This window comes from Pseudomonas sp. SWRI50 (assembly GCF_014269095.1).
Taxonomy (GTDB): domain Bacteria; phylum Pseudomonadota; class Gammaproteobacteria; order Pseudomonadales; family Pseudomonadaceae; genus Aquipseudomonas; species Aquipseudomonas kermanshahensis.
Genome location: NZ_JABWRW010000006.1, coordinates 55,792 through 170,551, shown reverse-complemented (window position 1 = coordinate 170,551; position 114,760 = coordinate 55,792). Strand labels below are relative to the sequence as shown.

Genomic DNA, 114,760 nt, shown 5'->3' with positions numbered 1-114,760 from the left:
AGGCGGTCGACGAACAGGTCGGCGCCAAACACGGGGGAGCTGCTGAGCATGCTGTTCATGTCATAGCAGGCTACCGGGTCGGCCTGGTCTTTGATGCGGCGAAAGAAGGCTGTGTGCAAGTGACTGTCGAAGACCCCGTCCAGCAGGCGCTCGAAGTTCGCGGGCTGCCGCGCCAGCGCCGCCAGCATGGCTTGCTCGCCCGCTGGCAAGGTTTCTCGGCACCAGGGCAGCAGCGGCTGAAGAATGAAGGTGAGGGTGGCGTGGCTGTCTGCCAGCAGCCGCTCCCACTGGCGCAGGGTACGGCCGATGCTGTCGGCCGCGCGGGCCAGGCGTTTTTCTGGGGGCGACAGCGGTTGGGCGGCTGGAGGCGCGGGAGGGGGCGCGGCCAAGGCTTGGCCGATGCGCCGCCAAAGCGATTGTCGGCGGGGGGCTGCGGCAGGCGGCATGCCGTCGCTGAAACTGTTCAAGGCTTCCTGAAAACCTGTGACGTGATGCGCCTCGCGGGGGCTGGCGAGGATTTCGTAGAGGGCCTCATGGGCCAAGGTATTGAGGCCGCTGAGCACCACCACGTGGCCGAGCTGGCCGAGGCGGTGCTGGTGAGTCAGGAACATCAGCAGCTCTTGGCCGGCATTGAGCCCGCAGCCTGCCAGGCTCAGCCAGACCTCGCCGGTCAGCATCGACAGGTGCGAAGCCACCGTGTGCTCATCGCTGCTGGCGCCGACGCCCAAGGCGGTGGAGCCCCCGACCAACAGGTTGATGCGCGGCGCGGTGCCGCGCTCGGCGGCCGAGAAGCGCTTACCGGCGCAGTGGCTGTAGCGCAGGCCGAGCGCATCGGTGTTGATGGTGCCCGAGCGGTAGCCGCTCTCGTGGATGTGCAATGCGTGTGGCGCACGGCGGCTGCCCAGTTGCAGAAAGCGCTGGTAGTCCTGTTGCAGCGGCGAAGGAAGGCCCAAAACATCTGTGCTCGTGTCGGTCGATCTCATGGGCACTCCTTGCGAGGCATCCGGCTCAGGCCGCCAGTTCCTTGAGGTTGTACAGCAGGCCGCCGGCCGCGATCAGCAGCAGGGCGACGCCCGAGGCCAGGCTGATGACCCGATTGCTGCGCTGCGAAGCGATCTTGCCGATGGCGAAGATGTACAGGCTGAGCACGGCAAAATCGATGGCCACCCACAACAGCGACAGCACCACCATGCTCTTGCCGAACGACTCGGTGATCTGGATGAACTGAGGGAAGAAGGCGATGAAGAAGATGATGTCCTTGGGGTTGGAAATACCCACCATGAACCCTTGCAGCAGGCCGCCACGGCCAGGCCCAGGCGCTTCGTTCGCCGACGCTGGGGTGGGCGCCTGCAGGGCTTCCTTGAGGGTGCCCACGGCGATGTAGCCGATGAACAGGCAGCCCAGCAGGCTCATGCCGCTGAGCCAGGCCTTGTCGATGGCCGCGCTGGTCAGGATGATCCAGGCCGCCGCGCCAATCAGTACCAAGGACGCCCAGTTGGTCCCCACGGCAGTGAACATGGCTTTGCGCGAGCCGGAGGCGGCAGCGGTGTTGACGATCAGTGCCACCACTGGGCCAGGGGTGGCGATCAGCAGCAGGACAGTCAGGGCATAGGTGGCGGTGAGTGCGGTATTCACGGTCAATTCTCGATCAGTGTGTCGGCTGTTACATGGGCGTGGAACGGGCAGCGTGACGGGTTGAGCGAACCCGCCTCCTGTAGCTGGTACTGCTTCCACTCGTAGTTGTCGGCATCGCCGAACGCGCCAAGGGTGTCGGGCATGATGCCGTTGTTGTAATGCTGTACCCGCTCGCGGATGCGGGCACGGATACGCTTGCCACTTTCGGTGCTGGCGTTGGCCACTTCGTCGAAGTTTTCCCGCGGGTTGATGACGAAGGTGATGTGCGGCCCCAGGTTGCGGCTTTTCATCTGTTGGTGGCCGGGGAAGTTCATGTTGATGAACAGCGGCATGCCGGCGTAGCAGAACGACCAGCCCGTGTCGTGAGGGTCGGTCGGCATCGCCTGCGGCCAAGGATGCGGGTCGCGCGCGTGCACGCCCTGCAAAACTTTCCAGGCCAGCGCCTGTTGCTCGGCAAGGGTGTATTCGCTGGCGGTTTCGAGAAACACCACCAATGGGCTGCCGATGCGCTGCTTGAGCGGGATCGGAGTGATGGTGCGCACGTAGTCAGCCAGGCCCTGGGCGATGTCGTCGGCCAGTTGTTCGGCGCGGGCGAAGAGGATGTGGCAGGTCTCGCTGGCGACTGCCTTGCGGCCAAACAGGCAGGGGAATTCGGGGTTGGCGAGAATGCTGCGAAAATGTTGTATGGTTTTGTACGTCCAATGTTGCGTGTTCCGCACATGTTCAGCGGCCAGCTCTAGCGCATCCAGGCGATAGCAGTTTCCATAACCCGTAAACATGATTTCCCCAGGCATCTAATTAAGTAACGTTCCAGTCATATGCAGGCAGAATCGTTGGTAATCTTTATTATTTACCCGCATTTTCTGAGACAGACTTAACGTTGTAAAACGCGTGGAACTATGACCTACTATTAGTCTCACTCATGCTTCGGACGTCGCCATGTCGGAACGGATTCAGGCCTTGCACGCCCTGCGTGCTTTCGAGGTGGCCTCTCGTTATGGCTCCTTTACCCGTGCGGCGGAGGAGCTGGCGCTGACCCAAGGGGCGGTCAGCCACCACATCAAGACCCTCGAGGCCATGTTCGGCTGCGACCTGTTCGAGCGTCGTGGTCCAAAACTGAGCCTGACCGAGCACGGGCGCCTGCTGTCACAAGAGCTCAAGGTCGGCTTCAAGATCATCGAGAACGCCTGCGCGTTGCTGCGTCAGGACCGCTATGGCGTGCGTCTGAAGGCGCCCTCCACGCTTACCATGCGCTGGTTGCTCAGGGCCCTGGACGGCTTCAAGAAGCTCGATGACAGCAGCAGCGTGCAACTGTCGAGCGTGTGGATGGACATTGACAGCGTGGACTTCTATTCGGAGCCCTACGACTGCGCCATCCTGCTGGCCAACGGCCGTTTCCCCGCCGATGTCGAGAGCTTCAAGCTCTTCGATGAGTGGCTGATCCCGGTGTGCCACCCCGATTACATGGCGCAAGCCCAGCCCGACCTCGCCGACCTGCGCCAGTGCGAGTTCCTGCACCCGTCGCCGGACCGGCGCGACTGGCGACGCTGGCTGGCGCGGATGGACGCGCTGGATATCAGCATCGACCAGGGACAGGTTTTCGATACCCTCGACCAGGGGATTTCGGCGGCCCAGCAAGGCCTGGGCATCTCGGTAGTGGACCTGGTGCTGGCCAGCTCCGACCTGTCGGCAGGGCGGCTAGTGACGCCGTTCAAGCACGCGGTGGCCACCGGTGACGGTTATTACATGACCTGGCTGAAATCCAGCCCCAAGGCCCGGCAGATGCACAAACTGCGTGACTTTCTGATCAGCCAGGTGCCGCCGTTGGCCTACAAGGACATCAACTATTTGTACGGTTGAGGGCTGCCGGGGAACACCCGCTCAAGCATGAAATCGATGAACACCCGCAGCTTGGGCGGCACCTGGCGCCCCGACGGCCACAACAGGTAGAAACTGCCACGCCGCTCCATGAAACTGTCGAGTACCGTCACCAGCGTGCCGGCGGCCAGTTCGCGGCGCACGCTGAAGTCTGGCAGGCAGGTGATGCCGCGGTGGTTGAGGGCGAAGCAGATGCGTGTCTCAACATGGTTGCACACCATCGAAATGGGGATGTCATAGCCCTGGTCGGGGTGCTCCTGACGCAGCGGCCAGGTCTCCAGCTTGCCGTTGCTGGGGAAGCGGTAGTGCAGGCAGGTGTGTGCACTCAGGTCGCGGGGGTGGGTGGGCGTGCCGCGTTCGCGCAGGTACTCGGGCGATGCCACCAGGCGATGCTGGAAGTGGCCGAGGAACTTGGCATTGAGGCGCGAATCCACGGGTTGACCGCCGCGCATCACCACATCGAACCCTTCACCGACGATATCCACCATGCGGTCGGTAAACTCCAGGTCCAGTTCAACCTCAGGGTACAACGCCATGAAGTCGGCCAGCGCCGGCATGACCAGCCCGGTGACCTGGGGCAGGCTCACGCGTAGGCGACCGCGAGGGGTTTCGCTGGCCTGTGACAGGGCCTGCTCGGTGGCCTCGATCTCAGCCAGGATACGGCGGCTGCGTTCAAGAAACAGCGTGCCTTCGGCGGTCAGCGTGATGCTGCGTGTGCTGCGGTGGAACAGGCGCACACGCAGGCGGCTTTCCAGCCGTGCCACGCGCTTGCCCACAGCCGAAGCACTGATGCCCAACGACTGGCCTGCAGCTACGAAACTGCGGGTTTCGGCTACCCGGTTGAAGACCACGAAGCCGCTGAGGCTGTCCATTGCGCACTCCTGATTGCGGACATTAATGTCCGGGGTGAACGGCATTGTACCCATCTTTTTCCGCAATACCCCCGGCTTGCACACTGCCGGCCTCGATCACCACTTCAAGGCATCCTGCAATGTCCCAGACTTCTTCCGCACCGCTACTGGGTGACAGCGCCGAGCGCTTACCTTTGAGCGGCCTGCTGGCCCTGGCTATGACCGGCTTCATTGCCATCCTCAGCGAAACCCTGCCTGCCGGCCTGCTGGACCAGATCGCCGGCGACATGGCGATCAGTCAGGCCATGGCCGGGCAGTGGGTCACGGCGTATGCATTGGGCTCGCTGCTGACGGCCATCCCGCTGGTGACCCTGACCCAAGGCTGGTATCGCCGCCGTGCACTGCTGCTGGCGATTGGTGGCTTCGTGCTGTTCAACGGGTTGACGGCCTTGTCGTCGTCCAATGCCCTTACCCTGGTGCTGCGCTTTTTCACCGGTGCCGCAGCCGGCCTGGCTTGGGGATTGATTGCCGGCCATGCCCGGCGCATGGTGCCGGTGGCCTTGCAGGGGCGGGCGATGGCGGTGGCCATGCTCGGCCAGCCGATAGCCTTGTCCCTCGGCTTGCCCATCGGCACCTGGTTGGGAGCACTGCTGGGGTGGCGGGCCACCTTTGTCGTGGTCACTGTGGTGGCGCTGCTGCTGGTCGTCTGGGTGTTGCGCGCTGTGCCGGACTACCCGGGGCAGGCAGCCGGCAAGCGACCGGCGGCGCTGCAGGTGTTGCGCACACCTGGCGTGGCGTTGGTGCTGTTGGTGATCATGACCTGGATCCTCGGCCACAACATTCTCTATACCTACATCGTGGCGCTGCTGGCGGCGGCGGGGATGGCCGCCGAAATCGGCCAGGTGTTGATGGTGTTCGGCTTGTCGGCGCTGGCGGGCATCGGCCTGGTCGGGCTATTGGTCGATCGGCACCTGCGCACGCTGGTGCTGCTCAGCCTGGCCGGTTTTGCCGTGGCCACGCTAATGCTGGGGCAGGCGTCCTCGTGGGCCCTGTACCTGAGCATCGCGCTGTGGGGTGTGACCTACGGCGGCGCGCCAACACTGTTGCAGACGGCCTGCGCAGATGCAGCGGGCGAGGGCGGTGACGTGGCGCAGTCGATGCTGGTGACGGCGTGGAACAGCGCCATCGCCTTGGGCGGGATTATCGGCGGGTTGCTGCTGACCGGGGCAGGTGTCGCCTGGTTTGGCCCCGTGGCGCTGGTATTGATAGGCCTGGCGTGGCTGCTGGCCTGGGCAGGGCGCCGTGGCGGGTTCAAGGCCGGTTCTCGATAGTTTCCCAGGCCTGCGCGGTCGTTGTAGGAGCAGCCTTGTGCTGCGAAGAGGCCAGTACTGACCATGCAACTCTGCCAGGTTTACCGGCCTCTTCGCAGCACAAGGCTGCTCCTACAGAGGCCAAGTCGGATCTGAGGGCAAAGCCGGATATGGCAGCCCTGAATTGCCCTGCACAGGGTAGAATCGTCACTTACAGCACAACAGACGATCAGAGGTCCACGCGGTGGAATTGCAGCAGGGCTTTGTCCTGACCCGGCATTGGCATGACACACCCGAAGGCACGTGCGTGGAGTTCTGGCTGGCGACGGACCAGGGCCCGCGCCAGCTGCGCCTGGCGCCGCAAGTCTCGGTGGCGTTCATCGCGCAGGCGCAGGCTGAACATGCGCGCGTGCTGCTGGCCAACGAGCCGGGTGTCGAGCTTAAGCCCTTGCAACTGCGCGACTTCGATCAGCGCCCGGTGCTGGGCTTGTACTGCCGCCAGCATCGCCAGTTGATGCAACTGGAGCAACGTCTGCGCAACGCCGGCGTCGAGGTGTACGAAGCCGATATCCGCCCGCCCGAGCGCTACCTGATGGAGCGCTTCATCACGGCCCCGGTGCAGTTCACTGGCCAGCCAGACGCCCACGGCGTGCTCTGCGACGCACAGCTCAAGCCACTGCCAGACTACCGACCGCCGCTGCGCCTGGTGTCGCTGGATATCGAAACCAGCGAGCGCGGCGAGCTTTACAGCATCGCCCTCGAAGGCTGCGGCCAGCGCCAGGTGTACATGGTCGGCCCGGCCAATGGCGACAGCAGCGTGGTGGACTTCGACCTGCAGTACTGCGACGACCCTGCCGCGCTGCTCGATTGCCTCAACCAATGGATGGCCCGCCACGACCCAGATGCGATCATCGGCTGGAACCTGGTGCAGTTCGACCTGCGCCTGTTGCACGAACACGCCAAGCACCTGCAGGTGCCTTTGGCCCTAGGCCGCAACGGCGCGCTCATGACCTTGCGCACTCACGCCAGCGGCGGCCACGTGTTCGCCGATGCCCCTGGGCGCTTGCTGATCGACGGCATCGAAGCCTTGCGTTCGGCAACCTGGAGCTTCCCGTCGTTCAGCCTGGAGAGCGTTGCCCAAACGCTGCTGGGTGAGGGCAAGGCGATCAGCACGCCCTACCAGCGCATGGATGAAATCAACCGCATGTTCGCCGAGGACAAACCGTCGTTGGCGCGCTACAACCTCAAGGACTGCGAACTGGTCACGCGCATCTTCGCCCACACCCGGCTGCTCGAGTTCCTGCTCGAACGCGCCTCGGTCACCGGCTTGGCCGTGGACCGAAGCGGCGGTTCGGTGGCCGCGTTCTGCCATTTGTACATACCGCAGATGCACCGTTTGGGCTTTGTCGCGCCCAACCTCGGCAGCCGCCCAGACGAAGCCAGCCCCGGCGGTTTTGTCATGGATTCGCGCCCTGGCCTCTACGATTCGGTGCTGGTGCTGGACTACAAGAGCCTGTACCCCTCGATCATCCGTACCTTCCTGATCGACCCGGTGGGCCTCGTCGAAGGCTTGCGTCAGCCCGACCCGCAACATGCGGTCGAAGGTTTTCGCGGGGGGCGCTTTTCGCGCAGCCAGCACTGCCTGCCGGCCATTGTCGAGCGGGTATGGCAGGGCAGGGAGGCGGCCAAGCGCGCGGGCAACGCGCCGCTGTCGCAAGCCCTCAAAATCATCATGAATGCCTTCTACGGCGTACTGGGCTCCAGTGGCTGCCGCTTCTTCGACCCGCGCCTGGCATCGTCGATCACAATGCGCGGGCACCAGATCATGCGCCAGACCCGCGAACTGATCGAAGCCCGCGGTTTCGATGTGATCTATGGCGATACTGATTCCACCTTCGTCTGGCTCAAAGGCGCCCATGACGAGGATGCTGCAGCGCGCATCGGCCGCGAGCTGGTGGCCGAGGTCAACCACTGGTGGCGCCGGCACTTGAGTGATTCGATGGGCCTGGAGAGTGCCCTGGAGTTGCAGTTCGAAACCCATTACCGACGCTTTCTGATGCCGACCATCCGCGGTACCGAAGAAGGCAGCAAGAAGCGCTACGCGGGGCTGGTGCAGCGCGCCGACGGCAGCGAGGAGATGGTCTACAAAGGCCTGGAGTCGGTACGCACCGACTGGTCGCCGCTGGCCCGGGAATTTCAGCAGGCGCTTTACGGGCGGATCTTCCGTGGTCAACCGTACCGCGACTATGTGCGCCAGTACGTGCAGCAGACCTTGGCCGGCGAATTCGATGAGCTGATGGTGTACCGCAAGCGCTTGCGTCGTCCGCTGGCCGATTACCAGCGTAACGTGCCGCCGCATGTGCGCGCCGCGCGCCTGGCCGATGAGTACAACAGCCGCCTCGGCCGCCCCCGGCAGTACCAGAACGGCGGCTGGATCAGCTACCTGATGACCACCGCCGGCCCTGAACCCTTGGAGAGCCTGCAGGCACCCATCGATTACGAGCATTACCTGAGCCGCCAACTGCAACCGGTGGCCGACGCCATCCTGCCCTTCGTCGGGGATGATTTCGCGGCGTTGACCGGCCGCCAGCTACAGCTGTTCTGAGCACAGGCATTACCTATCTAGCGCCTCGACAAACCGCGGCTGCCTAGGCTTGGCCTCTTTACCCACAAGAGGCTTTACGCATGGGCACTACACACTCGCCAGAGGATCAGGCTGCGGGCAATGCCGTCGTCCGCCCCGACACGCTGCAGCACGACAGCGACGCGTTTCAGGATGATTTCATCGGCAAGCGCCTGCCCCGTTGGTTGCGACAGGCGCCCATTGACCAACTGCCTGCGATCAGCCACGCCTTGGCCAAGAGCCTTGAAAGCCGTCAGCACCTGGGCGCGTTGCTGATGCGCATCGAAAACATCGATGGCTTCGTCGCCTCCCGGCTGGAGAAGGCGCTCAGCGAGCGTTACGGGGTTACCTACAACCTGCACCGGTTGAAGTTTCTCGAAGGGCGCCGTGAACCGGTGATCAACGCCCAGCCGGTGGGGGCTCACCTCACAGAAGTGGTGTACGACGAAAAACCACTGCTTGAGGTGGCACTGCGCAACTTTACCGCCGCACAGGCCAGTGCAGGTGGCCAGCCGGCGGGCAACCGGTTGCTGGTACCGCGCTCGGGCGCGCGCAAACCGCCCACCGCCGTAGCCTTTGCTGCGCTGTGCCGCGAGCTCGACCTGGGGCAGGGCTATCAGCAGCATCTGGACAGCATTCTGAAACCGGCCAATGACGAAAAACGCGTCGAGACGTTGCTAGTCGATGCCATGCGCTACGCCATGCTGGTGGACGGCTACAAGGCCCGGCAAGACAACCTGCTGGATGCCAGCGAGTTGAAATTGCTGGTGGGCATGTGCCTCGAGGGCAAGCTGCTGCGCCTGGCGGGTGACCTGGTGGTGGCCAAGCAGCTGAAGCTGCTCGGGTATGCCCTTGAGCAGGTGGTGGTGTTGGAGGTGATCGATCAAGGCCCCTTGTTCAACACCACGCGGCGTTTGCTGATGTATGTGCCGGGTGACCCGGTGGCGCCTTGGAGTGCATTCGACAGCCTCAGTGACCTGAACCGTGAACTGGGCCATCGCTTGCGCGTCAAGACGTATCAGCGATTCTTCAGCCGCCTCGTGCTCAGGCGCGATAGCCAGGCATTCTTCGCCACGGTAACGCCCATTTTTGACGACCTGCCGGCCTGGGCAAGTTATGACCTCGCCCCCCGTTTGCAGGCCTACCCATCACCGCTGTTCAACAGCCTCGCACAGTCGCGTATCCGCCAGATCAAAGAGGATGCGGCAATGATCGCGGTGCCGGTGGCGCGGCTCGACCGCGATGTCCAGCGTGCCCATGACGAGCGACTGGCTGCCGAAGGCTGGCTGCTGTTGAACCTGGCGTCGTTTTTTGTCCCGGGCCTGGGCCTGGTCATGCTTGCGGTGACTGTCTGGGAGCTGCTGGGCGAGGTTTACCATGGCATCGAGGCTTTGCAGGCGGGTGATGCCCAGGAGGCACTCGACCATTTGACGCACGTCGCCACTGACCTTGCGGTTATTGCAGCGACGGTTGCGGGCGTTACGGTGGCGCGGCGGTTGTGGGCGCGTTCTGCCGTGGTCGATGCGATGGTGCCTGCACAGCTGGAGGACGGTGGCAGCAAGCTTTGGCAGCAGGACCTGGCACCTTACCGCAGCGTCGCGCCGGGGCCTGCGGCTACGCAGGATGCCTTGGGGATTCGACGCCACGCCGGGCAGGCCTGGGTCGAAATGGACGGCCACCACTACCCTGTGATCGGCCCCGGCAGCGATGGCCAATGGCAGCTTCGCCCGCGCAGCGGCAATGGGCCTGCGCTGCGTCACAACGGTGCCGGCGCCTGGCGAGTCTGGAGCGAGCAACCTGCGCAATGGGATGACATCCACCGCATGTTCCGCCGCCTTGGTACACCGTTAAACAGCATGACTGACGAGCAGATCGACCAAGTGCTGGGGTTTCATGACCTCGGTGCGGATCACCTGCGGGCCCTGCATGTGTATGGGCGTGCGCCCGAGGCCGGCATGCTCGACAGCGCCGAGCGTTGCAGGATCGATCAACGGATTCGCCAGATGATCAGTTGCTTGCGTGCGGGCGAGCCGGTCGAGGACGCCACCGTGCTGCAGCATGCCCAGCGCTTGCCGGGGGCAGCCGGTGCGTCGGACCCGCTGCTAGCCGAGCTCGTCTGGGCCCAGCGGCGCCTTTTATTGGGGCATGTGTATGACGCTGTGCAGGTCAGCGACAGCCCGGGCAGTGCTTTGCTGCGTAATGTGTTTCCGCGGTTGCACCCGCGGGCCGCGCAGGCGCTGCTGACGGCGGCCAATGGGGATGACCGACGGCGGTTGCTGCAAACGGGCCGCGTGCCATTGAACCTGGCCGAAGCGGCCAGGCGCGCTGTGGCGACCATTCGCAAGGTCAGGGTACTTGAAGCGTTGAGCCTGGATACCCCACAGAATGCCGACTTGGCGCGTGTCGCACTGGGGCTGCTCAAGCACTTGCCTGGCACTGGCCAAGGCGTGCGTTGGCGCTTGTTCGAAGGCCATCGCGGTGGGCCGCTGCTGGCGTCGACCGAGGACGGCGCGCAGGCATTCGATTTGCTGCACCACGCGGGCATGTTCCAATTGCTGGATGCTCACGCGGTGCCGCAAGGCGAGGCGGGCGAGTTGTTCGAGGTGATGGCCGCAGCCTATTCACCGTCCCAGCGGGGGGCGATGCAGGTAGCGGAGCCCTTCGCCCATAACCTTAGGGTTGTGCTGGCGCGTGAGGCGGTGCGGCGTCGTAGCGAGCTTGAAGGGTTGCTGGGTGTGCAGCCTAGGGGAATGTTCCGCCCACCCCAGCGTTTGGCCGACGGCCGTCTGGGTTACCCCTTGGGTGGCCGTAACTCGGGTGGCCCAGGCCGGCCAGAGCGGGCGCTGGCAGCGTCGGTGCGTGACCTGTTTCCTTCGTTCAGTGACGAACAGGTGGCTACATGGACCGACAATGTACGGCGTTCGGGGCGTCAGGTGGAAGCTGTATTGGCCACGCTGCGGGCAGAGTACAGGGTGCTGCGCAACAGCTTGGAAGGGTGGGTTGGGGACGCTGAAGGTGCTGTGAGGGAAGACCGTATCTGCATGCGTAACACGCTGCTAGATTGCTGGCGGCGCACCACCGACGCAGGGCAAACCCACCTCGACACCGACCACAACTACCGCATGGTCTTGTACAACATGCGGCCTGGGGAGCTGCCGGAAATGCCAGCACAGGTCAGCTTTGCTCATGTTTCCGATGTATCACTGCTGCGTATGGAATTGCAGGATGTACCAGCGAGCTTTCTGCTCGCCTTCCCGCGTGCACGGTTACTTGACCTGGGGGGGAATTTGCTGACTCGCTTGCCGCAGCCTTTGCTGGAAATGCGGCACTTGCGTCAGTTGACCCTGACCAACAACCAGATCGTGCTGACTACCAGCCAGGCTGCCACCCTGGCAAGCTCCACAACCCTGGAGTACATCGATCTGTCCCATAACCCTCTGGGGCGCACTTTCACCTTGGATGGGCTCACCGCTCTTCGCTGGCTGAACTTGCGCAATACTGGGCTAACGCATTTTCCGCACGGCGTGCAGAGCCGCTTAAGCCTGGTTTACATGGATATGCGCGAAAACCGCCTCACGCGGATTCCAGAGTGGTTCTATCAACTGGCACCGGGCTTTCGGCGGCGCATCAGGTTGGCCGGCAACCCATTGGAGAACGCCGAACTGATTCGCCTCCAGGCGGCGCTAATGGGGCCGGTCATGCCGACGGACGAGGTGTTGCTTTACGAACAACTCGAGCGTGCCCGAGTCGTTTGGGGGGATGCTGTCGGGCCGCGCTATCGGGGCCTGCTGATGGCGGCGTGGGAGTCGGTAGACATAGGGGAGCCGGCAGATCGCTTCTTCCGCGTCCTTCAGCAGTTGCTGCAGTCCGCCGATTTTCACATCAATGCCGAAGCGCTCGCCCTGCGGGTATTGGCCGTGCTGCAGGCAATGGCCCGGGAGCCGGCCCTGCGCGAAGCCTTGATGGACATCGCCAACGATGAGTGGGGTTGCCAGGACGGCGCGACATGGTGCCTCAGCAACCTTGAGTTGAACGTGTTGGTGTGGCGCGCCCGGACCGATGACCCAGGCAATACCGAGCAGGCCTTGCTTGCGTTGGGGCGGCGGTTGTGGCGCCTGGATGAAGTCGACCGACTGGCTGTGCTGGACATCCTGGCACGCGGCGGCAACCCGGACGAAAGCGAAGTGGGGCTCGCCTATCGACTCGGGTTGCGGGACCGCCTGAACTTGCCCATTGCAGTGGGCGACATGAGTTTTCGCCCCCTGGCAGGTGTCACGGAAGCGCACCTTGCGCGGGCGCAGGCGCAAGTGCTCGAGGCCGAGACGCAAGAGGAAATCGCACGTTCGCTGGTGGACCGAACGTTCTGGCAAGGGCACCTGGAGCGTGCTCACCCTGAACGCTTCGCGCAAGTGGACAGGCCGTTCCGGCGCCGCCTGGATCGCGTGCTTGACGATGAGGCGTTGACGGACGAGGCCAGGCAGGCGGAGTCAGATGCGATTCTTGCGGCACAGCGCGCTGCCCGGCGCGGGTTGATGCTCGACATGACACTGGCGGCATTGGAGGCCGGGTCTCCGGGCGCTGCCATCGACGTATAACAACACCGCGTGTGAGGCGTAGCGCAGCCTTGCCAGCAGTGGCTTTGGGCTATGCTCAGTCAGGAGGCGGCCTTTTCGGCAAAGTCCGTCATCCTGATCTGATACATGGCTGGAAATTGTCAGTTACTTTTCCTTCGCCACGCAGCTTTTGAAGTGGTTTAGGCTCCAGGTCGGATTTTTCTCCGTGATCTGTAGTCATTGGTTTATCGAGACATTAAGGAGATGTGTATGCTCGTCCGGTCACTGACCCTCGCTACCTTGCTCGCCGTCACCGGCCCACTGTTCGCCGCCGACAGCGACGCTCCATTGGCCAAGGAGCTGGGCAAGGCACGGCCTCTGGTGATCATTGCTCCCAGTTCTGCCGACCCGACATTGCGTGGGTTGAACAAAGCCTTGGAAGACCCGGAAATTCAGAAAGCCTTCAAAGAGCGCAGCCTGGTGCTGTATAGCGTTGCCAAGATGGTCGGCAAGCGCGAGGACAAAAACCTCGAGCAGCAGACCACCATGGCCCTGATCCGCGAACTCAAGCTTGGCGCGAGCGCGGGCACCAAGGTGATCCTGGTGGGCAAGGACGGTGAACGGCACATGCTCAAGGATGACGCCACGGGTGAGCCAATCGACCCGCAGGCCATCCTCAAGGCGGTCGATGAACTGCCGGCGAGCGAGAAGGCCGTGACTGCGCCAGAGCCTGTCGCGGTGGCACCTGAAACCAAGGGCAAGGACAGCAAGCCGGCCAAACCCGTCAAACCTGCCAAGCCCGCAGCGCCGCCCAAGCCGCTGGAAGACTGACAGCCTTCACCCGCCACTGGCCGCAGGGGGCGGGTGCTCTGTATCACACTGTATCCTGCAGGCCTACAGACCGATTCATGTACAAAATGCCGATTTCGGCGATACAACCCCGACACACCCACCCGGCCTAATGGCTCCACTTTCCAACCACAGTGGAGCTACACCATGACTCATGCACGCAATACCCTCGGCTTGCTTGGCGCCGCCCTGATCGGCAGCATGGCCTTGGGCAGCAGCGCGTTCGCTGTCGAGCCGATGTCCCAGGGGTATCAACTGGCGTCGGCAAAGGTGCCTGGCGAAGGCAAATGCGGTGAAGGCAAGTGCGGTGGCAGCGGCAAGGCCACCCAGGGTGAGGGCAAGTGCGGCGGCGACAAGAAAGCCAGCCATGGCGAAGGCAAGTGCGGTGAAGGTAAATGTGGCGGCGCTGGCAAGGCAGGAGAAGCCTCGTCCAGCAAAGTGACCGGTAAGTCCTGAGTTAAACCCTTGGAATGACACAACGCCCCTCCTGCTGGTCAGGCGGGGCGTTTTGCGTGTTGTGGAGACTTATCGATGACGACCACACCCTTGCTTGTCGGCCTTGGCCTGCGCCGTGGCCTTATGCATGAATTGCTTACGTTGGAAGACGGTGCCGTGGATTTTCTGGAGTGCGCGCCAGAAAACTGGATTGGGGTCGGAGGCGCCTATGGCCAAGGCCTGGCGCAATTGACCGAACGGTTTGCGCTGGCCTGCCATGGGCTGTCTTTGTCCTTGGGCGGCAGCCTGCCGCTGGACCGGGGTTTGCTGGACCAGACCCGGCGCTTTCTCGATCGCCATCAGGTACGCCTGTACAGCGAACACCTGAGCTATTGCAGTGATGACGGCCACCTCTACGACCTGATGCCGATCCCCTTCACGCAAGAGGCTGTGTATCACGTTGCCGCCAGGATTCGCCAGGCCCAGGACCATTTGCAAAGGCGTATCGCCGTGGAAAACATCAGCTATTACGCGGCGCCCTACCAGGCGATGAGCGAGTTGGACTTCATTCGCGCCGTGCTCGACGAGGCCGACTGCGACCTGCTTCTGGACGTCAACAACGTGTTCGTCAACGCCTGCAACCATGGCTACGATGCGCAGGCCTTCCTTCAGGGGCTGCCGCCAGCACGCGTTGTCGGCATGCATGTGGCGGGGCACTACGACGAGGCCCCGGACCTCAAGGTGGATACCCACGGCGCCCCCGTGAAGGAGGATGTCTGGTCGTTGTTCGCGATGGCCTGCAAGCATTTTGGCGCACAGCCGACAACGCTCGAGCGAGACTTCAATTACCCGCCCTTGGCCGAACTGCTCGAAGAGACTGACCGCATTCGCACGCTGCAGCGGGAGGTGTCGCATGAGCGAATTGTTGCGTGAACAGCAGTTCTCGCTGGCGCGGCATCTGCGAGATCCGCAGCGGCATACCCCACCGCCTGGCATCGAGGCACGCCGGCTGAAGGTTTACCGTGAGCTGTTCTATGGCGCCATCGAAGGCCTGCTGGCCGGCAGCTTTCCGGTGCTGCGGCAAACCTTGGGCGAGCCGCGCTGGCATGCCCGCGTGCGGGATTTTTATGCCAACTACCGCAGCCAGACACCCTTGTTCACCGAGATCGCCGAAGCGTTCATCGACTACCTCCAGGGCGTCGAACTGGATGCCCCGTGGCAGTTGGAACTTGCCCACTACGAGTGGATCGAGGCCCAGCTGTACCTCAGCGATGCCGAAGACCCGGCTCATGACCCGCAGGGTGACCTGCTGCAGGGGGAGCCGCTGCTGTCGTGCACGGCCAGGGTATTGGCCTACCGTTGGCCAGTTGACCGTATCAGCCTGGATTATCAACCGCAGGAGGCACCTGAACTGCCCACCTTGCTGCTGGTCTACCGCGACGCCGGGCTGCAGGTACGCTTCGCTCGCCTGGCACCCATGGCTTATCGCTTGCTCACAGAGGTGAGGGGTACTGGGCTGGCGCGTCTGCACGCATTGGGTGGGGATCAGGAGCAAGGCTTGGCATTGCTGGAAAGCCTGCGCGCGCAAGGCATTGTCATCGGTACAGCCTGAGACAAAAAACGGGCTCGGCGCCGACTGGCCCCGAGCCCGTTGCTATTTACGCGTCATGCCCTGGCTGCGAACCGCGCGTTGAGCCAGTGGTCAAGGCTCAAGCGCCCGGCCCCCTTGAGCAGCAGTGGCAGCAGTGCCACCAGGTAGATCAGCGGCAACTTAAAGTTGCCGAAACCCTGGTCGGTGATGGCATAACCCTGTGCCAGCTCCGCCAGGCTCGACCACTGTGCCGGCCAATGCACCGCAGCAATGGCCACCACAGTGATGACCATAAGCCCAGCCGAGGCCAGCCGTGTGCCCAGGCCAAGCAACAGCAGTAAAGGCAGCACCAGCTCGGCCCACATCGACAGTTGCCAGTTCAGCGCTGCGGGCAGTGCACTGAACGGGAAGGGGAAGCTGGACTGCAGGTCGCCGAACCAGTTGGTGCCGTTGTATTTTTCCAGACCAGACTCGAAAAACTCCCAGGCCAGAAACAGCCGCAGCGGCAAGTCGGCGCTCCAGCTTCCGAACCGGTCAATGTGGCTGAAGGTGTGGGTAAATGCCGTTATGTTGGGGCGTGTCATCGGTTTAACTCCTGGCGTGCCAATGTGTGGCCGGGAGTGTGTAGCGGTGGCGTATCGGCAGTGTGTCGGCGCAGGCGACAGTGTGTATCAGACTGTAGCGATCGGTTGCGTAAGGCGGCATCCCTATCACGCATAGACCTTGAGGGGGCGAGATGCAGGCGGCACTCACTTCAACTCGATCTGTGCACACAACCCGCCACCTTGGCGATTGCTCAGGGTCAAGCGCCCACCCAAGGCCTGGGTCAATTGCTGCGCGATCGCCAGCCCCAAGCCGGTGCCTCCGGTACTGCGGTTACGCGAGCTTTCTACCCGGTAGAACGGCTTGAGCACCTCATTGAGCTCATCTTCCGGAATCCCCGGGCCGTCATCGAGTATTCGAATCCGGGTGCATCCTTGTTCACGGCTGACCTCCAGCTGTGCTTTACCTGCGAACTTCAAGGCGTTGTCCACCAGGTTGACCAACACCCTGCGCAGCGCATGCGGGCGGGTTTCCAGCAGGCCGTCGGCGTTGCCGTGGCGTTCGACCTGGGCGCCGCTGTCCTGGTAGTCGAACACCAGGCTGTCGAGGAAGGCATCCAGGTTGATCCGGCACGGGGCTTCGGTGTTGATGTCCATGCTGCGGGCATAGGCCACACCTTCACGTACCAGGTGCTCCATGGCATCCAGGTCGTGCCACAGCTTGTCTTTCTCGACCCCCTCGTCCATCACTTCGACCCGCAACTTCATGCGGGTGATGGGGGTTTGCAGGTCGTGGGAGATCGCCGCCAGCAACTGCATGCGCTCCTTGAGGTAGGCCGCGATACGCGCCTGTAAGGCATTGAAGGCAACGGCGGCGTACTTCACCTCGCGCGGGCCGCTTTCGTCCAGTTGCACACCGGGTTTGTCTGGGTCGAGGTTATCCACCGCCTGCGACAGGCGGGTGAGCGGGCCGATGGCCAGCCGCACTGCCAGCCAGGTGCACAGCAACAGCACGGCCAGTTGGATCAGCAGAACCACCGGCAGCCAGCGGGCGATTGGTACGGGGGTCGGGGTAACGTCGATGGTCAGGGGCGCGTCATCGGCCAGGTTCAAGTGCACCTGAAAATGCGCATTGGGGCCGGGGATCTCTTGGAAGGTCAAGCGGTAGTCGTTGCCGATGGCTTTGACGATCGACTCGGCGGCCATGGGCGGGTCGCTGGTCGGCATCGCCTGGCCATCCTGGCCCTGGTCAAGGTGGTAGCGGTAGGTGCGCCGCTCCAGGCGCGGCAGCCAGGCGGCACGTTCGGCGGCGGGCAGGCGGTCGAGGATGGCCACCGAAGTGGCGACGTCCTGCTCCAGGTTGCTGAGCATCATCGAGCGGCTGCTGATGTAGCGCTCGTAGGCTTGCAGGCCGAACGACAACCCATAGGCCAGGACCAGCCCTGTGAAGAAGATCAATGCCAGGCGCGAGGCCAGGGTACGGGGCCATTTCATGAGGGCGACCCGAGCAATTGCACCGGCAGCGAGAACACGTAGCCTTCGCTGCGCACAGTCTTGATGCAGCTGGGTTCGCGGGCGTCATCACCCAGGCGCTGGCGCAGGCGGCTGACCAGCAGGTCGATGGAACGGTCGAAGATGTCCGCCTCACGACCCTGGGTGAGGTTGAGCAGTTGCTCGCGGCTGAGCACCCGCTGCGGGTGGTCGAGAAATACCCGCAGCAGCCGGTACTCGGCGCCGCTCAGGGCCACCAGGGTGTCTTCACTGTCGAGCAGGTGGCGTGCAGTGGTGTCCAGACGCCATTGGCCGAAGGCCAGCAGGCGGCTGCTTTCGCTGATGGTCAGGTTCGGCGGCAGCATGCGCGTACGGCGTAGCACGGCATTGATGCGGGCCAGCAGTTCGCGGGCGGAGAACGGTTTGGTCAGGTAGTCGTCGGCGCCCATCTCTAGGCCGATGATGCGGTCGGTCTCGTCGTTGCGTGCGGTCAGCATCAGCACGGGCGTGTTGCGGTGTTTGCCGGCACGCAATTCACGGCACAGCAATAGGCCATCGTCGCCGGGCATCATGATGTCGAGGACGATCAGGTCGACGCTGTTGGCTTCGAGAAAGGCGCGCATCTGCCGGCCATCGGCAACGATGCTGGTCCGCAGGCCGTTCTTCTTCAGGTAGTTGCCGACCAGTTCGCGGATCTCGCGGTCGTCGTCGACGATCAGGATGTGATCGACGTGTTCCATGCGCAGCGTTCCTGTATGGGGTGGGGTTGGCGCAGTGTACCGAGCGTTATCGCGCTTGCCTGCGGGGTTTTGTATTGCAGTGTATCTGGCGTTGACAGAGATACAGGAGGAAGCAGATCACAGGCTCGGGTGACACATACGGGATACCTGGCGGCCGTGTAATGGCTCTCGACCGGGGAGCAACCCTCCCCACCTGAAGCGTTCCACAGGAGAGTTGCCATGAACCTCAAAGCCTTCGCCAGCGTCAGCCTGTTTGCCGTGTTCAGTTTCGGCGCCATTGCCGCTCAGGCCGCCACCACCGCGATGAACGATGCCAGTGTGATGCAGTACCGCTACGGTGATCATCTAGATGTGAAGAAAGTCCTCTCGGTGCAGGATGATCAGGGCAACACCTGCGGCCTGGTCAACACCCGCATGGACTACCTCGATTCCAAAGGTCAGCACCAGCGCGTGGAATACCGCTCGTACGCCACCGGCGGTTGCCATGACAATTGATCGCCGCCTGATGTTAAAGGTGGGCGGCATTGCGCTGGCCCTGACAGGCCTCGGCCTGGCGGGCTATCTGGAGGCCCGCGACAGTTACGGCGCCATGCCGTCGCTGGCGGGGGCCAGCCAGTGGTTGAATTCGCCGCCACTGGATGCGCCGGCGCTCAAAGGCAAGGTGGTGCTGGTGGACTTCTGGACTTGGGACTGCATCAACTGCCAGCGTAGCCTGCCGCATGTGAATGACTGGGCACGGCGTTACGCCGACCAGGGGCTGGTGGTGGTGGGCGTGCACACGCCTGAGTATGACTACGAGCATGACGTCGCGACCTTGCGCGACAAGGTGGCGACGCTGGGGATCGGTTACCCGGTGGCGGTGGACAATGATCACCGGGTGTGGAATGCCTGGGGTAACCAGTTCTGGCCGGCGCATTATTTTGTCGACCGCACAGGGCAGGTACGCCACGTGCATTTTGGCGAGGGGGATTATACCGGGCAGGAACAGGTGTTGAAGGCCTTGCTGGACGAAAAGGGTTGATGCGCCTGGGCCGGCCCTTTCGCGGGCAAGCCCGCTCCCACAGCCTGTGGGAGCGGGTTTGCCCGCGAAAGGGCAGCTGCCGACTCAGCTAAAACTGGCAAAATGCGCCTGCATCCGCGCCGCATCGGCCTCGCGCCCACTGAACAGCTCGAACGCCTTGACCGCCTGGAACACGGCCATGTTGCTGCCATCGAGCGTGCGGCAACCCAATGCCCGCGCGGCGCGCAACAGTTCGGTCTCCAGCGGGAAGTAGATGATCTCTGCCACCCACAACCGTTCATGCAGCAGCTCCACCGGCAGCGGCGTACCCGGCAGCTTGGCCATGCCCACGGGCGTGGTGTTGACCAGCCCGTCCGCCTCGGCCAATGCTGCGCGCAGGTCAGTGCCGAGCACCGCACGGCCGGCACCGAAATGCCCGTTGAGGTTATCGACCAGCGCTTGTGCCCGCGCCGCGTCGACTTCGAACAGCACCAGCCGTTCGACCCCTTCGCCCAGCAGCGCATGGGCCACGGCCGAGCCTGCGCCACCAGCGCCCATTTGCACCACTTGCCGGCGTGCCACATCCGGCAGGCCGCGGCGCAGGCCTTCGGCGAAGCCCAGGCAGTCAGTATTGTGGCCAACCCGCTTGCCGTCCTTGAGCACCACGGTATTCACCGCGCCGATCCCTCGGGCTTCATCCGACAGCTCGTCGAGCAGCGGCAGAATCGCCTGTTTGAACGGGTAGGTGATGTTGAGCCCGGTGAACCCGGTGTGCTGTGCGGCATCGAGCAGGCCGGGCAGGGCGCTGTCGTCTAGCTGCAATTGATCGGCATCAATCAGGCGATACAGGTAACGCAGGGATTGCGCGTCACCTTCATGCTCATGCAGCGCAGGGGTGCGCGACAGCTGGATGCCGCGGCCGATGAGGCCGGCGAGGATGGCCTGTTGGCTCATGCGGTCTGCTCCTGGAACATTTCCGCGAAGTGGCTCAGGGCCAGGCGGTAGCCATGGCTGCCCAGCCCGCAGATCACGCCAACGGCAATCGACGAGACGAACGACAGATGGCGGAAGGGCTCGCGTTTGTGCACGTTGGACAGGTGCACCTCGATGACGGGCAGTTCACTGGCCACCAGGGCGTCGCGGATGGCCACGGAGGTGTGGGTCCAGGCGCCCGGGTTGATCAGGATGCCAGCACAGCGGCCACGGGCGGCATGGATCCAGTCGATCAGTTCGCCTTCGTGGTTGGTCTGGCGGAATTCGATTTCCAGGCCTTTGGCAAGGGCACTGTCGGCGCAGCCTTGGGCCAGGTCAGCAAGGGTTTCATGGCCATACTGAGTGGGCTCGCGGGTGCCCAGCATGTTCAGGTTAGGGCCGTTCAGCACAAGAATAAGGGGCTTCATGAAAGGCATCGCTTTGTTGTTTTTGGATGCGCTTATCTTTGTACCACCTGGTTAGTTTCGTCAATTGCGTGAATGGACTTGGATGGGAAAGTGGGCGATAACCGGACGTTTTGCGCCAGTGCCGCCCCCCGCTGATTACAGCATTGTAATGTTCACGCCACCGCCCCGATAAGCACGCCGCCCTACAGTCCCTCGCCAACGCTCGCCGACGAGGACCTGTTTCGTGCCCTGCCCCCGTGCCATCCCCCGCAAGATCGCCTTGCTTTGCCTGATACTGGCTGCCACTGCCAGTGCCCAGGCCAGTGGCAGCCTGAGCCTGCCCGAAGCGCTTAGCGCTGCCTTTGCGCAAAACCCGGAACTTGCTGCCGCGGGCCGTGAAATCGGCATTGCCGAAGGCGAGCGGCGCCAAGCGGGGTTGATACCTAACCCGGAGTTGTCCTGGGAAGTCGAGGACACCCGCCGCGAGACGCGCACCATCACGGTCACCCTGAGCCAGCCACTGGAGCTGGGCGGCAAGCGGGGAGCGCGCATCGCCGTGGCCGGTGCCGGCCAGACCATCGCCCAGCTTGACTTGGAACGCCAGCGCAATGGCTTGCGCGCCGATGTGGTGCAGGCCTTCCACGCGGCCCTGCGTGCGCAAACGGCGCTGGAGCTGGCGCAACAGTCCCAGGCACTGACGGAGCGCGGGCTGCGGGTGGTACAGGGCCGCGTCACGGCCGGCCAGTCTTCGCCGGTAGAGGCCACGCGGGCCCAGGTGCAACTGGCCCAGGCGCAGGCGCAAGTACGCCGCGCCGCCTCACAGCGCAGTGTGGCTTATCAGGCCTTGGCGCGGTTGACGGGCAGCCCGGTGGCACGCTTCGACCGCCTGCTGGCCACTGATTTGTCGCCGGGTGCCCCGCCTGCGGCCGAGGCCTTGCTGGCCAGGGTCGAACAGACCGCCGAGTGGCGCTTGGCGGCGGCGCAGGTCGAGCGCGGCGAAGCGTCGTTGGGCTCTGAAAAGGCTCAGCGCATACCCGACCTCACCGTCAGCCTCGGCAGCCAATACAGCCGTGAGGACCGCGAGCGAGTCAACGTGGTCGGGCTGTCGATGCCGCTGCCGTTGTTCGACCGTAACCAAGGCAACGTGCTGGTGGCTGCGCGACGTGCCGACCAGGCCCGTGACCTGCGCAATGCCGTTGAGTTGCGCTTGCGCAGCGAGACCCGCAGTGCCCTCAGCCAATGGGCCACGGCCATGCAGGAAGTGCAGGCCTACAACCGCACCATCCTGCCCTCGGCGCAGCAAGCGGTAGACACCGCCACCCGTGGCTTCGAGATGGGCAAGTTCGCGTTTCTCGATGTGCTCGATGCCCAGCGCACGCTGATCGAGGCGCGGGGCTTGTACCTGCAAGCCTTGGCCTCGGCGACTGATGCGCGGGCCCAGGTCGAGCGCCTGTATGGCGACCTTGAGGGCGGCTTGTGATTCAGGGGCCGCTGCGCGGCTATCGCCGGCATGCCAGCTCCCACAAATGAAGCGCCACATTGATGCACGGTGCCGTCCCTGTGGGAGCTGGCTTGCCGGCGATGGGTCGCGCAGCGGGCCCATTGGCTTGAGCAAAAACACGAATAGCAGGAGCAACAATGGATAACCCACGCAAGATCGCCCTCCTGGCGGTCGCTCTGGCCGTGCTTGGCCTCGGTGGCCTGGCCTGGACCGGCAACCTCGGCCAGGCCTCGAGCGACGAAGCCCCGCACGACGCGCATGGCGAAGACGGCCACGGCCACGATGATGAGCAGGCCGAAGAAGGCCACGCCGACGAGGAAGGCAAATTGCACCTTTCCAGCGCCCAGATCGAGGCGGCTGGCGTGCAGTTGGTAGCGGCCGGCCCCCGCGAGCTGGGCACCGCCATCAGCTACCCGGGTGAAATCCGTTTCGATGAGGACCGCACGGCGCATGTCGTGCCGCGTGTACCGGGCGTGGTCGAGTCGGTGCAGGCCGACCTCGGGCAGGCGGTAAAGCGCGGCCAGGTGCTGGCGGTAATCGCCAGCCAGCAGATTTCTGACCTGCGCAGCGAACAACAGGCAGCCCAGCGCCGCCTGGAACTGGCGCGTCTGACCTTCCAACGCGAACAGCAGCTGTGGCAGGAACGCATCAGCGCCGAACAGGATTACCAGCAGGCTCGCCAAATGTTGCAGGAGGCCGAGATCGCGCTGGCCAATGCTCGGCAAAAGGTCGCGGCAGTCGGCCCCGCCGGCGCCGGCAATCGCTATGAGTTACGCGCACCCTTCGATGCGGTGGTGGTGGAAAAACACATGAGCGTGGGGGAGGTGGTCGACGCCTCCAGCAACGCCTTCACACTGTCCGACCTGAGCCGGGTCTGGGCCACCTTCGCTGTCGCCCCACGCGACTTGAACCGTGTCGTCACCGGGCGCAGCGTCACGGTCAGTGCGCCGGACCTGGGTGCCGAGGTCGAGGGAACGGTCAATTACGTCGGCAGCCTGCTGGGTGAACAAAACCGCGCCGCCACCGTGCGCGCCACCTTGGCCAACCCCAACGGAGCCTGGCGCCCTGGGCTGTTCGTGAACATTGCGGTCAGCGTCGAGCGGTCGACCGCCGCCGTGGTGGTACCGGAAAGCGCGTTGCAGACCTGGGAGGAGCAGACCGTGGTGTTCGTGCGTACCGAGCAAGGCTTCGAGGCACGCCCGGTGACGACAGGGCGCCGCGACGCCGGCCAGGTAGAAGTGGTCGCCGGGCTGGATGCAGGCATTCAGGTCGCTGCCGCTGGCAGCTTTGTCCTCAAGTCGGAGCTTGGCAAAGGCTCCGCCGAGCACAGCCATTGAAACCGGGGACGACGCCATGTTCGAACGCCTGATCCAATTCGCCATCGAGCAGCGCCTGGTGGTGATGCTTGCTGTGCTGCTGATGGCTGCGGTGGGTATCCACAGCTTCCAGAAACTGCCCATCGATGCCGTGCCGGACATCACCAACGTCCAGGTGCAAATCAACACCGCCGCACCCGGTTACTCGCCATTGGAGACCGAGCAGCGCATCACCTTCGCCATCGAAACGGCCATGGCCGGCCTGCCAGGCCTCAAGCAGACCCGTTCGCTGTCCCGCTCTGGCTTGTCCCAGGTCACGGTGATTTTCGATGACGGCACCGACCTGTTCTTCGCCCGTCAATTGGTCAACGAGCGCCTGCAGGTGGCCCGTGAACAGTTGCCCGACGGCATCGAGGCGGGCATGGGGCCGATTTCCACAGGGCTGGGCGAGATCTTCTTGTGGACCGTCGAGGCCGAGGAGGGCGCGCTCAAGGAGGACGGTACGCCCTACACCCAGACCGACCTGCGGGTGATCCAGGACTGGATCATCAAGCCGCAGTTGCGCAATGTGCCGGGGGTGGCCGAGGTCAACAGCATTGGCGGCCATGCCAAGCAGTACTTGATCGCACCGGAGCCCAAGCGCCTGGCGGCCTACAAGCTCACCCTCAATGATTTGATCGCGGCACTGGAGCGCAACAACGCCAACGTGGGGGCCGGCTACATCGAGCGCAATGGCGAGCAGTTGCTGATCCGCGCACCGGGCCAGTTGGACTCCGCCGAGGACATCGCCAACATCGTCATCGCCAGCGTCGACGGCACGCCGATACGCGTCAGCCATGTCGCCCAGGTTGGCCTGGGCCAAGAGCTGCGCTCTGGGGCTGCGACTGAGAATGGCCGTGAGGTAGTGCTGGGCACGGTGTTCATGCTGATCGGCGAGAACAGCCGCGCGGTCTCCCAGGCGGTGGCGGCCAAGCTGGTCGAGATCAACCGCAACCTGCCCAAGGGCGTAGTCGCGGTGACGGTGTATGACCGTACCAACCTGGTCGAAAAAGCCATCGCCACGGTGAAGAAAAACCTGATCGAAGGCGCGATCCTGGTCATCGCCGTGTTGTTCCTGTTCCTGGGCAACATCCGCGCTGCGGTCATTACCGCCATGGTCATCCCGTTGTCCATGCTGTTTACCTTCACCGGCATGTTCGGCAACAAGGTCAGTGCCAACCTCATGAGCCTCGGCGCGCTGGACTTCGGCATTATTGTCGATGGCGCGGTGGTGATCGTCGAGAACGCCATTCGCCGCCTGGCTCACGCCCAGCAGCGCCATGGCCGCATGCTGACCCGCGGCGAGCGCTTCCATGAAGTGTTTGCCGCCGCCCGTGAAGCACGGCGCCCGCTGATCTACGGGCAGTTGATCATCATGGTGGTGTACCTGCCGATCTTTGCCCTGACCGGGGTCGAGGGCAAGATGTTCCACCCCATGGCCTTCACCGTCGTGATCGCCCTGCTGGGCGCCATGATCCTCTCGGTGACCTTCGTGCCGGCGGCGCTGGCGCTGTTCGTGACCGGCAAGGTCAAGGAAGAAGAAGGCTTGGTCATGCGCACCGCGCGCCAGCGCTATGCGCCGGTGCTGGGCTGGGTGTTGGGCCGGCGCAAGCTGGCGTTCGCCGGGGCGGCAGCGCTGGTGGTGTTGTCCGGGGTGATGGCCAGCCGCATGGGCAGCGAGTTCATCCCCAGCCTCAGCGAGGGCGACTTTGCCCTGCAGGCGCTGCGCGTGCCAGGCACCAGCCTATCGCAGTCGGTAGACATGCAGCAGCGCCTGGAGCGGGCGATCATTGCCCAGGTGCCGGAAGTGGAGCGCGTGTTCGCCCGCACCGGTACTGCCGAAATCGCCTCGGACCCGATGCCGCCGAACATCTCTGACGCCTACGTGATGCTGCGTCCGCCCGCGCAATGGGCCGACCCGAGCAAGCCACGTGAGGCGCTGATTGCCGAAGTGCAGCGCGCCGCGGCCAGTGTGCCGGGCAGCAATTACGAGCTGTCGCAACCAATCCAGTTGCGCTTCAACGAACTGATTTCGGGTGTGCGCAGTGATGTGGCGGTCAAAGTGTTTGGGGACGACATGGACGTGCTCAACCAGACCGCTGCGCAAATCGCCAGCAGCCTACAGCGTGTGCCGGGCGCCTCGGAGGTCAAGGTCGAGCAGACCACAGGCCTGCCGGTGCTGACCATTGATATCGACCGCGACAAGGCTGCCCGCCATGGCCTCAATGTCGGCGACGTGCAAGACGCCATCGCCATTGCTGTGGGGGGGCGTACGGCAGGCACGCTGTATGAGGGCGACCGACGTTTCGACATGGTGGTGCGCCTGCCCGAGACTGTGCGTACCGATGTCGACGCGCTTTCCAGCCTGCTGATACCGGTACCGGCGAGCAGTGCAGCCGGCGCTGCCCAGATCGGTTTCATCCCGCTGTCGCAGGTCGCGACATTGAACCTGCAACTGGGGCCTAACCAAGTCAGCCGTGAGGATGGCAAGCGCGTGGTGGTGGTCAGTGCCAACGTGCGTGGCCGCGACCTTGGCTCGTTCGTGCAGCAGGCCGAGCAGGCCCTGATCGAGCAGGTGCAGATACCGCCCGGTTACTGGACGCGCTGGGGCGGCCAGTTCGAGCAGTTGCAGTCGGCCGCCGAGCGTCTGCAGGTGGTAGTGCCGGTGGCCTTGCTGTTGGTGCTGGCCTTGCTGCTGATGATGTTCAACAACCTCAAGGATGGCTTGCTGGTGTTCACCGGTATTCCGTTTGCCTTGACCGGTGGGGTACTGGCGCTGTGGTTGCGGGATATTCCATTGTCTATTTCCGCAGGGGTGGGCTTTATCGCCTTGTCGGGGGTGGCGGTGCTCAATGGCCTGGTGATGATTGCCTTTATCCGCAGCCTGCGCGAGGAAGGGCGCACGTTGCGGGTGGCGGTCGAGGAGGGTGCATTGACGCGCTTGCGGCCAGTGCTGATGACCGCGTTGGTGGCCTCGCTGGGGTTCATCCCGATGGCATTGGCGACCGGCACCGGGGCCGAAGTGCAACGGCCGCTGGCGACTGTGGTGATTGGCGGGATCCTGTCGTCCACGGCGTTGACGTTGCTGGTGTTGCCGGCGCTGTACCAATGGGCGTATCGGCGCGAAGAGGGGGAAGAAGGCTGATAATGCCGGGGCCGCACAGCGGCCCCAAAAATCTCAAACGCTGCTCCGTACCCCAGGCCGCACGCTATCGACGCCGGCCTCATCATGCAACGAAATGCGCGACGTCTCCGGCAATGCCAACCCTCCGACCAGCGCCACCAGCGCAATCACCACCAGGTAAAACGCCGGTGCCAGGCTGCTACCCGTCTGCCCAATCAACCAGGTCGCCACCAACGGCGCAGTGCCGCCGAACAGCGTATAGGCCACGTTGTAGGTAATCGCCGACGCGGTATAGCGGGTCCGTGTCGGGAAGCTTTCCGACAGCAATGCCGCAGTCACCACGCCGCTGCACAGCGCGCCCACGGCCAGCAGAATCACCCCCAGCAGCGCCCCGGACAGTGAGCCGGAACTGGCCAGCCAATACGCCGGGAACACACAGACCATCACCCACAGGCAGGTGAAACCAATGGTCTTGCGCCGCCCCACCCGGTCAGAAAACGCCCCGGCCAGCGGGCAGCCGACGGCAGCGAACAACAACGCCACTGTGGTTACCAGCAGCGATTGCGCACGGGTGAGGTTGCCGACCAGTTGCAGGTAGGTGGCAAAGTAGGTGGTGAACATATAGAACGACAGCGCCGTCAGCGAGATGAACGCCCCTAGGTTGCGGATGGCCCGGCCATGGTTGCGCAGGGTCTCCTTGAGCGGCGAGTGCTCGTGTTCTTTGCCTTGGGCCACAGCTTCGCGGAACGCCGGGGTTTCTTCCATGCGCCAGCGCAGGTACAGGCCAACCAGGCCCAACGGGGCGGCGATCAGGAAAGGCACGCGCCAGCCCCAGGCGTTCATCGCCTCGGCCGTCAGGTTCGCTTCCAGGCCGTAGGCGATCACCGCCGCGCAGGCAAAGGCTGAAAAGGTCGAGACCGGCACGAAGCTGCCGTAGAACGCGCGCTTGTCGTTGGGCGCATGCTCCATCAGGTAGGCGCAGGCGCCGGCGTACTCGCCACCCGCCGAGAAGCCTTGCAGGCAACGGGCCAGGGTCAACAGCACGGGTGCCGCCAGGCCAATGCTGGCATAGGTCGGCAGCAAGCCGATCAAGGTGGTGGAGCCGGCCATCAGCAGGATGGTCAGCGACAGGATGCGCTTGCGCCCCAGGCGGTCACCCAGTGCGCCGAACACGATACCGCCGAGCGGGCGCAGGGCAAATGCCACGGCAAACACGGCGAAGGTCTTGAGCAAAGCCACGCTGGCATCTTCACTGGCGAAGAACTGGCTGGCAATCAGCGTGGCGAGAAAGCCATAGACGGCAAAGTCGAACCACTCGACGAAGTTGCCGATGGCAGAGGCGGCGATCACCCGGCGCAGGGTGGCGGGGGATACCTCATGAGGTGCGGACATGTGGGAGCTCTCCGGTTTCCATTGGCAGCCTGAATGAACGTGACGCGGTCGGGCCGCGTCATCATTGTTGTGCTTGCCAGTAGATCGGTGAGCGCCTGCGGGGGCTTCGTCGAGGGCGACACTGGGATGCCTGTTTCAACCAGGCGAGTACAGCCCTGCTGCGGCATACCCCTTGCAGCAGGGCTGACACCTCAGAAGCGCATGTCCAGCGCCACCTCGAAGGTGCGCGGAGCTCCCATGTAGTACTGGGAGCTGTAGGCCTGCTTGGCATACACCTCGTCGGTCAGGTTGCGCACTCGCCCGGTCACCGTGGTGTGCTCATCCAGCCGGTAGCGGGCGAAGGCACCGAACAGCGTGTAGGCCCGTGCCTTGAGGGTGTTGGCATTGTCGGCATACACCGAGCCCACGTAGCGCCCATCGACCCCCGCCGACCACGCGGACGTGAAGCTGTAGGTCAACCAAAGGTTAGCGACGCTGGCCGGTACGTTGACCGGTGTATTGCCCTTGCGTGACACCGATACCCCGTTGACCGCTTCGTTGAACGTGTCGTACTGCGCGTCGACGTAGGCGTAGTTGGCCTCGGCCAGCAGTTTCGGCGTGACCTGCAGCCGCCCGGACAGCTCGACGCCGCGCGAGGTCTGCTGCCCGGCCTGCACCGTCTGGTTGGCATCGTTGGAATCACGCACGGCAAAGTCCTTGCGCACGATCTGGTACAGCGCCAGCGTGGCGGCGCCGCGGCCGTCGAGGAAGTCGAACTTGCTGCCGACCTCCCATTGCTCGCCCTTGGACAGGTCGAACAGGCCGACGTTGGAGTAGGTCGCCGCCGCCAGTGAACCGGCTGGCAGATCGGCCGAGCTGCTGTACTGCGCGTACACACTGGCACTGGGCGTCAGCGCGTAGGTCAGGCCGATGCGCCCGGAAAGCGGCTCCCAGCGGCGCTCGAAAAACGCCGGCGAGGTGGGCGAGACCGTTCCGTAGTTGGTCACTTGCATGTCCAGGTAGTCATAGCGCAGGGCAGTCAGCAAGGCCAGACGATCGGTCAGTTGCAGGCGGTTTTCGGCAAACACCGCGCGGTTGGTGACTTCGTGGCGACGCTGCTTGGTCAAGCCGGCATTCACCCCAGGGATGTCATCGAAGCTGCCAGGGTCGAAATGGTCGGGGTCGACGACGTCGCTCCAGCTGCCCGACGTCGGGTAAAGGGTCTGGCGCATGCGCGAGTATTCCAGCCCTAGCGACCATTGGCTGGCGAAGCCGAACAGGGTGTTGTCATGTCGCAACTCGATGCGATCGCCCAACAGGTTCTGGTCGTGGCTTTGCAGGTACGGGCTGCTGCGCTGCACCTGGCCATTGGCGGTGTAGCTGTAGCGCTCGACGTTGCGGTAGTCGCGCTGGGCGTTGTAGTGGTACAGCGTGTTCTGCACGCTGGTGTTGTCGCTGAGCTGGTAGTCGAGGATCGAACGCAGCCAGCGTACCCGCTGCTCGTAGCGGCCGTCCGCGACGTTGTAGTTTTCGAAGCGGCGGCTTTTGTCGATCTTCATCGTGCTGCGGCCCGGCAGGATCGGCGAACCCCAGTACGGGCTGTCTTCGCGGTCTTCCTGGTACTCCAGCGCCAGGGTGTGGGTGAGGTTGGGCGCCAGGTCGCTGAGTACCGAAAACGCCAGGCTGTCGGTGTTGCGCTGGTTACGGTCGATGTAGCCGTTGCCCTGGCCCCGGCTGAAGTCCAGGCGCATGAAGTGGCGGGCGTCGGCGGGGTTGCTGGCCAGCGCCTGATTGATGCCGAAGGCCACTTCTGAGTCGTCGAAACTGCCGTAGCGCAGGCGGCCGTCGATGATCTGCTGATCGCGGCTGGCAAGCTTGGTGATGTAGTTGATCGAGCCGCCCACGGCGCCTGCGCCATGCAGGAAAGAGGACGGCCCGCCGATCAGTTCGACCCGGTCGAGTACCCAGGCATCCACTGGCCGTGTGGCACTGCTATAGCCCAGGTTGATGCCGTTGTAGAGCTGGGTGACCTGGTTCTGGGTGAAGCCCCGGTAGGCGACGAAGCCGCCATAACCGGGGTTGGCCGAGGCGTTGACGCCGGTCATGGCGTTGATCACGTCCTGGCTGTCCTTGGCGCCGTGCGCCTCGATCAGGCGGCGGTCCGAGACACTGACCGACGCCGGGGTTTCCCGTGCGGTGAGGCCCAGGCGCGAACCGGTTTGGATCGACTCGTCCAGTTGCACACCGGAGGGGGCGTCGCGTTCGCCATCGATGGTGGTGGCGTTGAGTTCAACCGGGGCAGTGTCTGCCCAGGCGAAGGTGCAAGTGCCCATGAGGAGCACCAGGGAGGTCTTGCGGATCATGTTGTCGTGTCTTCCACGCAAAAGTCATGGCTGACCGCGAGCGCGCACAGGCGCACCCGCTTGAGGTCAGGCGAACAGAAGGGCTGCGGGAAGCGCGGCGGGGGAGGCGCGGGGGTTGAGGGCAGGGCGCAAGTAGCGCGGCGGCGGTTGTGCCCAGCTGCGCACGACAATGGGCGAGGTGGCCCCGGACTGAGGCGGCAGGAACGCCCAGCCGGTGTGGGCAAGCGGCACTGCCAGGCCGAACGAGGAGCACACGGGGCAGTCGAGCTGAGCCATGTGCTGGTCGCCACCGGCGTTGTCCAGGTTGATGGCCGGGGCGTGGTCACTGCTGATCGAACAGAAACCACCCTCGAGGCCCGCCAGGCGCAAGCCACTCATCTGGCCGTGATGCAGGCCGCACAGCAATAGGCTGAACAGGACGCTGGCATAAAGCGTCCAGGCGGTCAGCGTGCGGGTCTGCCGGGTGGTTTTCATGGCGGCGAATCTATCACCCGAATGCGTGATCGGGTAGCCCTGGTGACGCAAAATGCTGGGGTGCAAAGCAGCCCGCTTGGCTCAGGCTGCGCGCTCCAGCACGTCCAGCAGGTCGGCAAACTCCAACGCCAGCTTGTGCCGCGGCGCCATGTGCACCAGCGGCACCGACGCCTGGTGTGATTCGCGCATCTTGATCGAGCTGCTCAGGTACACCGGCAGCACCGGAACCCCTTCACCGCGCAACTGATCGACCAGTGTCTGGTGCAGTGCCGTGCGCCCGGCGAACTGGTTGACGACCACGCCCTCCACCTGCAGCGCTGGGTTGTGGTCCTGGCGCAGCTCCTCCACTTCGGCCATGACGCTGTGCAGCGCATGGCGCGAGAAGCTGTCGCAGTCGAACGGGATCAACAGGCGTTCGGCGGCCACCAGGGCGCTGAAGGTGTAGAAGTTCAGGGCCGGCGGCGTGTCGATGTAGATCCGCTCGTAGTCTTCGGCCAATTCCACCAGCAGCTTGCGCAGCTTGTTGATCTTGAACTTGCTCTCCAGCTTGCTTTGCAGGTCGCTGAGGTCGGGGCTGGCGGTGATCAGGTGCAGGTTGCTGTAGCGGGTTTCGGTAATCGCCACACGGGGCTTCTTGCCGTGCGCGGTGACGGATGACAAGGTCTGGCGGAAGAAGTCGGCAATGCCCGAGGGGATGGCGTCATTGACCAGGCCGGTCAGGTAGTAGGTGGCATTGGCCTGTGGGTCGAGGTCGACGAGCAAGGTCCGATAGCCTTCAGCGGCACTGGCGGCAGCCAGGTTGCAGGCGATGCTCGACTTGCCGACGCCACCTTTCTGATTGAAAACCACACGACGCATGAGACGCTCATCCATGAAGAGTGAAAATGTCAGGTTGGGGTCAATCCTATGACTGAAACACGACAGTTTTATGACAAGGCTTGTAACAACTTTTGCGAAGGGCCTGGCAGTGAAGGTTTGCGCGGGTCTCAGGGCTGAACTCGCGCGACACACACACGATTGCGCCCATTCTGTTTGGCCGCGTACAGCGCCCGGTCCGCCTCGCTCAATGCATCGCCAGGCTCGCTGCCTGCGCCGCCCGGCCAATGCGCCACCCCCAGCGAGATCGTCACCGCGCCCACGGGTTCCACCGGCGTATCCTGCACCGTTACCCGCAGCCGTTCTGCCACTGCTGCCGCAACCGCCAGGCTTGCCCCCGGCAGCAGCATGAGAAACTCCTCGCCGCCGGTGCGGCAAAGCAGGTCGCCCTCTCGGCAACAGCGGCGCATCAGCTCGGCCAGCCGCTGCAGTACCTGATCGCCCACCTCATGCCCATGGCCGTCGTTTACCCGTTTGAAGTGGTCGATATCGAGCACGATGGCCGAAAAAGCCCGCCCTTCGGCCTCCAACAACGACAGGCTGAATTCCAGGTTGCGGCGGTTGCCCAGCCCGGTCAGTGGGTCGGTCTGGGCATCGCGGTTAAGCCGGCCGATGCGCTCTTGCAGCAGGTTGAGCCCGAACAGCAGCGCACGCTTGAGCTCAGCCGCCTCGAAGTACCAGGCCGGCACCCGATGCAGGCGCTCGGCGGTGCCTGAGCGGTCCATCGACCTGGCCCCGGCCGCCAATTGCCAGAGTGGCCGAGCGATGGTCATCGCCAGCCACCACAGCACCAGGCTGCCCACCAGCGCCAGCGGCGCCGAGGTGCCGATAACGTTGAGCACAAGGTGGCTCAAGGGCGCCACGGTCTGCGCCAGCGGTTGCTGCGCCACTACACCCCAGCCAGCGCTCGGCACCGTGGCAAACCCTGCCAGCATTTCCACGCCCTGGCTGTTGGTCAGCTGGCGGGTGCCGCTGTCCAGGGTCGCCAGTTGATCGATCAGCGGGTTGCCTTCCACCACCGTGCCCACTCGCTGGTTGTCCGGGTGATAGAGCAGGCGGCGGTTGCGGTCGACCACATAGAGGTACGAGCCGTCCTTGTAGAAGTGCTCGCCCAGCAGGCTGTTGAGGATGTTGCGCTCGCGCAGGTACAGGCTGCCACCGACGTAGCCCAGGTAACGCCCATTGGTATCGAAGATCGGCTGCGACAGTGCCACCACCAGGTTGTTGGCGGCGGACAGGTAGGGCGTCGACACCAGCGCCTTGCGCCCTTGCAAGGCCTCCTGAACCCCGGGCGACTGCACCTTGGTATTGAGGTAGTGGCGCAATGAGGCAGGGGAGATTGCCCGCAGGATCCCGTCGGCATCGACTACGAACGTCGAGTTGAAGGCCAGGCCCTGGTGCAGCACGCGGTCGGTCTCCGCCTGCAGCGCGGCGGCATCAGCCAACTGGTGGGCTTGTACGCCGGCACTGAACGACAACTGCTGCAAGGCACTGGCGATGAAGGTCTCGGTGATCGACGCCAGCTTCGCCGCGTACACCCGGTTGGCCTCCAGGGCGTGGTCGATCAGCAACTGACGCTGAACCCGGTAGCTGGCGAAATAACTGGCGCACAGCATCAGCAGCGCGGTGAGGGCGCAGAGAATCAGAATGAGCGAGCGTAAATCCAGGCGCAATCCGTGCTTGGGGTGTGGCAATCCTGACCTCACTGGTACGAAAAGGGAGTAACCCTGCTGCTTGTAGGTGTAGTGCGTTATTGTCGCCGCGGCGGTGTGTTACGTCGATCAGGAACCTGCTTTTTCCAGTTCAGCCAGCTCATCTTCGACCTGCTGCATGCGCTGCTCGGCCAATGCCTGCACCTGGGTGTCGCGGGCGGTTTCGCGCATCAGCGCGGTCAGTTTTTCGCTCAGGCGCTTGCCGGCCTCTGTCTCTTCAAGTGCGCGGGCCTTGGCCGGGTCCTGCATGGCGTCGACGATGCTGGCGAATTCAGCGTCGCTGAAATTCTTTTCGCTGTAGAGCTTGAACAAGTCCTGGCGCTGGTCTTCGACCGTCAGGTGTTTGCGCAGCACCTCACGGATGCGCGCCTCGGGCACCTGCGGGTGGGCTGGCGCCAGCAACGACGCCATACGGTCGATGTTGTGCTCATAGGCGTCCTGCAGCGGCAGCTTGGCTAGGATCTGCGCTTCGCGGGAGGGTTGCTGGTCGCAGGCGGCGAGGGCGGTGATCAGTAGCAGGGGCAGTAGCAACGTCTGGAGGCGGGGCATGGGGTGGCCTGGTTGGGCGGTCTAGGCCTGCGATTATACCGGGGTCTTGATCGCGATGAGCCCAGAATTTGCCAGGGGCGGCGCGCTGGGGTAGAACCTTTGCCCTCGACTCATTGCCTGTAGCCCACATGCCGAATTGGATCATCCAACCCGTCCCGCGTGACGCCATCGACGAGGTGGTCGTTTTTGTCGACAGCGCCCGCCGCGAACTTTTCCCGCAGCTTGCCGACGCACCGTTGCCCCCTGACTTGGCTCGCTTCGCCGAGACATACCTGGACGGCGAAGGCGTGTTTCTCGAAGCCCGCGATCAGGGCCGTTTGGTGGCCGTGATCGGCTATGTGCCCTATGACCATCGCTTCGCACAACTCGACTATCAGCGGGTGTGCGTTGTCGAGGTAGTGCGCTTGTTCGTGTTGCCCGCCTATCGACGCCATGGCCTCGCCGCCGCCTTGTTCGCCGCCTTGCGCGGTGCGGCTGAACAGGCGGGTGTCGAATGCCTGTACCTGCACACCCACCCGTTCCTGCCGGGCGCGATTGCCTTCTGGGAGCGCCAGGGGTTCGTGGTGATCGATGTGGAGCAGGACCCCGTCTGGCAGACCACCCATATGCAGCTGACGCTGGCATGACGTCGCCGTAATCGGTCAGAAACCCCCTACAGCTGTTGTTGTGAAGTGTTCAACGCGTTCATTTCCATAACGTACCTGCTTGCTTACCGTCTCCCTCAAGGCTTACCCAACGCCCCCAAGGGAGACTCACCGATGCCACACATGGCCCTGTACAAGCTCAAACTGCTGGACGAATTCGAAGACCGCAGAGACCCGTGGTCGTTCGGCCACTTCGAAAACAGGCTGATGGATTTGTGGCGGGGTGCCACGCGCCACGACGCCAAGGGCATCATCAATGCAGCGCACAAGGAAGGGCGTTGGCCCAATACGGTGAAGCGCTACCTGCTGACCAACTACAAGGCTTTCGGCAATGTCAGCGCTGAATTGGACCAGACGTTTATGGAAGTGCTTGCTGCGATGACCTCGCAGGAAAAAGCCGAATGGGGGCTGCAGCCGCCATCCGCGGCAGCGTCTTGAACCGGGGGGCTGCTGCGCAGCCCGTCACCGGCACGTTGGAGCGAAGCCTGGTCTCTGAACGATGATCAGAACCCGCCGCCCAGCGGCCACTCGACTGCCAGGCGGATCTGGTCACCATCCAGTTCCGCCTGCGCCGTGTTCCCCCGGTGCGCGTTATGCCGTACCGAGAACGTGGTGCCCTTGGCCTTGCCACTCTGCACCACATAGCGCGCTTCCAGGTCGCGCTCCCAGTGCTTGCCACCCTTGCCATACCCCAGGTACGCGTAGCCGCCGGTGGGGTCGACATGCGTGCCATCGATATCGAACCCGCGCACGTACAGCGCCGTCAGGTTCAACCCGGGCACACCGTAGGCGCCCATGTTCAGGTCATAGCGCGCCTGCCATGACTTCTCGTTCGGTGCGTTGAAGTCCGACATCTGCACAGCGTTGGCGATATAGATCGCGCCCCGCGTCACATAGTCGAACGGTGTATTGCCGTCTACCTGCTGCCAGCCCAGGCTGAACCCGTGCGGCCCCTGGTTGTAACGCGACACGAGGCTCCAGGTGGTGTTGTCGATGCGCCCGGACAGCGCCTTGCCGGTGTCGGTGGTGCGGTACAGGTTGAGGTCCAGGCTCAAGCTGCGCCGGTCATCCAGTGCGTGGGTCAGGGTGCTGCCCAGGTAGTGCTGGTTCCAGCTGTCCTCGTAGCGCGAGGTATACAGGCTGCCGCTGAAGGCTGCGCCGGGGTTCCAGGCCACGCCGGCCAGATCGAAGGCATTGCCCTGGCGGCCATTGGAATAGTTCACCACGAACCCTTGATCGTGGCTTGAAGCGTTGCGATCCGCGTTTTCATTGAAGTGGCCGGCTACCAGCCGAAGCGTGTCGATCTCGTTGCTGGTGAGGAAAAACCCCGTCGCGGTCTCGGGCAGCAAGCGGCTGTCGGACGAACTGAATACCGGGGTTTTCACCCGCTGCTCGCCGTAGGACAGCACCGTGTTCGACACCCGCATCTTCAAGGCTGCGCCTGCTCGGCTGTATTCGTTTTTCGGGTGCCCGTCGTTGTCGATGCCCAGCAAGCGCGCCTTGCCGGCACGGCCACCGCCGCTGTCGAGCTGTACGCCCAGATAAGCGTGGGCATCGACACCGACGCCGATCAGGCCTTGGGTAAAGCCAGACTGCAAGGTGCCCATCAAACCGTAGGCCCATTCTTCAGCTTTGCCGCTACGTTCGTCGCGCGGCTTGTAGGCATTGCGCGCACTGCTGTTGCGCCCGCCATGCTTGTAGTCGCGCTGGTCGAACACGCTGCGGTTGAGGATGCTCCAGCTGGCGTCTTCTACCAAACCGTTGCTCTGGGACTGAGCGGAGTCAGCCAATGCGAGCGGGGAAAGCCCGAGCAGAGGCAGGGCCAGCAACAGCCGGCTCATTGCCCGGCCCCCAGCTTCTGCAGTTGCGCTTCGAAGCGGGTTTTCGCCCGTGCAGGCAGGCTGGCAGGCACTGTGGCCGGCGCCGCGTCACCCACCTGGATCACCATCACCATGCCCATCGCCAGGTGCGGAATGCACTGGATACCGTACATGCCGGGTACGTTGAAGGTGTGCTCGTAGGGCTGGTTGAGCTTGCTCTTGAACGCCTCAGCGCCCTGCGGCAGCAACCCCGGCACACTGGCTGCGTTGTGCCCACTCATGGTCGGCACAAAGCGCACGGTATCGCCGGGTGCGATGCGCAAGTGGTCCGGCTCGTAGACCATCGCGCCCTGCGTACCGCGGTTGAGCATCTTCACTTCATGCACGTCTGCCAGCGCGGCAGGGGCAAACAGGGTGCTGGCGAGCAGCAGGGCGACAGGGCGCAACAGCATGGTGGGAACTTCCTGGTTCAGGGGGCGCGAAAACGCAGAATGCGTGCGCCGTCGAAGGGGTCGGTAAGGTAGTGGGCGTGTACGCCGAAGGTGCTTAGCAGGCGCTCTGGGGTGAGGACGTCGAGCGGCTTGCCGAGGGCGACCAGGCAGCCTTTGTCGAGCACCGCGAGGCGGTCGCAGGTCAGCGCCTGGTTGAGATCATGCAGGGCCACCAGCGTGGTAACCGGCAGCCCCTGCACCTGTTGCAACAGGCTCAGCTGGTGCTGGATGTCCAGGTGGTTGGTCGGCTCGTCGAGCAACAGCACCTGGGGGCGTTGCGCCAGGGCGCGGGCAATGTGCACGCGTTGGCGTTCGCCACCTGAAAGCGAATGCCAAAGCCGCTTGCGCAGGTGCAGGGCATCCAGGTCGGCCAAGGCCTGTTCGACGATGGCGCGGTCTGCTTTGCTGAACGGCGCCAGGGCCGACAGCCAGGGCGTGCGGCCCAGGGCAACGGCGTCGAACACGCTGATGGCGTCAGCGGTATCCGCTTGCTGCTCGACCAGCGCCAGAGCCTGGGCAATGCGCCGGCGTGGCAGTTGCGTGAGCGGCTCGCCCAGCAGCTCGACACAGCCACTGTCAGGCTTGCGCAGGCCCGCCAGCAGTTTGAGCAAAGTCGACTTGCCCGAGCCGTTAGGGCCGACGATGCCCAGCGTTTCGCCGGGGATAACGGTTAGCTCGATGTGGCGTAGTACAGGGTTGCCGCCCAACTGCAGCCCTAAGCCCTGGCAGGCCAGGGGGGCAATCTTCACGTTGGCCATGACGGTCATGGGCGCCCCCTTCTGCTGACCAGAATCAGCGCGAACACTGGCGCGCCGATCAGCGCGGTCACCACGCCCACCGGGATCACCTGGCCTGGGATCAGCGTGCGCGACAAGATATCGGCGCTGATCAGGAACAGCGCGCCGCCCAGCGCACTGGCCGGCAGCAGGCGGCTATGCCCGGGCCCCAGCAGCAGGCGCAGGGCGTGGGGGATGACCAGCCCGACAAAACCGATGGCGCCGACGATGGACACCATCACCGCCGTCACCAGCGCGGCACAACTGATCAGCAACAACTGGGTGCGCCGCACCGGGATCCCCAGCGACGCGGCCGAGTCGGCGCCGAAGGTAAAGGCATCCAGCGCGCGGCGATGCCACAGGCACACCACCAGCCCGAACAGTGCCACGGGCAGGGCCAGCCACACGGACGGCCAGCGCACGCCACTGAGGTTGCCCAGCAGCCAGAACAGAATGCCGCGCGCCTGCTCGGCGGTGGCCGACTTGGTGATGAGGAACGCGGTCAGCGCAGTGAACAGTTGCGAGCCAGCGATGCCGGCGAGTATCACCTGGGCGTTGTTGCTGCTCGGCCCAGCGGCGCGTGCCAGCACCAGCACCAGCGCAAACGCCGCCAACGCGCCGATGAAGGCACCCCCGGACATGCTCAGGGCGACGCTGCCCAGCCCCAGCAGGCCGACCAGCACCGCGCCGGTCGAGGCACCGGCCGACAACCCCAACAGGTAGGGCTCGGCCAGCGGGTTGCGCAGCAGCGCCTGCAGGATCACGCCACACGTGGCCAGCCCGGCGCCACAGGCGGCGGCGACCAGCGTGCGGGTCAGGCGGTAGTTCCAGACGATACCGGCATCGATGGGGTCGACCGGGTAACCGGCCTGCCACAGGTGATTGGCCAGCACCTGGTAGACCACGTTCGGCGCCAGGTTGCTCTCGCCGATCGCGGTGCCGGCCACCAGCGCGACACACAGGGCTGCCAGGGCCAGGGCGCTGTAGGGCAACAAGCGGCTCATCACTGGGCTGCTTTACCGCTGGCGAACGCCGTCGACAGCGTCTGCAGGCCGCGGAACAGGCGGATGCCGGCCTGCATCGCATCGGCGTCGAGGACGATGATGCGGTCGTTCTTCACCGCGTCCATGTTGCGGGTAACCGGGTCGTTGCGCAGGAATTCGAGTTTTTTCTGGTAGTCGTCTGCCGGGAAGCGGCGGCGGTCCATGCGGGCGATGATCAACCAGGTCGGGTTGGCCTTGGCCAGGGTTTCCCAGCCCACGGTCGGCCATTCTTCGGTGGACTCGACCACATTGCGCACCCCCAGCGTACGCAGCATGAAGTCAGCCACCCCTTGGCGGCCGGCGACGTAGGGGTCGATATCCAAGTCGGCGCTAGAGAACCAGAACAGTGCCGAGGTGTTCGACAAATCCTTGCCAGCCAACTGTGCCTTGGCGCTGTCCAGGCGGCCCTTGAGGTCGGCGTTCAACGCGGCGCCGCGGTCTTGCACATCGAAGATTTCGGCCAGCTGGTTGACGCTCTTGTAGATGCTCTCGACCTGGAACGCCTGCAGGCGGGTGCCGTCGGCGCCCACCAGGTTGTCCTTGCCTTCGCAGTCCGACGGCAGCAAGTAGGTCGGGATCTTCAGCTCGTCGAACTGCTCGCGGGTGCCGACCACCCCTTGAGCGCCGACCATCCATTCAAACTGTACGGCCACCAGTTGCGGACGCTTGCCGACCACCGCCTCGAAACTGGGGTCGTTGTCGGCCAGGCGCTCGACCTTGTCGTTCAGCGCCTTGTACTCGGGCAGTACGTTGTTGAACCACAGCGAGGTGCCGGCGAGTTTGTCGCCCAGCCCCAGTGCGTAGAGCATCTCGGTGCCGGCTTGGCCAATGGTCACTGCACGCTCGGGCGCGTGGCCGAAGGTCTGCGGCATGCCGCAGTTGTCGACCGTGAGCGGGTAGTGGGTGGCGGCAGCCTGGGCCAGGCTGGTGAGGCCGAGGCCGGCAATCAAAGCGGCAAGACGATGCAGCATGAGGGGACGATCTCCTATCGAAGGGTTCACGGAATGAACGCACGGACAGGCATCGCCGAGCCCCGTGCACACGGCAGGGGGCAGCACCCAGAAAAGGGTGGAGATGGCCATCCCGGACACCCCGCCGGTTGGTGTTTTTGCGCCGGCAGGTCTCCTGACTGGTGCGTCATGGCCCAGCTCCAGCCTTCCCGGACAATGTTATCCAGTGGCATCGATGGAGCAGGCTCGGCACCTACAGTTGCGGGGGCAGTTCCGTTTGGCCCGCGTTAGCGGGCTTGGGATTCCCTATTAATTCCGTGGTGGAAACCGGCGGCCGGCATGGTAGACCATCAGGCAGCCGGGTGAAAACGCTTTTCAGAAGTACTTGAGCCAGGTGATATCACGCCGACGCGCCTTCAGCCGGGCGAAGCTACGTACCGGCAGGTACAGCGACACGGCGAGCAAGGCAGCGCCCAGCCACACGGCGCCGATGCCGTCGAAGCCAAAGTAATCCCCCTGGTTGTGGCCGAACAGCGCGACGCAGGCCAGGTAAAGCAGCTTCAGCACATACAGGTGCAGCAGGTAGAAAAACATCGGTGCTGCGCCGTAAACCGCCAGGGCGTTGATCCAGCGGGCCTGGCCGGCACGCTCGAAGGCGCGCAACAGCAGCAGGCCACAGCCCAGGGTGAGGGCCAGGAACAGCAAGGACGGCGGATACTTGGTGATGTTGAAGAAGCTCATCAGCGTTTGCGTCAACGTCGGGTACCCGCTCCAGGGTGCCTCGCCGTAGCCGTTGAGCATGCGCAGCACGACAAAACCAAGCAGTGCGATCACCCCGGCCAGCAGCAGGCGGTGCTGGCGTTGGCCTGCGTCGCTGCCACGGGCGAACCAGGGGCCAAGGCCGTAGCCCAAGGCGATGACGCCTATCCAGGGCAGCACGGGGTACGACGTGCGCAGGCGCAGGTGGTCGGAGAATGCCAGCCAGCCACGGTCGTGCAGGATTGCCCACGGCACGTGCAGGGCCGACTCAGCGCCGAAGTGCAGGCTGTCGAGCAGGTTGTGCCCGGCGACGATGATTGCACCCAGGGCGATCAGCGCTGCCCGTGGCAACCACACCAGCAGCGACAGGGCGATCATGCTCACGCCGATGGCCCAGATCACTTGCAGGTAGATCACGCTGGGGGGTAGTTGGAAGGTCCAGGCGAAGTTGACCAGGGTGAACTCCAGTGCCACGAGGAACAGCCCACGTTTGAACAGAAAGGCCGAGACATCGCTACGGCCCTGGTACTTCTCGCCATACAGCCAGGCCGAAAGGCCAGTCAACAGGACAAACACCGGCGCGCACAGGTGGGCCAGGGTACGGCTGAAGAACAATGACGGGTCGGTGACGTCGATGGCCATCGGGTCGCTGACCTGGCGGTGCAGAAAGAAGGTCTCGCGGACGTGGTCCAGGAGCATGAACAGGATGACCAGGCCGCGCAGGGCATCGATGCTCTGCAGGCGCTGGGTAAGCAGGGTGGGGGTGGCGCTGGCGCTAGTCATGGAAGGTCGCTGGTAGGAATGGGCGTCAAATGAAACGTTATCTTATAACTTAAATTGGGTGGCCAGCAACGGGGATTTGGAGGGGTGTATGGCGCTGCATAGCCCAAGGCATTCGCTCTCAATGAATTTTTTCGAACTTTCTCCAAAGCGTGTCTCTCGAACCGCTCGTTATCACTGTTTTCACGTCATGGAGACTTCACGCATGTCCGCTCGTCACCTGTTGCGTCACACTTGCCTGCTCGCCTTGATCGCTTCGCCTTTAGCCGCCACCGCCGCGCCCAGTACCGACCCGCTGTTCACCCTCGGCCTGCTGGGTGCCTATAACGACTTCAAATTCGAAGGCGGCAGCGAAACCGACAAGGAACACTTGGGGCAGGGCGGTGTATTCGCCACCTTCGGCAACAAGATGACCGCCGAATCCGGCTTCATCTACCAGATCGGTGCCGAGGCCAAGTACGGCAAGAAGAATGACAACAAACTCAAGGAAGCCCAGGCCGATCTCGACCTCGGCTGGCGTGCGGCGCTGGACGCGCGCAACTTTGTCGATGTGACCGTGGGCGGCGGCTACAGCTGGTCGCGCTTCGAGCCCGAGATCAACGACCTGGACACTAAACTCACGGTCAAGTCGCCCTTCGCCAAGGCGGCCTTGGGTTACAACCACCAGTTCGATGCGTCGACCCTGCGCGTGGAGGTGGGCGCGCGCCACACCCTCGATGGCCGTGCGCGCCTGAAGGTGGATGATTTCGGCAGTGACACCGTGGACCTGAAGGACCGCACCAACCCCTATGCCGAGGTCACCTTGCTGATGAACCAGCAGGGCGGCATGCCGGTACAGGCGGGGGTGTACTACACGCGCACCGAGTACAAGCTGGATGGCGATTCGCCCGTGGCGGACAACACCAAACTCAAGCGTGATGAGTTTGGCTTCAAGGTCGGCTTGGCGTTCTAAGCAGCGATTTGCCAACACCGCGGTTTGTGTAGGTGCAGCCTTGCGCTGCGAAGGGGCCAGTTCAGGCGATGACCAGCATGATGCAGGCGCTGGCCTCTTCGCAGCGCAAGGCTGCTCCTACCGTCGGCTAACGCCCCCGGCGGCGCGACACGCGAGCCTCGATGTTCTTGCGCCCGATCAGCAGTGGCGGTTTTTCCACCACTGGCTCATCCGCCAGCCACTTGTACATCACCAGGCAATCCACCAAGCCCAGCCGGGCATGCCGGAAAGCCTTGGGCAGGCGGCCGACCGTTTCGAAACCGAGCTTGTGCCACAGCGCCACGGCCACTTCGTTGCTGGCCACGACCGAATTGAACTGCAGCGCCAGAAACCCCTCCTGGCGCGCCAGCTTTTGCGAATGCTCGCACATCATCCGGGCCACACCACGGCCACGCGCGGCCTCGCAGACCATGTAACCGCAGTTGCCTACATGGGCCCCGGGGCCGGCAGCATTGGCTTTGAGGTAGTAGGAACCCAACAGCTCACCGTCGTCCTCTGCTACCCAGGTGCGAAGGGGCATCTCCAGCCACAACTGGCGGGCCTGGTCGAAGTTCAGGGCAGGGTCGAAGGCGTAGGTTTCACGGGCCTGGACAATGGCCTGGAAGGTGGGCCAGAAACGCTCGAAGTCCTCGGGCGTCATGGGGCGGATGTGGATCATGGTGGTTCCTGCAATGGCTGGACCGCCAAGTCTGGGTGGCGCGGCGCCGTCGCGCAAGGGCGGCGACGCCACGCGGGGTCAGCCGTTGGCCTTGCCCACTGCGTCCATGGCGCGTGCCGAGTACACCAATGCGGCGCCGGCGTTCATCGCCACCGCTACGCCAAGGGCCTCGGCAATCTCTTCGCGGCTGGCGCCGTGTTTCACTGCCTGCTGCGAATGCACGGCGATGCAGCCGTCACAACGGGTGGTCACGGCCACCGCGAGGGAGATCAGTTCGCGGGTCTTGGCGTCCAGGTGGTTGGTCTTGGCGCCCGCACCGCTGGCGGTCATGTAGCCGGCCACGGTGTCGGGAGACAACTGCTTGAGATCGCCGATGCCGGCCATCAACTGCTTACGGTAGGCGTCCCAGTCCATCATGCTCATCGTCTTCACCTTGGGGTGGTTGCGAGTGGAGCTTTCAGGCTAGTCGAAAAAGGCGAGGGCATCTGCTGCCTGTACCGACGGCACAGGCAGCGCTGAATCAGATGTAGATGAACACCAGCACCAGTGCAGCCACCACCGCCCATTTTTCCAGGTAGTAGCGCATGCGATTGCGCTTTTTCAGCGCCTTGCCGCGTTCGCGGATCTTGTAGATGCGGGTGAATAGCCGGTTGATGCCACCGGTCTTGTCGTTGGCATCATTGGGCGCGGCGGCCGCCGCCATCACGTTGCGGCTGAACCAGCGGTTGAACGCCGTTGCCCAGCGGTACTTGAGCGGGCGCTCGACATCGCAGAACAGGATGATGCGGTTGTGGTCGGTGGTGTTGGCCGCGTAATGGATGTAGGTTTCGTCGAAGATCACGCCCTCACCGTCGCGCCACGAGTACTTCTCGCCGTCCACGTCGATATAGCAACCGTCATCGTTCGGCGTGTCCAGGCCTAGGTGGTAGCGGTAGGAGCCAGCGTACGGGTCGCGGTGGCGCACCAGCTTGGCGCCCGGTGGCAAGGTGGCGAACATTGCAGCCTTGACCGTGCCGATGCCTTGCAGCAGTTCGGTGGTGCGTGGGCACAGGGTCATGGCCGAAGGGTGGCTTTCGCCGTACCACTTCAAGTAGAAGCGCTTCCAACCGGTCTTGAAGAATGAGTTGAAACCGACGTCATCGTAATTCTCGGATTTCTTGATTTCACCGACGTGGAGCAACTGCTGCGCCTCGGCACGGATTTCCTGCCAGTGGTCCTGCAGCGGTTGCAGTTCGGGGAAGGCCTCGACCGGCAAGTAGGGCTTGGCCGGGTGCTTGGAAAACAGGTAGAGGAAACTGTTGACCGGGGCCAGGAAGCTGGAGTGGTCGCCCAGCTGGCGAGTCAGCTTGTGGCGAACGCGACCGCGTAGGTGAACATAGGCGATCGACAGAACAAAGAGGAGTACGAGTGCAATTTTCATGGACGTTTACTTGTCGAAAAATGGCCATGCGCCATGGCATAAGCTGGCCAGCATAAACAATCATGGGAGCAGTTTGTACTTATTGTTACGTGACTACCGCGCGACTTAGGTGTAATGGCCTAGCGCTTGCGCAAACGTTTCATGTCAAGGAGATCACATGGTTCAGGACGTTCGCCCCAGTGGCGCCCCCTTCAAACGGCTGTTTTTCGCGTTGCCGGTCAGCGATGCCCAGCGCCGTGCCCTGGCCCAGTGGCGGCGTGGCTTGAACTTGCGCACTGGCAAGCCGGTACCCGCCGACAACTTCCATGTGACGCTGCTGTTTCTCGGTGATGTAGACACCGCCTTGCTGCCCTCGATCTGCGCTGCGGTCGATGCGCTCAAGCGCCCAGCTGCGGCGCCGCGCCTGTTGCTCGACCGTTTGCAGGTGTGGCCGCGCGCCAGTGCGCTGGTGCTTGAGCCGCAGCAAACGCCGCCGGCCTTGCTGCAACTGGTGTATGGCCTGCAGCAGGCGCTGCTGCCATTGGGAGTGGAGGCGGCGAGCCGTGAGTACCGCCCGCACCTGACCTTGTCCAGGGACTACCGCGGCCAGCCGCCGGAGGCCGCCACGGCGCCGGAGTTCTTCCTGGCCGCGCGGCACTTCGCCCTGTATGAATCGCGCAAGGGCGTGTATTGGCCGCTTGCGCAATGGCCGTTGACCGAGTGATGCGTGCTGCGTTTTAAAACTCAGGCGTGTACTTGACCGTCAACATGAAGTTGCGGGGCTCGCCGTAGTTGTTGCTGCCATTGAGCTGGTTGAAGCCGGCAACCCAGTACTTCTTGTCGAACAGGTTGTTGGCGTTGACCGCAAGGTTCACTTCCGGCGTCAGCTGATACGCCAGGCGCGCGCTCCACACGGTGTAGCCAGGCACGGTGTAGGTGCGTTCGTAGCCCAGGGTATGGCTTTGGCTGGTGAAGCCCAGGCCGGTGCTCCAGCGTTGGCCGTCCAGTGGCAGGGTGTAGTCGGCCCACACGCGCAACATGTGCTTGGGCGTCCACTGGCTGAACACGCGGCCTTCTTCGTCCGGGTCGTCGAGGAACTTGGTGGTGTTGTAGGTGTAGCCAGCAAACAGCTGCAGGCCGCTGAGCACTTCGCCGCTGATCTCGGCCTCAATGCCCTGGCTACGCACCTTGCCCGCCGCAGTGGAGCAGTACCAGTCATCACAGGCAAAGCCCGAAGCCACGTCGGTCACCGCACGGTTTTCCTGGTCGTAGCGGAACACCGCCAGCGAGGCGTTGACCCGGCCGTCCAGCAATTCGCCCTTAAGGCCCGTTTCGTAGTTGCTGCCGATCACAGGCTTGAGTGGTACGTTGTTGACGGCCCGCTCGGTCTGCGGCACGAACACGTCGGTGTAGCTGGCGTACCAGGCCCATTCGCGGGTCAGGTCGTAGACGAAGCCGGCATACGGGGTGACTTCGCCCGACTCGGTCATGCGGCTGGTGGGGGTGCGGCTGCCGGGGTCGGTGCGGCTGTTGAAGTCGATCGAGTCCCAGCTGTAGTCGAACCAGCTGACCCGCGAGCCGAGGATCAGGGTCAGGTCATCGGTCGGTTTGACTCGCCACACGCCGTACAGGCCTTTTTGGCGGATGTCATAACTGGCCTTGTTGGAGCGCGCGAGTTTGCCGTCGAACACACTGTCACGGCTAGGCTCGGGGCGGTTGTGGTCGATGTCGAAGAGGGTGTCGCCAGACGCGGCGAAGTTGCGCCAATAGGCGTCGTCCGACGTCAGCTTGGAGTAGTTGCCGCCGACGGTGATTTCATGGGCCAGCGGCCCGGTGTTGAAGTGGCCCACCACGTTCATGTCCAGGCCCAGCTTGGTGTTGTGGAAGTCGGTGAGCCAGTCGGCATAGGTGATGCCGCTGCCGTCTGGCGCTACGCCCTGGCCGGTGGACTGCACGCGCTGGTGCGTGGAAGTGTTGACTTCGTCCATGCGCACGGCGGCGGCCTTGAACGCCCAGTCGTCGTTGAAGCGGTGTTCGAGGTCCGCGTAATAGGTGGTCACGTCGGTTTCGGCACGGTTCCAACGGGCGCCGGTGAAGGTCGAGCGGGGCAGGTCGACCGGCTTGCCGTCGGTGTAGCGGGGGATGCCACGCAGCATTGGCCGCGACTGCTGGCGGTTGTAGCTGATGCCGGCACCTACGGTGGTGGCGTCGTTCAGGTCAATGTCCAGCGCGCCATACAGGGAGTGGGACTTGCTCCATTGGTAGTCGATGAAGCTGTCGCTCTGGTCCTCGTCGGCCACCATCCGGCCGCGCACGCGGCCGTCGGCGGTCAGCGGGCCGCCAGCGTCCAGTTGCAGGCCGTAGTGGTCCCAGGAGCCAGCCTTGCCGGTGACGGTGACGGTCGGGGTGGCCTGGCCGCGTTTGCGCACCAGGTTGATCGCGCCGCCGGGGCTGCCGGTGCCTTGCAGCAAGCCCGAGGCGCCGCGCAGGACCTCGATGCGGTCGAAGAACACCAGGTCCTGGGTCGCCCAGTTGCCCAGCGAATAGTTGTTACGCGGGATAGGCACGCCGTCGTACTGCCAGTCGTCGATCTGGAACCCGCGCGATGTCACCACCACGCCTGGGCCGATGCCTTGCGCGCCGACGATCCCGGTGGTGTGGTTGAGCGCCTCCTGCAGGTCGGTGATGCCTTGGTCATCCAGCTGTTTACGGGTAATCACCGTCACCGATTGAGGGATTTCCTTGAGGGTGTGCGTGCCTTTGCCAAGGGTCACCGCGCGGGCGGCGTACGAGCCGCTGCCTTCGCTGGTGGCATCCAGGTAATTGTCGGTGATGCTGGTACTGCCAAGCTCCAGCACGTCGCTCTCTGGGGTTGCCGGGGCAACGCTGAAGTGGCCGCTGCTGGTGAGCCGCAATTGCAGGCCGCTGCCGACCAGCGCGGTTTGCATGGCTTGCTCGGCACTCATCTGGCCGACGACTGCTGGCGCCTGCTTGCCGCGTACCAGCTGGGGTTCGAGCGCGATAATGTAGCCGCTCTGGCTGGCAATCCGGTTAAGGGTGGTGGCCAGGCTGGCAGGCGGCAGGTCGAACGCCAGGGTCTGCACCTGGGCATGGGCATTGAGGCTGCTCAGGGCAACGACGAGGGGCAAGGCGCGGGGCCAGAGGTTGAGCACAGAATTCTCCCGAATGAAGTGACTTGTCAGGAGATAGGTGGGACGAGAAACGAAAACCGGACACGCCCGCGAATGATTTTCACAAATATTTTCATTAGCCTTGGCTGGGGCCGATCAACGTCACCCAGGGGCCGAACGGTTCGACCTTGATCGGCAGGGCTTCCGCCAGGGCAGCCAGCGCCTCCTGCGGCTGGTCGAGCGGGAACACGCCTTGCACGCGCATCCCGCGCACCGCCGGGGCCAGCCGTATGTAGCCGCGCTGGTAGGGGCGCAGGGCATCGATGACCGCGTGCAGGGGTTCGTCGAGCACTTCCAGGCGCCCATACAGCCAGGCGCAGCGTTGTTGCTGCTCGCCGCCCAGTTGCTGGATGCCATCGCTGCGCAGCAGGGCTGCCTGCCCCTGTTGCACGTCTTGCCAGCGGCCATCGCGCAGGCTGGCGCGCACGCTGTGCTCCAGCACCACGACGCGGGTAGCGGCTTGCTCTTGGCTTACCAGAAAGCGGGTGCCCAGCGCCTGCACTTGCCCTTGGGGCGTGCGCACGCGCAGGGGCCGCTGAGGGTCGGCCGCAACCTTAATCACTATTTCGCCACGGCGCAGTATCAGCAGGCGTTGGCTGGCATCGAACTGCAGGTCGACGGCACTGGCGCTGTTGAGGCTCAGGCGGCTGCCGTCTGCCAGGGTAAAACTGCGCCGCTCGCCGCTGGCGGTGTGCAGGTCAGCCAGCCAGTTTTGCGCGCTGTCGCTGCGCCAACCGCTCCACAAGGCGCCTGCGACGACACCCATGCCTGCCAACGCGCCCAGCACTTCGCGGCGAGAGTGGGTGGGCGTGAGCAGCAGTTGGCGGGCTTCGGCGGCTTGCCCTGGGGCACGTTGGTCCAGCGCGTGCAGCGCCGCAAACGGGCTGCCCAGGCGTTGTTGCAAGCGGTCCCAGGCGCGTTGGTGTGCGGGGTCCTGGCGCAGCCAGTGCGCCAGGCGTTGCAGCAGCGCCTGGTCAGGCGTGCCGGCCTTGAGTGCGACCATCCAGTCGATGGCCTGCTCGCTGATTGGGTCCAGGTGTGTTGCGCTCATGCGTGCACCTCGCACAGGTAGCACTGGCGCAGGGCCTGCTTCATGTGGCGGCTGACGGTGCGTTCGCTGATCTGCAAACGGGCGGCGATGTCGACGTAGCTCATGCCGTCGAGCTGGCTGTAGAGGAAGGCAGCCTTGACCATGGCGGGCAAGCCGTCCAGCACCTTGTCGATGGTCACCAGTGCCTCGATCAGCAGCAGTTGCTCTTCGGCAGAAGGGGCGATGGGTTCAGGCAGCAGCGCCAAGCGCTCGAGGTACGCCTGCTCGAGTTGGCGACGGCGGTACCGATCGAAGATCAGCCGACGGGCGATGGTCGAGAGGTAGGCACGCGGTTGCTCGATGCTGTCCGGGTCGACGCGTGCGCCCAGCATCTGGCAGAACGCCTCGGCTGCCGTGTCCTCGGCATCGGCGCGATTACGCAGGCGTTTGAAGACATGTTGGAGCAGCCAGCGGTGATGGTCGCTGAAGAAGAAGCCCAGCTTGCGGGTCGATGTGCTGTCCAACGCCTGGTATCCAGTTGTGAGTGCGAATCTTTCTCAATATTAGCTGGGTCGGTTGGTGGGTAGCAATGGGGGGGGTGAGATGTTGGGTGTGTATGGCTGGGGTTTGATGGTGTGGCGGAAACCGAGCGCCGCCCGCGCGGCGCATCGCGAGCAACGCTCGCTCCTACGTCTGTTTCGGGCCAGTAAAGCCTGTGATAGTTGCGCGCGACCGCCTTGTTTGATCTATCCGATATCGTGTCAGGCACCAGGGGACCGCGCGCCTATGCCCCAGAAATAATTGGCCCGAAACAGACGTAGGAGCGAGCGTTGCTCGCGATGCGCCGCGCGGGCGGCGCTCGGTTTCTGCCACACCACAACGCCCCAGCCAGACACCTAGCGGCCACCACCAATCAAACCGGCAAACTCTGGTACGCCACTTCATCCCCCGGGCTGCGGTCAAACTGGCGTTTGTACTCGCGGCTGAACTGCGAGGTGCTCTGGTAGCCCACCCGGTGCGCCGTCTGCGCCACTCCCAGGCCCTCGCCGATCAGCATCTGCTGCGCCTTGAGCAGCCGCAGGCGCTTGAGGTATTGCATCGGTGCCATGTCGGTGCAGCGTTTGAAATGCTCATGGAAGGTCGACACGCTCATGTTGGCGCGTGCCGCCAGCGCTTCGACGCTCAACGGCTCGGTGTAGTGTTCACGCAAGTGGGCGAGGGCGGCGCCGATGCGGGCGAAATGCCCCTGCTGTTCGACCAACGCCCGCAACACGCCGGCTTGCGGGCCGCGTAGCGCGGTATAGAGCACTTCGCGCACCCGCGCCGGGCCGAGCACCTTGGCATCCAGCGGGTCTTGCAGGCAGCTCAGCAGCCGTTCGACGCTTTCGCGCATGGGCGCATCCAGCGCTGCAGACGTCATGGACTGCGGGGTCTGGGCCTGGACGGCGGCATCCGGTGCCAGGTCCATGCTTTGTACCAGTTCACCCAGCACGCTGCGGTCAATGTCCACTGCCACGCCCAACAGCGGCGCCTCGCGGGTGGCGAAGGTTTCGCACATGAACGGCACCGACAGCGCCTGCACCAAGTAGTGGCCCGCACCGTACTCCAGGGTGCGCGGCCCCAGCCGCGCGAGTTTGCTGCCCTGGGCCAGGATCATCAGGCTTGGCTCGTAAATTTGCGGGCTGCTGGCGACATAGTGGTCCCAGCTCAGCACCTGCACTTGGGGCAGGTGAGTGGGTACGAAACCCGGACGCGTGGCGAGGCGGCGGATCAGCGCGCAGAGGGGGGCGTTAGCGTCGACATGGCGGGTGAGCTGCATGGTGAACCTGGGCAGAGAATCAGACAGTTGCATCATCGCAGATTGAAGGTCTAGCGTCAGATGCTTGCGGGCAACTTCGGAGAATCAGGCATGCATGCCGGAGAATCTACGGTGGGCGAGGCGAGGCAGGGCGCGCAAAATGCGCCGCCTGAATCGTTTCACTTCTTTGCGAGGTCCCGCATGTACACCGCCATCGGTTATGCCGCCCAAACCCCGACCAGCCCTCTGGCTCCCATGACCTTCGAACGCCGCAGCCCGCGCCCGGACGATGTTGCCATCGAGATTCTCTACTGCGGCGTGTGCCACTCCGACATCCACCAGGCGCGCAACGAATGGGGCATCGCCGTGTACCCGTTGATGCCGGGCCACGAGATCATCGGCCGGGTCACCGCGGTGGGCGACAAGGTGTCTGCGCACAAAGTCGGCGACCTGGTAGGCGTCGGTTGCATGGTTGATTCCTGCCGCCACTGTGAGGCGTGCGCCAAGGACCTGGAGCAATACTGCGTGGAAGGCCCGACCATGACCTACGCCACCCCTGACCGGGTCGATGGCAGCAACACCATGGGTGGCTATTCCAGCAGCATCGTCGTCAGCGAGCACTTTGTGGTGCGTATCCCTGCCGGCATGGACCTGCCCAGCGCCGCGCCGATCTTGTGCGCCGGTATCACCACCTATTCGCCGCTCAAGCACCACGGCGTTGGCCCTGGCCACAAGGTAGGCATCCTGGGCATGGGCGGCCTCGGCCACATGGGTATCAAACTGGCCAAGGCGCTGGGCGCGGAAGTGACCTTGTTCACCCGTTCGCCAGCCAAGGCCGAGGAAGCGCGCCGCCAGGGTGCCGACCATGTGATCGTGTCCACCGATGACGAGCAGATGCGCGCCGCGGCAGGTCGCTTCGACTTCCTGCTCGACACCATTCCGGTGCAGCACGACCTCAATCCGTACCTGGAAACCCTCACCTTCGATGGTGTGCATATTCTGGTCGGCCTGATCGAACCGATTGAACCGGCGCTGCACGCGGCCAACCTGGTGCTCAAGCGTCGGGTACTGGCCGGCTCGCTGATCGGCGGCATCGCCGAGACTCAGGAAGTGCTGGATTTCTGTGCGGAGCACGACATCCGTTGCGATATCGAGATGCTCGATATTCGTAATATCAACCAGGCTTACGAGCGGATGATTGCTGGGGATGTGAAGTACCGCTTTGTGATCGACATGGCCACGCTTCAGGGCTGATCGAGTAGTCGTCTGTACTGGCCTCTTCGCGGTCCGACTTGCCCGCGAAGAAGCCAGTGCAGATCTACCAGACCAGCGCCTTGTCCCACCCCTTCCAGAACAACCAGCGCCGCACTTCACCATGCTCGCCGGTACCGATCTGCCACTCAGGCCGTCCACTGCCCAGCGCAATCACCGAGATGAACCCGGCATGGCTCGCCGCAACCAGCGTGCGTCCATCGGCGCTGATGTCCATGGCGCTGATGGTCGACCCCAGGAAGTGCTGCCAATGTTCCGTGCCCTCTTCGCCAAAGGCCCGCAGGTAGCCGTAGGCATCGCCGACGATGTACTCGCCATCGCCTGCGACCCCGGCATACACCCTTGCTCCGTCTTGCAGCAGTGGGGTGCGTGGGTCTTCGCTGTAATAGTCGGTGTCCAGGCCCGCAAGGTCTGCCACGCGTACCCCCAGTGTGCCGCCGTTGTAGAAGTGGCAGGCATTGACGATCAACTGGTCGCCGCTGCGGTTGAACAGGGCGAAGTGCGGGTATTCGCCGCCGGGGCCGATCTGCGCCACTTCCTCCAACTGGTCATTCAGCACCAAGTGGCGGCTGCATTGTTCACCCACCACGATCAGGCGCCCGTCCGGCGACACTGCACCGTGCTCCATGGCCAGGCCCAGGGCGATATCGTCCGGGTCGGTGCCTTCGGCCAGTTCCTCGAGTATCTGCGACTGGCGTGGCAGCAGCCGGGTGGCACCTTCAGCGGCCAGCAGGTAAATACCCTCGGCGCTCACCAGCAGCACCCGCTGGCCACCGGCGAAGGGCACCAGGCTGGTGGGTGTGGGTGGCAGGTCGAGCGGCTCGAACGGGTAACCCGCTGGCAGGCCTTCGAGCCCGCTAGGCCAGGCCAGGCGAGCGACCTGCGGGCCGCCCCAGCCATCGGTCACGCGCACGCCCTCGGCGTTGGCCAGGGCAAAGTAGCGGCGCTGTGGGCAACGCCCGAAGTGCTCGATACCGATGACGGGCGTCACGCCTTGTTGATCGATGCGCACCACTTGGCCCTTTTCATAGGGCATGCCAATGCGCGCGAGCAGGCTGCCGTCGTCCAGCACCAGGACGCTGCTGATGCCTTGGCCATGCGCGTCGAGCAGCGGCACCAGCGGCAGGTGGGCAGGCGGCCAGGCGGCGCGGAAGGCTTGGCGTTGCTGTTCGTCCACCCCCGGCCGGTTGATCGCTTCCAAGGCGGCCTGCCAGGCGTCGAGCAGGTGCTCGGTGGCCGCAGGCTGTGGTTCTTCGAGGTTGTCCCAGCCCTGTGCGCAGCCTTGCGCGACGTAGCGGTTGATGGCTTGGGCGTAGGTGGTGACCGCCTGCTGCCACTGCTGCTGGGGTTGTTGCTTGTCCATGGGCGGATCGGGCTCCTTGTTCCGCTTGCAATTCACATTAAGCGGGCATGTTACTCGCAATGTGCCGCTGGTTGTGAGGCCCGGTATTGACGCGTACCATGCCGGCATTCCTTCCAATAACAAACCCGTGCCCCAGCGCGGCCGATACTTGGCCCCTGACGCGCGTCTTTTCGCCATGCCTGCGGAGAATAGAACCCCACCCATGAACGGACCCCTACCCACCGATGTGCCGCCGACCACCGGTAACGGCAGCTGGCTGAGCGTGATCGCCCTGGCCCTCGCGGCCTTCATCTTCAACACCACCGAGTTTGTCCCGGTAGCGTTGCTCAGCGACATTGGCCGCAGCTTCGACATGAGCACTGCCCAAGTCGGCCTGATGCTGACCATCTATGCCTGGGTCGTGGCCCTGGCTTCGCTGCCGATGATGCTGCTGACCCGCAACATCGAGCGCCGGCGCCTGCTGCTGTTCGTGTTTCTCGTGTTCATCGTCAGCCACCTGTTGTCGTGGCTGTCGCAGAGCTTTGCCATGTTGCTGGTGAGCCGCATCGGCATCGCCTTGGCCCACGCCGTGTTCTGGGCGATTACCGCGTCGCTGGCCGTGCGTGTGGCCCCGCCTGGCCAGCAGGCCAAGGCGCTGGGCCTGCTGGCCACCGGCACTACCCTGGCGATGGTGTTGGGTATCCCGCTGGGCCGTGTGGTGGGTGAAGCCCTGGGCTGGCGCGTGACGTTCCTCAGCATTGCCGGGGTGGCATTGGCCACCATGCTGTGCTTGATGAAGTCGTTGCCGCTGCTGCCCAGCCAGAACTCCGGTTCGCTGCGCAGTTTGCCGATCCTGTTCAAGCGCCCGGCCCTGGTGATCACCTACCTGTTGGTGACGCTGGTGATCACTGCGCAGTTCACCGCTTACAGCTACATCGAACCGTTTGCCCTGCATGTGGCGCAGATCAGCGGTGAGCGCACCACGTTGCTGCTGCTGTTATTTGGTGGCGCCGGCGTGTTCGGCTCTGTGCTGTTCAGCCGTTACAGCGACCGCTTCCCGCAGGGTTTTCTAGTGGGCTCGATTGGCCTGCTGGCGGCCTGCCTGCTGTTGATGTTGCCCTTGTCGGGCAACTTCTATGTGTTTGCTGTGTTGAGCATGTTCTGGGGCGTGGCGATTTTGAGCTTCAGCCTGTCGCTGCAGTCCAAGACACTGAAGTTGGCGTCCGATGCCACGGACGTGGCCATGGCCTTGTTCTCGGGCATTTACAACATCGGTATTGGTGGAGGGGCATTGCTGGGCAGTATCGTCAGCAGCCAGATGGACGTGGCCGACATCGGCCTGGTCGGAGGCTGTGTCGCGGTTGTCGGGTTGCTGCTGGCGGCGGCCAGTACCCGGCGGTTCCGTGATGCCTTAGGTGGCTGATTTGCCTGTACTGGCCTCTTCGCGGGCAAGCCCGCTCCCACAGGATCTTCACTGGCCTTGAAAGGAGTGGAATACCGGTGGGAGCGGGCTTGCCCGCGAAGAGGCCGGCAAAGCCAACATCACAATCAACCCAGCAGCGTCGCCCAAGCCGACACCAGCAACACCACCGCCAACCCCCGGTTGAACCACAGCAACCGCGCAGGCACCTGCAACCAGCGTGCACTTCCTACCCCCAGCAGTGCCCAGGCCGTCATGCACGGCAGGGCAATCAGCAGAAACACCAGCGCCAACTGCCACACCGGCAGTGCTGGCGCGGCAAATACCCCGATCACGGCCACGGCCATCATCCACACTTTTGGGTTCACCACTTGCAGCGACGCCGCGCTGAGCGCATCCAAAGGCTTGTCTGCGTTCATGTCCAAGGGCTGCCCAGCGCTGCGCAGAATGCGCCACGCCAGCCAACTCAACCACAGCGCGCCGGCCCAGCTCATCAGCTGCTGGGCCAGTGGATGGCGCACTAACAGCTCGCCCAGCCCCAGCCCGACCAGCAGCACCACGGCCGCGGCTGCGCCACAGCCGGCGAGGATGGGCGCCACACTCGCCCGCAAACCTTGCCGTGCGCCATGTGCCAGGATCAACAGGTTGGTCGGCCCCGGGCTGATGCTGGCCACCAGGGCGAAGAGGATGAAAGGCAACAACGTCTCTGACATGGCACAAGGCTCCGAGGGTTCGAAGCGCCATGTTCGCTGCCTGGCTGCAATCAGTCTGGAAGGTTTGAGCAGCGCCTGCGGTAGTCGGCCGGGGTCAACCGATACGCCCGGCGGAACCAGCGCCCCAAGTGGCTCTGGTCGGCAAAGCCCAGCGCCATGGCCACTTCAGCAGGTGTCTGGCCTTGGCTGAGCAGGCGCCGCGCGCGGGCCAGGCGCAACTGGATCAGGTAGGCGTGCGGGGCCAGGCCGAAGGCGGCTTTGAACGCCCGGGTCAGGCGAAAACGGTCGACGCCGCAGGCCTGGGCCAGGTCTTCCAGGCCGATGTCGCGGTCCAGGTGAGCATGCAGGTAGTCACGCGCCCGCTGCGCGGTCAGCGGCAGGCGCGGGTCGGGATTGACGCGTTTGCGCCAGTGCAGGTGGCGGGTCAGGCAGGCCAGCAGGTCGTCCATGGCGGTCTGGCGGACAATGCGCAGGTCCTGGTAGTGCACGCTGTTAAAGGCCAGCGCGGTGGCGCGGGCCAGGCGCTCATCGTGGCACAAGGTATCGGCAAAGCTGGGCAGGCCGGCGCTGGGTGCGTGTTCGAACAAGGCCCGCAATTGATCGTCCAGCCAGGCAGGCTCCAGGTACAGCGTCGAGTAGGTGAAGCCTTCCTCGGTCGGTGCAAGGCCGTCGTGGATGTCGCCGGGCTCGAGCAGAAACACCTGGCCCGGCGTGCTGCGATGGCGTACCCGCCGGCAGTTGAACTGCTGCACACCTTGCTCGGTGACGCCGACCAGGAAACTGTCGTGCCAGTGCGGGTCGTAGGCATGCCCGACAAAATGCGCGCGGACCGACTCGATGCCGGTATCGGCGTCTTGCTTGAGGTCAATCCAGTTGCTCATGCGGCAGGCCGTGGGAGTAAAACGCTACCTTAGCGCACGCGTGCGGTTCAGTCTGGAACGATTGTGCAGCCCTTGTTCAGCAGCCGCGGCCGCAGGGCCTCGAAGCGTTCGCGCAGCCACAGGTGCAGCTGTGTCACTGCTGGCGTCAGTTGCTTGCGGTGCGGGCAGACCAAGGTGACCGGCGTTGGCTCGCCCAGGTATTCGGGCAGCAGAATCTCCAGTGCGCCCGCCTCGATGTCGGCGCTGACATCTAGCCACGACTTGTAGACGATCCCTTCACCCAGCAGCGCCAGGCGGCGGATCACATCGGCGTCGTCGCTGACCAGCGGCCCACGCACCTGCACGGTGCGGTTACCCACCCGCCATTTGTCATAGACCCGGTTCTGTTGCATGTACAACAGGCAGGCATGTTGCTGCAGGGCCTCCGGCGTCAGTGGCCGGCCGTAGCGCGCGAGGTAGTCGGGGGAGGCGACCAGTACCCGGCGGTTCCAGCTGGCCAGGGGCAGGGCGATGTAGTTGGCATCCTGGTTGAGGCCGTAGCGGATGGCGATGTCCACCGGGTCACGATTGAGGTCGGCCATCTGGTCGGACAGAAAGAAGCGCAGGTGCAGCGCCGGGTGCTCGCGGCGAAAGGCGCTCAACCAGGGCAGCAGCATGTTGCGGCCCATGTCCGAAGGGGCTGAAACCTGCAGGGTGCCGCGCAAGGTACTGGCATTGCCGTGCAGGTCCTCGCGGCCCTGGCGCAGGCTTTCCAGCACGTTCTGCGCGGTCGGCAAGTACAACTCGCCCGCAGCGGTCAGGCGCAGGCTGCGGGTGGTCCGCGCAAACAGGCGCACGTCCAGCTCGCGTTCCAGGCGTTTGATGGCGGCGGCCACCTGCCCCGGCAGCAGTTCTGCCTCATGGGCGGCGGCGGTGAAGCTGCCCAGCACGCTGCTGCGTACGAACAGTTCAAGGTCAGTGATGCGCAGCATTTTCACTCACAGGATGAAAGTGTTGCTGTAGTTTGCCGGTTTTTCTTATCTGCAGGAAAGATAAGATGCGCGACAAATCCCGTTTCACTGCAGGAGTTGTTGCATGGATACCGTTTCCCTGGCCAAGCGCCGCTACACCACCAAGGCTTACGACGCCTCGCGTCGCATTCCCCAGGCCACCCTCGATGCGTTGCTCGAGCAACTGCGCCACAGCCCATCGTCGGTCAACTCCCAGCCTTGGCACTTCATCGTCGCTGACAGCGCCGAAGGCAAGGCCCGGTTGGCCAAGAGCACCCAAGAGCGCTTCGCCTACAACACGCCGAAGATTCTCGATGCGTCCCATGTGATCGTGTTCTGCACCTGTACCGAGATGACCGAGGCCCATTTGGATGCGGTGCTCGCGCAGGAAGCCGCTGATGGCCGTTTTCGCGACGAACAGGCCCGCGCCGGGCAGAACCAGAGCCGTCGTCACTACGTCGACCTGCACCGCTTCGACCAGAAAGACGTGCAGCACTGGATGGAAAAGCAGACCTACCTGGCCTTGGGCACCGCACTGCTTGGCGCTGCGGCACATGGCCTGGATGCGACGCCGATCGAGGGCTTCGACAGCAAGGTGCTGGATGCCGAGCTGGGGCTGCGCGAGCAGGGCTACACCAGTGTGGTAATCATGAGCCTGGGCTATCGGAGTGAGGCCGACTTCAATGCGGGGCTGAGCAAGTCGCGTTTGCCGGCTTCGAAGGTCTTCACTTTCCTGTGATATCGCTGGGGGCCGCTTCGCGCCCCATCGCCGGCAAGCCGGCTCCCACCGGAATTGCGCCGTCTTCAGGACAGTGATGGCCCTGTAGGAGCCGGCTTGCCGGCGATGGGGCGCGAAGCGGCCCCTGACAAGCTCGGCCTCACCACAATGCCATTGAAGCCTGCGCTGTCACCTTGGCAAACACCTCGATGGCCTTGTCCACTTCAGCCTCGGTGCTGAACCGCCCAATGCTCAACCGCACGCTGTTACGTGCCTGGCTTTCATTCAGTCCCAGCGCCAGCAGCACATGCGATGGCGCATTGCTCGCCGAATTACACGCTGACGTGGTCGACAATGCCAGCTCACTGGCCAACGCCGCACTGTTGAAGCCTCGGCTCTCGATACACAGGTTCAAGGTATGCGCAATGCGCTGTGTGTCGCAGCCGTTGAGGCTGACCGCTGGCAAGGCGAGCAACCCATCGCGCAGTCGCCGGGACAGGTGCTCGATGCGCTGGTGCTCGCTGTCCCCCGGCTGGCCGGCCAGGGCAAAGGCGCTGCCCATGCCGACAATCTGGTGGGTCGCCAAGGTGCCGGAACGCAGCCCGTGTTCATGCCCGCCACCGTGCATCTGCGCACGCATCAGTTCGCGCGCGCGCGGCCCGACGTAGAGCGCGCCGATGCCTTTGGGGCCGTAGGCTTTGTGGGCCGAGAACGACATCAGGTCTACCGCCATTGCTGCCAGGTCGATGGCCAGTTTGCCCACCGCCTGCGCGGCGTCCACATGCAACAGCGCACCGTGGGCACGCACACGCTCGCCAATCGCCGCAAAATCGGTCACGGTGCCCAGTTCGTTATTGACCGCCATCAGCGAGACCAGGCGGGTATCGGCCTGCAGTGCCGCCTGCACGGCTTCAGGCTGAATGAGGCCCGAAGCATCCACAGCCAGGCGGGTAACGGCCCAACCTTGGCGCTCCAGTTCAGCGACCGTGTCAAGCACGGCTTTGTGTTCCAGCTGGCTGGTGATCAGGTGGCCGGGCTCGCCAATGCCTTGGGCGATACCCTTCAGCGCAAGGTTGTTGGACTCGGTAGCGCCTGATGTCCACACCAGCTCATCGGCGCGGGCGCCGACGCGTTCGGCGACCTGCTGGCGCGCCTGCTCCACAGCATTGCGGGCTGCTTGGCCATAGGCGTGGCCACTGGATGCGGGGTTACCGAAGTTGGCTTGGCGGCCAAGGCAGGCGAGCATCGTTTCGATGACGCGGTCGTCAACGGGCGTGGTAGCGGCGTAGTCGAAGTAGAGCGGGGCGCTGGGCATGGGGCAGGTCCGTGTCTGTCACGTTGAATTCAGTGATCGTTGCAGTAAGCGTACCCGGTCCTTGGCCAAACATTTTTGCCTTCTGTTTGGCTGATTCGCACCTTTTTGGTAAATAATTCTATGTATGAAGGATGGTAGAGAAAATAATTCTCCACCAGGCTGGCATCTGTACCATGGTAGGAACGTCAGGCAGGTTCAAGCGTGCGTTCTTCCTCCGCCAACACCCGTTCGCACAACTCGATGATCTGCTCGCGCATCCAGCGGTTGGCGGGGTCCTGATCCGTGCTTTCATGCCAGTACAGGTGGGTTTCCAGCGCCGGTACATCCACAGGCAATGCCTGGTAGCGCAATTGATGGCGGCGGGCGAAACGCTCGGGGACGGTCATCGCCATGTCGGTCTGCTGCAGCACCTGCGAAGCCATCAGGTAGTGCTGTGAGCGCAAGGCCACTTTGCGTTGCACGCCCATCTTGCCCAGCGCCAGGTCCACATAGCCGAGGCCATTGCGGCGGCTGGAGATATGGATATGGGTCATGCCCAGGTAGCTGTCGAGGGTCAGTTTGCTGTCGGCGAGCGGGTGGCCCTGGCGCAGGGCGCAGACATAGCGGTCTTGCATCAGTTTGACGTGGCGTACCTGTGGGTCGGTGTTCAGCGGGGCGTCGACGGCAAAGTCCAGCCGCCCGGCTGCCAGTTCCTTGGTGGTTTCACGACGTTTGCACAGGAAGCTCTCGATCAGCACCGAAGGTGCCAGGCGGCGCAGGCGCTGGAACAGCGGCGGCAGGATCACCGCCTCGGTCAGGTCGGTCATGCTGATGCGGAAGGTCTTGTTGGCCTGCTGCGGGTTGAAGATGCGGCTTTCCTGCACCGAGGTGCGCAGCAGGGCAAGGGCGTTGCGCACTGGGCCGATGATGTTCTGCGCCATCGGCGTGGGCACCATGCCTTGTGCGGTGCGCACGAACAGCGGGTCGTTGAAGGTTTCGCGCAGCCGCGACAGGGCATTGGACACCGCCGGTTGGGTGATGCCGACAATTTGCCCGGCACGGGTCAGGTTGGCTTCGGTGTAGATCGCGTCGAAGACGATGAACAGGTTGAGGTCGACCTTGCTGAGGTTCATGTGCGCCGCTCATTGTTGGAATTATTGCCCGATCATATATCGGTTATGAATGTTTATACACGCGGAAAATAGACTAGGTGGATGGGCGTGTGCTGCTCTAGGCTCTGGCCCATGTCCTACGAACCGTGAAGGTAGCCCCGATGGATTTCGCCTATTCGCCCAAGGTCCAGGCACTGCGTGAGCGCGTCACCGCGTTCATGGATGCCTATGTCTATCCCGCCGAGGCGGTGTTCGAGCGCCAGGTCGCCGAGGGGGATCGCTGGCAGCCCACCGCGATCATGGAAGAGCTCAAGGCCAAGGCCCGCGCCGAGGGGCTGTGGAACCTGTTCTTGCCCGAGTCAGAGTACGGCGCCGGGCTGAGCAACCTGGAGTATGCCCCGCTGGCCGAAATCATGGGCCGCTCGCTGCTCGGGCCAGAGCCGTTCAACTGCTCGGCACCGGACACCGGCAACATGGAAGTGCTGGTGCGTTATGGCAGCGAGGCGCAGAAACGCCAGTGGCTGGAGCCCCTGCTGCGCGGGGAGATCCGCTCGGCGTTCGCCATGACCGAGCCGGACGTGGCCTCCTCGGACGCCACCAACATGGCCGCCACCGCTGTGCGTGATGGCGATGAGTGGGTGATCAATGGTCGCAAATGGTGGACCTCCGGTGCCTGTGACCCGCGCTGCAAGGTCATGATCTTCATGGGCCTGTCCGACCCCGAAGGGCCGCGCCATCAGCAGCACTCGATGGTGCTGGTGCCAACCGACGCGCCTGGCGTGAAGATCGTCCGGCCGCTGCCGGTGTTCGGTTACGACGACGCGCCGCATGGCCATGCCGAGGTGTTGTTCGAGAACGTGCGGGTGCCTTACGAGAACGTGATTCTGGGTGAGGGCCGTGGCTTCGAAATCGCCCAGGGCCGCCTCGGCCCAGGCCGCATCCACCACTGCATGCGCTCGGTCGGCATGGCCGAACGGGCGCTGGAATTGATGTGCAAACGCTCCGTGGAGCGCACTGCCTTCGGCCGCCCGCTGGCCCGCCTGGGCGGCAACGTCGACAAGATCGCCGACTCGCGCATGGAAATCGACATGGCCCGCCTGTTGACCCTGAAAGCGGCCTACATGATGGACACGGTCGGCAACAAAGTGGCCCGCAGCGAAATCGCGCAGATCAAAGTAGTGGCGCCGAATGTGGCCTTGAAGGTGATTGACCGGGCGATCCAGATGCATGGTGGCGCTGGGGTGAGCGGTGATTTCCCGCTGGCGTATATGTACGCCATGCAGCGCACCTTGCGCCTGGCCGACGGGCCGGATGAAGTGCATCGCGCGGCGATTGGCAAGTATGAGATCGGCAAGTATGTGCCGGTGGAGATGTTGCGTAGTTCCAAGTGATTTGTAAGCAGATTTCGTAATTGCTGTAGGAAGTGTCTGGTTTTCACGTTCAGGCACTAAAAGCGCGGTTGCAGCTGTTAGGTTTCGACACCTCACCTATGCACAGAGAGCGTGTCGATGCGTGTCAACCTGGGAGGAAAAGGTCAGGCGGTAGACGGTGACGTCACCACGACGGGCGCTGTTTGCATCGCGACTGATCCCTGCTATTTGAGCGACGGGCGTAGGGTGCTCAGGGAGGGCGACAGGACAACACCCTGTCCCCTCTGCGGCGATGAAGGGACCGTCGCTGAAGGCGTTAGGCATTTCATCTCTGGTGGCCATGCCGTGGCCATGGATGGGGCGCTGGTGAACTGTGGTTGCCCGCCCGGTAGTAACCGAGTCGTAGCACCGCTGGATGTGGCACCGCCACCTCTCCAGGCTTTGGCGACTCACCGCGTAATGTCTATTGTGCCAACCGCTGGTGCTCAAGCAAGCAACTGCTCGCGAGGGTCAGTTACAGCATTGCCGGGGACAATGGAGCCGGGCTTTTATGTGGTTCCCAGAAGCATGTCGTTCTCTCAGGTTCTGCTGCGGTTGGCCGAGCAGGACGCCACGTTACCCATTTCCCGTTTGCAGCGACTTAATCCTACCTACGATCAAGGATTCAAGGCTGGGGAAATTTTCGTCATTGGTGACCCAGATAATGGCGATGCCTGTACCCGGGAGGAAGCCAAGCTGATGGCTGCCGCTCAGGACGCCCGGCACGCGTTGGCGGCGCTGGATTTTGCCGAATCGGATTTCATGATGAAGCACCAGGCTGATATTGCCGGCTTGCTCAGCAATGCCAGCCAATCGATGGGCGTGGGCAAGGACATGCTGGATCAAGGGTTGAAACAGGTCCGCAACACCTTGACCCAGATCGAGCAATTGCATCAGCGGGAGTTTTTGCGGCATGGGCATTTGAATAGTCGCGAATTCTTCGTCTCGCGGCGTCAGCTGTTGCAGCAGCTGGATGGACAGTTGAAGGCGGCATTGCTTAACAAACAGCTGAACTTGGGCAGTTATGAACGGCTGAAGAAGAGTCTGAATATTTCGACCAAGAGCCTGGTGCACCATTGGTCGAAAGCGGGTGGGGCGGGGCAGATACCGGGGTATGCGACGCATCTCGATAAAGTGGCGAAACTCTCCAATTACCTCAAACACGGCGGGAATGCTGCAATTGGACTGAGCGGGGCTTCGTCGTACCTCAATGTGAGAGAGGTTTGTCAGGCAGGGAGTACAGAGGAGTGCAGGAAAGCCCGTTTCGTAGAAACAGGAAAATTTAGCGGGGGCGTGGGTGGTGGAATGGCAGGGTCGTTGGTAGCCGGTGCAGCGGCTGGTACGGTGTGTGCTGCGTTTACTGTGGGTACTGCGGGTTTAGCAATTCCATTATGCGGAATTTTATTAGTTGGCGGCGGTAGCTTCGCGGGCGGTAAGTTAGGTGAGATCATGGGGGAGGGGACAGGGGAATTCATCTATGAGGTATCAAATTATGGATATTAATACATGGCCTATAGCTGTAAAGCTGTCGTTTGTAATTATGCCATTTGTTATTTCCATGTCAGGCTTTGCAATGAGTGCGTACATAGCGTTGACTCGTCATTATCAGGTTGTTTGCTCTTCGGTTACAAGTAATTCGTATATAGAGTGTTTGAAAGTAACCTGGGGTGGATCTTGTTTTAAATGGCGGCTAATGTTGGTTTGTGCTATTGGTGGCCTAGTCACGTTCCCCTGGTTTGTATTGCGCCGCGGTCAAGTGGATGCTGAAGAGCTAAAAAAATTTCCGCCAAAGCTGAAGCGATGGTTGGCAGTGTCGACTTGGCTAGCTATCATCGGTTTTGCCTGGATGGTGTTTGCGGGTTTAGTTATCAAGATTTCCAAGGTGTAGTAATTCTAGTTTTTGTATTTTTGATGAATAGTTGCGTCTAAGAATCGCTGAGTTTGCACGTATTAAGCGCGTTAGTCAGACCCGCAATTGCGGGTCTTTCTCTTTTTTATCGCCCTCAGCTTTCCCCGCCGGAAGCGGCTCCATGCTGGCCTCATCCACCGCTACCTTACCCCCCCGCGTCTTGACCAACGACACCACCACCCCACCCAGCAACAACCCAAACGTCACCCCCAGCGACAGCAACGCCGGTACCTTGCCGACCATCCCGTGGTAGAAGATCTTGCAACCAATGAAGATCAACACCAACGCCAGCGCGTACTTGAGGTAGATAAACCGGTGCATCAACGCCGACAAGGCGAAGTACAGCGAGCGCAAGCCGAGGATGGCGAAGATGTTCGAGGTGTAGACAATGAACGGGTCTTGGGTAATGGCGAAGATCGCCGGCACGCTGTCGACCGCAAACACCAGGTCGGCCAGTTCGATCAGCACCAGGGCCAGAAACAGCGGAGTGGCATACCGCAGCGCCTTGCTTTGCCCTGGCGGGGTCTGGCGCACGAAGAAGCGCGAGCCGTGGATCTGGTCGGTAACCCGCATGTGCCGGCGCACGAATTTCAAGATTGGGTTGTTGGCCAGGTCCGGATGGCTGTCCTCCTTCGACAGCGCCATCTTCACCCCGGTAAACAGCAGGAAGGCGCCGAAGATGTACAGTACCCATTCGAAGTTCTGCACCAGTGTCGCACCCACGCCGATCATGATCGCCCGCAGGAACACCACGCCCAGGATGCCCCAGAACAGCACGCGGTGCTGATAGCGGCGGGGGATGGCGAAGAAGCCGAAGATCATCGCCATGACGAACACGTTGTCCATCGACAGCGACTGCTCGACCAGGAACCCGGTGTAGAACTCCAGCGCCGACTGCGCGCCCAGCTCATACCAGACCCAGGCGCCGAACAGCACGCCGACACTGAAATAGCCTGAGTACAGCAGCAGGCTTTCGCGCATTTCGATCTCGCGGTCCTGGCGGTGCAGCACGCCCAGGTCGAGTACCAGCAAACCGATGACGATGGCCATGAACACCAGCCACAACCACGTGCTGGTACCGAGAAACGGAGTGGTGAGGAATGTCTGCAGAGCCGTCATGAGCCCCTCCTTTATTGTCGACGTTGCAAGGCAACAGTGATCCGACATGGCGGCTTGGCAGCCGTCAGAGGGGCCCGGTATCACATGGTCTTGAGCCTAGTCCCGTTTGACGAGGATGCCGAATGCAGACCTGTTACATTTCTTTGCCTGGCGCTCGGCGGGTGACGCCTTAATACACCCACACTTCTACCCGCCGATTGCGCAAGCGGCCTTGCTCCTGGTCGTTCCCTGCCACGGGCAGTTCGTCGCCCATGCCGGTTACTTCCAGCACGTCCACGCCATCGCGTGCCAGCTCGCGACGAACCGCCAGCGCCCGCAAGCGCGAAAGCAGCGCCGCGCGCCCGGGTGTCTCCTTGGGGTCACCAAAGCCCACCAGCACCGCCTTGCTCTGCAACTTGCCGGCCTGGCGCAGGTACTCGGCTACCCGCTGCACATCGCGCAACGCTTTGTTGTCGAGGCTGGCGCTGCCCTCCTGAAAGCGAAAATTCACGCTCAACCGCTGCGCTTGCTGGGCCAGTGTGCGGTAGCGTGGCGGCATGTCGGCCTGTGGGGGTACCGGTTGGGCCTTGACCTGCTGCGAAACGAAACCCAGTTGGGCGACGATGGCCTGGCCGGCTGGGCTCTGGGCAAAGTCGGCCAGGGCCTTGGCCTGAGGCTTGGGGTTGGCTGGCAGGTAGAAATACAGGCGCCGCGACAGCGGGTAGTCCTCGCTGGCCACGAGCGAGCGCTGCGGCAGCATGGCCGGTGCATCGCCCTGGGCGACGGCCAGCACCTTGGCCCCGTGTACTGCCGCCAGGCTGCTGAAGCCGATGGCCTGGCGGTCGGCGGTGACGCGCTCGGCCAGCGTGTCGCTGGATTCAAAGCGCTGGGCCTTGGCAGACAGCTCGCCTTGATTAGGGTCGAGCACCAGTGCCTTGAAGGTTTCGAAGGTGCCGGAACGGTCGTCGCGGGCATAAAGGTGAATCTTCCCACCCGCAATGCCCACCTGGTCCCAGCGCTGGATGTGCCCGGAGAAGATCTGCGCCAGTTGCTGCGTGGTCAGTTGTGGCAGTGGGTTGTCGGGGTGGACGATCACCGCCACGCCATCGAGGCCGATGACCTGTTCGGCGCTGGCCGCGCGCAGGTCACCCAGGGCATGCAGTTGCTGAACTTCTGTTTCGTTGATCGGCCGCGAGGCGGCAGCCAGGTCGGCCTCGCCCCGGCCCAACGCTGCAAAGCCGGTGCTGGAACCATGCGCGGCGATGTCGACACGCAGCGGTTGCCCGCGAACGTCGCGGGCGGTGATGACGGTTTCGTTGATGTGTGTGCCGGGGGCCTGTTCAATCGCCGTTGCACCTTGAGCCCGCAATTGCCCTTGCACCAAAGCCGGCAGCAGGGCCGCGCCGATGGTGTTGGAGCCCTGCACGCGCAAATGCGCAAAATCGGCCAGGGCCGACAGCGGAAGCAGGGCAAGAAGAATGAGCAGCAGGCGGGGCATGCCGGGCAACCTATGGCACAGAGTTGCCCGGCAGATTACGACGGTGGCGTGATAGAAATATGACAGGCAGTCGGAGGGCGTTAATGCTGTGGGAGCTGGTTTGCCCGCGAAGAGGCCGGTACAAGCACCACAAGACAGTTGCTCCCACAGGTTGCTGCTAAATCAGTGCGCGCCTGCCGACTTGCTCAGGTCACTCTCCGCCCACTCGGTATAGATGCAGGCATCGGCCACGGCCCAGCGCACGTTCACGGTATCCCCTGGCTGCATCGGCATGCCTGCCGCAGACAGCGCCTTCACGGTCATTTCGGTACCGCCGGCAGTGACCACATGGCAGGTCTGGCTTTCACCCAGGAACAACACTTCGGCGACCTTGGCCCGCACCTCGTTCCAGCCTGCTGGCAGGGGTTGCGCGGCGGCCTGGGCAGCGGTCAGTGCCAGGGCTTTTTCCGGGCGTACCATGATCAGTGCCTGCTGGTCGGCAGCCAACCCGGCGGTCAGGCGAATGGCCACCGGCTGGCCCTCGAAACTGCCCGCGCCATTGCTGCTGGCCGTGATCCGCAGGAAGTTTGAGTTGCCCAGGAACGAGGCGACGAACGCGTTAGGCGGGTTCTGGTAAAGGTCATAACCACTGCCCAACCCAACGATCTTGCCATGGCTGAAAATGGCGATGCGCTGGGACAGGCGCATGGCTTCTTCCTGGTCGTGGGTGACGTAGACGATGGTGATGCCTAACCGGCGGTGCAACTGGCGCAGTTCGTCTTGCAGGTCTTCACGCAGCTTTTTGTCCAGTGCGCCGAGCGGCTCGTCCATCAGCAGGATGCGGGGCTCGTAGACCAGCGCACGGGCGATCGCCACCCGTTGCTGTTGGCCGCCCGACATTTGCGAGGGCTTGCGGTGAGCGAACTTTTCCAGCTGCACCAGCTTGAGCATGGCATCGACCCGCTTGTTGATCTCGGCGGCGCCGAGCTTGCGGATGGCCAGGGGGAAGGCGATGTTGTCGCGCACGTTCAGGTGCGGGAACAGCGAATAACGCTGGAACACCATGCCGATATCACGCTTGTGCGGCGGCACGTTCACCAGCGACTGGCCTTCGACCAGAATCTCGCCGCTGCTGGGGGTTTCGAAACCGGCCAGCATCGACAGGGTGGTGGACTTGCCCGAACCGCTGGAGCCGAGGAAGGTGAGGAACTCGCCGTCCTGGATTTCGAGGTCCAGGTTGTCCACGGCGGTGAAGTCGCCGTAGTGCTTGTTCAGGCCGCGCAGGCTGACCAGGGTCTTGTTGTGCGCGTTGTCTTTGATCACTGCACTCATTGTTGTTTTCTCCGGGCGCTCAGGCGTTGACTTCGGTGCGCCGGCGCAAAGCGGCGGCAATGACCATCACAAGCAGGGACAGGCCGATCAGCAGCGTCGAGGCGACGGCGATCACCGGGCTCAGGTCCTGGCGCAGGGTGGTCCACATCTTCACCGGCAGGGTCTGCAGGTCGGGGCTGGCCATCATCACGCTGAGCACCACTTCATCCCACGAGACGAGGAAGGCGAACAGGCCGCCGGCGATCATGCCCGGGCGAATGGCCGGGAAGGTCACCTTGAAGATTGCCTGCAGGCGCGAGGCGCCGCAGATGACTGCGGCATCTTCGATCGACTGGTCGAACAGCTTCAGCGAGTTGATGATCGAGATAATGGTGAAGGGCAGGGCGACGATCACGTGGCTGACCACGAACGCGAACAGCGTGCCGGTGTAGCCCAGTTTGAGAAACAGCGCATACACTGCGACGGCGATGATCACCAGCGGCACGATCATCGGCATGGTGAACAGGCCGTAGAGCATCTCACGGCCGGGGAAGCGGCCGCGCACCAGGGCAAACGCCGTCGGCAGGCCCAGCAGCACTGCGGCAACAGTGGTCAGCACGGCGACCTTGAGGCTGGCCAGGGCGGCATCCATCCACTCCGGGTTGGAGAAGAACTGGCCGTACCACTTGAAGGTCCAGCCCGGCGGTGGGAACACCAGCCACTGCGAAGAGCCGAACGACAGCAGCACGATGAACACCACCGGCAGCAGCAGGAAGGCCGCGATGACCCCGGTGGTCAGGTACAGGCCCGTACGCAGCGGGCGGCCCATGGCATTGGGTGACAGGAGCATGGCGGATTACCTCGCGTTGCCGACCGGGGATTCCGGCTGCAGCTTCAGGTACAGGTAGAAGAGCACCAGGGTGATCACCACCAGCAGTGCGGCGGCGGCGCTGGCCAGGCCCCAGTTGAGGAACGACTGCACCTGTTGAATGATGAATTCGGGCAGCATCATGTTCTGCGCACCACCGAGCAGGGCCGGCGTGACGTAGTAACCGAGCGACATGACGAACACCATCAACGCCCCCGAAAACAGCCCCGAGCGGCACAGCGGCAGGAACACCTTCCAGAAGTTGGTCCACGGGCTGGCCCCGCAAATCGACCCGGCTTGCAGCACCATCGGGTCGATGGCGTGCATGGTCGCCTGCAGCGGCAGCACGATGAACGGGATCATGATGTAGCTCATGCCGATCACCACGCCGGTGAGGTTGTGCACCATCTCCAGCGGGGTGTCGATGATGCCCATGGCCATCAACGCCTTGTTGATCACACCCGAGCTTTGCAGCAGCACCAGCCACGAGTAGGTGCGCGCCAGCAGGCTGGTCCACATCGACAGCAGCACGATGTTCAGCAACCAGCGGCCCCAGCCGTTAGGCACCAGGGTGATCGCCCAGGCCAGCGGGAAGCCCAGCAGCACACTGATCAGGGTCACCACGCCGGCCACCGAGAAGGTGTTGAACAGCACCCGCGCATAAGCCGAGTTGGCGAACAACTGCTCGTAGTTGCCAAGGCCTGGCACTGGCTCCAGCACGCCGCGCAGCAACAGGCCGATCAGCGGGGCGAAGAAGAACAGGCCAAGGAACAGCAGGGCAGGCAACAGGTTGCGGCTGCCTTTCCAGCGCTGGCCCAGGCTCACACGGCGGGGGGCCGTTCCCGGAGCGCCGGCGCCCGTGGGGGCACCTTGCGCGTTGTGCAGGGCGTTGATGGCGACTTTCATTTGACCAACCACTCATTCCAGCGTGCGGCGATGGCCTGGCCGTTTTTCGCCCAGTAAGCAAAATCCAGTGTCACCTGGTCCTGGGCATAGGCGGTCGGCAGATTAGGCGCCAGGTCGGCTTTGAGCTTGGGCACGCTGTCCAGGTTGACCGGCGCGTAAGCGGTCAGGTTGGCGAACTCGGCCTGGCCTTCGGGGCTGCTGGCGTTGGCCAGGAACTTCATGGCCGCGTCCTTGTTCTTGGCACCCTTGGGGATGACCAGGAAGTCGGCCATGACCAGGTTCTGTTTCCAGCTCACGCCCACCGGTGCACCGTCTTGCTGCAAGGCATACACGCGGCCGTTCCAGAACTGGCCGAGCGAGGCTTCACCAGAGGCCAGCAGTTGCTGCGACTGCGCGCCGCCACCCCACCAGACGATGTCTTTCTTGATGGTGTCGAGCTTTTTGAAAGCGCGGTCCAGGTCCAGCGGGTAGAGCTTGTCGGCGGGCACGCCGTCGGCCAGCAGCGCCAGTTCAAGCACGCCAGGGCTCGGCCATTTGTACAAGGCGCGCTTGCCGGGGTAGGTCTTGGTGTCGAACAACGAGGTCCAGTCTACCGGCTTGTTGGCACCCAGCTTGCCTTCGTTGTAGCCGAGCACGAACGAGAAGAAGAACGAGCCGACGCCATGGTCTGACACGAAGCGCGGGTCGATGCGGTCTTTTTTGACGGTGTTGAAATCCAGCGGCTCGAGCAGGTCTTCACTGGCGGCGCGCAGGGCGAAGTCGGCTTCAACGTCGACCACGTCCCACTGCACGTTGCCGCTTTCGACCATGGCCTTGAGCTTGCCGTAGTCGGTAGGGCCGTCTTGGACGACTTTGATGTTGGTCGCTTTGGAGAAGGGTACGGCCCATGCTTCTTTCTGGGCGTCCTGGGTGGTACCGCCCCAACTGACGAAGTTCAGGCTGTCAGCGGCCTGCGTGGCCTGACACGCCAGGGTCAGCAGGCTGGCGGACAGCACTGCGGTTACACGTTTGCTCAACAGCATGGTTACGCCCTCGTTGCTTTTGTTATTCGAGGCGGGGCTTTTTGGTGCGCCCGCCAACAGTATTCGGGGAGCAGCTAAAACAAAGTGTCGGTGGCCGATTGTGAGTGTAGGTGCCGGCCTGCACATTCAAGGTCTACGGGATATCATATTATGGTATTCCAAACTTTTGGCAAGAGGCGGAGGCGACCGGCCATCACTCCAACCTTTCCAACCATCGCCTCCACGTGCTGTAGGGGCAGCCTTGTGCTGCGAAGAGGCCGGTGCAAACAGGACCCTTCTCTGGGTAAGTACCGGCCTCTTCGCAGCACAAGGCTGCTCCTACACGGCGTGGGCGCTATGGCAGCGGTGTCAGCTAGCCAACACTGGCTCGAACGGAATGCTCTGCACCACCTCCAGCTCATACCCTGCCAACCCTGCATACTTGAGCGGCGGCCCTAGGTGGCGCAGCTTGCCTACGCCAAGGTCCTGCAAAATCTGTGCACCGGTGCCGACTTCCGAATACACCTTCGACTGCCCGCGCTGGTAAGGCCGCACCGGCTGGGTCAGCTGCGGAACGCGTTCGAGCAACGCCTGCGAAGACTCATGGTTGGCCAGGATCACCACCACGCCGGTGCCTTCTTCGGCGACCTTCTGCAGCGCCGCCCACAGTGTCCAGTTGGCCGGGCCGGCGTATTCGGCGCCGACCAGGTCGCGCAGCGGGTCGATCACATGCACGCGCACCAGGGTCGGTTGCTCACGGCGGATGTCGCCCATGACCATGGCCATGTGCACGCCACCTTCGATGCGGTCTTCATAGGTGACCAGGCGGAAGGTGCCGTGCACGGTGGGCAATTCGCGCTCGCCGATGCGCTTGATGGTCTGCTCGGTGCTCAGGCGGTAGTGGATCAAATCGGCAATGGTGCCGATCTTGATGCCGTGCCTGGCGGCGAACACTTCCAGGTCCGGGCGGCGCGCCATGGTGCCGTCGTCATTGAGCACTTCGACGATCACCGAGGCGGCTGTGAAACCGGCCAGGCGCGCCAGGTCGCAGCCCGCTTCGGTGTGGCCGGCGCGGGTCAGCACGCCGCCTTCGCGGGCGCGCAAGGGGAAGATATGCCCAGGCTGCACCAGGTCTTCCGGGCGCGCGTTCGGCGCCATGGCCGCTGCCACGGTTCGCGCACGATCGGCGGCGGAAATACCGGTAGTGACGCCAGTGGCGGCCTCGATCGACACGGTGAAAGCGGTGCTGAACACGCTGCCGTTGGCCGGTACCATTTGCTCCAGGCCCAGGCGCTGGCAATGATCGTCGGTCAGCGTCAGGCAGATCAGGCCACGCGCTTCGCGGGCCATGAAGTTGATGGCCTGGGCGTCACAGCGCTCGGCGGCGATCAGCAGGTCGCCTTCGTTTTCCCGGTCCTCATCGTCCACCAGCAGGACCATCTTGCCTTGCCGGTAGTCCTCGAGAAGTTCTTCGATGCTGTTGAAAGCCATGCTGCACGCTCGCTGTGGTGGGGTGATTTTTATGGTATACCATCATACACAAATACTTTTGCAACAGGAGAGCAGCGGATGAAAGCGTATTGGATCGCCCACGTGGATGTGACCGACCCCGAGCAATACCAGCAATACACCCAGCGCGCGCCCGCTGCCTTTGCCGCATTCGGTGGGCGGTTTCTGGCGCGGGGCGGGCGTAGCGAGGCGATGGAAGGGCGGCCGACGCCGCAGCGCAGTGTGGTGATCGAGTTCGACTCATACGAGCAGGCGGTGGCCTGTTATCAGTCGGCGCTTTATCAGGAGGCCTGCAGCCACCGCCAAGGTGTGGCGAAGGCTGAAGTGATCATCGTCGAAGGGTTCGAGCCCTGAGGTGATCAGGGCCGGCATCGTTTTACGGCATGCCTGGCAACTCATGGGGGCGCAAGTCGAACACCAGGACCTCTGCATCCTGGCCATTGCCAAGTTGCAGCAACTGCTCCTGGCGCACCCGAACGCCATTGCCCTCTCGTTGTAAGTGGGTTTCGGAAGAACAGGTAGCAATGGCACGCGCAACCACAAAGACCCGATCGCTCGGGCCTTTGTGTCTGGATTTATTGAAGGTGCACCTTCAGCTCCCCAGCCGCCTGGCGCATCGCCGCTTTCACTTCAGGCACCTGGCTCAGTGGGTTCAGCAACCCATAGTCATGAATCATCCCGTTGTACCGCACCGCAGTCACCGCCACCCCCGCCGCATCCAGCTTGCGTGCATAGGCCTCGCCCTCATCACGCAACACATCGAACTCTGCGGTCTGCACCAGCGCTGGCGGCAGGCCTTTGAGCTGCTCGCTGCTGGCCCGCAGCGGCGAGGCGTAGATGTGCTCACGTGCTTTGGCGTCAGTGGTGTAGCTATTCCAGAACCACTTCATCATGCCCGTCGTGAGGAAGTGCCCCTCGGCGAACTGCTTGTACGAGCCGGTTTCGAAGCTGGCATCGGTCACCGGCCACAGCAGCAACTGGAAGCGCAGCTTGGGCGTACCGGCCTCCTTGGCCTTGAGCGCGACCACTGCGGCCATGTTGCCGCCGACGCTGTTGCCGGCCACGGCCAGGCGCTTGCCATCCACGCCGATCGCTTTGCCATGCTCGGCCACCCAGCGGGTGGCGGCATAAGCCTGGTTGATGGCGGTGGGGTAGTGCGCTTCAGGTGAAGGCGTGTAGTCCACGTACACCGCTACGGCGCCGGAACCGACCACCAGGTCGCGAATCAGCCGCTGGTGAGTTGGGAAATCGCCCAGTACCCAGCCGCCGCCATGGAAGAACATGAACACCGGCAACTCACCTTTCACATTGGCCGGGCGGACAACCTGCAGCGTGATCGCCTCGCCGTTGGCCTGGATCGTGTGTGCTTTGACTTCGATGCCGGACAGGTCAACCTTGACCGACGATTGAGCACCGGTCAGCACTGCACGGGCGTCCTTCGGCGCGAGCTGTTCCAGGGGCTTGCCGCCACCCTTTTCCAGGGCTTCGAGGAAGGCCTGGGTGTGCTGCTCGACGCCTGGGCTGCCTGCTGCAAACGCAGTGGAAACGGAGAGGGCAAGGAGGCTAGTAGTGAGTACCTTGTGGACAATGTTCATGTGCGAATCCTTTTCTATGCAAGTGTTTGAGAGGGGCGAATTGCCTGGCCTTAAAGGCCATCGCTGTGACTTGCGAGTAGATTAAGGAGATGCCTTCGTGGGAAAAAGCGGCTATAAAGCGTTTGACTGTCACCAGGAACGAGACAATGAACCCTTACGAAGACATGCGGATCTTCGCCCAGGTCATGGAAGCCGGTAGTTTCACCGCTGCGGCGGACCGACTGGGTATGTCCAAGCAATCGGTCAGCCGGCGCCTGATGCAACTTGAAGAACGCCTGGGCGTGCGCCTGCTCAACCGCTCGACACGGCGCCTGGATGCCACCCCGCTGGGGCAGCACTACTACCAGTCGGCGTTGCGCTTGCTGGGCGAAGTGCAGCAGGTGGAGCACGACATCAGCGGCCAGGCCCAGGCCCTGCGCGGCACCTTGCGCCTGAGTGCGCCGCTGTCGTTCGCCATGGCCCACCTGGGGTGCCTGCTGACCGAATTTCTGCAGTTGCATCCGCTGGTGGATGTAGAAGTGGACCTCAGCGACCGGGCCGTGGACCTGATCGGCGAAGGCTATGACCTGGCCTTACGCATTGGCGCGCTGGAGGACTCCAGCCTCATCGCGCGGCGTATTGCCGGTGTTGAACGGGTGTACTGCGCAAGCCCGGCCTATCTTGAGGCGCATGGGGTGCCCGCATTCCCCGAGCAGTTGGCCGGGCATGACTGCCTGCCTTATGGGCATTCACGGCAGGTGCAGTGGCAGTTCAAACAGGGCGGTAAGACGCAGGCAATTGCGGTGGCGGGGCGGATGCGCGCCAACAATGGCGAAATGCTCAGGGATGCGGCGATAGCGGGGATGGGCGTGACGTACCTGCCCACGTTCATCGTTGGCCAGGCACTGACGGATGGCCGCTTGGTGACGTTGCTGGAAGACTGGACGCCGCCGGCGTTGCAGTTGTCGGCGGTGTATCCGCAGCATCGCCAGGTGGCGCGGGCGGTGCAAACCTTTGTCGGGTTCTTGCGGGAGCGGCTGGCGCAGTTGTGACGGGGCCGGCGCGTTCGCCGCTGGTGGGCTGAAGTGCAATTCGGCTAGCATGAGGCTCTGCCAAGCAACCCGCGCGCGACTGCGCAAGGCTTGATCCCTCCCTTCTGACCCGAACCTCTGCATGACTGCCTTCTACCTCAAACTACTCATGACACCCACCCTCATGCTGGCCATCTCGCTGGCGGGCAAACGTTGGGGTACGCAAATTGGCGGGCTGCTGTCGGGGCTGCCTGTCACCTCAGCGCTGGTGATGCTGTTTCTCAGCCTTGAACAGGGCGAGGTGTTCGCGTCGCAGGCCGTACCTGGTGCATTGGCGGGGGTGGCCGCCGTGCAAGCGACCTGTTTGTTCTACTACTGGGTGACCCAGCGCGTCAGTGCGTTTGTCGGCTGCATCGTAGCGCTGCTGTTCTTCGCTGTGGCCGCCTTGGCGACCAGCCACCTGGGCTGGGTGGCGCTGTCTGTCGTTGCCACGCTGTTACTGGTCGTCGCCATCGTCGTCGCTACCTCGCAACCGGCCCAGGCCTGTTCAGCGCGTTACGTGCCGATGCCGCGCTGGGTCATCCCGATGCGCATGATGACCGCCACCTTGTTGCTGTTGGTGATCACGGCCAGTGCAACGATGCTCGGGCCGGTGGTCAGTGGGATGCTGGCGCCGGTCCCGGTAATCGCCTGGCCGCTTGCAGTATTTGCCCACGTCCAGGGCGGGCGCCATGAGTTGGGCGCGATCGTGCGTGGCAATGCCATTGGCGCGGTGGGCGTGGTGGGCTTCTACCTGGCCCTACAAAGTACGCTGTTGCAGTGGGGCGCAGTCCTGTCGATTTCGCTTGCGGTGTTGCTGGCCGTGGTTGTGACGTTCGTCTTGGCGAAGCTCTTGCAGTCACGCTAGCGCGCGCTGCAAGGCTCCTGTGCATCAAGCGCTCAGGGGGTGCCGTTCCTGCCATGCAGGCAAAACGCCCGGCGCTTGCTCAAGCGTTCGTAATACGCCCTGACGGCTGGCAAATGAGGATGCTCGAAAGGCGTCTCGAACCACCGGTTGACCGAAAGGCCGATGGGGATGTCAGCCAGGGTGAACATGTCGCCAGCCACATACGCACCGGTTGCGGCGAGCTGCCGATCAAGAATCTGCATGTAGCGAGACCATTCGGCACGGCCGGCGGCCAGCGCCTGCGGGTCCTGATGGGCGGGTGAGTGCCTGACCAGCGACATGAAGGTATAGCTCCAGGACCTGTTGAGGTCCGAAGCCTGCCAGTCGATCCATTGATCGATACCTGCCCGTGCTTTTGCCTCGGTCGGGTACACCGAGGTGTGGCCATAGCGCGTCGCCAGGTAACGGATGATGGTGTTGGATTCCCACAGGGTGAAGTCGCCATCCTGGATGACCGGGATCATGGCGTTGGGGTTAAGTGCTAAGAATTCGGGGGTGTCGGTGGCGGTGAAGCCCGCGCCCCAGTCTTCCCGTTCGAAGGGGATATCAAACTCGGCACAGGCCCAGAGGACTTTACGCACGTTGATCGAAGACGCTCTGCCCAATATCCGTAACATGGTATTCGTCCTTGCTTGTGGAAGGCTGATCGTCCTTCACGGCATGACCTCGGTCAAGGATTAACCGTGGACGGTGGGCAGGGTTTTTCGTTCGTTAAAAATAATGCTGCAAGGCTGTCCCTTTTTTTCAGGCCGCCTGTCATTAGCGGTAGTAGAGAATAAAGGGAGCCTGTTTCAATGCCTGCCGTATTGCCTTGCCGCCCGCGTGCGGCGTCACTTCGTTCGCGTCCGTTGATGTACCTGGGTTTTGCCATCAGCCTGAGTGCCAACCTGTTGTCTTCGTCAGCCTGGGCCGACGACCTCGCGCGGCGTGCCTACACCGTGCCCGCCGGCACCTTGGGCGCCGCACTGACCCGTTTCGCCCACCTCGCCGGGGTCAGCCTTTCACTCGACCCGGCGCTGGTCACGGGCCGGCAAAGCAGGGGGTTGTCAGGCAGTTACAGCGTTTACGAGGGCTTCATGCAGCTGCTTCAAGGCAGCGGCCTGCAGCTGCAACCGGTGGGTAATGGGGCGTTTACCCTGGTGCCTGTGGCGCAAGCGTCGGATGCGCTGGAGATCGCCCCGACCAGCATCGTCGGTGGCCATGTGGGTGGCAGCGACGCGCTACTTTATGCCGGTGGCCAGGTCGCCCGCCAAGGATCGCAAGGCCTGCTTGGCTCGCGCGACTTCATGGACACCCCGTTCAGCATGACCACCTACACCAGCGACCTGGTGAAGAACCAGCAGGCACGTACCCTGGGTGACCTGATCGCCAGCGACCCCTCGGTGCGTGCGACCAACCCGGCAGGTGGGCGCTTCGAGCAGTTCACCATCCGCGGGTTCAGCTTGTTCAACAGCGATGTTTCCTACAATGGCCTGTTCGGCATCTTGCCGACCTACTCGATCGACATGGAGATGGCCGACCGGGTCGACATCATCAAGGGGCCGAGCCAGTTGCTCAATGGTATTTCGCCGCGTGGCAGCGTGGGCGGCGGTATCAATGTTGTGCCAAAGCGGGCAGGCGATACGCCCATTACTGAGTTCACCGGCAGTTTTGCCTCGGGCAGCCAGGCCGGCGGTGCGGTGGATGTCGGCCGCCGCTTTGGCGAGGGTGGGCAGTTTGGTATCCGCTTCAACGGCGTCAAGCAGGCCGGCGACACCGAGTGGGATCACCAGCGTGTCGAGCGGGACATGGCGGTGCTGGGCCTGGATTTTCGCGGCGAACGGCTGCGCTTATCGACCGACATCGGCCACACCGAGCGTGATACCGATGCCCCCCAGGAGCGTGTGCTGATTGGTGCCAATGCCAAGGTGCCGAGCGCCAATGATGTACACCACAACTACGCACAGGCCTGGAGCAAGGCGCGCACTAATGACACCTTCGGTGCCGTCAATGCCGAGTACGACATCAGCGACTCGCTGATGGCTTATGGCGCAGTCGGCGCGCGCAAGAGCAACCATGACTTCTTGCGCCACAACGTTTCGATCATCAACGATGCCGGGGACTTTACTGTTCAGCCGCGCGATTTCACCCGCGATGAAAGCGTGCGTACCGCCACGGCCGGTGTGCGCAACTGGTTCCATACCGGGCCGGTCAGCCACGAAGTGAACCTGGCCGCCACGTACTTCTACATGGACTTCACCAACGGCGGCGCGCGCTATGCCTCGGCGCCCAGCAACCTCTACAACCCGGTGGCCACGCCGACACCCGGCACCCCGACCCGGCTCGACCCCAAGGTCTATACCGAGAACCGGTTCAGCGGCGTCGCCCTGGCCGATACCCTTGGCTTTTTCGATGACCGCCTGCTGCTGACCTTGGGCGCCCGCTGGCAGCGGGTGCAGGTCGATGACTGGAGCGACGGCGTCAAAGGTGACACGGCCTACGACGAAGAAAAGGTGTCGCCATCGGCGGGCGTTCTGCTGAAGGTCAGCGAGCAGCTGTCGCTGTACGCCAACTACATGGAAGGCTTGAGCCAAGGCAAGATCGCGCCGTCGACGTCGGTCAACGAAGACCAGATCTTCCCGCCCTTCACCAGCCGGCAGGTGGAAGTCGGGGCGAAGTATGACCTGGGTAAGGTCGGCTTCACCGCCAGCGTGTTTCGCATACGCCAGCCCGCCTACGAAACCAATGCCACCACGCGGGTGTTCGGGCCCAATGGCAAGCGCGACAACCGAGGTGTGGAGCTCAGTGTGTTTGGCGAGCCGCTGGAGGGCGTCCGCCTGCTGGGCGGGGTGATGTACATCGACAGCGAACTGACCGATACCGTCGGCGGCGCCTTCGACGGCAACCGCGCACCGGCAACGCCCGAGTACAACGTCAATGTGGGGGCCGAATGGGATGTGCCGAGGGTAAACGGGCTGACCTTGACCGCACGGGGCATTCACTCGAGTTCGCAGTACTTGGACCAGAACAACAGCAAGCAGATCGACGGCTGGGAGCGTTTCGACCTGGGCGCCCGCTATACCTTCAAGGTTGACGCTACCCAGGTCACGCTGCGGGCCAGTGTCGAGAACGTGCTGGACGACCGCTACTGGGCGTCGGCAGGGGCTTCGGACGACAGTGAGCCAGGGCTGACACTGTCTACCCCAAGGACCTACCTGCTGTCGGCGACGCTGGGCTTCTGAGCCCAGGGTCAGAACTTCAACCTGTCGATGCTGAGGGTGGCTATGCTCTGCTATCAGGGTACCGGTGTGGTCGCTTTCGGCTCCCAGGGCGTTGAACGCTTGCCTGGGTGCCACGAAATTGGCACCCTTGGGCGCCTTGAACCGTCAGTATCACGACAGAAGGAAGTTTGCGTTGAGCTGGGACAAAGTCGGCAAAGTCCTCGTAGCCCTGCTGATTGGCCTGATGGTCATGGTAGTGGCCTATGTGGTGATCAAAGGCAGCCCTCGCCTGGAGGCCTCCCTGACCTACGCCTACCTCACTTACCCGAGCCAGTTCAGCGAACGCATCACCAAGGCCAGCGAGCAGCTTAAGTACGAGCAGTTGCAGGGCCGTATCAACACCATCAGCGAAGGGCAGTTGCACCAGGACCAGGTCGACAGGTTGATCGAACTGGCCCAGGCGCCTTACGCCCAGTTGTTCGCCAAACCGTTCGAGGCGGGGCTGGTGGACCACCGCACCGGTCTGCTCATCGACCTGCGCAACACCGGGAATGCGCCGGTTCGCCTGGTGAAGATTCGCCTGCCGGCCAAGGGCCTGGTGCAGGTGCGCGATGCGGCTGGCAACGACACCATTATCGAAGCCGCCACGCCCCTGGTCGAAATACCCTCCATCGAACCGGGTGGGGCGTGCAAGGTGTGGGTGTACTTCGATGCCGACTACTCGCAGATCCGCCAGGGCGGCGTCAGCATCCGTCATGCCGACGGCGTGGCCGATGTGCAGGTGTACCGCGAGTTCACCGGCTTCCCCGCGCAAGTGGCGCGCTACAGCCGCGAATTGATGGTGTTATTGGGGATATTGGGGTTCAGCGTGCTGGGGTTGGCGTACGCCTGCCTGTCACGCCGACGCGTGCCGGTGTTGCCGTCCTGAACCTGTCAATGGGTCACTGTAGGAGCAGCCTTGTGCTGCGAAGAGGCCCGTAGCACCAGCGAAGATTCCCGGTGTTGTCGCGGGCCTCTTCGCAGCACAAGGCTGCTCCTACAGTGAGTTAAGTGGGTCGGTCACGTCCGCAGTGAGCCACACTGCGTCCCAGTGGGGATAGTCACCTATGTGTTCAACCAAACCCGCACGCAATGGGTTGGCAACAATGTATCTGGCTATCTTGCGCACGTCATCGTCCTTGCGTAAGGCACGGTCGTGATAACCACGTTGCCAGACTTGGCCACGACTTACCCCGGCTTTGCACAATGCAGTGCCAGAACGCGACTTGAACTGCCGCATCAGGCTGCACAGCGTATTGGTGTGAAGTTCTATCAGCCAATGTAAGTGATCAGGCATCACCACCCAGGCAAGTGACTGGCAGGCGTCTTCTCGTTCCGAATGGCGCATTTGCCCAATAACCAAACGCGCAGCAAGCAGGCTTGCAAACAGCGGCTTGCGCTGGTGAGTGACGGTGGTGAGCAGGTATAGCCTGCCGGGTTCCGAGAACCGTCCCCGCCGTAGTAGCTTTGCTTCGGCCCACTCCATGGTGTGTTCCTCGTTTAACGATCCTTGTCGTTAAAACAATAGGAGACGCAGCAATCCAGCACTCGACAGATCGTTACCGAATATCACAACCCCATACTGAACAGGGGTGGTGTAGGAGCAGCCTTGTGCTGCGAAGAGGCCCGTAGCACCAGCGAAGATTTCCCGGTGTTGTCGCGGACCTCTTCGCAGCGCAAGGCTGCTCCTACACGCTCGTGCTTAGCTGCATTCTTCGTGCAGCGCCAAGCTCTGGCGCTGCTGCTCCAGCAGGGCGGCGCGCAGTGATGCGGGCGCTAGGACACGAATCGACCCTGCCTGGGACAGTAACCAGCCCATCAGTGCACGGCTGTCGTCGACGGTAGCGGCCAGCGAGGCGCCGCCGCCTTGCTGAGGTGCCAGCTGCATGTCTGTGGACAATGGCTGCTGTTCAAGGCGCAGCGCGAGCGCGTCGTCGACCCAGGCGCGTAGCCCGATCGGGCGAACCGGTGCGAGGGCATCCGGTTGCAGTTGCTGCGCCTCGTCCAGGCTCAGCCCAGGTTGCCAGTACCAGCCATAAGGCATGCCTTTACTGTTGCAGTGCAGCGGAAACAACGCCGACAGTTCCACCAGGTCGCGCTCCACGGTGCGCTTGCTGGTGGTGTGGCCCACCTTCGCCAGCGCTGCCTGCAACTGCGTAGAACTCATGCCTGGGTGGCGCCCCGGCAGCAGCTTGAGCAGCTGCCATTGGCGGGCGATGGTGTGGCGGGTAGGGTGGCTGGGCAAAGGAGGCTCGTCCGTGAATGCCAGGCACTGGGTGCGCCCGGATGGTGGCATTTGGCTATCCTGCAAGCATACCCTGCCCGGGGATGGGATCCAAACTTTTACGGGGCCATAGCTTGCAGCGCCTGGATAAACGTCTCTTCCGCCCGGCTCAGCCGTTGCTCCCTGTTCCACAGCAGGTGAATATCCACATCCGCAATCCCCTCCTGCGGTGGCAGCTTCCATAACAACCCCGCCACCACATCCGCCGCCACCACGTGTTCCGGCAGGCAGCCGATGCCAAAGCCCGCGATCACCAGCCGGCGTACCTCTTCAAGGCTGGGCGAGGACGCCACGATCCGCCCGGAGAACCCTTGCTGGTCCCGGAAGATGGTCAGCGGCGAGAGCATCCCGCCGATCTGGTCGCTGGTGAAACTGACGAAGTTCTCACGCTGCAGGTCGCCCTCCAGCTGGCCGAACAAGGCATGGTGCTTGCCGCAGAAAAACGCATAGCGTTGGCGCAGGAACAGCCGCTGTTCCAAACGCGGTTGCGGCCGTCGATTGAGGCTCAAGCCCGCCGTGGCAGTCTTCTCCTGCAAGGCGGCGACAATGTCGGAGCTGCGCATCACTTCGATTTCCAGCTCTACCCGTGGGTGCTGGCGGTGAAAATGGGCAAGAAAATCGTCGAACTGCTCGCTTTCGATGCGGCTGATCATCAGCAAGCGCACCTTGCCCACCAGTTCGTCCGCCGGTTGCTCCAGCAGGCCGCCGATCTGCGACATTTGCCCATACACCTCGCCGGCCAGCACAAACAGCTGCTCGCCCATTTCAGTCAGCACAAAGCGTGGCCCACGGCGGGCGATGAGTTGCCGGCCGAGCTGATCTTCGAGGCGTTTGAGCGCTTGGCTCACCGCCGGTTGGGTGAGGTGCAGGCGTGCGGCCGCGCGGCTGATGGACAGCTCCTGGCCGATGACCCGGAAGGTGCGCAGCAGGTTCCAGTCGAGGCGGTCGTTGAGCAGGCGGTCGGACATGGTCAGGCTCGATAATAAGCAGGGCTAATAGTGCAAATAATAAATAGAAAATTGACTAATCATAGCCCTGGGACGATAAATCGCCTGCCTTGAATGCTTCAGCGCCTATGAGATCGAGCGCCGCCCGCGCGGCGCATCGCGAGCAACGCTCGCTCCTACGTTTGTCTCGGGCCAGTGAGGCCTGTGGCATTTGCGCGCGAACGCCTTGTGGGTCCGACGCAATATCGCGCCATGCACCGAGACGGTCGCGCGCGTTTGCCCCAGGAATAATTGGCGTGAAACAAACGTAGGAGCGAGCGTTGCTCGCGATGCGCCGCGCGGGCGGCGCTCGATTTCGCAGGCGCTGAAGATGTCAAGGCGAACACCCCGCCACACCACCGTCCCTACACCCCGCCCCGCCGCACATGCTTCACCAGCACCTTCTCCAACAACTCCCACATCGCCGGGTCCGTACTGAACGCCACATTGAAGCGCATCCACCCGGTCGGCTTGGCATCGACCATGAACAGCTGCCCCGGCCCAAGCATGATGCCTTTCTCCAGCGCATCATCCAGCAGCTCCGCGCTGTCGGGGATGGCGGGGTGGCGGGTCCAGATGTACATGCCTTCATCCGACTCGGTGAACAACTCGAAGCCCAGCCGGTGCAGGTGCCGGCCCACTTCCTGGTGCGCCTCGGCCAGGCGCTGGCGCAGGCGTTTGAGGTGTTTGCGCCAGCGGCCGTCGATGATCGCGGCGTACACCACGCGTTCCATCACCTGCGAGGTGGTGAGGCCTGAGCGCATTTTCAGGTGCACCAGTTTCTGCATCAGCTCCGGGTTGGCCATCATGTAGCCAACCCGCACATTGGGCGAGATGCTCTTCGAATAGCTGCCGACGTACACCACCTGCTGCAGGTGGTCGAGGCTGGCCAGGCACGGTTGCGGTTCGGCGACCATGTCGGCGTACAGGTTGTTCTCGACCAGGCGGAAGCCATGTTGGCTGGCCAGTTGCAACAGCCGATGCAACTGCGGCAGCGGGGTGCGCGAGCAGGTCGGGCTGTGCAGGTGCGGCTGGGTGAAGAACGCGGTCGGGCGGTGGTGCGCCAGCAACTGCTCCAGCTGGTTCAGGTCGTAACCGGCAGGGGTGCGGGGTACGCCGACCAACGTCGCGCCCTGGGTGCGCAGGATGCTCATCAGGTTGGGGTAGCCGGGGTCGTCGACCAGCACCACGTCACCTGGGCGCACCAGGGTGCGCGCGGCCAGGTCCAGGGCCTGGCTGGCGCCATGGGTGAGCATCAGCTGCGCCGGGTTGGCGACGATCGACAGCTCCTGCTGCAGGTTTTGTGCGGTCAGCGTGCGCAGTTCGGCCAGGCCCATGGGGTCGCCGTAGCCGGACAGTTCCAGCGGGCTGCCAGCGACCTGGCGCAGGCCGCGGCGCAGGCCTTCCTCGTACATCCAGTCATTGGGCAGCCAGCCGCAGCCGGGCTTGAAGGGCAGCTGGCGGATCTCGAAGATCTGCTGCAGGTACCACTCGGAGTTGAACGTTGGTCGACTGGTGTCGGCCTCGACATTGTGTTTGTCCAGCAACTCGCCAGCCGCGCGGTTGATGAAAAACCCGGCATTGCCGCGGCTGACCAGCAGGCCCTGGGCGACCAGGCGGTCGTAGGCCTCGACCACGGTGAAGGTACTCACCGAGTAGGTCGCGGCAAAGGCGCGGATAGACGGGACCTTGGCCCCAGGCTTGAGCGTCTGGTTGTCGATCAGCTCGCGCAAGCCGTCGATGATCTGGTTGACCAACGGAGTGGGGGCGTCTGGGTGTAATTCGAACATTCGAGGGCCTTTCAGGGTGCGTAGCGTCAGGTGCCTGCAGGGTGTACTGCATTGGCAACCTGTACAGTGCAGTGCGAGATTCATGCCACTGTGCATGGCTCTCTGCGTCGGACATTTTTACATTAGGTATCGGATATCGCCACATAAAGCATGTTCAGTTCGCTCGAAGGGCAAACCTTCGGGCGCGTCAGCAGGCCGCCATGGATGGCCTGCGTGTGTTTGCTCACACCATCCTGCCCGCATTAGCACTGATGTACAGGTGAGGCCGCTAGCCATCGGGGTCTCACAGTTTTCCTTGGATAAAAAGAAGCACGGGGTACACAACTGATGGACGCAACATCCACAACCACCACCGCGAAAGGCGGGCACGAGAGCAAGCTCAGTGCCTCCCTCAAGTCGCGCCACCTGACGATGATGTCGATCGCCGGGGTTATCGGCGGCGCCTTGTTCGTCGGTTCCGGCAGCGTGATTCACAGCGCCGGCCCGGCCGCTGTCCTGGCCTACTTGGCAGGGGGCATCCTGGTGGTGCTGATCATGCGCATGCTCGGCGAAATGGCGACGTCCTCGCCTGACACCGGCTCGTTCTCCACCTACGCCGACCGCGCCATTGGCCGTTGGGCAGGTTTCACCATCGGCTGGCTGTACTGGTGGTACTGGGTCATCCTCATGGCGTGGGAAGCCTATGTGGCGGGCAAGATCCTGCATGGCTTCTTCCCTGACGTCAGTGTCAACGTGTTCGTGCTGGCCACGACCCTGCTGCTGATCACCGTCAACTTCTTCAACGTCAAGCATTACGGCGAGTTCGAGTTCTGGTTTGCCTTGATCAAGGTGATCGCCATCGTCTGCTTCCTGGTGGTGTGCACCGCAGCGGTGATGAACGTCTGGCAGTTCGGTGAAGTGCGCGGCATCAGCCACCTGACCGCAGAAGGCTTCATGCCCAACGGCATCACCACGGTGATTGGTGCGTTGCTCGGGGTGATGTTCGCCTTCCTCGGCGCAGAGATCGTCACCATCGCCGCGTCCGAAGCCAAAGACCCGGCCGCGCAGATCGTCAAGGCCACCAACTCGGTGGTGTGGCGTGTGTGCTTGTTCTACGTTGGCTCGATCTTCCTGATCGTCTGCCTGGTACCGTGGAACGACCCGCACCTGGGCGTCTCGGGCTATGGCGCCTACCGCCGTACCCTGGAGCTGCTGGGCGTGCCGTATGCCGAGTTGCTGATGAACTTCGTGGTCCTGACCTCGGTGAGCAGCTGCCTGATCTCCGGTCACTACACTGCTTCGCGCATGCTGTTCTCGCTGTCCCAGCGTGGCGACGCGCCGTCGTTCTTCAAGATCACCCGCGCCGGCACCGGCGTACCGGTGTACGCAATCATGGGCTCGTGCGCCGTGGCGGTGGTGTGTGCGCTGATCAACTTCAGCGAAACCCTGCGCCCGAAAGACGTGCTGGACACCCTGATGAACACCACCGGCATGATCGCGCTGCTGGTGTACCTGGTGATCGCCTTCTCGCAGCTGCGCATGCGCCGCAAGCTGATTGCCGAAGGCAAGGAAGTGCGCCTGAAGATGTGGCTGTTCCCGTGGCTGACCTACCTGGTAATCGCGTTCATCGTGGCTGCCCTGGTGACCATGGCGTTCATGCCTGACTACCAGATCCTGGTGATCTCCACCGGTATTGCTGCCGCAGTCGTGGTAGCCATGGGTGTGGTGCATCAGGTCCGTAGCGCCAAACGCCACTAAGCTTCAGTTGTGGTTCGAAACGGCCGGCTCCCTTGGGGACCCGGCCGTTTCGCGTTGTTGGGCCGGGTGTTTGTCCGGCGGCATGTGGAAACGCTGGTTCATCCACGGCGAGCCGAGGAGGGCGGCAGCGGCGATCAGGGCCAGTATGGCGAGGGCCAGGAATGTTTTCATGGGCAGGCGCATATAAGGACTGACTTCAAGGATAGACGCTCGGTTCCGGCCCGCGAATAGACCCTAAGTGCCACTACTTGGCTTATGCTGGGCACATTGCCCGCCCAAAGGAGCCGCACATGGCCTGGTCCGCCACCCAGTATTCCCTGTTCGAAAACGAGCGCACCCGCGCCGTACGCGACCTGCTGACCGCCGTGCCACCGCGACCGGTCCGCCATGCCACCGACCTGGGCTGCGGCCCGGGCAACTCGACCGAGGTGCTGCTGCAGCGCTACCCCGATGCCCAGGTGACGGCGTTGGACAGCGACCCGGACATGGTCGAAAAGGCCCGGGAGCGCAAAAGACTGTGTGTACCACGCGTGCGCTGCGCCATTGCCGACATAGCCCAGTGGGCGGCGCCAGAGCCGCAAGACCTGATCCTAGCCAATGCCTCGCTGCAATGGGTGCCGGACCACGCTTCGCTGTATCCGCACCTGCTCAGCCAGCTGAGCGAGGGCGGCAGCCTGGCGGTGCAAACCCCTGACAACCTTGACGAGCCAGCGCACCGGCAACTGCGCGAAATCGCCAGCAAAGGCCCCTGGGCCGCTAAATTCGCCGATTTCCAGCTACCGCCCAGGCACAACGCCGCGTTCTATTACGACCTGCTCAGCCCGCGGAGTGCGCGGGTGGATGTATGGCGTACTACGTACCATCATGCGTTGGAGGGTGGCGCCGAAGCGGTGGTTGAGTGGTTCAAGGGCTCGGCTTTGCGGCCTTACCTGGCCAGGCTGGACGAACAAGAGCAAGCCGCCTTCCTGCAGATGTACCTGCAGGCGATGCAACACGACTACCCACCGGCCACCGATGGTAAGGTGCTGTTGCCGTTCCCGCGCTTGTTCGTGATCGCTACGCGGTAGGGCGGCGCCGGCGCCCGAGCACGTAGCCGTAGATGGCCAGGTTGGCCAGTAGGACGATGGCGCCCAGCAGCCATTGGATCTGCGGCGTCAGCCCGGCCGGATAGATCAGCGGCCAGATGTAATGTTCGACGAAACCGCCGTGGTAGCCCGCGTCGCCAGCGGCGAAGCGCATGCGGTTTTCCCAGTCGGTCAGCGGGCATTCCAGGTGCAACCCTTCTACCGCCAAGCCCCAGGCCAGGGCGGGCAGGTGGACGAGCAGGGCGGGGCGCCACTTGAGTACCATCAGCCCACCGAACAGCACCCACAAGATGAAGGCCAGGTGCAACAGCACCAGCGCGTCGGCGGCAAATCGAAAGAGCATGGGGCGTGATCCTCGCGACCTTCGTGATCCTCGCGATCCTTGTAGGAGCAGCCTTGTGCTGCGAAGAGGCCGGTACAGGCACCATACATCAATGCTGCCTGCACCGGCCTCTTCGCAGCACAAGGCTGCTGCTACCAAGCAAACATTGGGGATGCAGCTTTACAGCCCTTCCTCAACCATTTGCAAGAACGTCGCCACCACCCGCCGCGTACGTTGCTCGCTGAGGCACACCAGCGTCTCGGTCAAATGCCGCTGACAGTCGACAATCGGCAACGCACACACCCGCGCATCCGCGCCAAACTCCGCCGCCGACACAACCCCCACGCCAATCCCCACCACCACCGCTTCGCGCGCCGCCTCCCGGCCTTCCACCTGGATCGCCGGCCGAATCCGCAGCCCGGCGCGCTGCATTTCTTCTTCCAGCGTCTGCCGCGTCACCGACCCAGGCTCCCTCAGCACCAGCGGGGTGTCATCCAGGTCCGCCAGGCTGATCGAGCCCCGGCTGGCCCAAGGGTGATGGTGGCTGACGAAGGCAACCATTGGGTCGCGGCGCAGCGGCAGGCAGTGCAGGCGCTCATCGTCGACGTCCCGTCCCAGCAGTGCCAGGTCCGCCTGGTAGCTGAACAGCCGGGCCAACGATTCATCGGTGTTGCCGGTTTCGATCTTCACCTGGATGCCCGGGTAACGCTGGCAGAACCGCGCAATCTGCGGCAGCACGTGCACCGGCGCGTCCACCGCCAACACCAGGCTGCCGGTGTGCAGGGCGCGTGAGTCCTGCAGCAACTCGTGGGCTTCGGCTTCGCAGGCGAACAGGCGTTGGCTGATGCCCAGCAGGCGCTCGCCCAGGTCAGTCAGTTGCACCGAACGCTTGTTGCGGTGGAACAGCAGCACGCCAAAGCGCTCTTCCAACTTGCGCACCTGGTCGGAGACAGCCGGCTGGGTCAGAAACAGTTTTTGCGCGGCACGGGTGAAGCTGCCGTGCACCGCCACCGCGTGAAAGGCCTTGAGTTGAGCGTGGGACACCGACATGACGACTCCAGTAACAAGCTGGGCTTATGAGTGAAATACGATAAATCGATTTTATTTATCAGTCACCAGCTGTTTCCATACCTCCCAGCCCCGCGCAGCCACAAGCGCCGGTCGGGGCCATGGTGCTGATACAGCGCCATCTGACCCGATGACGGGCCCCCGCCATCGCTGTGCGTAACACAAGAACAAGACAGGCGTTTCTTCACATTCTGCCGGCACACTTGAGCAAGAGGTCAGACTCACATGAACCATTCCCTAGCCACGTTCAAACGCTGGCGTATGCAGGTTTTCGCAATCACCTGGCTGGCCTACGCCGCCTTCTACTTCACCCGCAAGGCGTTCTCGGTCGCCAAGCTGGGCATCGCCGAAGACCCAAGCTTCATGCTCGACAAGGCGGCCATGGCCAACCTTGACGCGATCTACCTGGCCGCCTATGCCGTGGGCCAGTTCACCTGGGGCATGCTTGCCGACCGCTTCGGCCCACGTGTGGTGGTGCTTGGCGGCTTGCTGATCTCGGCTGCGGCGGCGGTGGTGATGGGTAGCTACGCCACCTTCCCGATCTTCGCCACCTGCATGTTGATCCAAGGCCTGGCGCAGTCCACCGGCTGGGCCGGTTTGTGCAAGAACATCGGCAGCTTCTTCCCTGCCGCGCAGCGCGGGCGGGTACTGGGGTTGTGGAGCTCGTGCTATGCCTTTGGCGGCCTGGTGGCCTCGCCGTTTGCCGGCTGGTGGGCTTACACCCTGGTCGGCACCTGGCACGCCGCGTTTTTCTCCAGTGCCGTGGTGGTCGCCCTGGTGGCTGTGCTGTTTTTCTTCCTGCAGCGCAACAAGCCAGAAGACGTCGGCTTGCCTGCCGTAGAGCCCGAGCCGCAGAGCATGGCACCGGGCGCGAACCTGTGCAGCGTCTGGGCGCCGTTGCGCGAGATCCTGCGTAACCGCACGGTGTTGACCCTGGGCCTGGCCTACTTCCTGCTCAAACCGGCGCGCTACGCCATTCTGCTGTGGGGGCCAGTGATCGTCTTCGAGCAAATGCCGTCGGTGGGCAAGGTCGGCGCGGCGATCATCCCCACGGCCTTCGAACTGGCTGGGCTGCTGGGGCCGATCATGATTGGCCTGGCCTCCGACAAACTGTTCGGCGCACGGCGCATGCCGGCGTGCGTGATCAGCTTGGTGCTGTTGACGGTGACGCTAGCCGCGTTCATGGCGGCCATGCACACCGGCAGCGTGATGCTGGTGGTGGGCCTGCTGTTCGTCATGGGCCTGACCTTGTATGGCCCTGACTCGATGATCAGCGGCGCTGCGGCCATCGACTTCGGCACCGCCAAGGCAGGTGCCACCGCAGCAGGCTTCGTCAACGGCTGCGGCTCGGTGGGCGCCGTGCTTGGCGGGCTGCTGCCGGGTTATTTCGACGGCGTCACGGTGTTCATCGTGTTCGCCGGTTGCGCACTGTTCTCGGCGCTGGTGCTGCTGCCGCACTGGAACAGCCGCCCGGCCACCGCGGTGCAGCGCAACGACGTGGCACCAAACACCAGCATGGCAATCAAGCCACTGCGTACCTAAAGGAAAGTGAGCGAATGAGACCCTTCTGGCTGCAACAGGCCCTGGATTCGGCGCAGGAAGCGGCGTGCCCGCCGCTGCAAGGCGACAGCCGTTGCGATGTGTGCATTGTTGGCGGCGGCTACACGGGCCTGTGGACCGCGTTGATGCTCAAGGAGGCGGTGCCGGCACTGGATGTCGTGCTGATCGAGGCCGACATCTGCGGCGCTGGCGCCAGTGGTCGCAATGGCGGTTGTGTGCTGTCGTGGTCGGCCAAGTACTTCACCCTCGAGCGCCTGTTCGGGGCGGCTGAAGCGGTGCGCCTGGTGCGCGAGTCGGAACGCAGCATTGGTGCCATCGGCGCGTTTTGCGCGGCCAATGGCATCGACTGTGACTACCGCCAGGACGGCACGCTGTACACCGCCACCAACTCGGCCCAGGTCGGTGCCACCGATGCGGTGATCGCCGCGCTGGAGCAGCAGGGGGTGAATTCGTTCCAGCGGCTGCCGCTGGACCAGGTGCAACGCCTGGCGGGGTCGGCGCGACACCTGGAAGGCTGGTTCTCCCCGGCCGCCGCCACCGTGCAGCCCGGGCAGTTGGTGCGCGGCCTGCGGCGGGTGGCGTTGCAGCGTGGCGTGCGCATTCACGAAGGCACGGCCATGACGGGCCTGGCGCACGGTGCGCCGGTACAGGTGCGCACGGCCCACGGCACGGTGCACGCCGACCGTGTAGTGTTGGGCCTCAATGCCTGGATGGCGCGGGCGTTCCCCCAGTTCGAGCGCAGTGTAGCGATTGTGTCCAGCGACATGATTATCACCGAGCCGTGCCCGGAACTGTTGCGCGAAATCGGCCTGGACAGCGGCGTCAGCGTGCTCGATTCGCGCATTTTCGTGCATTACTACCACAACACCTCCGATGGCCGACTGATGCTCGGCAAGGGCGGCAATACCTTCGCCTATGGCGGGCGCATGCTGCCGGTATTCGACCAGCCCTCACCCTACCGGCCGCTGCTGCGTGAAAGCCTGGGCGAGTTTTTTCCGGCGTTGGCGGACGTGCCCTTGGCGGCCAGCTGGAACGGCCCGTCGGACCGCTCTGTCACGGGCTTGCCGTTCTTTGGCCGGTTAGACGGGCAGGGCAACGTGTTCTATGGCTTTGGCTATTCCGGCAGCGGCGTCGGGCCGTGCCACATGGGGGGGCAAATCCTGTCGTCGCTGGCGCTGGGGCTGGACAACCCCTGGACCCGCTCGCCATTGGTCCAGGGGCCGCTGGGGCTGTTTCCGCCAGAGCCGATTCGCTACCTGGGGTCGCTGATGGTGCGCAATGCCATTCGCCGCAAGGAGCGCGCCGAGGACCGCGGGCTGCGGCCACGGCACCTCGATGTACGCCTGGCACGTTTTGCGGCGGCGGCGGGGAAGGCCGACAAAGCATGAGATTTCTTGTCGATCACATGCCCGAGGGCGTATAAACTGCACCCACTTTTGGCCGGTCGCTTCCTGAACTGGCCGTTGAAACAAGAGAGTCGACATGGGCGCACAGTGGAAAGCCAAACATAGAGAAACAGCGGCCAATGCCAAAGGCAAGATCATGGGCAAGCTGTCCAAAGAGATCCAGATCGCTGCCAAATCGGGCGCAGATCCCGACATGAACCCGCGCCTGCGCCTGGCGATCGTGCAGGCCAAAAAGGCCTCGATGACCCGCGAGACCCTGGACCGGGCAATCCGCAAGGGTGCCGGCCTGGACGGTGATGCCGTGCAGTACCACGCGGTCAGCTACGAAGGTTTTGCGCCGCACCAGGTGCCGCTGATCGTCGAGTGCCTGACAGACAACATCAACCGTACCGTCGCGCAGATCCGCGTGCTGTTCCGCAAGGGCCAGTTGGGTGCGAGCGGTTCGGTAGCCTGGGACTTCAACCATGTCGGCCTGATCGAAGCCACCCCGACCGAAGGTGCCGACCCGGAAATGGCCGCCATCGAAGCCGGTGCCCAGGACTTCGAGGAAGGGGAAGAAGAGGGTTCGACCCTGTTCATCACCGACACCACCGACCTGGACGCGGTGCAAAAGGCCCTGCCGGAGCATGGCTTTACCGTGACATCGGCAAAGATCGGCTACACCCCGAAGAACCCGGTAAGTGCTGCCAGCCTGAGCGCTGAGGCATTGGCCGAGGTCGAGGCGTTCCTCGAGGCGATCGATGAGAACGATGACGTGCAGAACGTCTATGTCGGCCTGACCGACTAAAAGCCGGGGCCGCTTTGCGGCCCATTCGCGGGGCAAGCCCGCTCCCACAGGCCTCCGCTAACCTCAAACACGGCGGGGCTCTGTGGGAGCGGGCTTGTCCCGCGAATGGGCCGGTGAATTTGATAAAGGGGAGCCTGCATGAACTCAACTTTTGCCTCCCTGAGTCTCGCCCATCTACGCACCCTCGACTGCCTCCTGCAGCTCAAGAACCTCAGCCACGCCGCCGAGCGCCTGGGTGTCAGCCAATCTGCCCTGAGCCGTCAACTGGCCCACCTGCGCGAAGCATTCGACGACCCGCTGCTGGTGCGCCAAGGCCGTGGTTACGTGCTCAGCGAGCATGCCGAAGCCCTGGTCGAGCCACTGCGCCAGGTCCTAGAAGAGCTGCACGCCCTGCGCCAACCGGCTGTGTTCGACCCCGCTCGCTGCGAGCGCCGTTTCTGCCTGGCGGCCTCGGACTACGTCGCCGAGCATATGCTGCCGCTGCTGGTGGCGGCGCTGGAGCACGAAGCGCCCGGCGTGTCCCTCGAATACCGCACCTGGCAGGCTGGCCAGTACGCGTTGCTGGCCAGTGGCGAGATCGACCTGGCCACCACCTTGTTCGACGAGTCGCCGCCCAACCTGCATGGTCGTCTGCTCGGCGAGGACCGCGCGGTGTGCCTGATGCGCCGCGACCACCCGTTGACCGCCCATGAAACGCTCAGCCAGGCAGCGTATCTGGCGCACAAGCATGTGCGCATTTCCGGGGGTGGCGACAAGGACAGCTTCATCGACCGCCACCTGCGCGCCCAGGGCCTGCAGCGGCGGGTCAGCCTGGAAGTGCCGTTTTTTTCGGCCACCGTGCAGGTGATCGGCAATAGCCAGGCGGTGGCCACGGTCCCGGAGCACATCGCCCGGCAACTGTGCCGTTTGCATGACCTGGCCTGGCGACCGTTGGGCTTCATCGATCACAGCCAGCGTTACTGGGTGGTCTGGCACCAGCGCCTGCAGGCCTCGGCCGAGCACCGCTGGTTGCGCAACCGGGTATTCGAGCTCTGGCGCCAGTCCCAGTTCGGCGTGCAAGGGGGGCATGCGCCAACGCCATAGGAGGTATGCACGAAGCGGGGTTCTTTGCAGGGCGGGTGGCACCTAGACTGATGGGCCTGTATTGCCAGTGCCCAATGGAGACCGCCCGTGACCCCAGAACAATTCCGCCAGTACGGCCACCAATTGATCGACCTGATCGCCGACTACCGCCAAACCGTGGGCGAACGCCCGGTCATGGCCCAAGTCGAACCGGGCTACCTGAAAGCGGCCCTGCCGGCAGGCGCCCCGCAGCAGGGCGAACCTTTCGAGGCGATTCTCGACGACGTCAACAACCTGGTCATGCCAGGTCTGTCGCACTGGCAGCACCCGGATTTCTACGGTTACTTCCCGTCCAACGGCACGTTGTCATCGGTGCTGGGCGACTTTCTCAGTACCGGCCTGGGTGTATTGGGCCTGTCCTGGCAGTCCAGCCCAGCCTTGAGCGAGCTGGAAGAAACCACCCTCGACTGGCTGCGCCAGTTGCTCGGCCTTTCAGGGCAATGGAGCGGGGTGATCCAGGACACCGCCTCGACCAGCACCCTGGTGGCGCTGATCTGCGCCCGCGAACAGGCCAGCGATTACGCGTTGGTCCGCGGTGGCCTGCAGGCCCAGGCCAAGCCGCTGATCGTTTACGTCAGCGCCCACGCCCACAGCTCGGTGGACAAGGCCGCACTGCTGGCCGGTTTTGGCCGTGACAACATTCGCCTGATCCCCACCGACGCGCAGTTCGCCCTGCAGCCAGACGCGCTGCGGGCGGCGATAGAGCAGGACCTGGCGGCAGGTAATCAGCCTTGTGCGGTTGTCGCGACCACCGGCACCACCGCCACCACGGCACTCGACCCACTGCGCCCGATTGGTGAAATCACCCAGGCCCATGGCCTGTGGCTGCACGTTGACTCGGCCATGGCGGGATCTGCAATGATTCTGCCCGAGTGCCGCTGGATGTGGGACGGCATCGAGCTGGCCGACTCGGTGGTGGTCAACGCGCACAAATGGCTGGGTGTGGCCTTTGATTGTTCGATCTACTACGTGCGCGACCCGCAGCACCTGATCCGGGTGATGAGCACCAACCCCAGCTACCTGCAGTCGGCGGTGGATGGTGAGGTCAAGAACCTGCGTGATTGGGGTATTCCACTGGGCCGGCGGTTCCGCGCTTTGAAACTGTGGTTCATGTTGCGCAGTGAAGGCGTCGAAGCGCTGCAGGCGCGTTTGCGCCGTGATTTGGATAATGCTCAGTGGCTTGCTGGGCAGGTCGAGGCGACACCGGGTTGGACGCTATTGGCGCCCGTGCAGTTGCAGACGCTGTGCATCCAGCATCGGCCGGCGGGGCTGGAAGGGGAGGCGCTGGATGCGCATACCAAGGCTTGGGCCGAGCGGCTCAATGGTTCTGGGGAGGCGTATGTAACGCCGGCTACCCTTGATGGGCGGTGGATGGTGCGGGTGTCGATTGGCGCATTGCCGACCGAGCGGGAGCATGTTGAAAGTCTGTGGCAGCGGCTGCAGGAAGTGATCAAGGGCTGAAAACGCTGGGGCCGCTTTGCGGCCCGTTCGCGACGCAAGGCCGCTCCTACAGGGATTTGCGCACACCTGTGGGAGCGGCCTTGCGCCGCGAATGGGCTGCGCAGCAGCCCCCTGCGATCGATCAGTGGCTTGCAGTCTGCAAGCTGCCTTTACGGCTGGCTTCGTACGCGGCCTTTTCCATCGGCTTGGCTTGCGGGTTGCCGAGGTCTTCCATCGACAGGCGATGGGTTTCCGGTGCGATGTACGCCGCCAGGGCGCAGATGCAGGTGATGAAGAACGCCATGCCACCCACGACCAGTGGAATGTTGTCCGAGCCCGGTGGCGCCACCAGGGCGAACAGCGCCGGCAGCATGGCCGTCAGCATGGTGCCGATGTTCTGCGCAATGGCCATGGCCGAAACACGGTAGCGGGTCTGGAACAGCTCAGGGTAGAAGCTTGGGAACACCGCGTTGTAGCCCTGGTAGACCATGCCCCACATCACGATCGAGGCAGCGAAGGCCAGCGGTACGTTCTGGATGCTGATCGCATACAGGTAGACGAAGGCCAGCAGGCCCGAACCCAGGCACCCGGCGATCATGGTCGGGCGACGGCCGATCTTGTCGGAAAGGTTGCCGACGAATGGAATCACCAACACCGCGACGATGTTGCCGACCACCGGAATCCACAGGTACACGCTCTTGTCGAAGCCGATGCCATAGGCCGGCTGCACCGCGTAGGCCGCACCGAAAATGGTCGCGACGACCGGGATCACGTTCATCAGGGCCATGAACATCACCAGCACCATGTGTTTCCAGCTGTGGCGGAAGGCCTCGCTGACTGGCGATTTGGCAACTTTATCCTGCTTCTCTTCCTTCACGAAGGCAGGCGTTTCGTGCACTTCTTTACGGATGATGAAACCGGCGATCAGCACCACGGCGCTCATCAGGAACGGAATCCTCCAGCCCCAATCGTTGAAGGCTTCACTCGGCATGAAGTAGGCCAGTGGCAGGAACACCGCCGCCGCCAAGACCTGGCCGGCTTGTACGCCCTGCAGGGTAAAGCTCGCGTAGTAGCCTCGTCGGCCGAACGGCGCGTGCTCCATGATCATCGAACTGGCACCGGAGATCTCGCCGGCTACCGCGAAGCCCTGGACCAGGCGCAGCAGCACCAGCAAGGCGGGGGCGAGGATACCGATGTCGTGGTACGTCGGCAGCAGGCCGACGGCCATGGTCGACACACCCATCAGGAACATGCACAGCAGCAGTACGTTCTTGCGCCCGCGGGTATCACCCCAGTGGCCGAGCACGATGGCGCCGACCGGGCGGGCCAGGTAGCCGACACCGTAAGTGGCCAGCGAGGCGATGATCGCCATTTTCGGGTCGGTGTTAGGGAAGAAGATTTGCGGGAAAATCAGGGCCGCAGCCTGTGCATAGATGAAAAAGTCGTAGTACTCGAGTGCCGAGCCTATCCATCCACTGGCGGTCGCTTTCTTGGCTTGAGAGCTGGAGTGAGCCATCGGTGTCTCCGTTGTTCTTGTTGGTTCCCGCACGGCGCAAGGCGAGCGTGGGGTTATCTCGGGAGTGGGGTCAAACGTGAAGTGCGGGCGTATTCCGCGCCAAGGCTGTGACAGGCAGCCAGGAGACAGGTGCGGATCGCAAGGCGAGAGCAGTGTTCATAGGTCGGTACCCGGTTTTATTGAACTTATTATGTTGTGGCGTTGGGCTTTTTAGCGCAGGTTCTGCCGAATGACCGTCTGGCAAGAAGGCGGCAGTCGGTGTGCCTGCGTCTGGTTTCATGTTGACCACGGGGTGGCGGTCTAGCAATTCGCGAAATCCGGTTTTGTTCGGTAATCGAACACAAAACTAACCATTCCGTACAAAGAGATTGATGAGGCGACTTTACCTGCGAATAATCCATCATGCCAGGCACCGTTACCGTGGTTTTCCTGCGCCGTCGTCCCCTAACAACAAGGAACTCCCGCCATGCAGCGTTCGATTGCCACCGTGTCCTTGAGCGGCACTCTGCCGGAAAAGCTCGAAGCCATCGCCGCCGCCGGTTTCGACGGCGTCGAGATTTTCGAAAACGACTTGCTCTATTACGCCGGCAGCCCGCGTCAGGTTCGCCAGATGTGCGCGGACCTGGGCATCGCCATCACCCTGTTCCAGCCGTTCCGCGACTTTGAAGGCTGCCGCCGCGACCGGCTGCAGCGCAACGTCGACCGCGCCGAGCGCAAGTTCGACCTGATGCAAGAGCTGGGCACCGACCTGGTGCTGGTGTGCAGCAACGTCCAGGCCGATGCCCTGGGCGACGAGCAACTGCTGGTGGACGACCTGCGCCTGCTGGCCGAGCATGCCGGCAAGCGTGGCCTGCGCATCGGTTATGAAGCGTTGGCCTGGGGGCGTCACGTCAATACCTACCAGCAGGTCTGGAACCTGGTGCGCCAGGCCGACCATCCGTCGCTTGGGGTGATCCTCGACAGTTTCCATACCTTGTCGCTCAAGGGTGACCCGAGCGCGATCCGTGACATCCCGGGCGACAAGATTTTCTTCGTGCAGATGGCCGACGCACCGATCCTGGCCATGGACGTGCTGGAGTGGAGCCGGCATTTCCGCTGCTTCCCGGGGCAGGGCGAAATGGACCTGGCCGGCTTCCTCGCGCCGATCCTCGCCACCGGCTACCGCGGCCCGCTGTCCCTGGAAATCTTCAACGACGGCTTCCGCGCCGCACCGCCCCGGCAGAATGCCGCCGACGGCTTGCGCTCGCTGCTGTACCTCGAAGAGCAGACCCGCCTGCGCCTGGAGCAGGAGGCCGTGGCGGTGGAGCCGGGCGTGCTGTTCAACCCGCCGGCGGCGAGTGCCTATGATGGCGTGGAGTTCCTCGAATTCGCCGTCGACGAGGCGGTGGGTGCGCGCTTGAGCAACTGGCTGAAACGCCTGGGCTTCGCCGATGCCGGCAAGCACCGCAGCAAGGACGTGCAACTGTTGCGTCAGGGCGACATCAACATCGTCCTCAATGCCGAACCCTATTCGTTTGGCCACAACTTCTTCGAGGCGCATGGCCCGTCGTTGTGCGCCACGGCGTTGCGGGTCAAGGACCAGCAAGCTGCCTTGAAGCGCGCTACGGCCTTCCGTGGCCAGCCGTTCCGTGGCCTGGTCGGCCCCAACGAGTGCGAAGTACCCGCCGTGCGCGCGCCCGATGGCAGCCTGTTGTACCTGGTAGAACAGGGCACTGCTGGCCAGACCCTGTACGACACCGACTTCAGCCTGGACAAAACCGCCACTGCCAGCGGTGGCCTGCGCCGTATCGACCACATGGCCCTGGCATTGCCGGCCGAGTCGCTGGACAGCTGGGTGCTGTTCTACAAGAGCCTGTTCGACTTCGCCGCCGACGACGAAGTGGTGCTGCCCGACCCGTACGGCCTGGTCAAGAGCCGTGCACTGCGCAGCCAGTGCGGCACCTTACGCCTGCCGCTGAACATTTCCGAGAACCGCAACACCGCCATTGCCCACGCATTGTCCAGTTACCGCGGCTCGGGTGTGCATCACATCGCCTTCGATTGTGATGACATCTTCCGTGAAGTGGCGCGTGCCAAGTTGGCTGGCGTGCCGCTGCTGGAAATCCCGCTCAACTATTACGACGACCTGGCGGCGCGCTTCGACTTCGACGACGAATTCCTCAGTGAACTGGCGTATTACAACGTGTTGTATGACCGCGATGCCCAAGGCGGCGAACTGTTCCACGTGTACACCGAGCCGTTCGAGGAGCGCTTCTTCTTCGAGATCATCCAGCGCAAGGGCGGCTATGCCGGGTATGGCGCAGCGAACGTTGCAGTGCGCCTGGCAGCAATGGCCAAGGCCCGCAGCGGGGCAGCGCGCAAGCCGGTGCTGTAAGCGTCTCAAGTGGCAGTCGCGTTCTGTGATTGTCACAACCCTGTGGGGGGGCTTGTCCCGCGAATGGGGCTACGCGGTGTATGGCACCGGCTTTGCCGGTGTTCGCGGGGCGAGCCCGCTCCCACAAGGGGCGGCAACTCGCTTGCAATGCCACACAGGGTTCACCGCCCTTCGGCCACCATCAACAACGCCTGCGGCACCGCACTTTGCGGGTGCTGCGGCTCCTGCAGGCTGACCAGGCGCAGCCCGGCCATGTCCAATGCATTCAGCCAACTGGCCAAAGTGCGGAAGTACCAAGGCATCGGCCGCCAGTCCCCGGCAAACCCTGCGAATGACTCTTCCCGCCATCCATCCTGATAATCCCCCGCAGCCACACTCCAGGGGTGCAACGTCTGGATCACCACTGCACCACCCGGAGCCAGCAGCCCATTCATCGCCGCCAACAAGGGGATGACGTCCTGCTGCAACAACGCAAAATTGGCACAAACCAAATCGTAGTCACGGCCAACGCTGACGTCGCCCTCGGCCAGCTGTGCGTAACTGGCAAGGTGTACCTCGGCGGAGCCTGCCGCACGGGCCGCCTCCACCAGGGTGTTGTCGCCATCCACGCCGACCGCCTCGATGCCGCGATCGGCCAGCGCCCGCAGCAACCAGCCTTCACCACACCCAAGGTCGAGCACGCGCTCGGGTTGCCGGCTGAGAATGGCCAGCAGGATAGCCTGGTCGGTCACCTGCCGACGGCTCTCGATGGCGCCACTGCGCACCGCGTCGATCCAGGCTTGGGCGTTGTGCTGCCAGCTGTTGAGCAGGTGCGTTTCGGCGTCGAGCATGGGTAGTCCCTCATCGCTGGGCTCGCTGTCTAACATCACTGTGCCCCCGCCAAGAGGTGTGTTGCAAGGCCCGCCATTGCGCAGGCAATCAGTACGCTGATCACTCCGCGCCTGAAGCGGAACAACGCGACTGCCGCGGACACTGCAATTACCGCTGAAGGCCAGTCGAAAGGCCCGCTGAATCCTGCAGGCCAGAGTACGTGGTAGCCGAAGAACAAGGCTAGGTTCAGGATGACACCCACGACGGCGGCAGTGATGGCGGTCAGTGGCGCTGTAAACTTCATCTCGTTATGAGTCGACTCCACCAGTGGGCCGCCTGCGAGAATGAACAGAAACGAGGGTAAAAAAGTGAACCAGGTGACCAGGCACGCCGCTGCCGCACCCGCCATGAATGCATGCTCGGCCCCCCACATGGGGTGCTGGTAGCCGCCGACGAACCCTACGAAGGCGACTACCATGATCAGCGGCCCAGGCGTGGTTTCACCTAATGCCAGGCCATCGATCATCTGTGTGGGTGAGAGCCAGCCGTAGCTGCCGATTGCACCTTGGTAGACGTAGGGTAATACGGCGTAGGCGCCGCCGAATGTCAGTAGCGCCGCTTTGGTGAAAAACCAGGCCATCTGCGTCAGCGTTCCATGCCAGCCAAACACCGCAGCCAACATGCCCATGGGCAGTAGCCACAGGGCGCCACCTATCAGCAGTAGGCCCAGCAGGCGTTTCCAGTTGAAACGTGCATGTTCGGGAGGGGGCGTGCCATCGTCGATCAAGGCAGCGCCGTGGTGCGCAGTGGCAGCGCTGTGGCCCCCGCCGAGCACGAATGCATTCGGCATAAGGCGCCCGCCGATGTAACCCAGCAATGCAGCCAACAAAACGATGAGCGGGAACGGCACGTTCAGCGCGAAAATAGCCACGAAGGCGGCCGCTGCGATTGCCCACAACCAACCGTTTTTCAGCGCTCGCGCTCCGATACGGTGGGCCGCGTGGACAACGATGGCGGTCACTGCCGGTTTGATGCCATAGAAAATGCCCGCCACCACCGGCACTTCACCGTAGGCGATGTAAACCCACGAAAGGCCTATCAGGATGAATAGCGACGGCAGCACGAACAATGTGCCGGCAATCACCCCGCCCCAGGTCCGATGCATCAGCCAGCCGATGTACGTCGCCAATTGCTGGGCCTCGGGGCCGGGCAGCAGCATGCAATAGTTGAGCGCATGCAAAAAGCGCCGTTCGCTGATCCAGCGGCGTCGCTCGACCAATTCCTGATGCATGATCGAAATTTGCCCTGCTGGGCCGCCGAAGCTGATGAAGCCCAGCTTCAGCCAGAACAGTAAGGCTTCAAACATACTGACGGGTGGAGCAGAAGCGGTGTCGACAGACTCAGGACTGCGCTCAGCCATCGTTTTTCCCCCACTCACTGAGTATTCGTCGTATCACTGCAGGCCAATGTCATGGCTTGCCAGGTTTGCGCATCGGCGGGTATCAAGTGCTCGATGCGCAGCGATGCCACTGTTATATCCTGAGACATGCCAAACGTCGTGAACGTCGAGAGAAATTTCAACTCGCCTTGGCTCGAGCGCAGCCGAGTCAGCACCACGGGCGACGACGATACGAATGCGGTACCCGCTTCGGGTGTCGGCAGTTGCGCCAATAGGCTCGCCAGCGCCGCGTTGCCGGCGGCTTCGCGTGAGGCACGTTGCCAAGCGATTGTGCGGACTTCCTCCGTGTTGACCAAGGGATGCCCGTTCGAAAGGACGATCGTAGTTACGGGTTGCCCCTTTTTTGCTGCTCACGGCTGTGTTTGTGTCCGTGGGGCCGCTTCTGTACATCGTGTTTGAAGGCTTTGGCAGGCGCTCGGCACATCATGCTCACGAGGGGGCGTGATGCACGATGCCCTGTCTGTCTATGCGGTCTGTGTGGTCGTGCTGTTCCTGAAGATGCTGGCGATCTCATGCTACCAAGGCTATTACCGCCTGCGTTACAAGGCCTTAAGCGCCACCAACAATCTCAAGCTTAAACAAAGCCAGAGCAGGTCAGTTACTCACCATCAACTCCGGCCCAAGGTAATTGTTGACCAGCTCGATATCGTCGTCCCCCAGGCTGCCCACCGATGACGCCAGGCGCAGGCGTGACATCAGGTAGTTCAACTTGGCCTCGAACAGGTCATGCCGTGCGTCAAAGAGCAATTCCTCGGCATTAAGCACATCCGAGTTGGTACTGGTACCGCCCTCCTTAAAGCCCTTGCGTGTCGAGGTCAGCGAACGTTCGTTGGACGCGACGGCCTTTTCCAGCGCATGGATACGCATGGCGCCACTCTGCACACCTCGGTACTCACGGGTGGTGCCGGAGATGACTTCCTGGCGGGTGGCGTCGAGCTCGTCCAGCGCTTTCGAACTGTTGGCGCTGGCCTGGCGGGTCAGCGCGCTGGTGCTGCCGCCGCTGTACAACGGGATGTTCAGTTCCAAGCCGATCGAGCTGTACTGGTTGCGCTGGTTCAGCTCTGAAATCGATTGGCTGCTGCCCGCGGTGTAACCGGCAACGAAGTCCAGGGTCGGCCAGTGCCCGGCCTTGGCCCGGTTCACCTCTTCTTCTGCCAGTTCGTAGCTGTGCCGGCGGGCGTGAATCAGCGGGCTGTCGGTTTGTGCTTTGACCAGCCAGTCCTGCAGGTTGCCCGGTAGCAGCGGCGGGGTGGTGAAGCCTGGCTGCAAGGTGGTCAGCGATGCCGGGGTTTCACCGATGTACTCCTCGAGCTTGCGACGGGCGTTGACCAGGTTGTCCTGCGCCTCGATCAGGTCGGCTTCTGCCAGGTCGCGGCGAGCGACCGATTCGTCGATGTCGGTCACCGTGCCGGCGCCCAGCTCCATGCGCCGTTTCGCTGACGCAAGCTGCTCCTCGAAAGCGTTCAGCTTGGCCCTGGCCAGGGTGATGGTTTCGCTGGCCAACAGCACATCGAAATAACTGTCTGCCAGGCGCACCGCGGCATCCTGGCTCTTGGCATCGAACACCGCGACGCTGTAGTCGGCACGCTGCTGGCCCTGGCGGTATTCGGCCATCTTCTGCTTGTTGAACAGCGGTTGGCGCAGGCGCACGCTGGCGCCTTTGGAGTCGTAGTCCAGGTCGTTGTCCTGGCCGCTCTGGCGCTGCGAGCCATTGACCTTGTTGTAATAGGCCGTGGCATTGATCTGCGGCAGCAGGCCGGCTTGGCCGATGGCCCGGTTTTCCAGGCCGGCTTGTTTCTCATGCTCGGCGGCATGGTAGATGGGCCCTTGGTACTGCAGCAGGTCCCAGGCTTGCTTCAGGTCCATGGCACTGGCTGGCAAGGACAACCCCAACAGGCACAACATCAGGCAGTGACGGTTCATCTCATTGCTCCTTGAACGCGCTGTCGACGCGTTCGAGCATGGGTTTGAGCAGGTAGCTGAGCAGGTTGCGCTCGCCGGTCTTGATGGTGACGGTGGCCGGCATGCCGGGGCGTATGTGGTTGCTGCCCAGCAAGCTCATGCCGGCGGGTGAAACGTCCACCTGCGCCAGGTAGAACGGCTGCTTGCTTTCTTCATCGAGCAGGCGGTCGGCAGAGATGGTTTTCACACGGCCGGGGATGTTTGGGGTCTGAGCGTGGTTGAAGGCCGGGAAGGCGATGTCCACGGCAAGCCCTGGGACCATTTTGTCGATGGCCTGCACCGGGATCATCGCGTCGACCTGCAACGGCTCGTCGAGCGGGACGATTTCCATCAGCTTGGCGCCAGGCTGGATAACCCCGCCGACCGTGGCGATGCCCAGCGCCTGGACCATGCCATCGATGGGTGAGCGGATCACCGTGTGGGTCACTTCGTAGTCCAATGCACGCAAGCGGTCGGCCAGGGTGGTGTTTTCCTTGGCGGTGTCGGTCAGTTGCGACTCGACCTCTTTCAAGTAATCGTGCTGGCGCTGAAGCATGCGCAGCTTGATCTCGGTGGCCTGGCTGCGCACCCGGGCGATGTTGTTGAGGTTCTCGGCCTGGCCGGCGGAGAGGTCGGCGTTGCTGCGCTCCAGTTCCAGCAGGCGGTTGCGCGGCACATAACCTTCGGCGGCCAGCACGCGGGTCCCTTGCAGCTCCTGGCCGAGGAAGTTGATCTGCGAGGCGCGGGCGCCGTACACCTGCTGCAGGCCTTTGAGCTGCACGGCCGATGCCGCCAGGTTCTCTTCGAGGATGCTGAGCTCGCCCGCCAGGCCGGCGCGGCGGGTGTCCAGCAAGCGCTGCTGCAAGTCCATGGCAGCCAGCAGGCGTGGGTCTGCGCTGAAGCGCTTGAGCAGCGCGGGGTCAAAGGTTACCGAGTCGCGGTTGTCGCGCTCGGCTTCGAGGCGGTTTTCCACGGTATTGCTGACAATGTACTGGGCGCTGACTGCGCCCTGTTCGGCCACGGCTCGCAGGGCATCGAGGCGAACCAGTTCCTGGTCCTTTTTCACCACGTCGCCTTCGCGCACCAGGATCGCCTCCACGGTGCCGCCGCTCAAGTGCTGCACGGCCTTGCGATTGCTGGTGACCTTGACCGTGCCGGTGGCCACCACGCCGGCATCCAGCGGCGCCAGCCAGGCCCACAGCAAAAAGCCGCCGAAGCCGGCCAGCACCAGCCACAGGCCCCAGCGCACCGGCTTGCCGGCATCCAGGTCGATCAGGCGCTTAGCCTCGGCAGGGATCAACTCGGTCGGTTGGCTCATGTGCATGATCGGTTACTCCCGTACTTTTACCGAAGCCAGCGGCGCTGCTGCGGCCGCCGGTATCACGCTTGCCTTGCGCAGGGCGGCAAAGACTTCGTCGCGCGTGCCCAGCATCTGCACGCCGCCGTCACGCAGCATCAGCACCTTGTCGACGGCGCACAGCACGTTGGGCCGGTGAGAAACCAGCACCACCGTGGCGCCACGGCCTTTGAGTTCGCCCAGGGCATCGACCAGGGCCTTTTCCCCAACATCGTCAAGGTTGGCGTTGGGCTCATCCAGCACCACCAGGTTAGGTTCGCCATACAACGCACGGGCCAGGGCAATGCGCTGTTTCTGGCCACCGGAAAGCGGGCTGCCATCGGTGCCCAGGCGGGTGTCGTACCCCTGCGGGAAGCGCAGGATCATCTCGTGCACGCCGGTGCTCTTGGCTGCGCGGATGACCGCATCGCTGTCCACCTCGGCAAACCGCGCGATGTTGTCGGCGATGGTCCCTTCGAACAGTTCGACGTCTTGCGGCAGGTAGCCGAGCCACGGGCCCAGTTCGCCTTTGTTCCAGGTGAACATGTCGGCGCCGTCCAGGCGCACCTTGCCGGCCTGGGTCGGCCAGACGCCAACCAGCAGGCGGGCGAGGGTGGACTTGCCCGAGGCGGAGGGGCCGATGATGCCGAGGCTTTCGCCCGGCGCCAGGCTGAAGCTCACCCCGCGCAGAATGGTGGTGTTGGTGCCGGGGGCGCCAGCAAACACGTTCTCCACGGCGAGCATGCCCAGGGGCCGTTGCAGCGACATGCTCGGTGGGCGGCGTGGGTAGTCCTGCAGCAGCTCGGTCAGCCGCCCCCAGGCTGAGCGGCAGCCAAGCAGTTGCTTCCACGAGGCGATGACTTGTTCCACCGGCCCCAGTGCGCGACCGGTGAGGATCGAGCAGGCGATCATCATGCCCGGGGTGATCTTGCCTTCGATCGCCAGCAGCGCACCGGTGCCGAGGATCAGCGATTGCAGGGTGATGCGCACGAAGCGCCCGGTGCTGCTGATCAAGGCCGCACGGTCGGACGCCAGCGTCTGCATCTGCAGGATGCGCAGATGGCTCTGGTACCAACGCTTGCTGATCGACGGCAGCATGCCCATGGCCTCGATGACTTCGGCATTGCGCAGGTTGTTGTTGGCGTAGTTGGCAGACGACAGCGCCGCGTGGTTGGCCTCGGCCAACGGCTTGTGGGTGGCCTTTTCGGTGAGGTACGCCAGGCCGGCGAGGATCATCGAGCCGATCATCGTAACCAGCCCCAGCAGCGGGTGGATCAGGTAGCACACCAGCAGGTAGATGGGCGTCCACGGTGCATCGAAGAAGGCGAACAGGCCATTGCCGGTCAAGAACTGGCGGACCTGTGCCAGGTCTTGCAGGGCCTGGGCCGGGTTGCCACCGGCGCGGTTCAGGTTGCGCTCGAAGGCGGCGCTGAAGATGCGACGGTTGAGGTCCATGTCCAGGCAGTTGCCGACCCGGATCAACACGCGGGTGCGGATCATCTCCAGGGCGGACATCAGCAGGAACAGCCCGACCACCAGCACGGTGAGCATCGTCAATGTGGTGACGTTACGGCTGACCAGGGCGCGGTCGTAGACCTGGAGCATGTAGACAGCTGGCGTCAACATCATGACGTTTATCACGCCGCTGAAGCCTGCCAGTGAGTAGAAGCTGCGGCGCAGGCGAAAGAGCGCCTCGGCCAGCTCGGAACGGGTGCGCGGCTGCTTGTGCATCTGGGGCCTCCCTCTGTACCAAACCGGAGGCCGTTGCGGCGCTCTGGACTGCTCTAGATGTGGCTTCTGGACGGCACGCAGGCGGGTCGCTCTGTAGGCGAATCATCCGAAAACGCTGCGGTGCCCCACAAGCACGAGCGTAGGTTGCAACGAAATATCTTGTAATATCATTTCGCTCTATAAATTCTTTGAACTTTTTATAAGTCACGTAAAAACAGCGAGTTGCAACGCATTATCATCGAGAGTCATTTTTTCGACGGCTTATTGACAAGGTTTGAACCTACGACTTTAGTCTTGATTATTCGGGCCGCTCCAACGGGCCGCGCTTGACCAGAAGTCATCGCACCACCGATCCCGGAAAACCGAACCACGAACTGCGCACGTCAGCACTGACTGGGCGCGGGATGGACCCTGTTGCCCTGTGTCTTTCTCCCGATAGATCGAGGGCAATCTAAATGGCCAATTTCAGCAAGTCGGACCTGGAGTTCATCCTCAAGCAGATCTTCATCGCCGAAGCCCACGCCAAGGGCGCCAATCTCATCGATCTGCTGCCCAACAGCCAGGTGCCGTTTGGCTTGCGCACCGTGGACGGCAGCTACAACAACCTGGTGGCCGGGCAAAGTGAGTTCGGTGCCGCCGACAATTCCTTCCTGCGTTTGCTTGATGCGTCCTACCGCGCGGCCTATGCCGGCACCGGCACGGTGGTCGACGGGCAGCCGCGCACCATCAGCAACCTGATCGTCGACCAGACGCCGAACAACCCCGCCGCCGTAGAAGCCAATGGCGGCGCGGCGCCGGTGATGAGCCCTGGCCTCGATGGGGTGTTCGGCACGGCTGACGACAAGCCCGTGTTCTTCATCCCCAACCAGTCTGCAGACGCGGGCCTGACGGCCGGTTTCAACGCCTGGATGACTTTCTTCGGCCAGTTCTTCGATCACGGCCTGGACTTGGTGACCAAGAGCACCACCGACATCGTGTTCATCCCGTTGCAGCCGGACGACCCGTTGTACGTGCCCAACAGCCCGACCAACTTCATGGTGCTGCCACGTGCCGTGCGCACGGCCGGCGCGGACGGTGTGCTGGGCACGGCCGACGATGGCCAGCCCAACACCACCTCGCCGTTCGTGGACCAGAGCCAGACCTACAGCTCGCACCCCTCGCACCAGGTGTTCCTGCGCGAATACATGCTCAACGCCGCGGGCGACCCGATTGCCACTGGGCGGCTGATCACCAACCGCGATCTCGGCGCCGACGGCAAGTTCGGCACGGCCGACGATGGCAATGGCGAAAATGGCGGCATGGCCACCTGGGCCGTGGTCAAAGCCCAGGCCCGCGACCTGCTCGGTATCAACCTGACCGATGCCGACGTACACAGCGTGCCGCTGCTGGCGACCGATGCCTATGGCAACTTCCTGCGCGGGCCCAATGGCATGCCGCAGGTGGTGATGCGCGTCAGCAATGGCGCTGATGGGGTTGCCGGCACGGCCGATGACGTAACCCAACTGGTCGAGGGCAATCGCGCCGCGCCGATCAGCCTGGCCAATGCCGTCAGCACCGGGCACGGCTTCCTCGACGATATCGCCCACAACGCCGCGCCCGTCGTGGTCGGCGGCGTGCCGCAGGCCGACGGCGACACCGCGGTGGGCAACGCGCAACTGGTGGGCCCAGGTGGCAACAACCTGACCTACGACAACGAACTGCTCGACGCCCACTACATCGCCGGCGACGGCCGGGTGAACGAGAACATCGGCCTGACCGCCGTGCACCACGTGTTCCACTCCGAGCACAACCGCTTGGTCCAGCAATCCAAGGACACCATCCTCGCCGCAGGCGACCTGGCCTTCCTCAACGAATGGCTGGTGGATGACGTTGCCGTGCTGCCGACCACACCTGCCGCCATCGCCGCGCTGGTGTGGGATGGCGAACGCCTGTTCCAGGCCGCCAAGTTCGGCACCGAGATGCAGTACCAGCACCTGGTGTTCGAGGAGTTCGCCCGCACCATCCAGCCGCAGATCGACGAGTTTCTGGCGCCTAACGGTTATGACACCTCGATCAACCCGGCCATCCTCGCCGAGTTCGCCCACGTGGTGTACCGCTTCGGCCACTCGATGCTGACCGAGACCGTCGATCGCTTCGACCCCGAGTTCAACCCCGTCCTTACCGACCCCAACAACCCCGACCAGCAGCTTGGCCTGATCGCTGCCTTCCTCAACCCGCTGGCATTCGCTGGCAGCGGGGCGACGGCCGATGAAGCGGCAGGGGCAATCATTCGCGGCGTGACGCGCCAGGTCGGCAACGAGATCGATGAGTTCGTTACCGAAGCCCTGCGCAACAACCTGCTGGGCCTGCCGCTCGACCTGCCGGCGCTGAACCTTGCCCGTGGGCGCGACACCGGTATCCCCTCGCTGAACGAGGCGCGCCGTGAGTTCTATGCCGCGACCGGCGACAGCCAACTCAAGGCCTACATCAGTTGGGTCGACTTTGCCGACCACCTCAAGCACCCGGCATCGCTGGTCAACTTCATCGCCGCCTACGGCACCCATGCGACGATCACCGGGGCGACCACGCTGGCCGACAAACGTGCCGCCGCCATGGCCTTGGTGTTCGGGGGCGATGGCGCGCCGCTCGACCGCCTGGACTTCCTCAACGGCACCGGCGCCTGGGCCAACGTGACCCGGGCCGGCAAAGACGGTGTGCTGGGCACTGCGGACGACGTGAGCGGGGTGACCATCACCGGTGTCGACACCATCGACTTCTGGGTCGGTGGCCTGGCCGAGCAGAAGATGCCTTTCGGCGGCATGCTGGGTTCGAGCTTCAACTTCGTCTTCGAAACCCAGTTGGAGGCGCTGCAGAACGGCGACCGCTTCTACTACTTGTCGCGTACAGCGGGCCTGAACTTCGGCACGGAGCTTGAAAACAACTCCTTTGCCAAGCTGATCATGCTCAACTCCGACGTCACGCACCTGTCCAACACGGTGTTCCTGACGCCGACGTTCACCCTCGAAGTGAACCAGGCCAACCAGTTCACCGGGCTGGGTGCCGACGGCAAGGCCGACCCTACCGGCGGCATCATGATCTACGGCCAGGAAATCGTCCCGCTGGTGATCCGCGACAACCCGGATACCGTGGGCCCCGACAGCAACTACCTGCATTACACCGGCCTGGACCATGTGGTTCTGGGGGGCACTGCGGGCAATGACATCATCATCTCCAGCGAGGGTGACGACACGCTCTACGGCGACGGCGGCGATGACCGCCTCGAAGGGGGCGCCGGCAATGATGCGGTGCTGGGTGGCGCGGGCGATGACATCATCACCGATTCGTTCGGCGACAACCGCCTGGAAGGCAACGCCGGCAACGATGTCATCGTCGCCGGCAGCATGGGCGTTGCCGGCAACCTGATCCTGGGCGGCGATGGCCAAGACTTCATCATCACCACCGAAGACATCAGCACCACGTTCGGCGGCCAGGGCGACGACTTCATCCTCGGCGCCAAGACCAACCTGCCGCCCACCGGCAACGAAGGCGATGACTGGATCGAGAAGGGCACCCAGGACGGTGCGCCCGGCGACAACTTCGCGCCGCTGCTGGGTGACGAAGTGGTCGGCAACGACATCTTCGTCGGGGGTGGTGGCTTCGACGAGATGATCGGCGAAGGTGGCGATGACATCTTTGTCGGCAGCGATGCCCAGGACAAGATGGACGGCATGTCCGGTTTCGACTGGGTCACCTACAAGAATGACCAGGTCGGCGTCACTGTCGACCTGAGCCTGGCCGCGCTGGCGCAGCCCCATGGCAACGCGCCGAACCAGAACGCCGGCGTGTTCAACCCGGTCGGCGCCTCGCCGGCCTCGATCCTCGACCGCTTTGCCGAAGTCGAAGGGTTGTCCGGTTCCAAGTTTGGCGATGTGCTCAAGGGTGACGACGTCGATGCAGTCACCATCCTCAACCACGGCGGTGCCACTGGCAGTGCGCTGACCAACGTGGCGCTGATCCACGGGCTGCAGCAGTTCCTGGCTGACGCGGGTTTGCCCACCACCGGCTTTGCCACCGGCAACATCATCCTCGGTGGCAATGGCAGCGACCTGATCGAGGGCCGAGGCGGCGATGACCTGATCGACGGCGACAAGTGGATCAACGTGCGCATCGCGGTGTATGCCGCCGGCGACGTCAACCATACCGGGCCGGAAATCGCCAGCTTCGACAGCATGGTCGACATGATCCCGTTCATGCTCGACCGCACCTATAACCCAGGCCAGCTCAAGGCCGTGCGGGAAATCCTGCCGGGCACTTCGACGGGTGGCGCGGCGTTCGATACCGCTGTGTTCTCCGGTGTTCAGGCCGACTACGTGGTTACACAGAACAACCGTGGCACAGCCGATGTGTCGGACGATGTGTGGACGGTGACCGACACCGTTGCCGGCCGTGACGGCGTCGACACCCTGCTGCATATCGAGCGCCTGCAATTTACCGATGGCCAGCGCGTACTGGTGACCGGCGTGAATGCGCAGCCAACCGGCAGCCCGACTGTTACCGACAACAACGCTGGCGCGATCACCGTGGGCGACATGCTGACCGTGAGCATGGCCGGGGTGCGCGATGGCGACAATGTGTCGCTGACCAATCCGCAAGGCGTGCTCAACAACACCTCGGTGTCCTACTACTGGCAGTTCGAAGCGGACCCGGGCAGCGGTGTGTTCGAGGACATCATCCTGCTGCCGGCCGGCGACCTGGCGTTCCAGAGCGCCGATGGCACGGCGTTCAAGGTCTCGCCAGACCTTGCCGGGCTGTCACTGCGGGTGAAGGCGATCTACCAGGATGCGCACGGCACCACTGAAGTGCTGTTCTCGCAACCCACGGCCGTGGTCGAGGCGGGCGCCCCCGTGGTGCCGACCGCGCCGACGCCGGTGGTTGACGCCAGCGAAGGTGGCGCGGGCCTGCACATGGTCCGTTCCGACCTCAACTTCATCCTCGCGCAAATCAAGATCGCCGAGGCTGATGCCGCCGGGCAGGACATCCTCTCGCTGATACCGAACATCCGTGCACCCCTGGGGCTGCGAGCAGTCGACGGTTCGAACAACAACCTGATGAACCTCAACGGCATCAACAACACCCAGTTCGGGGCGGCCGATAATGTCTTCCCACGCCTCACCGACCCGGTGTTCAACCCCGCTGAAGGCGCGCCAGCCGGCTTCTTCGGCCCAGGCTCGCCGGCCATTCCAGGGTCGTCCTACCAACAAACCAGCGGCGCAGTATTCGACTCACAGCCGCGTACCATCAGCAACCTGATCGTCGACCAGACCTCGAACAACCCGGCTGCCTATGCCACGGCCTATGACCCTGGCGCCGATGGCGTGCTCAACTTCGGCACGCCGGGTAACGACGATGTGCTCAAGGATGGCGTGCGGGTCGTCGCCAGCCCCGGCCTGGACGGGCAGTTCGGCACCAATGACGACCACGACGTGTACCTGTTCGAGAACACCACGGCGGATGCCGGGCTGTCTGCGCCGTTCAACGCCTGGATGACCTTCTTTGGCCAGTTCTTCGACCATGGCCTGGACCTGGTCACCAAGGGCGGTTCGGGTACCGTGTACATTCCGCTGCAACCGGATGACCCGCTGTATGTGCCGGGTGGCCACACCAACTTCATGGTGCTGACCCGTGCCACCAATCAGCCAGGGCCGGATGGCATTCTCGGCAACGCCGACGATATCCATGAGCACAGCAACACCACCACGCCGTTCGTGGACCAGAACCAGACCTACAGCTCACACCCGTCGCACCAGGTGTTCCTGCGTGGCTATCAGATGACAGACCATGGCCCCGTCGCCACGGGCCGGTTGATCACCAACCGCGACCTGGGCGCCGATGGCAAGTTCGGCAGTGCCGACGACAGCGAAATTGGCGGCATGGCGACCTGGAAAGTGGTCAAGGCGCAGGCCAATGACCTGCTCGGCATTCACCTCACCGATGCCGACGTCAACAACGTTCCGCTGCTGGCGACCGATGCCTACGGCAACTTCATCAAAGGGCCCAATGGCTACCCGATGGTGGTCATGAAGGGCGCCGATGGCCTGGGCGGCACGGCGGACGACGTGCTGGTCGAAGGCAACCCGTTGGCGCCGATCGACCTGACCAACGCCGTGCGCACGGGGCACGAGTTCCTCGCCGACATCGCCCACAATGCAGTGCCCGTGTTCAACGGCGGTGTGTTGGCACCCGATGCCGGTATCCAGGTCGGCAACGCCGTCCCGGTCAACCCGCAGACCGGCGCCAACCTGGCCTACGACAACGAGTTGCTGGACGCGCACTACATCGCGGGCGACGGCCGGGTTAACGAAAACATCGGCCTGACCGCCGTGCACGCGATCTTCCACGCCGAGCACAACCGGCTGGTGGCGCAGACCAAGGACACTGTGCTCGACTCGGGCGACGTGGCCTTCCTCAACGAGTGGCTGCTCAACCCTGTCAACGCACTGCCGGCCAGCCAGGCCGAGATCGATGCACTGGTGTGGAATGGCGAGCGGTTGTTCCAGGCAGCCAAGTTCGGTACCGAGATGCAGTACCAGCACCTGGTGTTCGAGGAGTTTGCCCGCACCATCCAACCGCGTGTCGACCTGTTCTTCGCCCCGACCCAGGTGTACGACGTCGACCTCGACGCCTCGATCGTCGCCGAGTTCGCGCACACCGTGTACCGCTACGGCCACTCGATGCTGACCGAGACCGTCGACCGTTTCGACATCGACTTCAACGTGGTCAAAGACCCCTCCAGCGCCGACCCCGACCAGCAGTTGGGCCTGATCGCCGCGTTCCTCAACCCGCTGGCGTACGCCGCCAGTGGCGTCACCCCCGAGGATGCGACCAGTGCCATCGTGCGCGGGGTTACCCGCCAGGCCGGTAACGAAATCGACGAGTTCGTCACCGAGGCGCTGCGCAACAACCTGCTCGGGCTGCCGCTCGACCTGCCGGCGATCAACATCGCCCGTGGCCGCGATGTCGGTATCCCTTCGCTCAACGCCGTACGCCGCGACATCTATGGGCAAACCGGCGATACCCAACTCAAGCCGTACACCAGTTGGGTCGACCTGGTGCAACACCTCAAGCATCCGGAGTCGTTGATCAACTTCATCGCCGCCTATGGCACGCACAGCACCATCACCGGGGCAACCACCCTGGTGGACAAGCGTGCGGCGGCGATGGCGCTGGTGTTCGGTGGCGACGGTTCGCCGCTTGACCGGCTCGACTTCCTCAACGGCACCGGGGCCTGGGCCAACGTGACACGGCCCGGCAAGGACGGCGTGCTGGGCACGGCCGATGACCTGAAGGGCGTCACGGTGACCGGTGTCGACGCCATCGACCTGTGGATCGGCGGCCTGGCCGAGGCAAAAACCCCGTTCGGCGGCATGCTCGGTTCAACGTTCAACTTCGTGTTCGAGAACCAGCTGGAAAAACTCCAGGACGGCGACCGCTTCTACTACCTGGAGCGCACCGCTGGCCTGTCGATGAACGCGGAACTGGAAAGCAACTCGTTCGCCAAGCTGATCATGGCCAACACCTCGGCCACCCACTTGCCAGGCCTGGTGTTCTCGGACCCGGCGTTCTACCTCGAAGTGGACCGCAGCAAGCAGTACAACGATGGCCTGGGCAATGCCGACCCGCTGGGCGAGAACGGCCAGCAGGTGGTGTTCCGCGACAGCCCGCTGACCGCAGGGCCGGACAGCAACTACATCCGCTATGCCGGTGACGAGCACATTGTGCTGGGTGGCACCAACGGCGCCGATGTGCTCGTCTCCGGCGGGGGGGACGACACGGTCTGGGGCGATGCCGGCAATGACCGCATCGAAGGCGGCAACGGCAACGACCAACTGCGCGGCGGTGCTGGCGACGACATCATCAGCGACATGGGCGGTGACGACAATATCCAGGGCGGCGACGGCAACGACGTGCTGCACGGCGGTAATGGCATCAACCTGATCATAGGCGGTTTCGGCAACGACTTCATCGTCACCGGTGAAGACGCCTCCGAGGCCATCGGCGGCCAGGGCAATGACTTTATCCTGGGCAGCAAGGCCAACGAACAGGACATGGGCAACGAAGGGGACGACTGGATCGAGAAGGGCACCTCGGACGGTGCCCCTGGCGACAACTTCGACCCGCTCGGCAACGACCCGATCATCGGCAACGATGTGTTTGTCGGTGGTAACGAGAACGACAAGTTCAACGGCGAAGGGGGCGACGACATCATGGTCGGCAGCCTCGGCTTCGGTGACCGCTATATCGGCGGCTCCGGCTACGATTGGGCGACCTTCAAGGGGCTCGCCCAAGGCGTGACCATCGACTACAGCGACCGCTTCTTCGATGTGCCGCCAGTACCGGGTTCGGGGGCATCGGCGCTGGTGCGTTTCGACATCATGGAGGGCGTGTCAGGCTCGGCGCACGGTGACTTCCTGCGCGGCGACAACGAAGATGCCGCCTCGCTGCCCACCGCCGGTGCCAATGGCAGCGTGCTGACCAACATCAGCCTGATCAACGGCCTGGCCGATCTGCTGGCCGCTGGCGCGACGTTCTACGACGGCGGCAACATCATCCTCGGCGGCAGCGGCAGCGACCTGATCGAAGGCCGCGGCGGTGACGATATCCTCGACGGTGACAAGTGGCTCAACGTGCGCATCAGCGTACGCGCCAACAGCGATGGCACCGGCCCGGAAATCGCCTCGTTCGACAGCATGGAACCGATGGTGCCGTTCATGCTCAACGGCACCTACAACCCTGGGCAACTGGTGATCACGCGGGAGATCCTGAAAGGCACTGACAACTTCGACACTGCGCTGTTCTCAGGCGTGGCGACGGACTACAACGTTGTGGTCGACGGCAATACCGTGATTGTCACTGACCTGGTAGCAGGGCGTGACGGCGTCGATCGGCTGACCGGCATCGAGCGGCTGCAGTTCTCCGACCGGGCCATCGCCTCCGGTGTCGGCACGGCCGCCAACGCAGGCCCGTCGGGCCACTTGGTGATCCTCGACGATGCCACCGGCGTACGCGATGACACACCGGTGGCTGGCCAGCTGCTGCGGGTCACTGACCTGGCCGTGCACGATGCGGACAACGCCAGTGCAAGCAACCCGACCGGCGCGCTCAACGGCCCAGTGGCTTACTACTGGCAGGTTGAGCAATTGCCGGGTTCTGGGGTGTATGAGGACATCACCTTCGTCGCGGCCGGCGAAGTGTCGCGGGCCATCGGCAGCACCTACCGGGTGACCGACGATGTGGCGGGGCTGAGCATTCGGGTGCGGGCGGTGTATCAGGATGCCAAGGGCACCCTGGAAATCGTCGACTCGGCGCCCAACAGCGCGCCGAGCGCCGGGCCGGCCGTGACCGGCTTGCTGATACAGAACCAGACGCTGACGGCCAACCCGGCCACCATTGTCGATGCCGACGGCCTGAGCAACCCG

92 protein-coding genes, 5 pseudogenes and 1 riboswitch (2 of these 98 running past the window's edge) are annotated in these 114,760 nt (G+C 63.5%); of the genes and pseudogenes, 39 read left to right on the top strand and 58 right to left on the bottom strand.

Going from position 1 to position 114,760, the window contains the following annotated elements; genetic code table 11:
- The 3 genes in view from HU750_RS09230 to HU750_RS09220 are tightly spaced (at most 25 nt apart) and all read right to left on the bottom strand, a layout consistent with a single transcriptional unit that may run on beyond the window.
- A protein-coding gene (locus HU750_RS09230) for a hypothetical protein (protein WP_027593869.1) crosses the window boundary here: on the bottom strand, positions 1 to 983 show its 5' portion. The gene continues 112 nt to the left of window position 1, outside the view; the window shows 983 of its 1,095 coding nt (coding positions 1-983); it begins with the start codon at positions 981 to 983; its stop codon lies beyond the left edge, outside the window.
- Positions 984 to 1,008: 25 nt separating this feature from the next.
- On the bottom strand, positions 1,009 to 1,635 hold the full coding sequence (locus HU750_RS09225) for a LysE family transporter (protein ID WP_186678823.1): 627 nt from the start codon (positions 1,633 to 1,635) through the stop codon (positions 1,009 to 1,011).
- 2 nt (positions 1,636 to 1,637) lie between these two features.
- Entirely contained in the window at positions 1,638 to 2,414 is a 777-nt protein-coding gene (locus tag HU750_RS09220; RefSeq protein WP_027593867.1) for a YqcI/YcgG family protein, read from the bottom strand.
- Between the two features lie 160 nt (positions 2,415 to 2,574).
- On the opposite strand from HU750_RS09220, the gene HU750_RS09215 reads away from it, so the two are divergent.
- Positions 2,575 to 3,495, top strand: coding sequence for a LysR substrate-binding domain-containing protein (locus tag HU750_RS09215; protein ID WP_027593866.1), 921 nt, complete (start codon positions 2,575 to 2,577; stop codon positions 3,493 to 3,495).
- Here the strand turns inward: HU750_RS09215 and HU750_RS09210 are convergent.
- Positions 3,480 to 4,385: a LysR family transcriptional regulator gene (locus tag HU750_RS09210; RefSeq protein ID WP_186678821.1), complete on the bottom strand. Its 906-nt coding sequence runs from the start codon at positions 4,383 to 4,385 to the stop codon at positions 3,480 to 3,482. The two genes, HU750_RS09215 and HU750_RS09210, sit on opposite strands and share 16 nt — an antisense overlap.
- 119 nt (positions 4,386 to 4,504) lie before the next feature.
- On the opposite strand from HU750_RS09210, the gene HU750_RS09205 reads away from it, so the two are divergent.
- The 7 genes and pseudogenes from HU750_RS09205 to HU750_RS09175 all read left to right on the top strand — a co-directional run bounded on the left by HU750_RS09205 (position 4,505) and on the right by HU750_RS09175 (position 15,746).
- Positions 4,505 to 5,695, top strand: a complete 1,191-nt coding sequence (locus HU750_RS09205; protein WP_186678818.1) for an MFS transporter — start codon at positions 4,505 to 4,507, stop codon at positions 5,693 to 5,695.
- A 223-nt stretch (positions 5,696 to 5,918) separates the two neighbouring features.
- Entirely contained in the window at positions 5,919 to 8,279 is a 2,361-nt protein-coding gene (locus HU750_RS09200; protein ID WP_186678815.1) for a DNA polymerase II, read from the top strand.
- An 80-nt stretch (positions 8,280 to 8,359) separates the two neighbouring features.
- Positions 8,360 to 12,892, top strand: coding sequence for an NEL-type E3 ubiquitin ligase domain-containing protein (locus tag HU750_RS09195; RefSeq protein WP_186678801.1), 4,533 nt, complete (start codon positions 8,360 to 8,362; stop codon positions 12,890 to 12,892).
- Between the two features lie 228 nt (positions 12,893 to 13,120).
- Positions 13,121 to 13,681 (top strand): DUF4174 domain-containing protein, encoded by a 561-nt coding sequence (locus tag HU750_RS09190; RefSeq protein ID WP_186678798.1) that lies wholly within the window; start codon positions 13,121 to 13,123, stop codon positions 13,679 to 13,681.
- Between the two features lie 33 nt (positions 13,682 to 13,714).
- Positions 13,715 to 14,116: pseudogene (locus HU750_RS09185) on the top strand (HvfA family oxazolone/thioamide-modified RiPP metallophore); the annotation flags it as partial.
- A gap of 114 nt (positions 14,117 to 14,230) precedes the next feature.
- Positions 14,231 to 15,067 carry an HvfB family MNIO-type RiPP peptide maturase gene (locus HU750_RS09180; protein ID WP_186678796.1) on the top strand — a complete coding sequence of 279 codons (837 nt, stop codon included), beginning with the start codon at positions 14,231 to 14,233 and terminating at the stop codon, positions 15,065 to 15,067.
- The gene (locus HU750_RS09175; RefSeq protein ID WP_186678793.1) at positions 15,048 to 15,746 is read left to right on the top strand and encodes an HvfC family RiPP maturation protein; all 699 of its coding nucleotides are present in this window, start codon (positions 15,048 to 15,050) and stop codon (positions 15,744 to 15,746) included. Before HU750_RS09180 ends, HU750_RS09175 begins: the two co-directional genes overlap by 20 nt.
- 53 nt (positions 15,747 to 15,799) lie before the next feature.
- On the opposite strand, the gene HU750_RS09170 is transcribed toward HU750_RS09175, so the two are convergent.
- From HU750_RS09170 to HU750_RS09160, 3 genes are all read right to left on the bottom strand, one after another.
- Positions 15,800 to 16,309, bottom strand: coding sequence for an HvfX family Cu-binding RiPP maturation protein (locus tag HU750_RS09170; RefSeq protein ID WP_189674466.1), 510 nt, complete (start codon positions 16,307 to 16,309; stop codon positions 15,800 to 15,802).
- Positions 16,310 to 16,474: 165 nt separating this feature from the next.
- Complete coding sequence (locus tag HU750_RS09165; protein ID WP_186678784.1) at positions 16,475 to 17,761, bottom strand: sensor histidine kinase; 1,287 nt, start codon at positions 17,759 to 17,761, stop codon at positions 16,475 to 16,477.
- Positions 17,758 to 18,498, bottom strand: a complete 741-nt coding sequence (locus HU750_RS09160; protein ID WP_099429879.1) for a response regulator — start codon at positions 18,496 to 18,498, stop codon at positions 17,758 to 17,760. Before HU750_RS09160 ends, HU750_RS09165 begins: the two co-directional genes overlap by 4 nt.
- A gap of 219 nt (positions 18,499 to 18,717) precedes the next feature.
- On the opposite strand from HU750_RS09160, the gene HU750_RS09155 reads away from it, so the two are divergent.
- Together HU750_RS09155 and HU750_RS09150 are read left to right on the top strand one after the other, a co-directional pair.
- Positions 18,718 to 18,993 carry a DUF2790 domain-containing protein gene (locus HU750_RS09155; RefSeq protein ID WP_099453530.1) on the top strand — a complete coding sequence of 92 codons (276 nt, stop codon included), beginning with the start codon at positions 18,718 to 18,720 and terminating at the stop codon, positions 18,991 to 18,993.
- 10 nt (positions 18,994 to 19,003) lie between these two features.
- Complete coding sequence (locus tag HU750_RS09150; protein WP_186679034.1) at positions 19,004 to 19,519, top strand: thioredoxin family protein; 516 nt, start codon at positions 19,004 to 19,006, stop codon at positions 19,517 to 19,519.
- Positions 19,520 to 19,603: 84 nt separating this feature from the next.
- On the opposite strand, the gene HU750_RS09145 is transcribed toward HU750_RS09150, so the two are convergent.
- Positions 19,604 to 20,452: a shikimate dehydrogenase gene (locus HU750_RS09145; RefSeq protein WP_085273256.1), complete on the bottom strand. Its 849-nt coding sequence runs from the start codon at positions 20,450 to 20,452 to the stop codon at positions 19,604 to 19,606.
- Positions 20,449 to 20,898, bottom strand: coding sequence for a type II 3-dehydroquinate dehydratase (gene aroQ / locus HU750_RS09140; RefSeq protein WP_027593852.1), 450 nt, complete (start codon positions 20,896 to 20,898; stop codon positions 20,449 to 20,451). The genes HU750_RS09145 and aroQ overlap by 4 nt, the downstream gene beginning before the upstream one ends.
- A 223-nt stretch (positions 20,899 to 21,121) precedes the next feature.
- Between aroQ and HU750_RS09135 the strand changes: the two genes are divergently transcribed.
- From HU750_RS09135 to HU750_RS09125, 3 genes are all read left to right on the top strand, one after another.
- On the top strand, positions 21,122 to 22,357 hold the full coding sequence (locus HU750_RS09135; RefSeq protein WP_514132419.1) for a TolC family protein: 1,236 nt from the start codon (positions 21,122 to 21,124) through the stop codon (positions 22,355 to 22,357).
- A 158-nt stretch (positions 22,358 to 22,515) separates the two neighbouring features.
- Entirely contained in the window at positions 22,516 to 23,715 is a 1,200-nt protein-coding gene (locus tag HU750_RS09130; RefSeq protein ID WP_186678783.1) for an efflux RND transporter periplasmic adaptor subunit, read from the top strand.
- Between the two features lie 16 nt (positions 23,716 to 23,731).
- Positions 23,732 to 26,878: a CusA/CzcA family heavy metal efflux RND transporter gene (locus tag HU750_RS09125; RefSeq protein ID WP_186678782.1), complete on the top strand. Its 3,147-nt coding sequence runs from the start codon at positions 23,732 to 23,734 to the stop codon at positions 26,876 to 26,878.
- A 33-nt stretch (positions 26,879 to 26,911) separates the two neighbouring features.
- On the opposite strand, the gene HU750_RS09120 is transcribed toward HU750_RS09125, so the two are convergent.
- The 6 genes from HU750_RS09120 to HU750_RS09095 all read right to left on the bottom strand — a co-directional run bounded on the left by HU750_RS09120 (position 26,912) and on the right by HU750_RS09095 (position 34,202).
- Positions 26,912 to 28,249, bottom strand: coding sequence for an MFS transporter (locus HU750_RS09120; protein WP_099453534.1), 1,338 nt, complete (start codon positions 28,247 to 28,249; stop codon positions 26,912 to 26,914).
- Between the two features lie 191 nt (positions 28,250 to 28,440).
- Complete coding sequence (locus HU750_RS09115; protein ID WP_186678780.1) at positions 28,441 to 30,591, bottom strand: TonB-dependent receptor; 2,151 nt, start codon at positions 30,589 to 30,591, stop codon at positions 28,441 to 28,443.
- Between the two features lie 66 nt (positions 30,592 to 30,657).
- Positions 30,658 to 31,065, bottom strand: a complete 408-nt coding sequence (locus HU750_RS09110) for a DUF2946 family protein (protein ID WP_186678778.1) — start codon at positions 31,063 to 31,065, stop codon at positions 30,658 to 30,660.
- Positions 31,066 to 31,146: 81 nt separating this feature from the next.
- On the bottom strand, positions 31,147 to 31,923 hold the full coding sequence (locus HU750_RS09105; RefSeq protein ID WP_085273261.1) for a ParA family protein: 777 nt from the start codon (positions 31,921 to 31,923) through the stop codon (positions 31,147 to 31,149).
- 128 nt (positions 31,924 to 32,051) lie between these two features.
- Positions 32,052 to 33,635, bottom strand: coding sequence for a sensor domain-containing diguanylate cyclase (locus HU750_RS09100; protein ID WP_085273262.1), 1,584 nt, complete (start codon positions 33,633 to 33,635; stop codon positions 32,052 to 32,054).
- A gap of 87 nt (positions 33,636 to 33,722) precedes the next feature.
- The gene (locus tag HU750_RS09095) at positions 33,723 to 34,202 is read right to left on the bottom strand and encodes a DUF2059 domain-containing protein (protein WP_027593842.1); all 480 of its coding nucleotides are present in this window, start codon (positions 34,200 to 34,202) and stop codon (positions 33,723 to 33,725) included.
- 128 nt (positions 34,203 to 34,330) lie between these two features.
- Between HU750_RS09095 and HU750_RS09090 the strand changes: the two genes are divergently transcribed.
- Both HU750_RS09090 and HU750_RS09085 read left to right on the top strand, forming a co-directional pair.
- Positions 34,331 to 34,828, top strand: a complete 498-nt coding sequence (locus HU750_RS09090; RefSeq protein ID WP_186678776.1) for a GNAT family N-acetyltransferase — start codon at positions 34,331 to 34,333, stop codon at positions 34,826 to 34,828.
- Between the two features lie 141 nt (positions 34,829 to 34,969).
- Complete coding sequence (locus HU750_RS09085) at positions 34,970 to 35,284, top strand: hypothetical protein (protein WP_225935665.1); 315 nt, start codon at positions 34,970 to 34,972, stop codon at positions 35,282 to 35,284.
- A 65-nt stretch (positions 35,285 to 35,349) separates the two neighbouring features.
- On the opposite strand, the gene HU750_RS09080 is transcribed toward HU750_RS09085, so the two are convergent.
- The 6 genes from HU750_RS09080 to HU750_RS09055 all read right to left on the bottom strand — a co-directional run bounded on the left by HU750_RS09080 (position 35,350) and on the right by HU750_RS09055 (position 41,468).
- Positions 35,350 to 36,687 (bottom strand): OprD family porin, encoded by a 1,338-nt coding sequence (locus HU750_RS09080; RefSeq protein ID WP_186678771.1) that lies wholly within the window; start codon positions 36,685 to 36,687, stop codon positions 35,350 to 35,352.
- Positions 36,684 to 37,118 carry a pseudoazurin gene (locus HU750_RS09075; RefSeq protein WP_186678769.1) on the bottom strand — a complete coding sequence of 145 codons (435 nt, stop codon included), beginning with the start codon at positions 37,116 to 37,118 and terminating at the stop codon, positions 36,684 to 36,686. The genes HU750_RS09080 and HU750_RS09075 overlap by 4 nt, the downstream gene beginning before the upstream one ends.
- A gap of 17 nt (positions 37,119 to 37,135) precedes the next feature.
- Positions 37,136 to 37,915 (bottom strand): ABC transporter ATP-binding protein, encoded by a 780-nt coding sequence (locus HU750_RS09070; RefSeq protein WP_420876204.1) that lies wholly within the window; start codon positions 37,913 to 37,915, stop codon positions 37,136 to 37,138.
- Positions 37,916 to 37,920: 5 nt separating this feature from the next.
- Positions 37,921 to 38,937: a FecCD family ABC transporter permease gene (locus HU750_RS09065; protein WP_099453544.1), complete on the bottom strand. Its 1,017-nt coding sequence runs from the start codon at positions 38,935 to 38,937 to the stop codon at positions 37,921 to 37,923.
- Complete coding sequence (locus HU750_RS09060; protein WP_186678766.1) at positions 38,937 to 39,947, bottom strand: ABC transporter substrate-binding protein; 1,011 nt, start codon at positions 39,945 to 39,947, stop codon at positions 38,937 to 38,939. The genes HU750_RS09065 and HU750_RS09060 overlap by 1 nt, the downstream gene beginning before the upstream one ends.
- Positions 39,948 to 40,074: 127 nt before the next feature.
- Positions 40,075 to 40,273, bottom strand: a riboswitch (cobalamin riboswitch).
- 28 nt (positions 40,274 to 40,301) lie between these two features.
- On the bottom strand, positions 40,302 to 41,468 hold the full coding sequence (locus HU750_RS09055; RefSeq protein ID WP_186678765.1) for an acetyltransferase domain-containing protein: 1,167 nt from the start codon (positions 41,466 to 41,468) through the stop codon (positions 40,302 to 40,304).
- Positions 41,469 to 41,670: 202 nt separating this feature from the next.
- Here HU750_RS09055 and HU750_RS09050 point away from each other — a divergent pair, with 202 nt between their 5' ends.
- Positions 41,671 to 42,417, top strand: a complete 747-nt coding sequence (locus HU750_RS09050; RefSeq protein WP_099453547.1) for an outer membrane beta-barrel protein — start codon at positions 41,671 to 41,673, stop codon at positions 42,415 to 42,417.
- Positions 42,418 to 42,544: 127 nt separating this feature from the next.
- Here HU750_RS09050 and HU750_RS09045 read toward each other — a convergent pair whose 3' ends face one another.
- The 3 genes from HU750_RS09045 to lpxO all read right to left on the bottom strand — a co-directional run bounded on the left by HU750_RS09045 (position 42,545) and on the right by lpxO (position 44,534).
- A complete protein-coding gene (locus HU750_RS09045; protein ID WP_027593832.1) occupies positions 42,545 to 43,114 on the bottom strand; it encodes a GNAT family N-acetyltransferase in 570 nt (189 codons plus the stop codon).
- Between the two features lie 78 nt (positions 43,115 to 43,192).
- Positions 43,193 to 43,537 (bottom strand): carboxymuconolactone decarboxylase family protein, encoded by a 345-nt coding sequence (locus HU750_RS09040; protein WP_013973174.1) that lies wholly within the window; start codon positions 43,535 to 43,537, stop codon positions 43,193 to 43,195.
- A gap of 97 nt (positions 43,538 to 43,634) precedes the next feature.
- Positions 43,635 to 44,534, bottom strand: a complete 900-nt coding sequence (gene lpxO, locus HU750_RS09035; protein WP_027593830.1) for a lipid A hydroxylase LpxO — start codon at positions 44,532 to 44,534, stop codon at positions 43,635 to 43,637.
- 157 nt (positions 44,535 to 44,691) lie between these two features.
- On the opposite strand from lpxO, the gene thpR reads away from it, so the two are divergent.
- Positions 44,692 to 45,237, top strand: a complete 546-nt coding sequence (gene thpR / locus HU750_RS09030) for an RNA 2',3'-cyclic phosphodiesterase (protein WP_085273273.1) — start codon at positions 44,692 to 44,694, stop codon at positions 45,235 to 45,237.
- Between the two features lie 13 nt (positions 45,238 to 45,250).
- Here thpR and HU750_RS09025 read toward each other — a convergent pair whose 3' ends face one another.
- The 4 genes from HU750_RS09025 to HU750_RS09010 form a co-directional block, all read right to left on the bottom strand.
- Entirely contained in the window at positions 45,251 to 47,686 is a 2,436-nt protein-coding gene (locus HU750_RS09025) for a TonB-dependent siderophore receptor (RefSeq protein ID WP_186678763.1), read from the bottom strand.
- 94 nt (positions 47,687 to 47,780) lie between these two features.
- Positions 47,781 to 48,755: a FecR domain-containing protein gene (locus HU750_RS09020; RefSeq protein ID WP_186678761.1), complete on the bottom strand. Its 975-nt coding sequence runs from the start codon at positions 48,753 to 48,755 to the stop codon at positions 47,781 to 47,783.
- Entirely contained in the window at positions 48,752 to 49,258 is a 507-nt protein-coding gene (locus tag HU750_RS09015; RefSeq protein ID WP_027593826.1) for a sigma-70 family RNA polymerase sigma factor, read from the bottom strand. The genes HU750_RS09020 and HU750_RS09015 overlap by 4 nt, the downstream gene beginning before the upstream one ends.
- 389 nt (positions 49,259 to 49,647) lie before the next feature.
- Entirely contained in the window at positions 49,648 to 50,553 is a 906-nt protein-coding gene (locus tag HU750_RS09010; RefSeq protein ID WP_085273275.1) for an AraC family transcriptional regulator, read from the bottom strand.
- A gap of 180 nt (positions 50,554 to 50,733) precedes the next feature.
- On the opposite strand from HU750_RS09010, the gene calA reads away from it, so the two are divergent.
- On the top strand, positions 50,734 to 51,786 hold the full coding sequence (calA, locus tag HU750_RS09005) for a vanillin reductase (RefSeq protein ID WP_186678760.1): 1,053 nt from the start codon (positions 50,734 to 50,736) through the stop codon (positions 51,784 to 51,786).
- A 64-nt stretch (positions 51,787 to 51,850) separates the two neighbouring features.
- On the opposite strand, the gene HU750_RS09000 is transcribed toward calA, so the two are convergent.
- Entirely contained in the window at positions 51,851 to 53,167 is a 1,317-nt protein-coding gene (locus HU750_RS09000) for a WD40 repeat domain-containing protein (RefSeq protein WP_186678759.1), read from the bottom strand.
- Positions 53,168 to 53,369: 202 nt separating this feature from the next.
- On the opposite strand from HU750_RS09000, the gene HU750_RS08995 reads away from it, so the two are divergent.
- Complete coding sequence (locus tag HU750_RS08995) at positions 53,370 to 54,569, top strand: sugar transporter (protein ID WP_186678758.1); 1,200 nt, start codon at positions 53,370 to 53,372, stop codon at positions 54,567 to 54,569.
- Positions 54,570 to 54,694: 125 nt separating this feature from the next.
- Here the strand turns inward: HU750_RS08995 and HU750_RS08990 are convergent, their stop codons facing one another.
- From HU750_RS08990 to HU750_RS08980, 3 genes are read right to left on the bottom strand one after another with little or no spacing between them, the layout of a single operon-like run.
- Complete coding sequence (locus tag HU750_RS08990) at positions 54,695 to 55,279, bottom strand: LysE family translocator (protein ID WP_186678755.1); 585 nt, start codon at positions 55,277 to 55,279, stop codon at positions 54,695 to 54,697.
- A 50-nt stretch (positions 55,280 to 55,329) separates the two neighbouring features.
- Complete coding sequence (locus HU750_RS08985) at positions 55,330 to 56,160, bottom strand: AraC family transcriptional regulator (protein WP_099429858.1); 831 nt, start codon at positions 56,158 to 56,160, stop codon at positions 55,330 to 55,332.
- Between the two features lie 47 nt (positions 56,161 to 56,207).
- On the bottom strand, positions 56,208 to 57,131 hold the full coding sequence (locus tag HU750_RS08980; protein ID WP_186678753.1) for a LysR family transcriptional regulator: 924 nt from the start codon (positions 57,129 to 57,131) through the stop codon (positions 56,208 to 56,210).
- A 103-nt stretch (positions 57,132 to 57,234) separates the two neighbouring features.
- Between HU750_RS08980 and nfsB the strand changes: the two genes are divergently transcribed.
- A complete protein-coding gene (gene nfsB, locus HU750_RS08975; RefSeq protein WP_186678751.1) occupies positions 57,235 to 57,888 on the top strand; it encodes an oxygen-insensitive NAD(P)H nitroreductase in 654 nt (217 codons plus the stop codon).
- A 139-nt stretch (positions 57,889 to 58,027) separates the two neighbouring features.
- Here nfsB and HU750_RS08970 read toward each other — a convergent pair whose 3' ends face one another.
- Entirely contained in the window at positions 58,028 to 59,182 is a 1,155-nt protein-coding gene (locus HU750_RS08970) for a cysteine desulfurase family protein (protein ID WP_085273279.1), read from the bottom strand.
- Between the two features lie 185 nt (positions 59,183 to 59,367).
- Positions 59,368 to 60,294, bottom strand: a complete 927-nt coding sequence (locus HU750_RS08965; protein WP_186678748.1) for a LysR family transcriptional regulator — start codon at positions 60,292 to 60,294, stop codon at positions 59,368 to 59,370.
- Positions 60,295 to 60,434: 140 nt separating this feature from the next.
- Between HU750_RS08965 and HU750_RS08960 the strand changes: the two genes are divergently transcribed.
- From HU750_RS08960 to HU750_RS08950, 3 genes are all read left to right on the top strand, one after another.
- Positions 60,435 to 61,664, top strand: coding sequence for an acyl-CoA dehydrogenase (locus HU750_RS08960; protein ID WP_085273281.1), 1,230 nt, complete (start codon positions 60,435 to 60,437; stop codon positions 61,662 to 61,664).
- 117 nt (positions 61,665 to 61,781) lie between these two features.
- The gene (locus tag HU750_RS08955) at positions 61,782 to 63,185 is read left to right on the top strand and encodes a PAAR domain-containing protein (RefSeq protein WP_186678745.1); all 1,404 of its coding nucleotides are present in this window, start codon (positions 61,782 to 61,784) and stop codon (positions 63,183 to 63,185) included.
- A complete protein-coding gene (locus HU750_RS08950) occupies positions 63,175 to 63,570 on the top strand; it encodes a hypothetical protein (RefSeq protein WP_186678742.1) in 396 nt (131 codons plus the stop codon). The genes HU750_RS08955 and HU750_RS08950 overlap by 11 nt, the downstream gene beginning before the upstream one ends.
- A 75-nt stretch (positions 63,571 to 63,645) precedes the next feature.
- Here HU750_RS08950 and HU750_RS08945 read toward each other — a convergent pair whose 3' ends face one another.
- From HU750_RS08945 to ribBA, 7 genes are all read right to left on the bottom strand, one after another.
- Entirely contained in the window at positions 63,646 to 64,710 is a 1,065-nt protein-coding gene (locus tag HU750_RS08945; protein WP_186678740.1) for a TerC family protein, read from the bottom strand.
- Between the two features lie 169 nt (positions 64,711 to 64,879).
- Positions 64,880 to 66,187 (bottom strand): substrate-binding domain-containing protein, encoded by a 1,308-nt coding sequence (locus tag HU750_RS08940; protein ID WP_186678738.1) that lies wholly within the window; start codon positions 66,185 to 66,187, stop codon positions 64,880 to 64,882.
- 162 nt (positions 66,188 to 66,349) lie between these two features.
- On the bottom strand, positions 66,350 to 67,498 hold the full coding sequence (locus tag HU750_RS08935; RefSeq protein ID WP_186678736.1) for an ABC transporter ATP-binding protein: 1,149 nt from the start codon (positions 67,496 to 67,498) through the stop codon (positions 66,350 to 66,352).
- Positions 67,499 to 67,517: 19 nt separating this feature from the next.
- The gene (locus tag HU750_RS08930; RefSeq protein WP_027593811.1) at positions 67,518 to 68,327 is read right to left on the bottom strand and encodes an ABC transporter permease; all 810 of its coding nucleotides are present in this window, start codon (positions 68,325 to 68,327) and stop codon (positions 67,518 to 67,520) included.
- Positions 68,328 to 68,333: 6 nt separating this feature from the next.
- Positions 68,334 to 69,251: an ABC transporter permease gene (locus tag HU750_RS08925; protein ID WP_033694105.1), complete on the bottom strand. Its 918-nt coding sequence runs from the start codon at positions 69,249 to 69,251 to the stop codon at positions 68,334 to 68,336.
- Positions 69,248 to 70,273 (bottom strand): polyamine ABC transporter substrate-binding protein, encoded by a 1,026-nt coding sequence (locus HU750_RS08920; RefSeq protein ID WP_186678734.1) that lies wholly within the window; start codon positions 70,271 to 70,273, stop codon positions 69,248 to 69,250. The genes HU750_RS08925 and HU750_RS08920 overlap by 4 nt, the downstream gene beginning before the upstream one ends.
- A gap of 348 nt (positions 70,274 to 70,621) precedes the next feature.
- Positions 70,622 to 71,743 (bottom strand): bifunctional 3,4-dihydroxy-2-butanone-4-phosphate synthase/GTP cyclohydrolase II, encoded by a 1,122-nt coding sequence (gene ribBA / locus HU750_RS08915; RefSeq protein WP_085273282.1) that lies wholly within the window; start codon positions 71,741 to 71,743, stop codon positions 70,622 to 70,624.
- A 78-nt stretch (positions 71,744 to 71,821) separates the two neighbouring features.
- On the opposite strand from ribBA, the gene HU750_RS08910 reads away from it, so the two are divergent.
- Complete coding sequence (locus tag HU750_RS08910; protein ID WP_027593807.1) at positions 71,822 to 72,115, top strand: DUF1330 domain-containing protein; 294 nt, start codon at positions 71,822 to 71,824, stop codon at positions 72,113 to 72,115.
- Between the two features lie 22 nt (positions 72,116 to 72,137).
- Here HU750_RS08910 and HU750_RS08905 read toward each other — a convergent pair.
- A pseudogene (locus HU750_RS08905) lies at positions 72,138 to 72,254 on the bottom strand (cupin domain-containing protein); the annotation flags it as partial.
- 82 nt (positions 72,255 to 72,336) lie between these two features.
- On the bottom strand, positions 72,337 to 73,356 hold the full coding sequence (locus HU750_RS08900) for an alpha/beta hydrolase (RefSeq protein ID WP_186678731.1): 1,020 nt from the start codon (positions 73,354 to 73,356) through the stop codon (positions 72,337 to 72,339).
- A 146-nt stretch (positions 73,357 to 73,502) separates the two neighbouring features.
- Here HU750_RS08900 and HU750_RS08895 point away from each other — a divergent pair, with 146 nt between their 5' ends.
- Both HU750_RS08895 and HU750_RS08890 read left to right on the top strand, forming a co-directional pair.
- A complete protein-coding gene (locus tag HU750_RS08895) occupies positions 73,503 to 74,387 on the top strand; it encodes a LysR family transcriptional regulator (protein ID WP_186678729.1) in 885 nt (294 codons plus the stop codon).
- A gap of 121 nt (positions 74,388 to 74,508) precedes the next feature.
- Positions 74,509 to 75,273 (top strand): hypothetical protein, encoded by a 765-nt coding sequence (locus HU750_RS08890; protein ID WP_186678727.1) that lies wholly within the window; start codon positions 74,509 to 74,511, stop codon positions 75,271 to 75,273.
- Between the two features lie 32 nt (positions 75,274 to 75,305).
- On the opposite strand, the gene HU750_RS08885 is transcribed toward HU750_RS08890, so the two are convergent.
- A complete protein-coding gene (locus HU750_RS08885) occupies positions 75,306 to 75,929 on the bottom strand; it encodes a glutathione S-transferase family protein (protein ID WP_186678725.1) in 624 nt (207 codons plus the stop codon).
- A gap of 177 nt (positions 75,930 to 76,106) precedes the next feature.
- Here HU750_RS08885 and HU750_RS08880 point away from each other — a divergent pair, with 177 nt between their 5' ends.
- Both HU750_RS08880 and HU750_RS08875 read left to right on the top strand, forming a co-directional pair.
- Positions 76,107 to 78,533, top strand: a complete 2,427-nt coding sequence (locus HU750_RS08880) for a TonB-dependent receptor (protein WP_186678723.1) — start codon at positions 76,107 to 76,109, stop codon at positions 78,531 to 78,533.
- Between the two features lie 172 nt (positions 78,534 to 78,705).
- Positions 78,706 to 79,440 carry a hypothetical protein gene (locus HU750_RS08875; protein ID WP_186678721.1) on the top strand — a complete coding sequence of 245 codons (735 nt, stop codon included), beginning with the start codon at positions 78,706 to 78,708 and terminating at the stop codon, positions 79,438 to 79,440.
- A 108-nt stretch (positions 79,441 to 79,548) separates the two neighbouring features.
- Here HU750_RS08875 and HU750_RS08870 read toward each other — a convergent pair whose 3' ends face one another.
- The 4 genes from HU750_RS08870 to HU750_RS08855 all read right to left on the bottom strand — a co-directional run bounded on the left by HU750_RS08870 (position 79,549) and on the right by HU750_RS08855 (position 83,611).
- Positions 79,549 to 80,037 (bottom strand): REP-associated tyrosine transposase, encoded by a 489-nt coding sequence (locus HU750_RS08870; protein WP_186678719.1) that lies wholly within the window; start codon positions 80,035 to 80,037, stop codon positions 79,549 to 79,551.
- Positions 80,038 to 80,253: 216 nt separating this feature from the next.
- The gene (locus HU750_RS08865) at positions 80,254 to 80,796 is read right to left on the bottom strand and encodes a WCX domain-containing protein (RefSeq protein WP_186679029.1); all 543 of its coding nucleotides are present in this window, start codon (positions 80,794 to 80,796) and stop codon (positions 80,254 to 80,256) included.
- Positions 80,797 to 80,894: 98 nt separating this feature from the next.
- Positions 80,895 to 81,803 (bottom strand): LysR family transcriptional regulator, encoded by a 909-nt coding sequence (locus tag HU750_RS08860; protein WP_186678716.1) that lies wholly within the window; start codon positions 81,801 to 81,803, stop codon positions 80,895 to 80,897.
- Positions 81,804 to 82,186: 383 nt separating this feature from the next.
- Positions 82,187 to 83,611, bottom strand: coding sequence for an aminotransferase-like domain-containing protein (locus tag HU750_RS08855; protein WP_027593793.1), 1,425 nt, complete (start codon positions 83,609 to 83,611; stop codon positions 82,187 to 82,189).
- 327 nt (positions 83,612 to 83,938) lie between these two features.
- Here HU750_RS08855 and HU750_RS08850 point away from each other — a divergent pair, with 327 nt between their 5' ends.
- Complete coding sequence (locus tag HU750_RS08850) at positions 83,939 to 85,348, top strand: amino acid permease (RefSeq protein ID WP_186678713.1); 1,410 nt, start codon at positions 83,939 to 83,941, stop codon at positions 85,346 to 85,348.
- 3 nt (positions 85,349 to 85,351) lie between these two features.
- Here the strand turns inward: HU750_RS08850 and HU750_RS08845 are convergent, their stop codons facing one another.
- Positions 85,352 to 85,531, bottom strand: coding sequence for a hypothetical protein (locus tag HU750_RS08845; RefSeq protein WP_099429838.1), 180 nt, complete (start codon positions 85,529 to 85,531; stop codon positions 85,352 to 85,354).
- Positions 85,532 to 85,638: 107 nt separating this feature from the next.
- On the opposite strand from HU750_RS08845, the gene tam reads away from it, so the two are divergent.
- Positions 85,639 to 86,415 carry a trans-aconitate 2-methyltransferase gene (gene tam, locus HU750_RS08840; RefSeq protein WP_186678710.1) on the top strand — a complete coding sequence of 259 codons (777 nt, stop codon included), beginning with the start codon at positions 85,639 to 85,641 and terminating at the stop codon, positions 86,413 to 86,415.
- On the opposite strand, the gene HU750_RS08835 is transcribed toward tam, so the two are convergent.
- Positions 86,405 to 86,776 (bottom strand): DUF2784 domain-containing protein, encoded by a 372-nt coding sequence (locus tag HU750_RS08835; RefSeq protein ID WP_186678708.1) that lies wholly within the window; start codon positions 86,774 to 86,776, stop codon positions 86,405 to 86,407. The two genes, tam and HU750_RS08835, sit on opposite strands and share 11 nt — an antisense overlap.
- A gap of 159 nt (positions 86,777 to 86,935) precedes the next feature.
- Positions 86,936 to 87,805 (bottom strand): LysR substrate-binding domain-containing protein, encoded by an 870-nt coding sequence (locus tag HU750_RS08830; RefSeq protein ID WP_085273296.1) that lies wholly within the window; start codon positions 87,803 to 87,805, stop codon positions 86,936 to 86,938.
- A 243-nt stretch (positions 87,806 to 88,048) separates the two neighbouring features.
- Between HU750_RS08830 and HU750_RS08825 the strand changes: the two genes are divergently transcribed.
- The 5 genes from HU750_RS08825 (at position 88,049) to HU750_RS08805 (ending at position 94,159) form a co-directional block, all read left to right on the top strand.
- Positions 88,049 to 89,365 carry an MFS transporter gene (locus HU750_RS08825; RefSeq protein WP_186678705.1) on the top strand — a complete coding sequence of 439 codons (1,317 nt, stop codon included), beginning with the start codon at positions 88,049 to 88,051 and terminating at the stop codon, positions 89,363 to 89,365.
- A gap of 14 nt (positions 89,366 to 89,379) precedes the next feature.
- Positions 89,380 to 90,771 (top strand): FAD-dependent oxidoreductase, encoded by a 1,392-nt coding sequence (locus tag HU750_RS08820; RefSeq protein WP_186678704.1) that lies wholly within the window; start codon positions 89,380 to 89,382, stop codon positions 90,769 to 90,771.
- A gap of 94 nt (positions 90,772 to 90,865) precedes the next feature.
- Positions 90,866 to 91,576 carry a YebC/PmpR family DNA-binding transcriptional regulator gene (locus tag HU750_RS08815; RefSeq protein ID WP_186678697.1) on the top strand — a complete coding sequence of 237 codons (711 nt, stop codon included), beginning with the start codon at positions 90,866 to 90,868 and terminating at the stop codon, positions 91,574 to 91,576.
- A gap of 138 nt (positions 91,577 to 91,714) precedes the next feature.
- Positions 91,715 to 92,659, top strand: a complete 945-nt coding sequence (locus HU750_RS08810) for a LysR family transcriptional regulator (protein WP_186678695.1) — start codon at positions 91,715 to 91,717, stop codon at positions 92,657 to 92,659.
- Between the two features lie 87 nt (positions 92,660 to 92,746).
- The gene (locus HU750_RS08805) at positions 92,747 to 94,159 is read left to right on the top strand and encodes a DOPA decarboxylase (RefSeq protein ID WP_186678693.1); all 1,413 of its coding nucleotides are present in this window, start codon (positions 92,747 to 92,749) and stop codon (positions 94,157 to 94,159) included.
- Positions 94,160 to 94,280: 121 nt separating this feature from the next.
- On the opposite strand, the gene HU750_RS08800 is transcribed toward HU750_RS08805, so the two are convergent.
- Positions 94,281 to 95,654: an MFS transporter gene (locus HU750_RS08800; protein WP_027593782.1), complete on the bottom strand. Its 1,374-nt coding sequence runs from the start codon at positions 95,652 to 95,654 to the stop codon at positions 94,281 to 94,283.
- Positions 95,655 to 96,120: 466 nt separating this feature from the next.
- On the opposite strand from HU750_RS08800, the gene quiC reads away from it, so the two are divergent.
- Entirely contained in the window at positions 96,121 to 98,028 is a 1,908-nt protein-coding gene (gene quiC / locus HU750_RS08795; protein ID WP_027593781.1) for a 3-dehydroshikimate dehydratase QuiC, read from the top strand.
- A 161-nt stretch (positions 98,029 to 98,189) separates the two neighbouring features.
- Here the strand turns inward: quiC and HU750_RS08790 are convergent, their stop codons facing one another.
- The 3 genes and pseudogenes from HU750_RS08790 to HU750_RS08780 form a co-directional block, all read right to left on the bottom strand.
- Positions 98,190 to 98,858 carry a class I SAM-dependent methyltransferase gene (locus HU750_RS08790; RefSeq protein WP_186678691.1) on the bottom strand — a complete coding sequence of 223 codons (669 nt, stop codon included), beginning with the start codon at positions 98,856 to 98,858 and terminating at the stop codon, positions 98,190 to 98,192.
- Positions 98,859 to 98,893: 35 nt separating this feature from the next.
- Positions 98,894 to 100,258: a chromate efflux transporter gene (chrA, locus tag HU750_RS08785; RefSeq protein ID WP_186678689.1), complete on the bottom strand. Its 1,365-nt coding sequence runs from the start codon at positions 100,256 to 100,258 to the stop codon at positions 98,894 to 98,896.
- A gap of 14 nt (positions 100,259 to 100,272) precedes the next feature.
- Positions 100,273 to 100,602: pseudogene (locus HU750_RS08780) on the bottom strand (helix-turn-helix domain-containing protein); the annotation flags it as partial.
- On the opposite strand from HU750_RS08780, the pseudogene HU750_RS27155 reads away from it, so the two are divergent.
- Together HU750_RS27155 and HU750_RS27150 are read left to right on the top strand one after the other, a co-directional pair.
- Positions 100,593 to 100,742: pseudogene (locus HU750_RS27155) on the top strand (DUF2834 domain-containing protein); the annotation flags it as partial. The pseudogenes HU750_RS08780 and HU750_RS27155 overlap by 10 nt on opposite strands.
- Positions 100,742 to 100,852: pseudogene (locus HU750_RS27150) on the top strand (MAPEG family protein); the annotation flags it as partial. The pseudogenes HU750_RS27155 and HU750_RS27150, both read left to right, overlap by 1 nt.
- Before the next feature lie 39 nt (positions 100,853 to 100,891).
- Here HU750_RS27150 and HU750_RS08775 read toward each other — a convergent pair.
- The 3 genes from HU750_RS08775 to HU750_RS08765 are packed head-to-tail and all read right to left on the bottom strand — an operon-like array spanning position 100,892 to position 105,305.
- Positions 100,892 to 102,220, bottom strand: a complete 1,329-nt coding sequence (locus HU750_RS08775) for a TolC family outer membrane protein (protein ID WP_027593774.1) — start codon at positions 102,218 to 102,220, stop codon at positions 100,892 to 100,894.
- 1 nt (position 102,221) lies between these two features.
- Entirely contained in the window at positions 102,222 to 103,562 is a 1,341-nt protein-coding gene (locus HU750_RS08770) for an HlyD family type I secretion periplasmic adaptor subunit (protein WP_186678677.1), read from the bottom strand.
- A 6-nt stretch (positions 103,563 to 103,568) separates the two neighbouring features.
- Positions 103,569 to 105,305, bottom strand: coding sequence for a type I secretion system permease/ATPase (locus HU750_RS08765; RefSeq protein WP_186678674.1), 1,737 nt, complete (start codon positions 105,303 to 105,305; stop codon positions 103,569 to 103,571).
- A 455-nt stretch (positions 105,306 to 105,760) separates the two neighbouring features.
- Between HU750_RS08765 and HU750_RS08760 the strand changes: the two genes are divergently transcribed.
- A protein-coding gene (locus tag HU750_RS08760) for a peroxidase family protein (protein ID WP_186678671.1) crosses the window boundary here: on the top strand, positions 105,761 to 114,760 show its 5' portion. Its footprint extends 1,827 nt past the window's final position; 9,000 of the gene's 10,827 nt are visible here — the first part of the coding sequence; the start codon lies at positions 105,761 to 105,763; the stop codon falls past the right edge of the window.

What these genes read in the sequence shown, in the direction of transcription:
- HU750_RS09220 (WP_027593867.1), bottom strand. Translation starts at nt 2,414, where the DNA reads ATGTTTACGGGTTATGGAAACTGCTATCGCCTGGATGCGCTAGAGCTG.
- HU750_RS09215 (WP_027593866.1), top strand. Translation starts at nt 2,575, where the DNA reads ATGTCGGAACGGATTCAGGCCTTGCACGCCCTGCGTGCTTTCGAGGTG.
- HU750_RS09210 (WP_186678821.1), bottom strand. Translation starts at nt 4,385, where the DNA reads ATGGACAGCCTCAGCGGCTTCGTGGTCTTCAACCGGGTAGCCGAAACC.
- HU750_RS09205 (WP_186678818.1), top strand. Translation starts at nt 4,505, where the DNA reads ATGTCCCAGACTTCTTCCGCACCGCTACTGGGTGACAGCGCCGAGCGC.
- HU750_RS09195 (WP_186678801.1), top strand. Translation starts at nt 8,360, where the DNA reads ATGGGCACTACACACTCGCCAGAGGATCAGGCTGCGGGCAATGCCGTC.
- HU750_RS09190 (WP_186678798.1), top strand. Translation starts at nt 13,121, where the DNA reads ATGCTCGTCCGGTCACTGACCCTCGCTACCTTGCTCGCCGTCACCGGC.
- HU750_RS09180 (WP_186678796.1), top strand. Translation starts at nt 14,231, where the DNA reads ATGACGACCACACCCTTGCTTGTCGGCCTTGGCCTGCGCCGTGGCCTT.
- HU750_RS09175 (WP_186678793.1), top strand. Translation starts at nt 15,048, where the DNA reads ATGAGCGAATTGTTGCGTGAACAGCAGTTCTCGCTGGCGCGGCATCTG.
- HU750_RS09170 (WP_189674466.1), bottom strand. Translation starts at nt 16,309, where the DNA reads ATGACACGCCCCAACATAACGGCATTTACCCACACCTTCAGCCACATT.
- HU750_RS09165 (WP_186678784.1), bottom strand. Translation starts at nt 17,761, where the DNA reads ATGAAATGGCCCCGTACCCTGGCCTCGCGCCTGGCATTGATCTTCTTC.
- HU750_RS09160 (WP_099429879.1), bottom strand. Translation starts at nt 18,498, where the DNA reads ATGGAACACGTCGATCACATCCTGATCGTCGACGACGACCGCGAGATC.
- HU750_RS09155 (WP_099453530.1), top strand. Translation starts at nt 18,718, where the DNA reads ATGAACCTCAAAGCCTTCGCCAGCGTCAGCCTGTTTGCCGTGTTCAGT.
- HU750_RS09150 (WP_186679034.1), top strand. Translation starts at nt 19,004, where the DNA reads ATGTTAAAGGTGGGCGGCATTGCGCTGGCCCTGACAGGCCTCGGCCTG.
- HU750_RS09145 (WP_085273256.1), bottom strand. Translation starts at nt 20,452, where the DNA reads ATGAGCCAACAGGCCATCCTCGCCGGCCTCATCGGCCGCGGCATCCAG.
- aroQ (WP_027593852.1), bottom strand. Translation starts at nt 20,898, where the DNA reads ATGAAGCCCCTTATTCTTGTGCTGAACGGCCCTAACCTGAACATGCTG.
- HU750_RS09130 (WP_186678783.1), top strand. Translation starts at nt 22,516, where the DNA reads ATGGATAACCCACGCAAGATCGCCCTCCTGGCGGTCGCTCTGGCCGTG.
- HU750_RS09125 (WP_186678782.1), top strand. Translation starts at nt 23,732, where the DNA reads ATGTTCGAACGCCTGATCCAATTCGCCATCGAGCAGCGCCTGGTGGTG.
- HU750_RS09120 (WP_099453534.1), bottom strand. Translation starts at nt 28,249, where the DNA reads ATGTCCGCACCTCATGAGGTATCCCCCGCCACCCTGCGCCGGGTGATC.
- HU750_RS09115 (WP_186678780.1), bottom strand. Translation starts at nt 30,591, where the DNA reads ATGATCCGCAAGACCTCCCTGGTGCTCCTCATGGGCACTTGCACCTTC.
- HU750_RS09110 (WP_186678778.1), bottom strand. Translation starts at nt 31,065, where the DNA reads ATGAAAACCACCCGGCAGACCCGCACGCTGACCGCCTGGACGCTTTAT.
- HU750_RS09105 (WP_085273261.1), bottom strand. Translation starts at nt 31,923, where the DNA reads ATGCGTCGTGTGGTTTTCAATCAGAAAGGTGGCGTCGGCAAGTCGAGC.
- HU750_RS09095 (WP_027593842.1), bottom strand. Translation starts at nt 34,202, where the DNA reads ATGCCCCGCCTCCAGACGTTGCTACTGCCCCTGCTACTGATCACCGCC.
- HU750_RS09090 (WP_186678776.1), top strand. Translation starts at nt 34,331, where the DNA reads ATGCCGAATTGGATCATCCAACCCGTCCCGCGTGACGCCATCGACGAG.
- HU750_RS09085 (WP_225935665.1), top strand. Translation starts at nt 34,970, where the DNA reads ATGGCCCTGTACAAGCTCAAACTGCTGGACGAATTCGAAGACCGCAGA.
- HU750_RS09080 (WP_186678771.1), bottom strand. Translation starts at nt 36,687, where the DNA reads ATGAGCCGGCTGTTGCTGGCCCTGCCTCTGCTCGGGCTTTCCCCGCTC.
- HU750_RS09075 (WP_186678769.1), bottom strand. Translation starts at nt 37,118, where the DNA reads ATGCTGTTGCGCCCTGTCGCCCTGCTGCTCGCCAGCACCCTGTTTGCC.
- HU750_RS09070 (WP_420876204.1), bottom strand. Translation starts at nt 37,915, where the DNA reads ATGGCCAACGTGAAGATTGCCCCCCTGGCCTGCCAGGGCTTAGGGCTG.
- HU750_RS09065 (WP_099453544.1), bottom strand. Translation starts at nt 38,937, where the DNA reads ATGAGCCGCTTGTTGCCCTACAGCGCCCTGGCCCTGGCAGCCCTGTGT.
- HU750_RS09060 (WP_186678766.1), bottom strand. Translation starts at nt 39,947, where the DNA reads ATGCTGCATCGTCTTGCCGCTTTGATTGCCGGCCTCGGCCTCACCAGC.
- HU750_RS09055 (WP_186678765.1), bottom strand. Translation starts at nt 41,468, where the DNA reads ATGACTAGCGCCAGCGCCACCCCCACCCTGCTTACCCAGCGCCTGCAG.
- HU750_RS09050 (WP_099453547.1), top strand. Translation starts at nt 41,671, where the DNA reads ATGTCCGCTCGTCACCTGTTGCGTCACACTTGCCTGCTCGCCTTGATC.
- HU750_RS09045 (WP_027593832.1), bottom strand. Translation starts at nt 43,114, where the DNA reads ATGATCCACATCCGCCCCATGACGCCCGAGGACTTCGAGCGTTTCTGG.
- HU750_RS09040 (WP_013973174.1), bottom strand. Translation starts at nt 43,537, where the DNA reads ATGAGCATGATGGACTGGGACGCCTACCGTAAGCAGTTGATGGCCGGC.
- lpxO (WP_027593830.1), bottom strand. Translation starts at nt 44,534, where the DNA reads ATGAAAATTGCACTCGTACTCCTCTTTGTTCTGTCGATCGCCTATGTT.
- thpR (WP_085273273.1), top strand. Translation starts at nt 44,692, where the DNA reads ATGGTTCAGGACGTTCGCCCCAGTGGCGCCCCCTTCAAACGGCTGTTT.
- HU750_RS09020 (WP_186678761.1), bottom strand. Translation starts at nt 48,755, where the DNA reads ATGAGCGCAACACACCTGGACCCAATCAGCGAGCAGGCCATCGACTGG.
- HU750_RS09010 (WP_085273275.1), bottom strand. Translation starts at nt 50,553, where the DNA reads ATGCAGCTCACCCGCCATGTCGACGCTAACGCCCCCCTCTGCGCGCTG.
- calA (WP_186678760.1), top strand. Translation starts at nt 50,734, where the DNA reads ATGTACACCGCCATCGGTTATGCCGCCCAAACCCCGACCAGCCCTCTG.
- HU750_RS09000 (WP_186678759.1), bottom strand. Translation starts at nt 53,167, where the DNA reads ATGGACAAGCAACAACCCCAGCAGCAGTGGCAGCAGGCGGTCACCACC.
- HU750_RS08995 (WP_186678758.1), top strand. Translation starts at nt 53,370, where the DNA reads ATGAACGGACCCCTACCCACCGATGTGCCGCCGACCACCGGTAACGGC.
- HU750_RS08990 (WP_186678755.1), bottom strand. Translation starts at nt 55,279, where the DNA reads ATGTCAGAGACGTTGTTGCCTTTCATCCTCTTCGCCCTGGTGGCCAGC.
- HU750_RS08985 (WP_099429858.1), bottom strand. Translation starts at nt 56,160, where the DNA reads ATGAGCAACTGGATTGACCTCAAGCAAGACGCCGATACCGGCATCGAG.
- HU750_RS08980 (WP_186678753.1), bottom strand. Translation starts at nt 57,131, where the DNA reads ATGCTGCGCATCACTGACCTTGAACTGTTCGTACGCAGCAGCGTGCTG.
- nfsB (WP_186678751.1), top strand. Translation starts at nt 57,235, where the DNA reads ATGGATACCGTTTCCCTGGCCAAGCGCCGCTACACCACCAAGGCTTAC.
- HU750_RS08970 (WP_085273279.1), bottom strand. Translation starts at nt 59,182, where the DNA reads ATGCCCAGCGCCCCGCTCTACTTCGACTACGCCGCTACCACGCCCGTT.
- HU750_RS08965 (WP_186678748.1), bottom strand. Translation starts at nt 60,294, where the DNA reads ATGAACCTCAGCAAGGTCGACCTCAACCTGTTCATCGTCTTCGACGCG.
- HU750_RS08960 (WP_085273281.1), top strand. Translation starts at nt 60,435, where the DNA reads ATGGATTTCGCCTATTCGCCCAAGGTCCAGGCACTGCGTGAGCGCGTC.
- HU750_RS08955 (WP_186678745.1), top strand. Translation starts at nt 61,782, where the DNA reads ATGCGTGTCAACCTGGGAGGAAAAGGTCAGGCGGTAGACGGTGACGTC.
- HU750_RS08950 (WP_186678742.1), top strand. Translation starts at nt 63,175, where the DNA reads ATGGATATTAATACATGGCCTATAGCTGTAAAGCTGTCGTTTGTAATT.
- HU750_RS08945 (WP_186678740.1), bottom strand. Translation starts at nt 64,710, where the DNA reads ATGACGGCTCTGCAGACATTCCTCACCACTCCGTTTCTCGGTACCAGC.
- HU750_RS08940 (WP_186678738.1), bottom strand. Translation starts at nt 66,187, where the DNA reads ATGCCCCGCCTGCTGCTCATTCTTCTTGCCCTGCTTCCGCTGTCGGCC.
- HU750_RS08935 (WP_186678736.1), bottom strand. Translation starts at nt 67,498, where the DNA reads ATGAGTGCAGTGATCAAAGACAACGCGCACAACAAGACCCTGGTCAGC.
- HU750_RS08930 (WP_027593811.1), bottom strand. Translation starts at nt 68,327, where the DNA reads ATGCTCCTGTCACCCAATGCCATGGGCCGCCCGCTGCGTACGGGCCTG.
- HU750_RS08925 (WP_033694105.1), bottom strand. Translation starts at nt 69,251, where the DNA reads ATGAAAGTCGCCATCAACGCCCTGCACAACGCGCAAGGTGCCCCCACG.
- HU750_RS08920 (WP_186678734.1), bottom strand. Translation starts at nt 70,273, where the DNA reads ATGCTGTTGAGCAAACGTGTAACCGCAGTGCTGTCCGCCAGCCTGCTG.
- ribBA (WP_085273282.1), bottom strand. Translation starts at nt 71,743, where the DNA reads ATGGCTTTCAACAGCATCGAAGAACTTCTCGAGGACTACCGGCAAGGC.
- HU750_RS08910 (WP_027593807.1), top strand. Translation starts at nt 71,822, where the DNA reads ATGAAAGCGTATTGGATCGCCCACGTGGATGTGACCGACCCCGAGCAA.
- HU750_RS08900 (WP_186678731.1), bottom strand. Translation starts at nt 73,356, where the DNA reads ATGAACATTGTCCACAAGGTACTCACTACTAGCCTCCTTGCCCTCTCC.
- HU750_RS08895 (WP_186678729.1), top strand. Translation starts at nt 73,503, where the DNA reads ATGAACCCTTACGAAGACATGCGGATCTTCGCCCAGGTCATGGAAGCC.
- HU750_RS08890 (WP_186678727.1), top strand. Translation starts at nt 74,509, where the DNA reads ATGACTGCCTTCTACCTCAAACTACTCATGACACCCACCCTCATGCTG.
- HU750_RS08885 (WP_186678725.1), bottom strand. Translation starts at nt 75,929, where the DNA reads ATGTTACGGATATTGGGCAGAGCGTCTTCGATCAACGTGCGTAAAGTC.
- HU750_RS08880 (WP_186678723.1), top strand. Translation starts at nt 76,107, where the DNA reads ATGCCTGCCGTATTGCCTTGCCGCCCGCGTGCGGCGTCACTTCGTTCG.
- HU750_RS08870 (WP_186678719.1), bottom strand. Translation starts at nt 80,037, where the DNA reads ATGGAGTGGGCCGAAGCAAAGCTACTACGGCGGGGACGGTTCTCGGAA.
- HU750_RS08860 (WP_186678716.1), bottom strand. Translation starts at nt 81,803, where the DNA reads ATGTCCGACCGCCTGCTCAACGACCGCCTCGACTGGAACCTGCTGCGC.
- HU750_RS08855 (WP_027593793.1), bottom strand. Translation starts at nt 83,611, where the DNA reads ATGTTCGAATTACACCCAGACGCCCCCACTCCGTTGGTCAACCAGATC.
- HU750_RS08850 (WP_186678713.1), top strand. Translation starts at nt 83,939, where the DNA reads ATGGACGCAACATCCACAACCACCACCGCGAAAGGCGGGCACGAGAGC.
- HU750_RS08845 (WP_099429838.1), bottom strand. Translation starts at nt 85,531, where the DNA reads ATGCGCCTGCCCATGAAAACATTCCTGGCCCTCGCCATACTGGCCCTG.
- tam (WP_186678710.1), top strand. Translation starts at nt 85,639, where the DNA reads ATGGCCTGGTCCGCCACCCAGTATTCCCTGTTCGAAAACGAGCGCACC.
- HU750_RS08835 (WP_186678708.1), bottom strand. Translation starts at nt 86,776, where the DNA reads ATGCTCTTTCGATTTGCCGCCGACGCGCTGGTGCTGTTGCACCTGGCC.
- HU750_RS08830 (WP_085273296.1), bottom strand. Translation starts at nt 87,805, where the DNA reads ATGTCGGTGTCCCACGCTCAACTCAAGGCCTTTCACGCGGTGGCGGTG.
- HU750_RS08825 (WP_186678705.1), top strand. Translation starts at nt 88,049, where the DNA reads ATGAACCATTCCCTAGCCACGTTCAAACGCTGGCGTATGCAGGTTTTC.
- HU750_RS08820 (WP_186678704.1), top strand. Translation starts at nt 89,380, where the DNA reads ATGAGACCCTTCTGGCTGCAACAGGCCCTGGATTCGGCGCAGGAAGCG.
- HU750_RS08815 (WP_186678697.1), top strand. Translation starts at nt 90,866, where the DNA reads ATGGGCGCACAGTGGAAAGCCAAACATAGAGAAACAGCGGCCAATGCC.
- HU750_RS08810 (WP_186678695.1), top strand. Translation starts at nt 91,715, where the DNA reads ATGAACTCAACTTTTGCCTCCCTGAGTCTCGCCCATCTACGCACCCTC.
- HU750_RS08800 (WP_027593782.1), bottom strand. Translation starts at nt 95,654, where the DNA reads ATGGCTCACTCCAGCTCTCAAGCCAAGAAAGCGACCGCCAGTGGATGG.
- quiC (WP_027593781.1), top strand. Translation starts at nt 96,121, where the DNA reads ATGCAGCGTTCGATTGCCACCGTGTCCTTGAGCGGCACTCTGCCGGAA.
- HU750_RS08790 (WP_186678691.1), bottom strand. Translation starts at nt 98,858, where the DNA reads ATGCTCGACGCCGAAACGCACCTGCTCAACAGCTGGCAGCACAACGCC.
- chrA (WP_186678689.1), bottom strand. Translation starts at nt 100,258, where the DNA reads ATGGCTGAGCGCAGTCCTGAGTCTGTCGACACCGCTTCTGCTCCACCC.
- HU750_RS08775 (WP_027593774.1), bottom strand. Translation starts at nt 102,220, where the DNA reads ATGAACCGTCACTGCCTGATGTTGTGCCTGTTGGGGTTGTCCTTGCCA.
- HU750_RS08770 (WP_186678677.1), bottom strand. Translation starts at nt 103,562, where the DNA reads ATGCACATGAGCCAACCGACCGAGTTGATCCCTGCCGAGGCTAAGCGC.
- HU750_RS08765 (WP_186678674.1), bottom strand. Translation starts at nt 105,305, where the DNA reads ATGCACAAGCAGCCGCGCACCCGTTCCGAGCTGGCCGAGGCGCTCTTT.